Origin of the sequence: Pedobacter sp. Leaf194 (assembly GCF_001423945.1) — a bacterium.
In the GTDB taxonomy this organism is placed as follows: Bacteria; Bacteroidota; Bacteroidia; order Sphingobacteriales; family Sphingobacteriaceae; genus Pedobacter.
This window is the reverse complement of the sequence record NZ_LMPU01000013.1, coordinates 115344-206391: the sequence shown is the minus strand read 5'-3', so window position 1 is coordinate 206391 and position 91048 is coordinate 115344. Positions and strand designations below refer to the sequence as shown.

Annotated in this window: 64 protein-coding genes and 4 tRNA genes (1 of these 68 running past the window's edge); 21 read left to right on the top strand and 47 right to left on the bottom strand. The window is 38.8% G+C overall.

Annotated elements, in window-relative coordinates:
• Positions 1-142: 142 nt before the first annotated feature.
• From ASG14_RS18765 to ASG14_RS18645, 25 genes are all read right to left on the bottom strand, one after another.
• On the bottom strand, positions 143-1570 hold the full coding sequence (locus tag ASG14_RS18765; RefSeq protein WP_157275002.1) for a SusD/RagB family nutrient-binding outer membrane lipoprotein: 1428 nt from the start codon (positions 1568-1570) through the stop codon (positions 143-145).
• Between the two features lie 10 nt (positions 1571-1580).
• Complete coding sequence (locus ASG14_RS18760) at positions 1581-4766, bottom strand: SusC/RagA family TonB-linked outer membrane protein (protein ID WP_056872607.1); 3186 nt, start codon at positions 4764-4766, stop codon at positions 1581-1583.
• A gap of 186 nt (positions 4767-4952) precedes the next feature.
• Positions 4953-5195: a hypothetical protein gene (locus ASG14_RS18755; protein WP_056872606.1), complete on the bottom strand. Its 243-nt coding sequence runs from the start codon at positions 5193-5195 to the stop codon at positions 4953-4955.
• Between the two features lie 100 nt (positions 5196-5295).
• Entirely contained in the window at positions 5296-5733 is a 438-nt protein-coding gene (locus ASG14_RS18750) for a PaaI family thioesterase (protein WP_056872605.1), read from the bottom strand.
• Between the two features lie 58 nt (positions 5734-5791).
• Positions 5792-8293, bottom strand: coding sequence for a TonB-dependent receptor (locus ASG14_RS18745; RefSeq protein WP_056872604.1), 2502 nt, complete (start codon positions 8291-8293; stop codon positions 5792-5794).
• A gap of 283 nt (positions 8294-8576) precedes the next feature.
• Positions 8577-8650 (bottom strand) — tRNA-Arg (locus ASG14_RS18740).
• 177 nt (positions 8651-8827) lie between these two features.
• Entirely contained in the window at positions 8828-9304 is a 477-nt protein-coding gene (locus ASG14_RS18735) for a VOC family protein (RefSeq protein WP_200940373.1), read from the bottom strand.
• A 254-nt stretch (positions 9305-9558) separates the two neighbouring features.
• Positions 9559-9792, bottom strand: coding sequence for a hypothetical protein (locus ASG14_RS18730; RefSeq protein ID WP_056872603.1), 234 nt, complete (start codon positions 9790-9792; stop codon positions 9559-9561).
• 294 nt (positions 9793-10086) lie between these two features.
• Positions 10087-10929, bottom strand: a complete 843-nt coding sequence (gene uxuA, locus ASG14_RS18725; RefSeq protein ID WP_369817235.1) for a mannonate dehydratase — start codon at positions 10927-10929, stop codon at positions 10087-10089.
• 34 nt (positions 10930-10963) lie between these two features.
• The coding region (uxuA, locus tag ASG14_RS18720) for a mannonate dehydratase (RefSeq protein WP_157275008.1) at positions 10964-11381 on the bottom strand (418 nt) is incomplete at its 3' end.
• 3 nt (positions 11382-11384) lie between these two features.
• Positions 11385-12206 carry an SDR family oxidoreductase gene (locus tag ASG14_RS18715; RefSeq protein ID WP_056872602.1) on the bottom strand — a complete coding sequence of 274 codons (822 nt, stop codon included), beginning with the start codon at positions 12204-12206 and terminating at the stop codon, positions 11385-11387.
• 3 nt (positions 12207-12209) lie between these two features.
• Positions 12210-13676, bottom strand: coding sequence for a glycoside hydrolase family 30 beta sandwich domain-containing protein (locus tag ASG14_RS18710; protein ID WP_056872601.1), 1467 nt, complete (start codon positions 13674-13676; stop codon positions 12210-12212).
• A 62-nt stretch (positions 13677-13738) separates the two neighbouring features.
• On the bottom strand, positions 13739-14863 hold the full coding sequence (locus ASG14_RS18705) for a glycoside hydrolase family 18 protein (protein WP_056872600.1): 1125 nt from the start codon (positions 14861-14863) through the stop codon (positions 13739-13741).
• A gap of 6 nt (positions 14864-14869) precedes the next feature.
• Entirely contained in the window at positions 14870-16045 is a 1176-nt protein-coding gene (locus ASG14_RS18700) for a glycoside hydrolase family 88 protein (RefSeq protein WP_056872599.1), read from the bottom strand.
• Between the two features lies 1 nt (position 16046).
• Positions 16047-17234, bottom strand: a complete 1188-nt coding sequence (locus ASG14_RS18695; protein WP_056872598.1) for an alginate lyase family protein — start codon at positions 17232-17234, stop codon at positions 16047-16049.
• Between the two features lie 2 nt (positions 17235-17236).
• Positions 17237-19699: a glycoside hydrolase family 2 TIM barrel-domain containing protein gene (locus tag ASG14_RS18690; RefSeq protein WP_056872616.1), complete on the bottom strand. Its 2463-nt coding sequence runs from the start codon at positions 19697-19699 to the stop codon at positions 17237-17239.
• Between the two features lie 9 nt (positions 19700-19708).
• Positions 19709-20884: a DUF5009 domain-containing protein gene (locus ASG14_RS18685; protein ID WP_056872597.1), complete on the bottom strand. Its 1176-nt coding sequence runs from the start codon at positions 20882-20884 to the stop codon at positions 19709-19711.
• Positions 20885-20900: 16 nt separating this feature from the next.
• Entirely contained in the window at positions 20901-23555 is a 2655-nt protein-coding gene (locus ASG14_RS18680; RefSeq protein ID WP_235528623.1) for a glycoside hydrolase family 2 TIM barrel-domain containing protein, read from the bottom strand.
• A 30-nt stretch (positions 23556-23585) separates the two neighbouring features.
• Positions 23586-25808 carry a beta-glucosidase BglX gene (bglX, locus tag ASG14_RS18675; protein WP_056872596.1) on the bottom strand — a complete coding sequence of 741 codons (2223 nt, stop codon included), beginning with the start codon at positions 25806-25808 and terminating at the stop codon, positions 23586-23588.
• 7 nt (positions 25809-25815) lie between these two features.
• Positions 25816-26898 carry an endo-1,4-beta-xylanase gene (locus ASG14_RS18670; protein WP_056872595.1) on the bottom strand — a complete coding sequence of 361 codons (1083 nt, stop codon included), beginning with the start codon at positions 26896-26898 and terminating at the stop codon, positions 25816-25818.
• Between the two features lie 5 nt (positions 26899-26903).
• The gene (locus ASG14_RS18665) at positions 26904-28733 is read right to left on the bottom strand and encodes a glycoside hydrolase family 2 protein (protein ID WP_056872594.1); all 1830 of its coding nucleotides are present in this window, start codon (positions 28731-28733) and stop codon (positions 26904-26906) included.
• Positions 28734-28835: 102 nt separating this feature from the next.
• Complete coding sequence (locus tag ASG14_RS18660) at positions 28836-30557, bottom strand: RagB/SusD family nutrient uptake outer membrane protein (RefSeq protein WP_056872593.1); 1722 nt, start codon at positions 30555-30557, stop codon at positions 28836-28838.
• An 11-nt stretch (positions 30558-30568) separates the two neighbouring features.
• Positions 30569-33667 (bottom strand): TonB-dependent receptor, encoded by a 3099-nt coding sequence (locus ASG14_RS18655; RefSeq protein ID WP_056872592.1) that lies wholly within the window; start codon positions 33665-33667, stop codon positions 30569-30571.
• A gap of 37 nt (positions 33668-33704) precedes the next feature.
• The gene (locus ASG14_RS18650; RefSeq protein WP_056872614.1) at positions 33705-35417 is read right to left on the bottom strand and encodes a RagB/SusD family nutrient uptake outer membrane protein; all 1713 of its coding nucleotides are present in this window, start codon (positions 35415-35417) and stop codon (positions 33705-33707) included.
• Between the two features lie 4 nt (positions 35418-35421).
• Positions 35422-38595 (bottom strand): TonB-dependent receptor, encoded by a 3174-nt coding sequence (locus tag ASG14_RS18645; RefSeq protein ID WP_056872591.1) that lies wholly within the window; start codon positions 38593-38595, stop codon positions 35422-35424.
• Between the two features lie 475 nt (positions 38596-39070).
• On the opposite strand from ASG14_RS18645, the gene ASG14_RS18635 reads away from it, so the two are divergent.
• From ASG14_RS18635 to ASG14_RS18605, 7 genes are all read left to right on the top strand, one after another.
• A complete protein-coding gene (locus tag ASG14_RS18635) occupies positions 39071-40090 on the top strand; it encodes a LacI family DNA-binding transcriptional regulator (protein ID WP_056872589.1) in 1020 nt (339 codons plus the stop codon).
• Between the two features lie 57 nt (positions 40091-40147).
• On the top strand, positions 40148-40984 hold the full coding sequence (locus tag ASG14_RS18630) for an MBL fold metallo-hydrolase (protein WP_056872588.1): 837 nt from the start codon (positions 40148-40150) through the stop codon (positions 40982-40984).
• Positions 40985-41795: 811 nt separating this feature from the next.
• Positions 41796-48416: a type I polyketide synthase gene (locus ASG14_RS18625; protein WP_056872587.1), complete on the top strand. Its 6621-nt coding sequence runs from the start codon at positions 41796-41798 to the stop codon at positions 48414-48416.
• Positions 48417-48422: 6 nt separating this feature from the next.
• Positions 48423-52439: a non-ribosomal peptide synthetase gene (locus ASG14_RS18620; protein WP_056872586.1), complete on the top strand. Its 4017-nt coding sequence runs from the start codon at positions 48423-48425 to the stop codon at positions 52437-52439.
• Complete coding sequence (locus tag ASG14_RS18615) at positions 52411-53136, top strand: 4'-phosphopantetheinyl transferase superfamily protein (protein ID WP_056872585.1); 726 nt, start codon at positions 52411-52413, stop codon at positions 53134-53136. Before ASG14_RS18620 ends, ASG14_RS18615 begins: the two co-directional genes overlap by 29 nt.
• A gap of 116 nt (positions 53137-53252) precedes the next feature.
• Entirely contained in the window at positions 53253-54086 is an 834-nt protein-coding gene (locus tag ASG14_RS18610; protein ID WP_056872584.1) for a cupin-like domain-containing protein, read from the top strand.
• A gap of 77 nt (positions 54087-54163) precedes the next feature.
• Positions 54164-54949, top strand: a complete 786-nt coding sequence (locus ASG14_RS18605) for an FkbM family methyltransferase (RefSeq protein WP_056872583.1) — start codon at positions 54164-54166, stop codon at positions 54947-54949.
• Positions 54950-54956: 7 nt separating this feature from the next.
• On the opposite strand, the gene ASG14_RS18600 is transcribed toward ASG14_RS18605, so the two are convergent.
• Positions 54957-56126: a glycosyltransferase family 2 protein gene (locus tag ASG14_RS18600; RefSeq protein WP_056872582.1), complete on the bottom strand. Its 1170-nt coding sequence runs from the start codon at positions 56124-56126 to the stop codon at positions 54957-54959.
• A 9-nt stretch (positions 56127-56135) separates the two neighbouring features.
• The gene (locus ASG14_RS18595) at positions 56136-57047 is read right to left on the bottom strand and encodes a glycosyltransferase family 2 protein (protein ID WP_056872581.1); all 912 of its coding nucleotides are present in this window, start codon (positions 57045-57047) and stop codon (positions 56136-56138) included.
• A 282-nt stretch (positions 57048-57329) separates the two neighbouring features.
• On the opposite strand from ASG14_RS18595, the gene ASG14_RS18590 reads away from it, so the two are divergent.
• From ASG14_RS18590 to ASG14_RS18575, 4 genes are read left to right on the top strand one after another with little or no spacing between them, the layout of a single operon-like run.
• Complete coding sequence (locus ASG14_RS18590) at positions 57330-58199, top strand: beta-1,6-N-acetylglucosaminyltransferase (RefSeq protein WP_082491705.1); 870 nt, start codon at positions 57330-57332, stop codon at positions 58197-58199.
• Positions 58187-58561 carry an FdtA/QdtA family cupin domain-containing protein gene (locus ASG14_RS18585; RefSeq protein WP_056872579.1) on the top strand — a complete coding sequence of 125 codons (375 nt, stop codon included), beginning with the start codon at positions 58187-58189 and terminating at the stop codon, positions 58559-58561. Before ASG14_RS18590 ends, ASG14_RS18585 begins: the two co-directional genes overlap by 13 nt.
• Before the next feature lie 43 nt (positions 58562-58604).
• Positions 58605-59633 (top strand): DegT/DnrJ/EryC1/StrS aminotransferase family protein, encoded by a 1029-nt coding sequence (locus ASG14_RS18580; protein ID WP_235528622.1) that lies wholly within the window; start codon positions 58605-58607, stop codon positions 59631-59633.
• A gap of 6 nt (positions 59634-59639) precedes the next feature.
• On the top strand, positions 59640-60458 hold the full coding sequence (locus ASG14_RS18575; RefSeq protein WP_056872577.1) for a methyltransferase, TIGR04325 family: 819 nt from the start codon (positions 59640-59642) through the stop codon (positions 60456-60458).
• On the opposite strand, the gene ASG14_RS18570 is transcribed toward ASG14_RS18575, so the two are convergent.
• Positions 60455-61300: a beta-1,6-N-acetylglucosaminyltransferase gene (locus ASG14_RS18570; protein ID WP_082491703.1), complete on the bottom strand. Its 846-nt coding sequence runs from the start codon at positions 61298-61300 to the stop codon at positions 60455-60457. The two genes, ASG14_RS18575 and ASG14_RS18570, sit on opposite strands and share 4 nt — an antisense overlap.
• A 9-nt stretch (positions 61301-61309) precedes the next feature.
• Positions 61310-62857, bottom strand: coding sequence for a glycosyltransferase family 39 protein (locus ASG14_RS18565; protein WP_162238752.1), 1548 nt, complete (start codon positions 62855-62857; stop codon positions 61310-61312).
• Positions 62858-63025: 168 nt separating this feature from the next.
• Between ASG14_RS18565 and ASG14_RS18560 the strand changes: the two genes are divergently transcribed.
• Genes ASG14_RS18560 through ASG14_RS18545 form a run of 4 tightly spaced genes read left to right on the top strand, consistent with a single transcriptional unit; the run spans position 63026 to position 66652 of the window.
• Positions 63026-63721: an HAD family hydrolase gene (locus ASG14_RS18560; protein ID WP_162238751.1), complete on the top strand. Its 696-nt coding sequence runs from the start codon at positions 63026-63028 to the stop codon at positions 63719-63721.
• The gene (locus ASG14_RS18555) at positions 63718-64773 is read left to right on the top strand and encodes a UbiA prenyltransferase family protein (RefSeq protein WP_082491699.1); all 1056 of its coding nucleotides are present in this window, start codon (positions 63718-63720) and stop codon (positions 64771-64773) included. Before ASG14_RS18560 ends, ASG14_RS18555 begins: the two co-directional genes overlap by 4 nt.
• A 5-nt stretch (positions 64774-64778) precedes the next feature.
• Entirely contained in the window at positions 64779-66215 is a 1437-nt protein-coding gene (locus ASG14_RS18550) for a GMC oxidoreductase (protein WP_056872573.1), read from the top strand.
• Between the two features lie 2 nt (positions 66216-66217).
• On the top strand, positions 66218-66652 hold the full coding sequence (locus ASG14_RS18545; protein WP_056872572.1) for a hypothetical protein: 435 nt from the start codon (positions 66218-66220) through the stop codon (positions 66650-66652).
• 123 nt (positions 66653-66775) lie between these two features.
• Here the strand turns inward: ASG14_RS18545 and ASG14_RS18540 are convergent, their stop codons facing one another.
• From ASG14_RS18540 to ASG14_RS18530, 3 genes are read right to left on the bottom strand one after another with little or no spacing between them, the layout of a single operon-like run.
• On the bottom strand, positions 66776-67765 hold the full coding sequence (locus ASG14_RS18540) for a hypothetical protein (protein ID WP_056872571.1): 990 nt from the start codon (positions 67763-67765) through the stop codon (positions 66776-66778).
• Positions 67766-67785: 20 nt separating this feature from the next.
• Positions 67786-69480, bottom strand: coding sequence for a GMC oxidoreductase (locus tag ASG14_RS18535; RefSeq protein WP_056872570.1), 1695 nt, complete (start codon positions 69478-69480; stop codon positions 67786-67788).
• 3 nt (positions 69481-69483) lie between these two features.
• A complete protein-coding gene (locus ASG14_RS18530; protein ID WP_056872569.1) occupies positions 69484-70056 on the bottom strand; it encodes a gluconate 2-dehydrogenase subunit 3 family protein in 573 nt (190 codons plus the stop codon).
• 459 nt (positions 70057-70515) lie between these two features.
• Here ASG14_RS18530 and ASG14_RS18525 point away from each other — a divergent pair, with 459 nt between their 5' ends.
• Complete coding sequence (locus tag ASG14_RS18525) at positions 70516-71820, top strand: hypothetical protein (RefSeq protein ID WP_056872568.1); 1305 nt, start codon at positions 70516-70518, stop codon at positions 71818-71820.
• A 101-nt stretch (positions 71821-71921) separates the two neighbouring features.
• On the opposite strand, the gene ASG14_RS18520 is transcribed toward ASG14_RS18525, so the two are convergent.
• The 3 genes from ASG14_RS18520 to ASG14_RS18510 form a co-directional block, all read right to left on the bottom strand.
• A complete protein-coding gene (locus tag ASG14_RS18520; protein WP_157275000.1) occupies positions 71922-72383 on the bottom strand; it encodes a hypothetical protein in 462 nt (153 codons plus the stop codon).
• Between the two features lie 110 nt (positions 72384-72493).
• Entirely contained in the window at positions 72494-73375 is an 882-nt protein-coding gene (locus tag ASG14_RS18515) for a glycosyltransferase family 8 protein (protein ID WP_056872566.1), read from the bottom strand.
• Between the two features lie 54 nt (positions 73376-73429).
• Positions 73430-74752 carry a lipopolysaccharide biosynthesis protein gene (locus tag ASG14_RS18510; RefSeq protein WP_255352817.1) on the bottom strand — a complete coding sequence of 441 codons (1323 nt, stop codon included), beginning with the start codon at positions 74750-74752 and terminating at the stop codon, positions 73430-73432.
• Positions 74753-75404: 652 nt separating this feature from the next.
• Here ASG14_RS18510 and ASG14_RS18505 point away from each other — a divergent pair.
• Positions 75405-76229, top strand: coding sequence for a glycosyltransferase family 2 protein (locus ASG14_RS18505; RefSeq protein ID WP_056872564.1), 825 nt, complete (start codon positions 75405-75407; stop codon positions 76227-76229).
• Here the strand turns inward: ASG14_RS18505 and ASG14_RS18500 are convergent.
• The 12 genes from ASG14_RS18500 to ASG14_RS18445 form a co-directional block, all read right to left on the bottom strand.
• The gene (locus ASG14_RS18500) at positions 76226-77359 is read right to left on the bottom strand and encodes a glycosyltransferase family 4 protein (protein WP_056872563.1); all 1134 of its coding nucleotides are present in this window, start codon (positions 77357-77359) and stop codon (positions 76226-76228) included. The genes ASG14_RS18505 and ASG14_RS18500 overlap by 4 nt on opposite strands.
• A gap of 2 nt (positions 77360-77361) precedes the next feature.
• Positions 77362-78552 carry a glycosyltransferase gene (locus tag ASG14_RS18495; RefSeq protein WP_056872562.1) on the bottom strand — a complete coding sequence of 397 codons (1191 nt, stop codon included), beginning with the start codon at positions 78550-78552 and terminating at the stop codon, positions 77362-77364.
• Between the two features lie 3 nt (positions 78553-78555).
• A complete protein-coding gene (locus ASG14_RS18490; RefSeq protein WP_056872561.1) occupies positions 78556-79761 on the bottom strand; it encodes a glycosyltransferase in 1206 nt (401 codons plus the stop codon).
• Positions 79762-79771: 10 nt separating this feature from the next.
• Positions 79772-80551 (bottom strand): glycosyltransferase family 2 protein, encoded by a 780-nt coding sequence (locus tag ASG14_RS18485; RefSeq protein ID WP_056872560.1) that lies wholly within the window; start codon positions 80549-80551, stop codon positions 79772-79774.
• The gene (locus ASG14_RS18480) at positions 80551-81186 is read right to left on the bottom strand and encodes a DapH/DapD/GlmU-related protein (protein ID WP_056872559.1); all 636 of its coding nucleotides are present in this window, start codon (positions 81184-81186) and stop codon (positions 80551-80553) included. Before ASG14_RS18480 ends, ASG14_RS18485 begins: the two co-directional genes overlap by 1 nt.
• Before the next feature lie 112 nt (positions 81187-81298).
• Positions 81299-82579 carry an O-antigen ligase family protein gene (locus tag ASG14_RS18475; RefSeq protein WP_056872558.1) on the bottom strand — a complete coding sequence of 427 codons (1281 nt, stop codon included), beginning with the start codon at positions 82577-82579 and terminating at the stop codon, positions 81299-81301.
• Between the two features lie 50 nt (positions 82580-82629).
• Entirely contained in the window at positions 82630-84768 is a 2139-nt protein-coding gene (locus tag ASG14_RS18470; RefSeq protein ID WP_056872557.1) for a lipopolysaccharide biosynthesis protein, read from the bottom strand.
• Between the two features lie 12 nt (positions 84769-84780).
• Complete coding sequence (locus tag ASG14_RS18465; RefSeq protein ID WP_056872556.1) at positions 84781-85461, bottom strand: TolC family protein; 681 nt, start codon at positions 85459-85461, stop codon at positions 84781-84783.
• A gap of 478 nt (positions 85462-85939) precedes the next feature.
• Positions 85940-86013 (bottom strand) — tRNA-Pro (locus tag ASG14_RS18460).
• 50 nt (positions 86014-86063) lie between these two features.
• A tRNA-Pro gene (locus ASG14_RS18455) sits at positions 86064-86137 on the bottom strand.
• An 88-nt stretch (positions 86138-86225) separates the two neighbouring features.
• Positions 86226-86312: transfer RNA gene (locus ASG14_RS18450), tRNA-Ser, on the bottom strand.
• Between the two features lie 79 nt (positions 86313-86391).
• Positions 86392-88470, bottom strand: a complete 2079-nt coding sequence (locus ASG14_RS18445) for an HD family phosphohydrolase (protein WP_056872555.1) — start codon at positions 88468-88470, stop codon at positions 86392-86394.
• Between the two features lie 117 nt (positions 88471-88587).
• On the opposite strand from ASG14_RS18445, the gene ASG14_RS18440 reads away from it, so the two are divergent.
• The 4 genes from ASG14_RS18440 to ASG14_RS18430 form a co-directional block, all read left to right on the top strand.
• Complete coding sequence (locus ASG14_RS18440) at positions 88588-89445, top strand: SPFH domain-containing protein (protein WP_056872554.1); 858 nt, start codon at positions 88588-88590, stop codon at positions 89443-89445.
• A gap of 4 nt (positions 89446-89449) precedes the next feature.
• Entirely contained in the window at positions 89450-89971 is a 522-nt protein-coding gene (locus ASG14_RS18435) for a hypothetical protein (protein WP_056872553.1), read from the top strand.
• 3 nt (positions 89972-89974) lie between these two features.
• Positions 89975-90142: an Arc family DNA binding domain-containing protein gene (locus ASG14_RS20100; RefSeq protein ID WP_082491696.1), complete on the top strand. Its 168-nt coding sequence runs from the start codon at positions 89975-89977 to the stop codon at positions 90140-90142.
• Between the two features lie 134 nt (positions 90143-90276).
• Positions 90277-91048, top strand: the 5' portion of a protein-coding gene (locus tag ASG14_RS18430; protein WP_056872552.1) for an acetyl-CoA C-acyltransferase. 404 nt of this gene lie beyond the right edge of the window; only the first 772 of its 1176 coding nucleotides appear in the window; its start codon is at positions 90277-90279; its stop codon lies beyond the right edge, outside the window.

The window sequence follows — 91048 nt, the reverse complement described above, 5'->3', positions numbered from 1 at the left end:
ACTTGATTGACAATAGCTAATTTAAATTCTAAACTATGCTTAACTTTTCTGCTCATAAAAATGCCCCCATAAAGTGTCTAACTTTTTGGGGGCATTGCACAATTAGAACAGGGCTTTTTTTTATCTAAATGCGATACAATAATTATGGTTTATCCCACCAAACTCTTGCGTTTAAGTCATCAACACCACCGTATGGAAATGATGCGACCGCAGCAGCGTAATTTGATGCATTATTAGAACGTTCTTGTGTGGGGTAACCTTCCCTCCTCGGAATTAGAATTCCGTTATTGTTTGGAGCAGGCGCTAGGAAATTAGGGAAACCTGTCCGCCTCCATTCTGCCCATCCCTCATAGCCATGAAGAAACAAGTGAACCCAACGTTGATTACCGATTTTTTGGTAACCATTTGCTGCGTCGTAAGCTACTGCAGGGTTAGCAAGGTAAGCGCTCAGGCTACTTATATCGTTATTATTCCATTGCCGAATAGAAAACTCTATTGCTTTATCGTAATTTGCTTTCGCCGCTGTTTCGCCCCCAGTTATCCAACCCATCTTTGCGGCTTCTGCCATCGCAAATAGCGACTGAGCATAGGTTACCAAGGCGACAGGACTGTTTTGTAAACGCAGGTTACTGCCCAACAGGGAGTAATTGTTGATAACAACCGTAACAGAACCTGGCAAACCGTAATCGAGCCCAACATAGTTACCTGCCGCGTTCTTATTCGCATAAACCGCAAGTCTTGGGTCGTTTAAAGGAAGCATATAATCTACCAAGGGCTTGCTTACCGCAAACCAGTTTCTGCCTAGTCTTGTAAACGAATTATACCAGTAATTTTCGTTATTCTGCTCTGCCAAATGGGGATATGAAAGATTATCTGTATTGGCCGACATTAAGCCATTAGCCACAGCCTTGTTAAATTCGACATTGCCTTTATTTACATCCACTTTCGATAAACGCAAAGCCATTAACTGATGAATGGTGTTACCTAACTTTTTCCACTTTGTAACATCGCCTCCATAAACAATATCGTTTTTTATATTGCCCGCAACGAAGCCGGCATTTGCCTCATCCAAAAGCTTAAAAAGATTGTCATAAATAACCTGTTGTGAATCGTATTTTGGTGTAAAATTACTACTTCCTTTTAGCGCTTCAGTGTACGGAAGCGGCCCCCACCTATCTGTCATGTGCCAGAAGAAATAAGCCTTAAGTACCTTCGCCACGGCTACCTGATTTGCAATCGGCCCTTCGCTTGCATCTAGAGCTGTATTTGTGATTACCGTTTCCAGGTTATTTAATGGACCGGTGTAAAAGCCGTAAAAGTTAAAATTCGTAGTCACATACCTGGAGTTGTCGGTAAACGAAGTGTTCGATAAATACTGGGGGTAATGAACACCATAAGGCGACGAACTTAATCCGGGCAAAGACAATTCTGCATTGGCGATGAGTTGCGTACCAGATGCTTTAGTCGGGTTATTGGGGTCGGTATTTATTGCATCATCAAACTTACTGCATCCAGCAAGTGCAACCATTGCAATTAAACCGATGCAAAGAGATTTATATATATTTTTCATCTTATTTATATTAGAATTTAAGATTCAGGTTTACTCCGAATGAGCGTACCGTTTGTAATTCGCCTTTTTCTATCCAGCTGATGTCGGAACTGCCGGAAGATAATTCTGAAGGGTCAACACCCTTTGGTGCAGCCTGCCAAATCATTACAGGATTACGGGCAATTAACGCCACCTTTATGCCTTTAAATGGTGTTTTCTTCAAAAAATCAGCATCGAAATTGTAGCCCAGGCTAATTTCTCTCAATTTAATATACGAAGCAGAATATATCCACTCGTCATAGATGCGTGTTCCCAGATTGGTTCGGTAATAGGTTCTCGCATCAACATAAGCAGTAACCTCCTGACCAGTAGCTGCTGATATTCCATTTACCTTAACACCACCGCCACTTGCCAAAGGCTCGCGTACATTAAAACCCTTATCATTAATTGCGGCTGTTTCTTCAGCCTGACCAGATTTCGCCGATAACATTTTACTCCAGCTGAAGAATTGTCCGCCTTTTTGAAAGTCTATCATTGCAGATAAATCAAATTTCCAGATGCGGAAAGTATTCAACATACCGCCAGTAAACTGAGGCAGTACGCTCCCAAAATCTTTTGCAGTATCAAACAGCGGCATGTTGTCTGCGCCCAGCAGCACTTTTCCTGTCGCTGCATCTCTGCGATAGCCAGGGCCTATCAAATTACCGAATGACTGATTTACAGAAGAATTAAGATAGATTGTTTGACTCGAATAGGTGTTCAAATCTAACTGATAAACGTTAATACCAGGGTATAATTCTTTGATTGTGTTTTTGTTGTGTGCAAAGTTAAATTGTGCATCCCAGGTAAACATTTTCGATTGAACTGGTCTTCCTGATAAGGAAAGCTCGACACCTTTATTTTCTATCAAACCTGCATTGACAACCGTATTGTCGAACCCGCTGGCACCAGATACCGAAAGGTTGATAACCTGATTTTTATTGCGCTGTTGATACACTGTAAACTCAGCACCAATACGGTTATTCAGGAATTTTAAGTCAATCCCCGCTTCATAAGAGTTTGCAAATGAAGGTTTCAAGTTTGGATTCTTAAGGTTATCAGGCACTAATAAGGTATTTATTGAACCTGCTGTTGCCGGATAATTACTTCCGAAACCATAGGTAAAAGCAGTTTGATAAGCCGCAAAGTCAGAACCTGCCATTGCATAACTTGCACGTAACTTACCGTAAGATAATACCTTTGATTTTAGCAGGTTACTGAAAAGAAAACTTCCAGAGACCGATGGATACCAATAGGAATTATTATCTTTTGGCAAAGCCGAAGAAATATCGTTACGAATCGAAGCATCAATAAAATAGGTATCCTTATAGCCAAAGGAACCCATTGCATACAAGCTTCGAACCTGCTTTTCTCTCAGATATGACGTACTAGTTGGTCTATCCACCGAAGCCGCAATAGTGTAGGTGTTAGGACTTGATAAACCCCCGGCAGTTGCCTGGTAAGTTTGACTAAATCTTGTAGAATATAAGTTGGCACCGGCGTTTACGTTCACAGAAAAGTCATTGATAGTTTTTGTAAACTGGGCTAAAAATTCATAATTATTATCTTTGTTCTGATACTTCCCAACCGAATAGCTGTCTACCAGCCTGCCGCCAAGAGGCTCTTTGTGGGTAATGGTTTGGAAATACATATCCGACCGCAGAAAACCGCTCAGTTTTAGCTCCGGCAACACTTGGTAACTCAAATTAATATCGCCGAATAAACGATCTCTCGTGTCGTTATTTAAAACTTCATAAGCATCGAAAAAGGGGTTGTTCCAGTCACTTGGCTTGTTCGTCGTAATCAAACCCGTAGCGGTGCTTGGATTAACATTCCAATTCAGAATCGTTCCGTCTGAATACCGGTAATTCCTCAAAGTATTGATATCCAAATTTCTCTGAAACCACTGTACTGCCCCCGTGAATGAACCCTGATAACCTTGAGTAGGCCTTTGGCCAGCATTATTCGCGTAATTGGCATTCACGCCAACCGTTAATTTAGGTGTAATATCCAGAGATGAGCTCAAACTTAAATTGTTGCGTTTTAAAAATGTATTTGGAATCGTTCCGCTTGTGTATGCGTTTGTATAACTCAATCTGTAATTAGAATTTTCGCCTCCTCCGGTTACTGAAATGCCATTATTAATATTGTAGCCGGTTTCAAAAAAATCTTTAATGTTATTAGGCTGGGGTACAAAGGGGCTTAGCTGACCAAATTCCGGATCGAGTGGATAAAAGCTGTTTATTTTACGAACAAGTGTTCCATCCATCTTCGGGCCCCAGCTTTCATCATTACCATTAACGTACTTCTGCCCATTCGCAAGCGTTAAAAAGGTTTGGTTATTGCCCACTCCATAAATATTTTGCAAGGGCATGAAATTGCCAATCTTATCAATTGTAAAAGCCGAATTAAGACTGATATCAACTTTTTTTGGACCTTTAGCGCCCTTTTTTGTTGTAATTAAAATAACGCCATACTGCCCCCTAATGCCATAAAGTGCAGATGCAGCCGGTCCTTTTAATACGTTAACGCTCTCAATATCGTCTGGATTAATATCCTGCGAGGTATTACCGTAATCTACACCATTTTCGCCACCGCTAAAGTTACTCTGGGCAATTGGCGTTCCATCTACAACCATTAAAGGAGAACCTCCTCCTGTTAATGAATTGACACTTCTGATTTTGATTTTCTGTGTGCCGCCCAGACTAGCGCCGGATGATCCGGTTACCTGAACACCAGCAATTTTACCCGCCAGCGAACCTATAACGTTTTGCTCTTTTGTGAGCGTTAAATTATCACCTTTCACGGATTGAGTAGCGTAGCCAATAGATTTCTCTGAGCGTTTGATGCCAAGAGCTGTAACGACAACATCATCGAGGTTGTTTTCCTGGGAGGAAAGTTGGACGTTAATTTGAGTGCGCCCAGCAGTTGTAATTTCGCGGGTAGCAAAACCCAAAGAGGTAAAAACGAGTGTATTAGCACTGGATGGGGCTGCAATTGAGTAGCTGCCATCTGCAATGGTCGATGCGCCAGTCGTGCTTCCCTTAACCATTATACTCACGCCCGGAATGCCGACGTTTTGCGCATCTGTAACTTTTCCCCTGATTGTAATTTGAGCAAATGAAACGAAATGACACGTCAAAATCCCTAACAGTGTTAGTAAGGTTTTGTTGTTCATAATGAAAGATCTTAGGTTAGTAATTGTTTAAGTTGCCTTAAAATACAACTTTTCACCTAATGGTAATTCATTATTTACACAATATTCAGCTACACCAAAAAACAACAAACTGAAAAATACCGCACAATGCAGCAGAAACCCGCATGTTAGCGGTAGATAAGAATGGGCAACAATTTCATTACAAAATTATGAAACTGCTGGCGGTAAAGATATACGATTGATAATTTCATCGATTGCGTCTGCGTCAATCACAGCATTTTTCGAAGCACACCATTTGGAAGATTTATTATCCATCCAAATACAGAAAGAATGATAACCATCCAGTACAACCGCGTAGGTTTCGTGGAAGTCGTCGTGGATGCGCATACAAAATCCTTTAAAAATTTTGCCTCTAACAATAAATTGCAGGGTAGAATAATCTGTTAACATGGCTCATTATATTTTTGGTAAAGTTATAACACACAAGAAATGAGAATGTTTCGTTAATTTAAAGGAATTAACAATTTTTTACTAACGGCATGCAAAAGGCTTAACCTATGCTTAACATATTAGAATATCCTTTAGCTATTAAACGATTTTTTGCGGGCAAAAATACTTCACATTGTAAATTTATTATTGTTTTCCCTTTCTTCACTACAGCAGTTTCCGCGATAATTTCATCACCCTCTTTTGCCGGTGCAAAGTAGTCGATATAATTACTAACGGTTGTGAACACGCTTTCCAAACCCATTGTATAAACCGTGGCGCCAATTAAATCATCGATAATGCCTGCTGTTACCCCTCCGTGCAAGATTTGATATGGATTTGTCATTTCTTTCCGAACGGTATAACTGCAAACTAAAATTCCATTTTCGGCCTTAACCAGTACCGGAGCAAGCCAGTTCATATAATTTGATGGTGAAGAGTCAATGACCCGACCGATTGATTGCCTCAATAAATTCAGGCGTTGTTCGCTTACAGTATTCATATTTAAAGTTAAGAAATATAAACCACCGCAGACATTAATTGAGATGTAGACGACCAGTTTATTCGGTTTTAATTTTTGAAATACTCAAATGAGTTCCGATTGGAACGATGACTTTAAAGCTAAAGTTTCTCCCCATATTGTAAATGCCCGATCGGTCGTTGGGCGACTGGCTGTAATATTCAAAATATTTGAGCCTGTTGAGGTTAGACTGGTAGGCTTTATTGAAGACATTATCGCACTGAATAAAAATATCAAATATTTTTTTACCGGTGTTTGTCTTCACCGCTGAACCCATTCCGAAATTTAGCAAAGCATAACCGGCTGTATAAGTTTCTGTGTTATCCAAACCATAAAAACGATTTTGCGCTGCTATAACAATGGCATCTACTTTGAAATAAGGTTTATCAAACATACCACTTTCGTTATTTGCGGTAATTTTAAGTTCAGACCGCAGCTGCAAGGGCGGAATAAATGGCAAATATTTAGCAACATGTCCATGCTTTTCGAGCAAATCTTCATTTCTATTGAGGCCAACTACATACGAGAGGCTGTTATTAAAACTTAACCACTTCAAATTTCCCGGATGAAGATTAATACTCAATTCCGCCCCGTATAATCTGGCTTTCGATTGCTGATATTGATAAGTGATATTGCCTGGTACAATAACCACTGGATTTCCATTTTCGTCCGTTAAGCGGCTTTGATAAATATAATTCTGGATGCTATTATTAAAAAACTCCAAACTTAGATCGGCATCTTTCAGATGAGCAATTAAACCTATATCCTGCTGCAGATTAAATTCTGGCTTGAAATTTCTGTTTCCGAGATAAACGATGTGCGCACCTGGATCTAATCCGTTAGAACCAATCTCCGTAATGTTCGGTGCACGATAACCCCTTGCAATGTTAGCTTTTAGTAAAAACTTTTCAGAAATATTATACGTTAAGCCTAAACTGCCTGATAAACCATAGTAGCTTTTCTGGAAGGCAGGAAACTGAAGTCCGGCGTTTGGAGAACCTGCATTAACCTGCTTTCCAAAACCTGTATCAGCATCTGTACCGACATAAAAATTTTCCCATTTAATGTTTCTTCTATCCAAACGTACACCACCAGAAACATCTACTTTGCCAAGGGTTCTTTTCGCAAAATAAAATGCCCCAATATCAAAAAGGTTGTAGTCCGGAATTGGAAAATCTGTAGCCGCTTTGCTTCGGTTGCCCTGAAACATTCCATTAATGCCGATTGTACTTTCAATACCTGCAAAATCTGGCAGGTTATATTTGACATCATAATTTAAAGTGTTTAAAACAACATAGAGTCCGGCCTGTGATGGCAGTGTTGGATGGTTAAACTCCCGCCGCACACTCTGCTGCGCACCAAAAAGCAAATTTAAATCGCTTCCTCCCAGTTTGAACTGGCTTGCGTTGTAAAACCGGTAATGCTGTATATGCTGATGCAAGGGATTGATTGAGTAAGCCGTTAGGTCCTTTTCATAGACTACCGGCCTGTTTTTCACATCATCTCCGGCATCCAGAACCTGCCTGGTAAATTTCCTGGTCAAAGAATCACGGCTACCATCCGGAATTTCCATCAGGTTATCATAATAGGTTAATGCGGTTTTGGAATATCCCCAGTTTTTATCAACCCGTGCACTTGCCGACAAATTATACTCCCGGAAAGCCGTACCAAAAACATAGCCATCAACCGGATTGTAATAATTATGGGCTGTTTTACCGGTTGCTCGAAAGGTGTATTTCCAATCGTCTTTTCTATAGGCGAACCCCAGCGAACTTCCAAACATCCCGTTATTACTTTGATAATTCGATGTAAAATCGCCAATTAAAGTTTTGTTTTGAAAATCAGGATTTGAGGGAATCATATTAATCACTCCGGCCAATGCATCTGAGCCGTAGGTTAAGCTTGCCGGCCCTTTAACCACTTCCGCCCTACCAATTCCATATTCATCTACTTCAATGCCATGCTCATCGCCCCATTGCTGCCCCTCCTGCCGAAGGCCATCATATAAAGTTAATACCCTGTTGTATCCTAAGCCTCGGATAAATGGCTTTGAAACATTAGGCCCTGTAGTTACTGCAGATACGCCCGGCACCCCTTTAACAATGGCATCTATCAAATTTGTACTCGCATTTTGGTCCATCACCTTTTTCGAAAGCACGGCTATAGGTACCGGACTCTTTCGCAATTCGGTAGCACGGTTTACGCCGGTTACAACCACGTCATTTAAGTTTGATATAATCTGCTCGAGGCTTGCATTGAAAATTTCATTACTATTTTTCACGGAAACCTTTAGAGTTTTGGAAGCGTAGCCAACCTTGGAAAAAATGAGGCTATAGTTTCCAAACGTGAGCCTATCTAGTGTGTAATTACCGGCAGCATCGCTTCTGGTGGATTTATTTAATCCCAAAACTCTGATGGTTACGTTTTCTATTGGCTTGTCTTCATTACTAACCACCCCACTTAAAGTAGTTTGCTGAGCGAATGTGACCGTTGGAACCAGCGAAAGAAAAAAGATAGCGAGCGTAAGTAAGCGATGATTCATATATATCTAAACTTATTTTTAGACAAATCTAAATTTATTTTTAAATAAATCAAATTAAATAAATTAATGCTTTGAGCACAGCATGAATTAAGCGGTAAGCCGGCGACACTTAACACCAAGACGCATGTTGTAAAAAATCAGTTTATGGATGGTAATGATTAAAATTTTTCCGCATCAAAGCAAACAGCCAGTGAATTCTGTCTAAAATGTACTTTGTGAGGTATTTCCTTGAATTTTGCGCACAAAAAAACCCTCTTTAAAATTAATTAAAGAGGGTTTTTTGTACCCCGGAAGGGACTCGAACCCCTGACCCTCGGTTTAGAAAACCGACGCTCTATCCAGCTGAGCTACCGAGGCTCATTTTTTAATGTGTGCAAATATAGAAGTTCTTATCAAAAAAGAGCAAATTAATTTCAAATTTTCAACGGCAGATTGGCTTAAGATTCACAAGAAAATGTTAACTCTTTAAGCTATAAGTATTTAATTGATAGTTGTAGCCAGCAAACGGAAATACGCCCTTTAATGCTTGAAAGCTTAATCCTTTGGTTCCCAAAGTTCAACCTTATTGCCTTCAGCATCGAGGATATGTACAAACTTTCCATAATCAAAGCGCTGTACATCATCTACTATAGTAACACCTTCACTTTTTAGCTCCGCCACTAATGCTTCCAAATTTTTGACCCGGTAATTTATCATAAACTGGCTCGTTGATGGTTCAAAGTATTTTGTGGTTTCCGCAAAGGGTGTCCATTGTGTTTGAGCCTTCTTTGTACTATCATCCTTTTCAAACCACTCAAAACTTGCCCCATAAGGATTGGTGTCTAAACCTAAATGTTTCTTATACCACTCCGTAATTTTTTTTGGGTCTTTGCATTTAAAAAAAATGCCCCCGATGCCTGTTACCTTTTTCATATTTGCTTGTTTAGTTTGTTTTAAAATAATGGTTTTGAACGCAAATCCCGATATAAATGAGACCATAACCATCACTAAAACTAATATTATTTTTTTCATTTTCTATATATTTATGTTGAATGAATCATCAGGTTTAAAGTTGAAAAACTCATTTCCGATATTCGAAAATTGTTTCAACAAGCTAATTATCACATTTTTAACTATTAGGAAGGATTTTGTAATATCAATAACGGCACAACGTATTGAATAATAATTCTTAGGGAAAGAATTAATTAAAAGGGCGACAGCGGATAATCATTACCTCTTATCTAGCGAATAAACAATAAGAAAAAACTTTGACGAAAAAGCCTTAGTTAGGCATCTTCGCCATTCCAAATATCATCATCGGCATGCTTGATCTCATCGTTGCTTCCGCTAACACTTCGTAACTCTTCATGATGATAGTTTCTTTCCGGATTTTCGGGCAGTTGATTATCATCGTCTACAGGACCTTTTCGTAAATGCTCTGGCTTCTTTACTTCTGGCAAATCATCGTGAACTACTGACGGTTTAAGAATTTTTTTGCCTGGATTTGTGTTGTTTTCCATAATCAATTATCAAAACTAAAGAAATGCAAAAGTGATGTAAATTATCCGCACTGCAATGAATTATTTAATCTACTGGATTAACAAAATTACCCAATCGTGGTTTTAAAAAGAATTTCTTGCGAGATGATGTTGGCAGAAAAAACGAATGAAACAGAGAAATTTAGCCCGAGTAACTCTTGGGAGCGTTATTTAAAACAAAAACGGGGGTTTTTAAATTTGACCCGGCGAAAAGAAATTTTTTCGCCAGGTCAAATTACGTCCTTTGAAGGACAGGCAAATATGTAAATATTTAGTTTAATAATTTCCGGTAACACCGAGTTCGAGGCCGCGAAGTTCTGCTAAACCCCTCAATCGTCCTATCGCTGAGTAGCCCGGGTTGCTCTGTTTCGCCAAATCATCCAGCATCTGGTGACCATGGTCGGGGCGGAAAGGTATCGGTTTTTCCCTCAGGGCATTTTCTTCAGATAAAGCTTTCATGATTTCGTACATGTTTACATCGCCACCCAAATGGTCGGCTTCATAAAAACTACCATCTTCATCTTTGGTTACATTACGCAAATGTGCAAAATAAACCCGTGCTTTCACTGCGTTGAAAATTTCTAATGCATTATTCTCTACATCTGCGCCAAGCGAGCCTGTACAAAAGCAAACGCCGTTAAAAGGTTTATCCACGTTGCTGAGGATGTAATTGAAATCATCAAGCGTACTTGCAATTCTTGGTAAACCCAAAATTGGATAAGGTGGGTCGTCTGGGTGGATGGTCATTTTTATACCCTCCTGTTCGCAAACGGCTGCAATTGATGAAAGGAAATAAACCAGGTTTTCCCGAAGGCCATTAAAACCAATCCTGGCATATTCATTAATGCTGTTGCGCAGGGTTTCCAGCTCAATTTCTTTCTCGTTGGGTATGCCCATCAAAACATTGATGCGCAAATCATCAAGTTGCTGGTGGTTTAAAGTTGCAAACTTACTTTCAGCCCTTTCCAGAACTGAAACCGGGTAATCGTCTTTCGCACCGTCTCTTTTTAAAATAAAAAGGTCGAAAACCGCTAAATCAATCCAGTTAAAATAGAGGGCTTTCGAGCCGTCGGTCATTTCCAGATCGAGCTGTGTGCGGGTCCAGTCTAACACCGGCATAAAGTTATAGCAAACTGTTTAACAGTTTGCTATNAATCAATCCAGTTAAAATAGAGGGCTTTCGAGCCGTCGGTCATTTCCAGATCGAGCTGTGTGCGGGTCCAGTCTAACACCGGCATAAAGTTATAGCAAACTGTTTTTATGCCACAGGCAGCAAGATTTTGAAGGGAAATTTTGTAATTCTCGATGTATTTACCGGCATCAGCCCGGCGTGTTTTTATCGCCTCGTGCACTGGCACACTTTCTACAACAGACCAGCTCAGGCCTGCTGCCTCGATAATTGCTTTTCGTTCTGCGATATCAGCCAGCGGCCAGATTTCGCCGTGTGGAATGTGGTGCAAAGCGGTAACTATGCCGGTTGCACCGGCCTGTTTCACGTCAGACAAAGTTACAGGGTCGTTAGGTCCGTACCAACGCCAGGTTTGTTCTAATTTTTTATATTTCGTTTCCATACATTATACTCCTGAAAAAGCGCAAAAACCGCCATCTACGGTTAAATTTTCCCCATTTACAAATTTTGATGCATCACTCAGCAAATAAACGAGTGCGCCAATAAGTTCTTCGGGATTTCCGAATCTCTTGTATGGCGTTTTCGAGATGATTGCATTTCCCCTGGCAGTTAAACTGCCGTCGGCATTTGTTAACAAAGCCCGGTTCTGGTTGGTAATGAAAAATCCAGGTACAATGGCGTTCATCCTGATCTTATCGCCATACCGGTTAGCCAGCTCAACGGCCATCCACTTTGTGTAACTATCTACGGCAGACTTTGCTAAAGAGTAGCCCAACACCCTCGTAACGGCCTGCGTAGCCGAAACTGATGATATATTCACGATACTTCCACCCTGTTTCGCCAGCGTTTTACCAAATATCTGCGTGGGCAAAATGGTTCCAAATAGCTTTAAATCAAAAGCTTGTTTCAATGCCGGAACGTTTAGATCAAAAATATCCTTTTCAGGCTGAACTACCGCTTCGGCAACGTTGCCACCTGCTGCATTCACCAAGCCATCAATTCGTCCAAACTTAGCTAAAATAACGTTTTTGGCTTCTACAAGGGCATCTTCATTTAACACATCGGCAATGAGATAGATGGCATTGCCACCCTGCCGCGTTACTTCTTCAGCCCTTGCCTTGGCAACCTCTTCATTTCTACCCAATATTGCGATTGTAGTTCCGGCTGATGCTAAGCCGTTTACAAAGGCCTCTCCAAGTACCCCTGTTGCGCCTGTAACGACTACAACTTTATCTTTTAAAGAGAATAAATCTGATGTTTTAGTCATTAATTAATCTATTACTAAAGTGGTTATTGAATGTGGTAAACTTGTAGTTGTTGCCGCCTGACCTTTAATCCATAAGCTGTATTTCAGTTTCTCGTCAGATTGATTCATCACCACAACTGCAACTTTTCCATCGGTGTTAATAAAAGCTGTAGTTTGCAGTTTATCGCGACTGGAAGATGAGCCGATTCTTTTTGCACCCGGGCGGATAAATTTCGAAAAGTGACCCATGTAATAAAAAGCATTCGTGTAAATTAATTTATCGCTTTTCGTATCTGCATGTACAGGAGCGAAACAAAAATTGCCCACATGGTTTGGCCCGCCGTTTTCATCTAAAAGGATATTCCAATCAGTCCACGCCGCTGTTCCGCTATTAAAATCGTTAATCATAGAGTAACCATAACGTTCGCCCAATGTCCAGTCATCCAATTTTGTTACATCGTATTTCTCTTTACATCCTTCGGTGAAAATCAACGCTTTATCTGGATAGGCTTCATGTGTTTGTTTAACATTACCGAATTGCATTGCACTTCCTGTCCAGGTTTCATACCAATGAAAACCGATGCCCCATACATATTTTGCAGCATCCTTATCATTTAAAATTGTACTGGCTCTTTGAAAAATCTGATCGCGGTTATGATCCCATGCAATTAATTTTTTCGAGGATAAACCCGATTTTTGTAAGGTTGGACCCAGGAAGTTTTTGATAAAATCGCGTTCCTCCTCGGCAGTGTATACACAAGATTCCCAGCGCTGTTTCGCCATTGGTTCGTTTTGAACACTTAAGCCCCATATTGGCATCCCCATCGATTCGTAGGTTTTAATAAATTTAACATAGTGATTTGCCCAACTTTGGCGATATGCAGGCAGCAGATGACCCCCGCCAATTAAACTGTTGTTATCTTTCATCCAGGCAGGCGGCGACCACGGACTTACAAACAGCGTTAGCTTGCCCCCGGCAGCTTTTATTGCATCCTTGATGAGCGGAATTTTAAACTGCTTATCATGATCAACATTGAACGTTTTCAAATCCTTATCCTGGTCCTGTACATAAGTGTAGCTCCCACTCGAGAAATCGCAGCTCGCAATGTTTGTCCGGGCTAAAGTGTAACCAATTCCACTAGTTGGGTTGTAATATTTCTCCATCAGTTCAGCCTGATTTTTCTTCGAGAGCTTTGCAAAGGTTTCTGCAGATGCATCAGTTAATGCGCCACCAATACCAATCATTGTTTGATACCTGACTGTTGGGTCTATAAACACACATGGCTCTGTTTCGAAGGGCTGTCTGTTTTCGCTAAAACTTAACGTTTCAGTTTTGCGAATGCGATAGTCAGAATTTTCGGCGGTAACATATACCGATACCTTTTTGTTGCTAACCGAATAGCTTTGCATGGGTTTTGTTGCTTTTTTTAATTGTGCGCCTGCGGTGTAGGCAGTAGCTAAAATTAATAGCAGACTTAATTGTTGTTTCATGGGATTGGCTCGTTTATAGTATAGGTTATTGTTGCAATATTATAAAATTAATTGTGCAGATGCTACTTTAAAGTTTTGTTAATTTGGTTCAATAGATAGCCATTTACGTCTGAAGAGTATTCCCAAAACATAACACCGGCCATGTTATTTTTGAGTACATATTTACATTTCTCCTTTACCGATTCCTCATCATCGTAAGTCATAAATTCCTTTGTTCCTGAGTTGAAAATGTAAGGTGCTTTTGCCTCCTTATCTACAAAGGCATTAAATCCATTCTTATTAATTAAACTATCTTTTAAAAAAGTATAACCCTTTCCATAAGAACCCGCTAAAACAGAATCACCTAAACCATTTGTTGAGTTACTTTTTAATGTGAAGGCCCTGCTGTAAAAAGCAATCCCCATCACCAGTTTATTTTCGGGTACACCGGCAGCAACAAATTCTTTGAAGGTATTATCTGCACTATGCGCCGAAGGAAATTTCGCAGAAGGATAAAGATTAGTGTGATGACCCGCAATAGCGCCGTTGTAGAAATCGTAAGTCATAAGGTTTACATAATCCAGATATTGCTGTACTTTATCCATTTCGGTGTGGTCGATGAAATTTTTAAAACCACCGGCGGCGATGGTCAGCAATTTCTTTTCATTTCTTTCTTTCTGCAGCACATCCAGCGCAACACGGAGTTCCTTAAGCATTAGCGTAAAGTTTTCTTTATCCTCTGGGCGATAGACATTGCCTTCCTCACCAGGAATACCCGGATACTCCCAGTCGATATCTACACCATCTAACTTATATCTCTCGATGATTTTGACCGCACTTTGGGCGAAGGCTTTTCTCGAGGTGTCAGAAAGAGCGGCGTCAGAAAAATTTTCACTCCATGACCAGCCTCCTATTGAAATCAAAATTTTCAGCTCTGGATTAACTTGTTTCAACTTAACCAGATTTTGGAAATTTAACGTATCGGTTCCTTCACGTTGCAAAAAAGCCCTGTTTTCTTTAATATTTACAAAGGCATAATTGATATGCGTTAACTTTTTTGCATCAATACGGCTTAAATCTGCCAATCCTTTATAGCCACCAACATAACCAATAACCACCTTCCTCTTGGTATTTTTATCAGATTGCATCGCGGTAAGCGCAACCGAGCCTACCAGCGCCAAAAGCGTAACGACCGATGATAATTTCATATAGACTTATTTTTTGCTTCGTAATAAAGCTTCAAGGAAATAATAGTCAGCATAGTTAATCGGCACATCTACCTCCGACTTTGCCGGACGATGGCCGGTGCTGTGCTCCAATATAAAGCCATAATTTGCACCAGGTTTACTCGTGTACTTAGTACTTAAAGAATACAAAATCTTATCGGCTGCCGCCTTATACTTTTTTCCTTCTTTGCTGTAGCCGGCAAGTTCATAAAGTGCAGATGCTGTTATCGCGGCCGCTGATGCATCTCTTGAAACATTAGGAATTTGCGGGTCGTTGTAATCCCAGTATGGTATGCCATCGGCAGGCGTTATTTTCGAACTTAAAATAAAGTTTGCAATACCATCTGCCTGAGCAAGGTATAATTTATTTTTAGTTTCTCGAAAGCACATGGTATAACCGTACAAGGCCCATGCCTGGCCGCGGGCCCAAGCAGATTCATTGGCATAACCCTGCGCTGTAATTTTTTGTAGAATGTGTCCGTTTTGTGCGGTATCGTAATCAATTACGTGGTACGAGCTGAAATCAGGACGGAAGTGATTCTTAATCGTGTTGTCGGCATGAGCAGTTGCGATTTTGTAAAATGAAGAGTCGCCGGTAAATTTAGTAGCTTCAAAAAGCAGTTCCAGGTTCATCATATTATCAATAATTACTGGGTATTTCCATTTATCGCCATTATGATCCCAGGATTTTAAAACACCGGCAGTTTTATTGAAACGTGTAGACAGTGACTTAGCAGCCTGTATAATTACAGAACGATAGGCGGTATCTTTCGTCATTTTATAACCATTTCCGAACGGGCAGTAAATCATGAAGCCTAAATCGTGGGTACCGCGGTTAAACTGCTCTTTTTTAATATCTTCTGTGTATTTCTTTGCCAAATTTAGCCATTTCTTATCCTTGGTATATTGATAAAAATACCAAAGTTCGGCAGGGAAAAAACCACTGGTCCAGTCTTTCGAAATAACCATTTTAAACTGGCCATTCTCGACAGTTCTTGGCGACACGAGATTCGGCTTCACTTTTCTGGCAGAATCTACATTTTTAACAAGCAAATCTGTCTGTTTTGCCGCTGATGAAAAGGCCTTTGCAACATCAGTTTTTTGTGCTTTAACTGTACTGACAAACAGTACGGATACAAGCGCTATTTTAATTTTTAGTTTCATATTATAACCAGATTAAGGGGTTGCGAATTGGTAGATTTCTTATCACCTCTTCTACCTGAGGGTTGTGTTCTAATTTTTTCCAGGTGGTAAACCAAGTCTGCTCGCCATAAGCATTTGCACCAAAAATTAAAAAAGGTTGTGCAACCGGCCAGTCGTTCCAATACATAACATCTGGTTTAAGAGGCCATTTTCCTTTATCCGCTACAAACGGATAAAGATAAGTTATTCCTTTCTTTATAGATTTTCCATCTGCAGTTTCGAAACGCCAAAGATTATTGTCTGGCGTTGATAATATGTGGCAAAGCATGGTCATCGCATCAAGATTAAAAATAGAGTAGCCGTAAGGTTTTGTACGTGCAAGTTCCAGGGGAAAACTTCCGTCTACGGCCATTTGGTTTGGCAATAAGTTGCTTTTAAAATTTGTCCTTATCGAATCCAACATATTATTATCGCCACAAAGCTTTGCAAAAGATGCCACTTGCATGGCCCAGCAAGTTGCGTGGTTATTTTTCACCGTCTTTTCCTGAATGCCAGGCTTAGACGTGTTCAGCCACAAAATATACTCGGCGAACCATCCCTTTACGGCTTTAAGGGTTGCCTTATCAAAGGCTTTCGCATTTTCCATAACAAGTGTTCCCTGCGCAACCTCCATTAAATGAATGGTATCGATAATGCCATAGTTACGGCCAGTGAACTTGCCTTTGACAGCCTGGGCGAAGAGTAGATTTGGATTCATTAGCGTTTCACTATTTACAAACCACGCTTTGAGATGAAGAACTGCATGTTTTACATAAATCTCATCACCCGTAACTTTATAAGCCGACGCCAGTGCACCAATGATTTTACTAAAACGAACCATTGCTTTTCTGTGTTCGAGAAAATTATCGGGATTTGTTAAACCATCTCTGTTGATGTAAGCACCATCCGGGTTTTTTGGATCGGGCCAAAAGTAATCAGCCTCAGAGAAGAAATCATGCTTGCCACCAGCGCTTCTTGGCGAAGACGTAGCGGTGACTGTTACTGGCTTTTGCAGCAATGCCCAGGCAGCTTCAGATAGAATTTGTTTCTTCAAAACTAAGGTCGCTTCACGCTTTAAATCAAAGCTTTGCGGATTCTCAGTTAAAGACTTAAATGAAGTAGTGCCTAAGTACAGAACGCAAATTAGTGTAAAGGATATTATTTTCTTCATCGTTATAAATTTACAAAAACAGTTGGAAGACCATCGGATTTTACAGATACAACACTTTTACCGCTTTTTAAATCGGCAGAAATTATCGCCCGTCCGTTATAAGCCTGTACCTTTCTTGAGCCGGAGGAGGTGCCAAGGTTATCGATTAATTTACCATCGCCGGTTAAACCAAAGTTTATCCAGTTAACGGCATCTAAACATTGAACACCCTTATCATCGAAAAGCTTAACTTCAAGTGTCGCTATTCCCCCAACCTCACTAACTTTTTTCAACTCCATAGTTGAAGGCTTGCCCCATTTTTCAGTCTGATATATGAACTTAATTTCATCGGTTACAATTTCATTTCCATTTTTAGCCACTACCTTTACAACATTCCCGCCGTTTACAAATGGCAGGTTCCACCGCAAACCTGCAGCGGGATAATCCTGGCTATTCCGTTTTTTGGTACCAAAAGATTTTCCATTCAAGAATATTTCGGCTTCACTACAATTAGAGTAAACTTTTACCATCTTTTCTTCGCCGGCGTCGCCCCAACGAATTGGCCATGTGTGCCCATAAATATGAACCATTGGCTTGTTAGTCCAGTATGACTGGAAGACATAGTAGGCTTCTTTTTTTGTTAAGTCGCGTTCCACAACGCCTTTCTGGTTCATATAAGGCACAGGATTATCCGGCCTTACAGGTGTAGAAAAATCTTTGAAAGGCCAGTAAGCAGTTCCACTTAGCCAAGGCATTGTTTCCTGCTCTTTCAAATGCCAGTCGATAAGGTTTGTGATGTATGATTCGCTCCAATCGCCGTCTTTTGAAATCCGGGCCGCACCGCCATAAAGCGAGGCATCGCCTGCCCTTTCATCGGCACTGCCACCAGTCTTAATTTTACTTAAAGCCTTGTCCGGATTTTCCGAATGACGCAAGGCATGACTATCACCGCCCCACTCTACATGTAAAAAGCGTTTAACCTTTTTAAATTCGTCTATCGAAACCTGTTTGTAATCAGTATATGCACCGCGATACCATCCTGCCCATATTGAAGGCGAATAAACATCAACGATATCGCTGCAAAAATCACATCGCCTGATGGCGGTGTAACGAGAAGGATCCAGCTTGTGCGAAGTATCGTTTAACTCCTTCATAAAAGTCCTGATTTTCTCCTTATCGAATTCAGGGAAATCTCCTGGCCAATCATTTTCATTTCCCAGGCCCCAAATGATAATTGAAGGATGGTTGTAATGCTGTTCAATCATGTTTTTCAGCATGGTTCTGGCTTGATTTTTATAAACATCGCCGCCTAAACCGCCTCTACACCAGGGAATTTCCTCCCAAACTAAAATACCGAGGCTGTCGCAAAGATTTAACACAATTCTAGATTGTTGATAATGGCCTAAACGGATAAAGTTTACTCCCATGTCTTTCATCATCACCATTTCCTTCCTGATAAGATCTTCGGTCATCGCAGCGCCAAGGCCAGCGTGGTCTTCGTGGCGATGTGTTCCTCTGAGTAGCAAACGCTTTCCATTCAATTTAAATGGCCCTTTTTCAACAAAGTTGATGTTTCGGAAGCCCACTTTCTCCTCGCTTTTAAAGTTTCCACCAGAAGAAATTACCTCGTACGTTAAAGTATACTGAACCGGTTTTTCGGTCGTCCACAGCACTGGCTTCTTTATCGCAATTGACGATATCTCCAAATCACCTGAAAGACTAGTCAACCGCTTGCCTGCTTTGAAAACTACTTTTCCATTTGGGTCCAGGAGCTTAAAGTTCAGGTCTGCATTGCCGACTTTCGAAGGATTGTAAAACCTTGCTGTAACCGTAACGGTACCCGTTTTACCTAACGAATCGACAGCAGCTTTAACAAACATCTTATCTACAGACAAGGCAGGTACGTAAACCAGGTTTAGATAGCGGTAAATGCCACCATAAACATTAAAGTCTGACAAATCTGAAGGAATCATTTCCAGGTCTCTCGAGTTATCTGTTCGAATGGAAACAGGCACTTTGCCTTTGAACTGCTTTTTAAAGGCATCAGTTTTCTTAAAAGCCTCAACAGCTTCTGTGATATCTGCAGTCCACTCGTCATAACCGCCAACGTGGGTAGCAACTTTAGTAGTGTAAACATAAACTTCCGTTTTTTGTCCGGCACCTTCAAAATGCAAAAGCGTTCTGCCGTTTGGATGAGGATTTGCAATGCTGAGTTGCGTACGGTACCAGGCCGGACCCTGGTAATAATTTACATCAGGATCAACAGCATCTTCGGCATTTACGCAATGCGGAAGATTTACATTTTGCCAAAGGGGTACAGCTTCAGGATTTCCGACACCAACGGGGCGCACAGCTTCCCAGATTCCACCTAAATCCTGTTTTAAAAATTCCCAATTTTTATTTAACCTAATACTTTGCTGTGCAGATGCTAAGTAGCTGGTAAACAATAGAATTATTAAACATATATATATCGAACTTTTAAACATCATAAAATATTAAATACTTAAACGGAGCTTCTTTTTTTCTAAAAGGGAAACAATGGCGATAACCAGAAAAGCAATTAAAAAGGATCTTATAATTCCTCCGGTCCCGGTATTCAGAAAATGCGGGAAATGGAAATTTATGAGACCAAAAAAGGCATACAAAATGTAAGGTATCAGGTAACAAGTTAGCGTGCTTGTGCCGGCCGGCTTAATCAATTTGAAAAGGTTTCTCTGCTGCCTGGAATCCACAATATAAACCAGCAACTCGAAAGCAAGAATGGTAATGCCCATGCAAATAAACACCCAGGCCGGTGTGGCATAAATCTTGGAGATACCGCCTGCAAGCGGGCGTATAAATGAACCAAAGATAATCGAAAGTGCGCCGGCTAAATTCAATAGAATCCAAAAGTTTGTATCTTTTCCTTTCGCAATTAATAAGGTGTAAAGGGTGGAGATTAAAACGCCACCTAGCATAAGCGTTATTGAAGACGCGTCGCCGATGAGCCATATTTTCAGCGTCAAAATTCCCATATGTGTAAGTACGTTTATGGCGCTGAAAATGAAAAACGCTGGGATTAATAACCAGAGTTTCCCATTAGAGAGCAGGTAAGTAAACGCTGTTAACAGGTAAGCCCAACCAATTATCCCCAAAATACCCCACCAATGTGGCTTAAGCCCCTCCGGATGCGATGTAGTTCCTCCTTTGTAAATGATTGCCATTGCAACTAGGGCAGCAACACCGATACAAATTAGGGACGTTTTTTTTGCTCTTGAAATCGATTTCGGATAATCAAGCCAAATCAGGAAAAAGGATAAGGTAATGAGTATTGTATATACACCGTAAGGCAATAAGGCGTCGGTTTTGTTGTAATTTTCTAAATTAACGTGAAAAAAACCCATTACAATGAGTGCCAGAGATCTTAAAAAAATATAAGCCGTAATGTGTGCAAAAGATTTTCCCTGCTTTATCCGGCTGTTGATTGCAAAAGGCAACGACAAGCCAACAATGAAGAGAAAAGCGGGAAATATTAGGTCGGAAAAGCCCATCCCGTCAACGTTTGCCTCAGTATGTTCTATCCAGGCCGGAATATTTGAAACCCCTGCAACATCGTTAACAAAGATCATCAGGAACATGGTTATTGCTCTTAATGCATCAATTGACAAAATACGTGCAGGTAATTTATTCATCTGGTTTTAATTGCTGCTAATAGATTTTTCTTAGTTGTAAAGCATTTAGCACAGGTTTGCCTTCAATGGATGTAAAATCGATTGAAATACCCTTTTTATTGGCAACGGTTAATCGTACTTTCTTCTTTACAGCTTTTGTATATCCGAAATCGGCTGCAAGGTTTAGCTTGCTCATAAAAGATTCGCCATTAATTTCGACATCGAAAATACGCTGCTCCACAACTTCTTTTTTGTGGTTGTTATCCAGATTGTAAGCAAGGGCTTCTTTAGTATCCCCACCAACAAGCTCTGCAAAATGCAGCGTCAGCTCATATTCGCCATCTGGCACGTCCAATTTAAATTGCTTTATCCCAACCCGCTGTGTTTGGTAAATTGGGTCGTTATCAGTTTCCAATATATTCTTGTCGCTCCCATATAAAATTCTATTGTTTGTGCCCTTGTATGGCTCTCCGCCAATCCATCCCCAGGAATTTGTTCTATAAGGTTGATCGGGCATCCACAATTCTTGTTCTTTTTCGGCGATAAAATACCGTTTAGAACCCAGCAGAATGTTCATATCTTTAAATGGAATTGGGTCAGAAAATTTGTAAGGCTGTAGCTGAAAGTTAATGTCAGCATGGTCATTAAGCGCACCTGAAACAACTGAAAGCTGATTTTTACCATCTACAAAAGCAACTGTCCAGCTGCAAATATGGTCCACCGCATTCTTTATCCCTAAGCTTTTACCGTTGAGAAATAATTCTGCTGAAGCCTGGTTTGTGGCAACCTGAATATTCTGTGAGCTAATCAGACTTGCCGAATCTGCAACACCGCTTCTCTGTTTCCATTGGGCGGAGGTTATTTTTAAAAAGGGTTTTTCAGAAAGGTAAGCCTGATAAAGGGAATAGGTATCTTTTGGCTGTCTCCCAATGGTCAACAACCCTTTATTATTTATGTGAGGCATTGTTTCTTCACGGGTTTCTGAATTAAAATCAGCAAGATTCCAGGCCATACCACCACCTACAAACGGGCGCTCAAGCATTGCATTGAGGTAAGTTTGATGAAACTTAAGGCCATACTCAACGCTTTTATCAAACCTAACCGGCTCAAAGGAACGTATCCGAGGGTCGGCATCTGCACCATATTCCGTTACTAAAAACGGGACATTCGGCAACTCTTTATGATGACGATCTAAAAACTTCGCAAAATCGGCGGGAACGCCGGAATACCAGCCAGAATACAAGTTCCATCCAACTATCATCGGAATTTTTGTTAAACCAACTTTGTTATAAACATCCCAGGCGCCATGGTTAACCAACATTGTGTAGCGTAAAGGGTCTTCTTTTCTGGTTAAATCATCTAACTTTTGCGCCAGCTGGCGAATATTTTCGTAATAAACCTGCTGCCTCGGCTTGTCATTTGCAAACTTCGGGCGGAGTAATATCTCATTCATATACGCCCAAATCACGATGCTTGGGTGGTTGAAGTTTTGTCTGATCATTTCCGTTTGCATGTTCAGGCAATTGCTCGTAAAAGCCTCAGTTTCAGTAATGGTGTTTACAACAGGAATTTCTACAGATGCAAGAATACCAAGCCTGTCGCAGGCCTCCAGAACCATTGGATCTTGTGGATAGTGGGCAACCCGCAAAAAGTTTCCACCCATCTCCTTTAACAACTCAACATCTCTAACCTGCAAGGCATCGGGAACAGCATTACCTAAACCTTCGTAATCCTGGTGGCGACTGGCACCGATAATTTTTACAGGCTTATCATTGAGGAAAAAACCTTTTTCGGCATCAAATTTAAACCATCTAAAGCCCAGCGGATTAGAAACTTCATCCAAAACAGCTTTCGTTTTAGCATCGATAATTTTAGAAATAACCCGGTATAGATAGGGCTTTTCCGGCGACCAGAGTTTTGGCTGACTGATGGATTTAAAATCCTGAACAACTACTTTATTTTCCTTTGATGCAAATTTGACATCAGAGAGTTGCGAGGCAATCTCCTTCCCTTCTGTGTTGAAAATGCGTGTTTGTATTTGTATTTTTCTCGCCGATAAAGAAGCATTATCTATCAAACTTCTTACGTGCACGATCGCCTTTGCGGCAGAAACATCCGGCGTAGAAATGTAAACACCAGAGCTGGCATGGTCGCCAGTTGAAAAGTGTACGGCCTCGGTAACCAGCAAACTAACATTCCGGTAAATGCCGCCAAAAAAAGTAAAATCTGCTGTTAGCGGAGGAATGTCTTCGTTGAAACGGTTATTCGCCCGAACTTCAATCAAATCATTTTTATAGTTTAAAAATTTGGTGATGGGAACGATAAACCTGGTGTAACTTCCGATGTGCTTGCCGGCAGATTGTCCGTTAACCAAAACTTCAGCTTCCTGCGCTACGCCGTTGAATACCAGAGCAATTTCCTTCCCTTTAAAAGAATCATCGAGTTTTAACAACCTTGTGTAAATGCCTAAACCGCGGTAGTAACCTGGCTCATCATCAAGCACATCAAATGCGTTCCAGGTATGAGGAAGGGTAATTTTCTCACTGGTTCCATGCTCCTTTTTAAACGTCCAGCCATCATTAAGGCTAATATTTCTTTGAGCATTTACAGATGTACTGCAGGCAAGAATTAACACAAAAGCCAATAAAAGACTTTGGGTTTTAACAAATATAGCAGGGGTAATTTTTATCACTGAATTAGTATTATAGAATGTATTGCTTGTTTAATTCGTTAAAGTGAAATCTTTTTCGAGCTTAATATTGTCTGATGCGGTTCCGATCATCAATTTGAAATCTCCGGGTTCGGCACCCCATTTCAATTGCTGGTTATAAAATGATAACTTTTCCTTATCAATTACAAAACTTATATTTTTCGTTTCGCCAGCTTTAAGCATCACCTTGCGGAAATCTTTTAATTCTTTAACTGGCCGAACAACTGACGCAAATTTATCTTGCAGGTAAAGCTGCACAACCTCTTCCCCGTCGTATTTGCCTGTATTTTTTAAAGTTATATTCACCGTAATTTTTTCGCCTATTGCCATTTGCGTTTTACTGAGATTTAAGTTACTGTAATCGAAAGTTGTATAACTTAAGCCATAACCAAAAGCAAATTTCGGACTGTTGGGAGAATCGAGATAGGCTGATTTGTAGTTCCTGTCCTTATCACTTTTCGAAGGACGACCGGTGCTTAAATAGTTATAATACAAGGGAATCTGGCCTTCATCTCTTGGAAAAGTCATCGGTAGTTTTCCGGCAGGATTGTAATCTCCGAACAAAACATTAGCCATTGCATTTCCGGCTTCGCTACCTAACCACCACGTGTACATAATTGCTGGAACGTTATCGGCCGTCCAGTTGAAAATAAGGGGCCTTCCGGCCATAAGTAAAACCACAACAGGTTTCCCAGTTGCCTGTATTGCTTTGATTAAATCTTCCTGCACTCCAGGGATGTGGATATTCGTTTTACTTTTTGCCTCACCCGTCATATCCAAAGTTTCTCCGGCAGCAATAATTACAACATCAGCCTGTTTGGCAGTTTCAATTGCTTCAGCGAAACCTGTTTTAGAAGAGTCGGTAATGCTGCAACCTTTCGCATAAAGTAGCTCTGTGTTATTGCCGACTTTGTTTTTTAAACCTTCGTAGAGAGATACCAGCTTATCATTTTCCCAAGCAACCGACCAGAAGCCCTGCATATCCTTCTCTGATTTTGCAAGCGGACCGATTACCGCAATTTTTTTAAGATTTTTGGAGAGGGGCAAAATCTGCTTTTCATTTTTTAGCAATACGATGCTTTTCTCAGCCATTTTTAAAGATGCTGCCCTGTTCTGTGGCGAATTCAATTCCTGCTCCTGGCGGGTCGGGTTGCTAAAACGATAAGGATCGTCAAATAAACCGAGTTCAAATTTCTTCCGAAGGATTCTTCTCACCGCATCATCAATTAAAGCCAGCGAAACCTTTTTATCGGTCACCAGTTTTGCTAATGATGGTAAATAGCTTCTGCTTTCCATGTCCATATCGCTGCCTGCTTTGATAGCCAACTCTGCGGCCTGGGCTTTATCTTTGGCATAACCATGGGCAATCATTTCACCTATTGAGCCCCAGTCGCTCACCACAAAGCCTGTGTACTTCCACTGTCCTTTTAAAATATCACGTTGCAGGTAAGCATTTCCTGTTGCGGGGATTCCGTTTAAAGTATTAAAAGAATTCATAAAAGTGGCCGCACCGGCGTCTACCGCAGCTTTAAACGGCGGCAGATAAGTTTCCCATAAAGTATGTTCACTCATATCAACGGAGTTGTAGTCGCGACCGGCAATTGCCGCTCCATATGCCGCAAAATGTTTGGCACAAGCCATTATTGCATCAAGATTGCCCAATCCTTTTCCTTGAAAACCTTTTACCCGAGCCCTTGCAATTTGCGAACCTAAATAAGTGTCTTCTCCAGCACCTTCCATTACCCGGCCCCAGCGTGGGTCGCGGGCAATATCAACCATTGGCGCAAATGTCCAGTGGATGCCGGAGGCGGCGGTTTCCCTGCCAGCAACTCTAGCCGCATTCTCCATTTCATTCAAATCCCAGCTGGCAGCTTCTGCCAGTGGAATCGGGAAAGTTACGCGGTAGCCATGGATGACATCAAGACCGAAAATTAAAGGAATTTTCATTCGCGATTGCATGGCCACCTCCTGCACTGCTCTTGTTTCAGCAGCGCCACGTACGTTAAGCATAGAGCCCAGTTTGCCATCCCTAATGTCTTTCAGTTTATTAGGATTATTGGTGATAGGCCCGGTAGCATCGCGGTCTCCCGTGTATTGATTAAGCTGCCCGATTTTTTCATCAAGCGTCATCAGTTTTAATACCGAATCAATCTTCTTTTCAATTCTTTTATCCTGAGCTGAAGCTGAAGAAAAAGAAGCGGCAATAATTAAAGCTGATGCTAAGTAATTTTTCATGATTTGTTTATTTTACGCCGTCTAAGATACCTTGATAAGCTGCTTTGCGTTCATATTGAGCATCAAAAGGCAGTGGCCAATCCTTTCGGTTATAGTTTGTTGGAATCCAGCTGTCGGCATCGGTTACATTCCATTGTGTAATGCCGAATTGCTGTGCTTTTGGAATTGCATTATAGGCCTTAACAATGGCTTTGTACTTCGCCGCCTGCTGCCCGGCCAGCGTTGCAGTATAAGTTATCGATTGGCTATTATCGGGATTGAGCGATACATCAAGTTCCGAAATATGGACTTTAAGACCGGTGGCAGCAGCAGTCGAAATTGCCGTTACCAGGTTGTTATCCGCCTGCGTTACCCTGGTATGCATTTGCAGACCAATACCATCAATTGGAATGCCTTTAGTTTTTAAATCGTTAACCAAATTAAGTATAGCTGTACGTTTTGTCGGCCCGAACTCATGCCCATAATCATTATAAAAAAGTAATGCGTTTGGGTCTGCCTCATGCGCATATTTAAACGCTCTGGCAATATAATCTACGCCAAGTTTTTGAACCCAGATGCTATTCCTGAACGTTCCATCTTCATTTATGGCTTCATTGACAACATCCCAAGAAGTTACCTTGCCTTTAAAATGCCCTACCACAGTTTGAATGTGGCTTTTTAGTAAAAGTTCCCAATCGGCTGTTGTGCCTTGAAAATTAGCTACCCAATCTGGCAGCGACTTGTACCAGTTTAGCGTGTGGCCGTGAATGCGCTTTCCATTTGCTAAAGCAAAATCGACCAGATAATCTGCATCGTTAAAGTTATAAGTATCTTTTGCCGGATGAACAGAAGCAAATTTCATTGCATTCTCTGCGGTTATGCTGTTAAATTCTTTGATAACAAGATTTCGATAATTAGCATTATTTTTTATTAAAGAAACGTTGACCGCAGCACCCATTTTAAAGGGCATGTCTTTTTGGAGGGTCGAATCAAAATTCGAAATTGGTGGCGTATCAAGAGTGCGCTGAGCGCCTTCTTTTGCGCAAGATATACCCAACAACGCAATTGGAACGATTATCTTTTTTAAAATACTAATTTTCGTAATTGCCATAATCTCTACTTGTATTTAGCCTGCATCTGGTCGTAAAAGTTTTTAAGCACATAAAATGCCTTCTTCTTTTTACCTGTTTCGCTGATTAAACCTTTGCGGTTCCAGAAATTTTGGTAGATGGGATGCTGCCTTCTTGGCGAACGAAAATCAGTCAAAATCCACGGTGTCATGCCACGGAGTGCTCCAATTTTACTAAGCATAGTAATCTGGTTTTTATACAGCGCTTCCTGATACTCTTCGCTCCAGCGTGTATTTTCATCGGCGTGAAAACCGCCCAGTGCGTCGCCACCAAACTCGGTGATTACAACAGGCTTAGTATATTTAATATTGAAGCTGTATTTTGTAATTTCTGATGGATTTCCACCCCAGTACCAACCCGCATATTCATTAAAGCTTACTAAATCAATTTTTTCGCCAAGGGGGTCGTTTAAAATAATCGAATTACCTTCGCGGTGAACTTCCAAAGCCGCAGCAACCAATCTTGTATCATCTAAAGAACGGGCTGTTTCTGCCAGGTTGCTCATAAAACTCAATCTTGCATCGCTCAAAGGTGTTTCATTCCCTATAGACCAAACAATAACGCTTGCACGGTTTTTATCGCGAACAATTAAATCTGTAAGCTGCTGTTTTGCATTTGCGTAGGTAGCGGGGTTAGTCCAGCTGATGGTCCAGTAAACCGGAACCTCAGCCCAAACAAGTAAACCCATTTCATCCGCCAGGCGAATCATTTCTTCATTATGTGGATAATGTGCCAAACGAACATAGTTGCAGTTCATGTCTTTCGCCCACTGCAGCATCATCCGCATATCGCCTTCCGAGCGAAGCCGCCCTGCAATCAAGGGATTTTCATCGTGAATGGAAATGCCCCTCAGGAATACCGATTTTCCATTGAGTAGAATGCTGTCGCCATCAACCTGAATGGTCCTGAAACCTATTTGGTCATCAATATTTTCTCTTTCTGTTTTAATATTTACGCCGTAAAGCTTTGGTGTTTCTGGCGACCAGAATGTTAGGTTATTCCATGTAAAGTTATCATTGATTTTACCCTCAGAATCAGTTTTGTATTTCTTCTCCAGCTTCAACTCCGGAATCGTTAATGTCACCTCCTGGTTTGCAGTTCCATCAGCAAGTTTAACCGAAAAGTTCAGCAGGTTATTGTTTCCTTTAACCAGTTGCAGTTTATAATCGCTGATGAAATGTTCAGGAAATTCTGCCAGAAAAACATCGCGGGTAATACCGCCATAATTCCACCAGTCGGTGTTAACGGTTGGTATTTCATCCTGTTTTCTGATGTTGTCAACTTTAAGGATAAGCGAATTTTCGCCCGCTTTAAGTAAACTGGTAACATCAAACTGAAAAGGCGTGAAGCCGCCTTTATGTACGCCAAGTTTTTTGCCGTTGAGGTAAACATGAGCCTCGTAGTTAACGGCACCAAAATAAACGTAGTATTTCTTTCCTTTCTCAGGTTTTGCATCAAATTTTCTTCGCAGCCAGATGTTGCCTTCATAAAGTTCCAGTTTTTCTGACTGAGAGTTCCAGTCGCCGGGCACATTCATTTGTGGCGAATAATCAAAATTATATTCAATCAATTCTGATTTGTCTTTCTGAACCTTGTCATCAAAGTAACCACCAGTACCGGTCTTCGATTGGTCGAACGGGTCGTGCCTGTAATCGTAGTAACCATTTTCATACGGATCGATAATGTAGTTCCATTTGCCATTAAGGCTTTGAATTTTTCTACCCTGAATATTCTGGATGGAGGTAACCTGGGCGTAGCTGATTGAAGTAAGAAGCGATAAAAAGATGAAAAATACTTTTAAGGTTGATTTCAGCATGATGTAAATGTTTAAGGATAAATTATTGCTAATTCAAAACTAACAATTATTTAATGGACGGTGTTTAACCGTCCACTTTAAATTTATTCTATTTCAAAACCATTAGTAGCCAGGGTTTTGCCCTAAAGCTGGCGATCTGTTTAATTCGTTCTGCGAGATTGGATATAAATAGTTTCTGGGAGTGAAAACCCTGTTCTCTACCGTAAAAGGCGTGTAAGTAAATGTAGCGGGCGCAGTTTGTACAATTCGCATTCCGGTTACCGCTTTGTTAAAGGTTGTCTCGGCCTCTTTCCAACGGCGAACATCGTAAAAACGGTGTTCTTCAAAACACAACTCTACCCTACGCTCATTCCTAATCCGTTTTCTTAACTCAGCCTGCGTTGGTGCAACATAGCCATTAGCCGATGGGTTCGTAGTTTGCAAAAGCGGCATCTGCACACCTGTTCTGTTCCGAATCAGATTAATAACCCGTAATATTTCGGTTTGCGCCGCAGCACCTTGTACTTCATTAAGTGCTTCCGCATAGTTTAAGAGCACTTCTGCGTAGCGGAAAAATATCCATGGCCTGCGAACGTTGGTAGTCGTTGGTCCCCAGGCAGCAGTTTCGCTCAAATATTTACGAAGATAGTAACCTGTTTTTGTGGCGTTGATGTTTAGGTTCAAGCCATCCTTGCCACCAACATAGGTATCAACCGTCTTATTTTTAAACGTTGAACCATTGTACATGATTGAAAAATTTAAACGAGGGTCGCGATTTGCATAAGGATTTGTTGCAGCGTAACCAGAATTGGCATCAGTAATTAGCCGGCCGGTAGAGCGCACTTCAAATGCATCAACTAATTCTTGTGTCGGGTTTGTACGCCCGTTTGCGGCATCGTAGCTAATAGGGGCATTATTTACTTCAATAGAATTTGTATTTAATGTTGATGTTGCAAAAATTGTTTCGGCGTTAAAAGCACCGTTGTTCCACAACCAGATGTTTGGGTATGAGGTATAAATGCTGTGTTTTCCGGTATCCATTAATCTTTTTGCTGCATCTGCCGCGGCCTGCCATTTCGTTATATCATTGCCTGGATTGTATTGCGGACTTGCAGCGTACAGTAGCAATCTCGCCTTTAATGCCATTGCAGCTGTTTGTGTCGCCCTGCCCCTATCCGAAGTTCTCCATTCTGTTGGCGACAATGGCAATCTTGCAATTGCTTCCTCGCAATCTTTAGAAATCTGATCTACGCATTGCTGAAAAGTATTTCTTGGTAAATCAAGGTTATCGTTTACCGTTAATGTTTGCGTAACGATTGCATAGCTGCCATATCGTTTTAAAAGTTCGAACTGGAAAAAAGCCCGCAAAAAGTAAGCCTGCCCTTTTAAACGCTCTACCTGGGCCGCATAAGTTTGATTGGCAGCAACGTTGGCTGGTACAACCTCATCCAATGGAATTACGGCGCTACCATCGATATTCTCCATGAACATATTTGCCTTGCGTATGCCAACATACATATCTGCCCAAACCTCATCAAAAGGTTTTGCTGCGCTCCATGTACCGTTCGTTAAGGTCAAAATTGAAGAATTCTGATTGGAATTTACGGCTTCATCCGTTCCCGAAGCAAACAAGGCGCCTGCGTTATCTACATTGTATCGATCTGATAAAACAGCGTAAACATTATTTAAAAAATTCCTGGCATAATCCGGATTTGCCCAAAGCTGCGCCTGGGTAATGTCGTTTCCCCCACTAAAAGAACCATCTTGAAGAAAGCTGTCTTTTTTACATCCTGTTACCTGGAAGGTTAAAAAAGCGATGATTAGATAAAATATATTTTTTTTCATTGTCTTATCTTTTAAAATTTCAAGTTCAATCCAAATGAATAAATTTTCATGTAAGGATATGATGCACTGTTTATAGAACCTATGGTAGATGCAAAACCGGATTCCGGAAGCTCAGGGTCAATATTTAAATCGCCAAGCTTATCAAATGTTAAAAGATTTAAACCGCTTACATAAAAACGCAATTGGGAAATCTTCAATTTTTTGATAAATGAAGGCGACAAAGAGTAGCCCAGTTCGACATTTTTCAACCGAATGTAATCACCGGAACGTATCCAAAAATCAGAGTTTGCAGTATTGTTACCACGGTCGGTTAACAGCAAACGTGGATAGGCAGCATTAGGATTTTCTGGTGTCCACCTGTCTACACTGAATTGATTTAGATAGCCGTTGTTGGCTGTACCCCCATTTACCAATTGCTGAATGGTGATTGAACGACCGCTTGTTCCCTGAAATAAAAAGTTTAAATCGAAATTTTTAACAGCCACAGAAGCGCCAAAACCGAAGTAAGCTTTAGGCACAAAGTTGAAATCTGTTCTTACGCGGTCTAAATCGTTAATCACACCATCGGCATTCTGATCCACGTATTTAATATCGCCCGGCTTAACTTCCCTTGATAATTGCTGTACCGGCGAAGCGTTTATCTGTGCCTGATTCTGGAATATTCCATCAGATATAAGCATTGAGCTTATATAACCTGGATTAGTTGATGCTGTACCAGACGGCGCTATAACACTCGAAATAGGGTGACCAAGCGATTTCTGATAAGCAGGCAGGTTAGCAGCTTCGTTGATTGCTAAAATCTTACTAACATTATAAGTGAAGTTTCCGAAAAGGTTCAGATTTACGTCTCCAAGTCTTTTATTGTAATTTACACCTGTTTCAAAACCCCTGTATTCTGCTTCGCCTTCATTAACGAAGATTAAACTCTGGCCCAGGGTGCTGGGTAACAAAGAACCTGTTGTCAGGTTTTTCCTGTCTTCGTAAAAATAATCTGCGCTGATGGAAAGCGATTGTTTTAACATCCTGGCATCAAAACCAATACTCGTTTTATAAGCCTTCTCCCATGTTAAATATGGATTTGCCAAAGCGAGTTGTCCTGTTCCGCCAACGCCGGCAAATGCAGTTCCGAAAGTATAGCCAGTGGTGCTTCGGCTATAAAAATCGTTGAAAGCAAAACGCCTCGCTGAACCAATTGCATCATTGCCCACAATACCATAAGAGCCACGGATTTTTAATAAATCAAGCCATTTTGATGTCCCTTTCATGAAGTTTTCATCAGATAAAATCCATCCTGCTGAAGCTGCAGGAAAGAAACCGTAGCGGCGGCCGGGTGCAAAGTTTTCCGAACCTGAGTAACCCGCGGTTAGATCAACAAAATAGCGCTGGATAAAACCGTAAGATAATCTGTTAGACCAACCCTCGCGTCTTACATCCAGGTTTCCGAACGAAGCCAGATTAGCCCTCGAAACCCGCGAAGAAAACTTAATGTCATGTTTTCCAAAAGTGCGGTTGTAATCCAAACCCGCCCAAAATTCACTCTTCTTTACGTTACCAGAAAAAGCATTGCCCTGGTAATTTACTTTAGTTGCAGTACCGTAAGTAGTGTAAACGCCGTTTGCGCCAAGCTCTGAAGTAGAGTAAGTTTCAGAAAAACCTGAACGGTACAAACCTGCAATATCATAAGCATAAAATACTTCGGCCGAAAGGCCCTTTAAAATGCCATCCATTTTTTGGCGGGCACTGATTGTTGCCAACATGTTACGCATTAAATCTGTACTGGCGCCCCTTGCCTGCAACATTGCCAAAGGATTATTTTGTGAGAAAATCGAAGTTCCACCATAAGAGCCATTAGGATTTAAAATCGGAAAAGCATTTGCAGGCGTTGAATAAACGGCATTTAGGAACGTACCCGTACCTGCATTTGGGAATGTTAAATTCGTAATCCGACCGCCAATATCAAGCGCAACATCTAAATTTTTATTAACATGCAAATCGATATTCGTACGTAAATTATATCGGTTAAAATCTGTATTTGCATCGTAAGCTTCGTTATTGCCACCTTTATAAAAACCACCTTGCTGGTATGCACTCAATAAAGTGTAGTACTTTATAAAAGCATTTCCACCGGTAACCGATGCAACATAGCGCTGTGTTGGTGCAACTTTCTTTGTAAAATCTCTAACAAAATTGTTGTTCGGGTACTTTATCGGGTCCGACCCATCCTGGTAAGCCTGCAAGGCAGCCTGATTGTAAACCGCAGCACCGCCACTGTTTACCGAGGCTTCGTTATAAAGACTTGCATAGGTATAAGCATCCAGCGGCTGGGTAATTTGCAAAGGTGCCTGTAAACCAGCCTGCGCATCGAACGTAACTTTGGTGCTTGTTGCGCTACCGCGTTTGGTTTTTACATAAATTACACCATTTGCACCGTACATACCATACCACGCAAGTGTTGCAGCATCTTTCAACACGCTAACACTTTCAATTTCACCCAAATCCATAGCCGTAAAATCTCTTTCAATTCCATCAACCAATATCAGTGGCTCCTGGTTACTGTTGTACGATGAACGGCCGCGAACCAGAAAGCTGGAAACATCGTAGCCCGGTTGCTGAGAACCACTTGGATAAACGGCCAGGCCAGGGATTCTGCCTGTAAAAACATTAGTTAATGATGATGATGGAATTTGAGGCAGGTTTTCTGTAGTAATGGTGCTAATGGTAGCGGTTACTTCCCTCCTTTTTCTAACACCAAAAGGAATGTAAACATTATCATCGTCACCGGCATCAATTAAGCTCCTGGTTAAAATTACATCGTTATTGTTTATTTCTGCAGCCGGTTTAAGAACAGTTCCAAAACCAACAAACTTAAATACTAAAACATCACTGGTGGTGGCATCGATAGAAAAGTTACCCGACGCATCTGTAGAAACCGACTTATTTGTTTTGTCTTCCTGGATTGTGATGGCAACCCCCGGAACAGGCTTCTTGTCTTTATCAACTACGCGTCCTTTTACCGTTACCGCTTCGTCGGGCTTTTGTCCGTATGCGCTCAGCATTCCTGCCAAAACAAGCATCAGACAAATAATATATTTTGATTTAATAAATTTCATATTGAAAAAATCTTTTAGCGTTATACTGATTAACTAACTATTCCCACCCCGGATTTTGTAACAAAACACCCTTGCTCTTGTAAATTTCCGCTCTCGGGATTGGATAAAGATTCTGAGTTTCAGACCATGTCTTTTGAAAAGTTGAGGTTAAAACAAAGGGCGTATAAGTAAATGAACCGTTGGTATTTTTTACAACATCCATCCCTTTCATTGGAACAGCAATTGTTTGCGCACCTGCTTTCCAGCGCATAATATCATACCAGCGGTGGTCTTCAAACGCAAGTTCAATTGCCCGTTCATGCCTGATGGCCGCACGCATTTCATCCTGGGTCATCCCAGCTTTTAAGCCGTATAAATTGTTGGTTCCAGGCAAAATTCCTGCACGTGTTCTGATTTTTATAAGTTGTTGATAAACAGATTGGTCTGGACCAACAGCTTCATTTTGCGCTTCAGCATAATTCAGCATCATTTCCGCGTAGCGGAAATAAATGTAATTAAGCAAAGTTGTACTTCCGCCAACAGTTCTGTAAACTTCCGGCCAGTATTTTTTGCAATAATAACGGGTTGCTGTGTACGTAATGGTTGGGTTGTAATCCTTTCCGTAAAGTGTTCTGCCTTGTGCATCAACAGTAGACCACATTTCTATTTTACCACCCTGCCAAGGGCGATCGTTGTAGATTATATTATCGTAAAAGCGAGGCTCTCTGTTTTCATAAGGTTTTTGTGGATTGTAACCCGAGGTTGGATCGGTAATGGCTTTACCGTTAGCCATTTCATACATATCTACGTGATTTTGAGTTGGATTCATCTGCCCCTGAGCACCACCAGAACCTGGCGACATGGAAAAATCCTGCATCATTTCTCCCGATAGAGGCGTATTGCCTTTAATGCGAATCATAATGTACTCCGGAGATGAAGGCAGGTTCAACAAATCGCCGTAAGTATTTTGCAAATCGTACCTTCCATCCATCAAAACTTTCGCAGCATCTGCCGCAGCCTGCCATTTGGTTTTATCGTTTGATGGATTATTTAACGGGCTTGCAGCATAAAGCAAAACTCTTGCTTTTAGTGCCTGTGCAGCTCCAATTGTTGGTCTGCCATAGTTAGAAAGGCCATATGCAGCATCATCACCAAGTTTAGTAATTGCAATATTTAAATCGTTGATGATAAATTGTGTTACCTCTGCATAAGTTTTCCTTGGCAGGTTAATATCATCGTTAACGCCGTACACCTTGTCGATAATTGGCACTCCGCCAAACCTTTTTGTAAGCTCGAAGTACGATAAGGCACGTAAAAACCGCATCTCGCCTTCAACCCTTACCGGGTCGAAAATTGGAACCGATGCATTTGGTGATGGCGGCACTTCGCCAATTCTTGCAAGCATTTTGTTGTGAATGGCAATGCCTGCATACATTAACTTCCAAACGCCGTAGATATCATTCAGCGATGGGCCATTAGAATGATCATGGTATAAACCACGGTTTAATGAGGTAACCGAACCTTCAGAGTTACCTGAAACGGCTTCATCAGATGCCTGTGCTGTACAACCACGGTGATCGTTAAACCGAACATATTTTGTAATTAAATAGTTGTACGCGTTGTCGGCAAACCTTGCTGCCAGCGCCGGATCGGCGAAAATTTCATCCTCACTAATCGCCACGCCTGGTGTACGTTCCAGATAGTCTTTCTTGCAGGAAGCGGAGAACAACAGTAAAAAAGCTATTGCCGTAAATATTTTGTAGTTTTTCATCTTATTAGAATTGAACATTTAAACCAATATTATAAACCCTTGATGTTGGGTAAAGCGCCTGTAATGGAAAGGCCGTATTAATGGTATTCACATTTTCAGGGTCTACGTAGAACTTATATTTAGTCCAGGTGTAAAGGTTTTGACCCTGTAAAAACAGCCTTATGTTTGCCAGTTTTAGTGCAGAAGACCATTGTTTTGGAAAATTCCACGCAAACTCAACATTTCTTATTTTCAGATAAGCAGAGTTTTGAAGGGTGAAATCATTTAAAGCATAATTAAGCGATGCTGTTCCCCTTGCGTGTAAAGCAGGCCAGTCAGCATTTGCAGCGTTTGCCGGAGTCCATGCATTAAGCATAAAGTCGTACATCTGCTGACCATTGTTCTGCTCATTAAGAATTACATTCGAGCTTACGTGCGCAACTCCCTGAAATAATGCCGAAAGCGTAAAGCCTTTATAAATAATCCTCGGACTAAAGCTATATACATACTCCGGCGTGTTTGTGTAGCCGATTTTGTCTTGGTCTAAGCTGGTTATTACACCATCACCATCTAAATCTTTAAACTTTAAATCGCCTGGAATTGGATTATAGCCCTGCAATTTGGGCGAAGCAGCAATATCGGCAGCCGATTGAAAAAATCCGTCTGTTTTGTATCCGAAATACTGCCCAACACTCGTACCCTTCCTTGCAACAGAAAAAGGCAAACCATCCGGCTCATCGTTTTCAATAATCTTATTTTTTGCATAGCTAAGCTGTGCGTTCAGCCCCACCGTAACGCTTCCGATTTGCTTTTGATAATCCAGTTCTACCTCGTAGCCTTTATTATAAACAATTCCCCTATTCAGGTTTGGATAACTGTGGCCAAATAAAGCAAGGCCACTAAGTGGTGTCGTTAGAATGTCTCGTCTGGTTTCATCAAAAAAGTCGACCGTTACCTTAAAGTTATCTTTTAGCAAACGGGCTTCGAAGCCGATATTGCGTTTTGTGCCAGTTTCCCAGGTTACGGCTTGATTACCCAAAGCATTAATTGACGCACCAAAAAATTGCGGGTCGCTTATCCACAAAGTGGGATAACTTGTAATTGAGTTTGGATTACCAAAAGGAGCTGCCTGAGCGCTGTTTACCGGGTTTGTAGAGTAATTGGTTAAAAACAGGAAACGATCGTTTGAAATCCTGTCGTTACCAACAAGGCCGTAGCTACCCCTGATTTTAAGGTACGTTAAAATATTATTCTTTTTCCAGAATGGTTCATTAGTTAAAGTCCAGCCAGCAGATACAGCAGGGAAAAAACCATAACGCAAACCTTCAGCAAAATTTTCTGAACCATTATAAGAAGCGTTAAATTCAGCAAAATAACGCTCATCGTAGTTATAAGTCACGCGACTGGCAACACCTTGCGAAGCTCTTGGTGGCGCTGTAAAGGCAGTTGTACCGGTCGATTTTATTAATTGCCTGGTACCCAACAATAATGCGCTTACACCATGTTTTCCAAAACTGCGGTTATAATCAAAACCAGCCTGAAGGTTCATGTTTGTGCTGCCTTCGGTAACACCGCCATCTTGCACAGCGCCTAAAGGCTCATCACGGTTTCTTGTATCTGTTGATAAAGTCGCCTGGCCGGTTGCCGGATTATAAACGTAGGCAGCCCAGTTCGCGTTTCTTCTTTCAATATTTGAATAATAAGAATCGTAACCGAAAACAGTTTTGAAACCCAGGCCTTTGGTAATAAAATCAAGCTTGTAATTTAAGTTGAATGTACTTTCAATGGTATTATTCTCATCATTACGGGTTCCAAATCTGGTTAACACCGCATAAGGATTCCAGATGTTTGTTCCGATATTTGGGTTGGCCGTTATTCGTCCATCGGGCAAAGTTACCGGGTACGCATAAGAAGGAACCTGAAGGATCCGGGAAATCATACCTTCGATAGTATCGTAAGAAAACGCAGACGATGATCTTAAACCTGCAGGCTGATAACGGTCGGCAAATCTGCCGCCGAGTTTAATGCCTACGGTAAAATCTTTATTAAGCGTTAAATCCACATTCGAACGGAAATTGTACCGGTTATAATTTGGAACGGTATTGATGCCATATGGCGATTCGAACTTTTTGAAGATACCATCCTGAAATGCATAACCTGCAGAAACGAAGTATTTCGCAACTTTTGTTCCGCCGTTAATGTTGATGTTGTGCTGGGTTTGAGTGTAATATTTTTTAGTCAGGTAATCAAACCATTGCACATCTGGAAAACCAATCGGGTCTGATTTATCTCTGAATTTTTGGATGTCAGCATCAGAAAAATAAGGGGTTTTACCATCGTTAATATAGGATTGATTTAATAACGTGGCGTTTTCTAATGATGGCAAGCCCACAGCTAAACCTGTATAAGTTTGCAAGGCAAAGTTTCCGGTATAAGTTACTTTAGGCGCACCAATTTTACCTTGTTTAGTGGTAACCACGATGATACCATTTGCGCCGCGGATACCGTAAATGGCCGTAGATGCGGCATCTTTCAGCACCGTAATGGTTTCAATTTCATTGGCATCTACATCAGAAAAGCTGGGCCTTTCTACTCCATCCACCACAACAATGGCCGAGTTGTTAACGCCATAAGTTGCCACGCCCCTAACTTTAAGTTGTGCACCATCAGCGCCCGGTTGTCCGCTGGTTTGCACGGCCAGCAAACCAGGCAAACGCCCAATTAAGCTATTGGTTGGGTTAGGCGTAGGCGATTTCATAATCTCCTCGGTACTTATTTGTGCAATTGCACCTGTTAGGGTCGATTTTTTCTGAGCACCATAGCCTACAACGACAACCTCGTCAAGGCCCTGAGAGTCATCTTCCAAAACGACAGTTAAGGTTGTTTTGCCGTTTACTGAAACTTCTTTAGTTACAAAGCCAATGTAAACGAAGGTAAGCACCGCATTTTCATTCGCCCGGATGGCGAACTTGCCGTCGTTGTCTGTTACTACTCCGCCAGGCGTGCCTTTTACGCGAACGCTAACACCGGGCATGGTAACCCCTTTATTGTCTTTTACTACCCCAGAAATCAGCGACTGCCCAAAGGCGGAAACCGAAAATGTGGTTAGAAAAAGCAATACACACAGAATTTTTGACCGCTGCGTTCCTGAGAACGGTGCGACTAATAAAATCCTTTTCAGAAAGTAAAGTTTATCCATAATTATTGTTGTTATTTAATCTATCTGGTAAAAATTTTTAGGCATAGTTTGGGCATGGCCATAATCATGCTGAGGGTCTGAAACCGTCAGTCAAAATATTAGAAACCTAATTTTAAATTACTTTTGGCTTTGGTTTAAAATGAAAAGAAAGCTTTCGTTTTTACAAGCTCCAATCGCCGAATGGTTGGATTAATTTGCCTTAAAATCGTAACATTTTGGATGCAAAACCGGCCTTTCGGTTGCTCTAGAATTTGGTAATTGATAAGCGACAGCTTTTGGGACTGAGTTGATATGGATTAATTTCATCTTGTTTACTTGGTTAGTTATTGATAGCGATAACGAATTTATAAAAGCTTGAATCATAAAAGCGTTTCTAAATACCCAAAAACGCATATAATTCGGTTCTAATAGATTTCAAACGTTTGAAATAATTTGCTTTTTTTTTCTTATCTATGCATTGAGATTGGAAAAGAAGATGAATAATACCCCTGTTACGCTTAAGTTCTTAGCTGAAAAGTTAAAGATGTCAGTATCAACAGTATCAAAGGCCTTAAATAATTACCCAACCATTAACGAGTATACGAAGAAGCGTGTACAGGAAATGGCCCGCGATTTACATTTTACCCCTAATAAATCGGCTATAAACCTAAAGGAACGGAAATCAAGAATTATTGGGGTGATATTGCCAAATCTGCTCGATCACTTTTTTACGAGAAGTATTTACGGTGTGGAACAGTTTGCCACTCAAAACGGGTACAATATCATCATCAGCCAATCGCACGATGATTTGCAGAAAGAGATTCAATCGGCTAACATGCTTTTAAGAAGTCGCGTTGACGGCCTTATCGTTGCAATTTCGAAAAACACTCAGGATTTTTCACATTTGGATCAATTTGAAAACCTTGGCATCCCGGTGGTTTACTATACGCGTAACCCTAGCTTTAACCTAAATTGCCATAAGGTTTTAGGCAATACCTTTCAAGGTTGCTACCAGGCCACAAAGTTTTTAATAGATAGAGGGCATAAAAAGATTGCCTACATCGGTGGCCCAAAAATGATCAACTTTACGCACGATCGGTTTAATGGCTATATCAACGCCCTTAAAGATAATGGCCTTTCGTTTGATGCGGATTTAGTCGCGTACACAGATTTCGATAAGGAAAATACAATTTCAGCTATAAAAAATCTGTTTGCAAACCCTGCAAATAACCCCACGGCAATTGTAGCCTTTAAAGAACCTATTCTTTTTGATGCCATTAAATACCTTCGAAACATTAAACATCCAAACATTAACGAGATTGAATGTGTTGGTTTCGGAAACAACTCTTTTATCAGCTATCTCGATTCGCCACCTGTTGCCTCTATAGAAGAAAACCCAGAATCAGTTGGTGAAAACGCAATAAGCCTGTTACTTAAGTTAATCAATAAAGAAATCGACCTGGATAATTACCAAAAGATAATGGTGGATTGTAAACTTGTTGTTCATGAGGATTAAAATGTTAAAATCTATTTTTGCCATAACATTTAAATAGCATTAAATTTGCGATGAGAAATGGCATTATATTTTACATCAATTAATTCTGGCAGTAACGGCAACTGCTACTATGTTGGAAACAGCAATGAAGCGGTATTAATCGATGTCGGCATTTCCTGTAAAGAAGTCGAAAAAAGACTTTTAAGACTCGGCTTATCAATAAGCAAAATAAAGGCAATTTTTATTTCTCATGAGCATAGCGACCACATTAAAGGCCTCGCAGTGTTATCGAAAAAATATAGCCTTCCAGTTTACATCTCAGCTAATACGCTAAAGAGCAGCCGGTTGCTTTTAAACGAATCGAACACTTTTTCTTTCAAGCATTTAGATACCATTTCCATTGGTGGCTTAAAGGTTTCTGCATTTTCCAAATTTCACGATGCGGCAGATCCTTATAGTTTCACAGTTGATTTTAGTAATGTATGTGTTGGCGTTTTTACAGATATCGGCACAGTTTGCGAGCGCTTGGTTACACAGTTTAAACGGTGCCATGCCGCATTTCTAGAAGCAAATTACGATACAGAAATGCTTCAAAATGGTAGCTATCCTTATCATTTGAAACGCAGGATAACTAGCGGAAGAGGCCATTTATCAAATAAGGAGGCTTTGGCACTTTTTCAGGCACATAAACCTGAATTTATGAGTCATCTTTTACTGAGCCACTTATCTAAAGACAACAACGACCCAGTTTTGGTTGAGAATTTATTTAAAGCGGTTGCAGGTAAAACTTTTGTTAGTGTCGCCTCACGATACGAGGAAAGCCCGCTTCATTACGTCAGTGCTGAACAGCTTTCAGCCGAAACTTACAATTTCAACCCGCTTCTGCATCAACCTGCACAACTTAATTTATTTTAAAAGTTGCAAGCTGAAAATACCAAATACTTGGTATTGTTTTAACGCAATTATTTAGAGAGGTTTGTTTCGTTAGGAATAAATCAACGGGACGATTTAAATTAACACTAAAAGAGATTAATTAATTTTAATCTCTTTTTTTTAAAACAAATTAATTGCTTGATGGTTATATTAAAACTTCATAAATAGTTTGTTTGGTTTATTGGGGCTTATGGATTTAAGCCCCTTTGTCTTTTCCAAACCTGTTTCATTTTTTTTTCAATACTGGTAAAACTGGCCGTTTAGGAATTGCAGCATAAATACGCACTTATCACATCAACTTAGGTATTAAGCTTTAAAAAAGTTTAAGTTCTTTTGTGCTTGATTTCGGTTGTGCAAAAACGTTTAATATGCTAAAAGATACATCTGAAATGAATTAAATTTACAGTCGGCACGACTATAACATATTTTATACGATAATATAAATAGCTTTTTGCTATATTTGAATTGTACGAATTAATACGCAAAATTAACATCAAACCCTATTAAACAAATGCAGTGGTAGTAATTAACAAGACTGCCAGTGAAATAATTTAAGTCAACTACTCTCAATCATGATTGACAATCTCAAAATAGTACCGGATTTACAAAATTTACCCAATAAAATTTTATTCAGAAATTATTGCAGAGTAATTGTAGCGTCTTTAAAACCTCAAATCACTCATTATCAAGTCTGCCACTTGTAATTTAAATATTTGTGTATAAATTTCACATTTTTTAGATTTAGCAAGAGCACATTAAGTTTTAATATCAATTCATCTCAATTAACCAAAAGATGTTTTTAGCACAGCAAGAATTCTTAACTGGAAATATCAATATTAGTCTGAATAAATTAATCAATGATAGTGTAAAGCTAAATAGTAATGCAACCGCCCTGAGTTTTAATGGCGTCAGCCTTACATATTCAGAATTAAACGCAAAAGCTAATCGGCTGGCTGCACTCCTGATTGAAAAGGGCATTAAAGTAAATAGCAAAATCGCGTTAACAACGGAAAGGTCGGTTGACGTGATTATTGTTTTACTTGCAATCATCAAAACGGGAAGCGCTTATGTACCGATAGATATTAGCTACCCTTCGGAAAGAGTAACGTTTATATTAGACAATTCCGAAGCATATTTTTTTATGATTTGCAGAAAACATGAAGCAAAATACGCAAACCTTTCTTCTAAAACGCTTTTTATTGAGGATGCTATAAGAGACTCAGCCGGGTTTCCAGACGAGAATCTGGACATAGAAACCCAAAAAAATAGTTTAATTTACATTTTGCATACATCAGGTAGCACCGGAATTCCTAAAGGTGTATGCATGGGTCAGATGGCTTTGATAAATCTTTTACTTTGGCAAAAAGAGCACTCATTGGCTGGGTTTGGAACTAAAACCTTGCAATTCTCTCCGCTTAGTTTCGATGTTTCCTTTCAGGAAATTTTTGCGACCCTAACTACCGGAGGGCAGCTTGTATTAATCTCTGAAGATTACAGGCTTGATGCACATATGCTATTGAAGCTCATAGACGGACAAAAAGTTAACAGAATATTTCTTCCTTTTGTAGCATTGCAATCTTTAACCGAAACCGCAGTTGTCAACAACATTTATCCTCAGTCTTTGATCGAGGTAATGACAGCCGGTGAACAGCTGAAAGTTACGCCGCAGGTCGTCAGCTTTTTTACAAATATTCCAGGTTCGGTTTTATTTAATCAGTATGGGCCAACTGAGGCTCATGTGGTTACCGAATTGAAATTAACGGGTTCGCCTGCCGCATGGCCTGCCCTTCCAAACATCGGGAAAGCCATTTTCAATACCGAAATATTAATTCTTGACGAACAGCTAAATAAAGTGGCTAACGGCGAAATAGGCGAATTGTGTATCAGCGGCGTTTGCCTTGCAAATGGCTATTTAAATTTACCAGACTTAACTTCTGAAAAATTTGTTTTTTTACCAGAATCCAGAACCAGAATTTATAGAACCGGCGATCTAGCCCAAATTCTTTCAGATGGAAATATTGAATTTTTGGGAAGAAAGGATCTGCAAGTCAAAATTAGAGGACACCGGGTAGAGCTTGGAGAAATTGAAGTGGCTGTGGCTCACCATCCAGACATTAGTCAGGTAGCAGTTCTGTTGAGAGAAGACTTACCGGGTAGACAAATTTTGGTTGCTTACGTAATCGGTGAAGAGAAAAATCTGGAAACGAATGGATTGAAGGATTGGTTAGCCAAATCTCTGCCTGAATATATGTTACCTGATTCTTTCATCTGGTTAAATGCATTTCCGAAGACGACAAGTGGTAAAATTGATAGAAAACTTTTGCCTAAACCTGAGTTGAAGCGCCCACAAACAAATGTTATTTTTAAAAAGCCTTCTACCATAATAGAAATTGAGATCGAAAATGTATTTAAAAGCATCTTTGGATACGATAGCATAGGTTTAGAAGATAACTTTTTCGAAATCGGAGGAAATTCATTGCTTGCACAGAAAGCTGTGGCTGCTATTAAATCATCTTTAGGCTACAACATTCCCGTTACGAAACTATACCAATTCCCAACCATTTCGGGTATTGTAAATTCTTTAGAAAAAACGACTACCAGGAGAAATTACGGCAACGTGGATGATTTTTCAAGTAGCTCGAAAGACATCGCAGTTATCGGGATGTCTGCCAGGTTTCCCGGTGCGAACACCATCGAAGAATTTTGGAGTCTCCTAATTGAAGGAAGAGAGAGTGTGACTTTCTTTTCAACAGCAGAACTAGACGAAAGTGTAGACGAGGAATTAAAAAATGACCCGGCTTATGTAAAGGCTCGGGGAATTATAGCAAATGCTGACCTTTTTGATGCATCTTTTTTCGGTATTAACCCTAAACTTGCCGAATTAATGGATCCCCAACAAAGGATCTTCCTAGAAATTTCTTACGAGGTGCTTGAAAAAACAGGCAACTTATCTTCAGATAAGAAAATCGGTGTGTTTGCGGGGGCAGGAAATAACACCTATTATGAAAATAATGTTTTACAGCATCCCGATTTAATAAATAACCTGGGTAAAATACAAGTCTTATCCGTTAATGATAAAGATTACATTGCCTCACGTACGGCTTATCATTTAAATTTAAAAGGTCCGGCAGTAAGCGTAAACTCGGCATGTTCTACTTCGCTGTTAGCAATCGCTAGTGCGGTAAATAGCTTGCGAGCAAATCAGTGCGAACTTGCAATTGCAGGTGGTTCGAGTATTACAGCCCCGATAAAAAGCGGCCATATTTATCAGGAAGGAAGTATGCTGAGTTCTGACGGGCATAGCAAACCTTTTGATGATCAGTCGACTGGGACTGTTTTTAGCGACGGTACTGGTGCCGTTCTCTTAAAGAGACTTGATGATGCCATTAGAGACGGCGACAAAATAATTTCCGTAATAAAGGGGGTTGGTGTAAATAACGATGGTTTCGGAAAAGGAAGCTTTTCCGCACCAAGCAGTGAAGGCCAATCTGAGGCAATCTCTTCCGCTATTATAGATGCGGGAGTACATCCAGCAGAGATTAGTTATGTTGAAACACATGGAACGGGTACCCCCATCGGCGATCCGATTGAATTTGAAGGTTTGGTTGATGCATTTGGAAATCAGGAAAGCAATAATTTCTGTGCGATAGGTTCGGTAAAAAGTAATTTCGGTCACTTAACTCATGCTGCAGGCGTTGCCGGATTTATCAAAACCAGTCTTGCCCTTCACCACAAAAAAATCCCGGCATCACTGGGTTTTGAAACACCAAACAGAAACATAAACTTCAAGGATAGTCCATTTTTCGTAAATGATAGACTTTCAGACTGGGCAGCATCGGGTAAAAGAACTGCTGGCGTAAGCTCATTTGGCGTTGGAGGAACCAATGTACACGTGATACTTGAAGGATATGATAATCCAACAGATGAACCTACAGAAAAAATGCCTGCCGAACTTATCACATGGTCGGCCAATTCAGAGCATAGCAGAGAGCGCTACGGCATTGCACTGAATAGTTTCTTAAATTCAAATCCAACCACACAGCTTTCTGATGTAGCTTATACACTGCAAACAACGCGTAAGAATTTTAAATACCGCCAGTTTATTGTAGCCAACTCAACAAATCACTTAACAGAATTACTGGCCCAACCAGATGTAATTAATGATAAAGTAGTTAAAGAACTACCACAGGAAATTGTATTTACGTTCCCTGGGCAAGGTGCACAATATGTAAACATGGGCATTGAACTTTATCAGCAAGAGCCAGTTTATGCAGCTGCGATAGACGAATGTGCAGGTTTGCTAAAAAAATACCTCGATACAGATATTCGTTCTTTAATTTTTGTTGATGAGCCTTCTATCGAAGCTACTGAAAAGTTAAAAGATACCAAGTACACTCAACCGGCTCTTTTTGTAACAGAATATGCCTTGGCGAAACTCTGGATGAGTTGGGGTATCACTGCTACCCTGTTTTGTGGCCATAGTATTGGGGAATATGTAGCAGCGCATCTTGCAGGCATTTTTTCACTGGATGATAGCTTAAAGCTAATCTCAGCGAGGGGAAAGCTAATTAGTAATTTGCCTGTCGGTGCAATGTTATCAGTTAGGGAAAGTAGCGAAGTTGTGTCGAAAATGTTGTCAGCTGATTTATCCATCGCGGCGATAAACAGCCCAAAATCGTGTGTGGTTGCAGGTCCGACTGAACAAATCGCAGAACTTATTAAGTTTCTTGATAAAGCCGAAATTGCAAATAAAGAACTTTTTACGGGCCACGCGTTCCATTCTTCAATGATGGACCCCATTCTACCGGAATTCGAAAAAATTGTTGCTGAGGTTAAGCTTGCGGCGCCAAATAAAAAAATCGTTTCTACCGTTACAGGCAAACTGTTAAACGATCAGGAAGCTCAAAGCGTTGAGTATTGGACCATGCATTTAAGAAAAACCGTTTTCTTTTCAAAAGCTATTGAGACAATACTTGAAGGAGATTTACCTTTATTTCTTGAGGTTGGTCCTGGCAATGTAACCTCAACGTTGATTAAACAAGTTGCCGCCGGCCATTCAACCAAAGTTGCTGCTGTTTCAAGTTTGTCTTTTAAAGAAACCGAATACGCCAGTATGTTAAATGCACTGGGTACGATGTGGATAAATGGTATCAGCCCTAACTGGTCAGACTTTTATGCCGGTCAGTCTCGCAACATTATAGACTTACCAAGTTATCAATTCGACAAAAAGCGGTATTGGGTTGATGCTAAAAAACAAGAACCCACCCCAGCTAATTTTACCCAAGTTACGCAAGCGGACACGCCAAAAAATACAACTAACATGCGAAAAAGTAATCTGACAGAAAAAGTTAAGCAAATATTAGAAGATGCTTCAGGTATTGAAATAAACAATGCCAACTTCAAAGCAAATTTCCTGGAGTTGGGCTTAGATTCACTTTTGCTTACTCAAATTGCAATCTCTCTCAAAAAGGAATTCAACCTTCCAATCACCTTCAGAAAACTAAATGAAGAATATTCTTCAATAGATACATTAGTTGATTATCTGCTTATCAACACTGCTGATGATGAACCTGTGGCGTCATACCCTGTGGCCAATTACCATCAAAACGCACCAAATGGCAGTCAGTTTACTGAAGTGCAGCAAAACAAAATGCCGGCAATGGTAAATGATGGCGCCCTCAGTTTGATTGCCCAGCAACTGGAAATATTGTCTAAACAGGTGATTCTTCTTCAAGGCGGCAATATTAATACAACTTTTCAGCAGGTATTGCCGAGCGAAATTAACAAGCAGCCTGCGAAGTTAGAGGAAAAGAAACCGAATGATTTTTCGCTTTCTAAGGAAGAGACAGCCGAAATTCAAAAGCCATTTGGTGCCACCCCCAAGATTGAACGTCTCTCTACCGAGCTTAATGCAAAACAGGCAGATTTCATCAACAACCTAACCTTAAGATATAATAACAAAACTGCAAAAAGTAAATCCTTCACTGCAGATAGCAGAGCTTACATGGCAGACCCAAGGGTTGTTTCGGGATTCAGACCGGCAACCAAAGAACTCATCTATCCTATTGTAATCAACAAATCTGCAGGAAGTAAGCTATGGGATATCGATGGCAATGAATACATTGATGCTTTAAATGGTTTTGGCTCGAGCATGTTGGGCTATCAGCCTGAAGTTATAAAGGCAGCAATGCATGAGCAAATCGACAAAGGTTACGAAGTTGGCCCTCAGCATGAGCTGGCTGCCGAAGTAAGTAAGTTGATATGTGAATTTACAGGTTTCGACCGGGCTGCACTTTGTAGTACAGGTTCTGAAGCAGTATTAGGTTGCATCCGTATAGCGAGAACTGTAACAGCCCGTTCACTTATAGTAGCATTTACAGGTTCTTATCATGGCATCATTGATGAAGTTTTAGTTAGAGGAACTAAAAAACTAAAGTCTTTCCCCGCGGCAGCCGGAATTATGCCTGAAGCCGTACAAAATATATTAGTATTAGATTACGGAACGGATGAATCTCTGGAAATCATCAAACAAAGAGCTGCTGAAATTGCTGCAGTACTTGTTGAGCCTGTGCAAAGCAGAAGACCTGAATTCGTTCCGATAGAATTTTTAAAGAAGGTTAGGCAAATTACGCTTGATGAGGAAATTCCATTGATTTTTGACGAAGTAATTACTGGTTTCAGGATGCATCCGGGTGGTGCGCAAGCCTTATTTGGCATCAAGGCAGATCTTGCTTCTTATGGTAAAGTTATCGGCGCAGGTGTTCCAATCGGTGTTATTGCTGGTAACCGGGAGTTGATGGACGCCTTAGATGGTGGACATTGGGAGTATGGAGATCAGTCTTATCCGGAAATCGGCGTGACTTATTTCGCCGGAACCTTTGTCAGGCATCCTTTAGCTTTGGCATCAGCGAAGGCTTCTCTAAATTATATGAAAGAAAAAGGACCAGCATTGCAAGAGGAATTAAATAAAAAAGGTGCTTACCTTTCTAAAGGTATAAATGATGCATTTGAAAAAAGAAAACTGCCGATTTATGTCGCCAATTATGGCTCTCTTTGGAAAGTGAAATACCATGAAGAAATTCCTTACAGCGAGTTGATGTTTACACTGATGCGGGAAAAAGGAATTCATATTCTTGACGGATTTCCATGCTTCATAACAGAAACGCTAACATACGAAAACATAGACACAATTGTTAGTTGCTTCATAGAGAGTATGGATGAAATGATTAAAGCTGATTTTTTTTCCTCAACGAATCAATTAAATGGCAATTTTGTTGCAGATGAGGTTGTTGTGAGTGCAGATAATCCACCGGTTGCGGGTGCCAGACTCGGTAAAGATAAAGAGGGAAACCCTGCATGGTTTATTCAGGATCCTAATCAGAACGGAAAGTACCTTCATGTTAAACTTACATAATTTTTCATGACGGAGACTAACTTTATTGAGGTGGATTATAATCCTTTCGAAGAAGGAAAGGAGATTGAGAAGGTTATAACACTAAACGAATCTCAAAAAGAGATTTGGTTATCATGTATTATTGGTGGTGATACAGCGAGTTTGGCTTACAACGAATCTGTTTCACTAAAACTAACCGGACGATTTAATTTCTCAGCCTTTCAGGATGCTGTAAAAATGGTTACATCTCGCCATGAAGCTTTGAGGGCAACTGTTTCTAAAGATGGCGAGAACTTAATCGTTTACAATAAAGTTGATGTTGAAGTTGTTTTCAGTAATCTCTCGCACGTAGGGTCACAATTATTAGATCAGGAACTAAAAACTTTTGTACAAAAAGAAATCAGCATTCCTTTCAATCTTTACGAAGGTCCGCTGCTAAAACTATTTGTTCATAAACTTGATGATGATACGCACTACTTTACTATCATCATCCACCATATCATCGGCGATGGGTGGTCACTTGGCATCTTCCTGGAAGATTTGAGCAACTGCTATAATGCATGTTTAAGTGGAATCAAATTGCCTCTTCAACCTCCAGATCAAATAAGTAAATATGCGCTTGAGCAGGTTGCTTTTATTCGTAGCGAAGAGTACAAACAAACCCAGCAGTTTTGGCTAGATCAATATAAAGACGATGTTCCGGTTTTAGATATGCCATTAGATTTTAGCCGTCCGGTAAATAGAACATACCAGGGCAAAAGAAATGATTATATTGTCGACCCTGAACTTTACGAATCTGTAAAGCGCCTGTCAGTAAAATCAAAAAGCAGCGTGGTATCGACTTTAATTGCTGCGTTTGAAGTTTTTCTATACAACCAAACCGGCCAGGAAGATATTGTTTTAGGTTTACCAGCTGCTGGTCAACTGGCATCAGAAAACTTGAATTTAATTGGTCATTGTGTAAATTTATTGCCTCTAAGAAGTAGAATAGATCCAAACGCCTCATTTATAAACTACTTACTAAATAGGAAAAACGAAATACTGGACGCCTATGATCATCAAAGGCTAACCTTTAGCGAGCTGTTAAAGAAATTAAATGTTAAGAGAAATAAGGCCAATATTCCTTTGGTCCCTGTTGTTTTTAATGTTGATAGAGGAATGGATGATGCGGTTAGTTTCTCGGGCTTAAGCCATCAAATTATATCAAACCCAAGAGTATCGCAAACATTCGAAATCTCGTTAAATGTTAATGGTTCAAAGGATTCGATGATTTTTGAATGGGCATACAACACGCAATTATTCACTTCTGAAACAATAAACAGAATGATGGATGATTTCGTTTCCCTGCTCATGGTTGTTTCCGAAAATCCTGAGACATTAATAGCCGACACCACTGCCAATATAAACCCGTTTCCAGACATAACGCCGGCAACGCTAAGTTTTCCTCAAAACCTTACTATCCTCGATTTATTTGAACATGTTGTTGCAACCAGAGCAAATGATGTAGCAGTTGTATGCGAAGGTAAATCACTCACCTACAAGGATTTAGATACCAGAGCAAACCAACTTGCTAATTATTTCGCAAATAAAGGTTTAGAAAACAATGCACTGGTTCCAATTTGCATTCATCCATCATTAGAAACCGTTATAGGCATAATTGCGATATTAAAAGCGGGCGGTACTTATGTTCCGATAGATCCGGAATATCCAATTTGCAGGATAAAGATTATTATCGATGAAATAAAATCTAATCACATCATTTGCGATAAGGTCATTGCTAAAAAACTCAATGAATTAGTTGGTCAGGAAATAATCCAGATAGATGATGAAAAAACGCCTGTCTGGCAAGAAAATACGTCAAAACCACTTTTGGTTTCTAACCCCGATGCTTTAGCTTACATCATCTACACTTCTGGTTCAACAGGAAACCCTAAAGGAGTTATGATTCCGCATGTTGCCTTAGCTGACTATCTATTTGGCTTAAGAAGTAAAATCTCTGGTTTGAAAGACTGTAAAAGCTTTGCGCTTGGTTCTTCAGTTTCTACCGATTTGGGCAACACTACCCTATTCAGTGCTTTAACTTTAGGCGCTCAACTTCATATTTTCGCAAAAGATAGATTCAATAATACCGATTATATCCACCGGTATTTTACTGATAATCAGATCGACTTCTTAAAAATAGTGCCATCGCAATGGAAGTTTCTAATGACTCAACAACGATTGTTGTTGCCTAAGAAAATTTTAATGTTTGGTGGCGAAGCATTACCCGCAGAATATATTAAGCTGATTAACGCTTCAGACGCATCCTGTCAAATTGTAAACCATTATGGCCCAACAGAAACTACAATAGGTAAGTTAATTCATTTGGTTGATAAGGATTTTAATTACCCTGTAATTATACCCATTGGTAAGCCTTTCTCGAATACTACCATCTACGTACTAAATAAGAATTTAAAAAACTGCCCTGTAGGTGTTCCTGGCGAACTCTATATTGGTGGTTTGGGTTTAGCAAAAGGTTACTTAAACAATAGCAAACTGACTGATAGTGTCTTTGTGAAAAACCCAAATAGTGATGTTGAGGAAAGAATTTACAAAACCGGAGACTTGGTTAAATGGTTGGCTGGCGGAGATATTGAATACTTGGGAAGAATTGATGACCAGATTAAAATCAGAGGTAATAGGATAGAATTGGGTGAAATTCAGAATACGCTGCAAAAACATCCAAATATAAAACAATCGGCAGTTTTTGCGGTAGAAGTTGAGCAAAACGAAAAGGAGCTCGTTGCCTATTTAGTGCTTAACGGCAGTTTTGATAGGGACAATGTGGTGCAGTTTTTAAGGAAGCAGTTGCCAGAATACATGGTTCCTAAAATTTACATGGAATTGGATAACCTTCCCTTAACATCAAATGGTAAGGTAGACAGGAAAGCGCTACCCGAATTTAATACCGGAAATCAGTCAGATGTTAACGATATAATTGAGCCACAGAACGATATGCAGGCACTTGTTGCTGATATTTGGTCTAAAAATTTAAACCTTGAAAAAATAAGCATAAAAGACGATTTCTTCGAACTCGGTGGACATTCGATGATTGCTATAAAGGTAATGGTAGAAATTGAAAAGCAAACAAACTTGAGGTTGCCACTGTCAATCTTATTTGATAACTCTACTGTAGAAAAGTTTGCACTGCAGTTAAATAAATCAAAGCAGGATATTAACTGGGATTCTTTAATTCCGATAAAATTATCTGGTTCAAAAGCTCCACTATACATCGTCCATGGGCAAGGCATGAATATTATTGTTTTCAAGCCACTTGCTAAAGAAATAGATGCCGAACGACCGATTTACGGCTTGCAGCCAAAGGGTTTAAATCCTGAAATTGAACCGCTTGAAACAATTGAAGAAATTGCTGCAGATTACATTAAAGAAATTATTGCTAATAATCCTAGCGGACCTTACTTAATCATGGGCTACTCATCTGGTGGCACAATTGCATTAGAGATGTCCAATCAAATGGCAAAAATGGGCAAAAAGGTTTCATTTTTGGGTCTGTTGGATACGTATTTCGATGGGGAAAGCTATCTTCAGCTGGCTAGCAAAAATAATCATAAGGAGATTATAAACTGGACATTTAAGTTTGTTGGATTCGGCTTCGTTTATCTGTTCAGGCATCCCAAAGAATTTTTACGCCACAAAGTCAGCTTTACCTTTGGTACGATGTATAATTTATATAAAAAGATTAAGCCGATAGAAAAAGATTTATCAAACCCTAAATATGTTTTAAGCAAAATACAAAGTGTACACGCAAAAGCTTTCCATAAGTATAAAATTAAAAAATACGATGCAGATGTACACCTGTTTAAATCAAACGACATTTTATTGAGCTACATACCACACGCTAAAACAAATGGATGGGCGCCTTACATAAATGGAAAATTAACTTTGATCGATATCCCACTGGAACACCTTCAATTTTTTAAACCTGAATATGTGAAGATTTTATCAGACAAATTGAATGCAGTTCTACGGAGTATCGAGTCTTGATTTTCAGAAATTGAATAAGTTGATACACAACAATATATTTTGGAATGATTATGAAGAGCATACGCTTCTAAACAAAGACTGCGTAAATATTTTCAAAATTTCAATTGATAGCTATCAGGCAATAAAAGATATCAGCAAACTGATCTTAACTGATGATGAACTGAAAAAAGAAGAAAGATTTATTCAGGAGAATGATAGAAAAAGATATATTACCGGTAAGGTTTACAGTAAATTGCTTGTGGCAAAAATGTTAAATAAAGATCCTGCAGATGTACATTTCGAATATAACAGGTACAAAAAGCCATATATAAATGGTATACATTTTAATATAAGCCATAGTGGAGATTGTGTTATGTTAGCGATAAGTACTGGTGTGGTTGGCATCGATATTGAACACATCGATCCAAATTTAAATTATGATGAATTAAGCAAGCAATGCTTTAGTGAAGCGGAGATTAATATGATAACAGATTTAGATATATTCTATCTATTCTGGACGCGAAAAGAGGCATTACTAAAAGCAACCGGCGAGGGTTTGACAGACGATTTACCTGCGATCAATTGCACGGAAGCGCTCGTAGAACGATTTGGTGTTTTTTATGAGTTAAAAAGTTTCAAATTAAACGAAGCATACGTTTTAAGTACAGCATCAACAAAACCTAAAAGCATTTATCAATACTGGTATTTAAAACATTGAACTGTACCATAAATTTTCCTAATAAAAATTTATACTGCACCAAATATCATTAAAACAGGAAACACTTAACCTAAAAAATTTAATTATAATTGTATCCCAAACTTCAGTTTCATCCCATGGAAATTCAAAAAGTTGATAACATTACGCACCAGGAATTTATAAAAAATTTCTACGAACCAGGTATCCCGGTAGTTTTTAAAAATGCTTCAAGCGTATGGAAAGCTAAAGGCTTATTCTCTCCAGATTGGTTTAAGAATAACTATGGGGACAGGGTTTTGAAGAAAGAAGGTAAAACTTATACCATGAGTGAGGTTTTTGATTTGGTAGAAAGCAGCACTATTGAAAATCCGGCACCATACCCTTTAAAATACAATATCACGACCGATTTGCCTGAATTACTGCCGCTCATCCAACCATTAAATTTAAACTATGCGCTACCAAACTGGCTGGAGAGCCAATGGTTTAAGAAGGGTTATTGGGGTAGCGCAACAGAACTATTTATTGGCGGTCCGGGTGGTAAATTCCCTTACCTGCATTTAGATTATTATCATTTAAATGCCTGGATAACACAATTGTATGGAGAAAAGCAGTTCACAGTTTTCCCCCGCGGGCAGGAACACTTACTTTATCCGAAAGCTGACGACCCTTGGCGTTCAGAAGTCAACATTTTTGAGCCTGATTACGAAAAATTTCCTAAATATAAAGAAGCCACGCCAATAAACTTCGCAGTCGGCCCAGGTGAAACCTTATTTATACCATTTGGTACCTGGCACTCTGCCTATTCGCTTACTACCACCATTTCGGTAGCTTTCGATCAGTTAAATGAAAAAAATTACAAACCCTTTTTAAAAGATGTTTGGGATTTTAAAAGGCGTGAGGGAATTGTTAAGGCCTTAACAATGCATAGTTATGCATGGCTTGGGTGTAAAATTGGAAATAGCTTAAAATAAACCCAAGCTGCCACGGCCAATAATACTGCGTTAAATTTATAATTCGTTCAAATTTCATATCTAAACCAAGCAAAATAATGGCTGCTCTTAAAGAAACTATAAAGAAAATAATAAAATTTCATCCCTACTCGCATGTTAAATCGCTTAAAAATTTAATACATGTTGGGTCAGAGCATCATGGTTACACCATTCCAGCCAATTTCCTTGATAAAAATTCCGTTTGCTATTGTATTGGCGCCGGAGAAGATATCTCTTTTGATACGGAACTAAAAGTGTTGTTCGATTCGAAGGTTTTTATCTTCGACCCAATGCCCGAGGGCATTAACTACTTCAAAAAATTAGAGGCGACATTAGCTAAAGGTGAAACCTTTGGGGTTTTTGATGATGAAAATTTTCTTTATAGACTAAATAGCAATCAGATACAGGAAATAACATACGTAAATAAAGGTGTTTGGAATGAGAAAACAACTTTAAAGTTTTATGCACCCCAGTTAGACAATTATATCTCGCACTCTGTTTATCTCTTTCAGGATTCAGGCGAATATATAGAAGCCCCTGTAGACCGTCTGTTCAATTTCATGAGAGAGTTTAACCATAAAACGGTTGATCTTGTTAAAATTGAAATTGAAGGCGCAGAATATACGGTTATCGATAGCATTGTAAAAGACAAACTTGATGTAAAAATCATTTGCGTTGAGTTCGATGAAGTTTATCACAAAAAAGATTTAGCCCATAAGCTTAGGATTAGGAAATCGTCGAATCAGCTCATGAAAGCAGGGTATGTTTTGGTACATTCAACTTATATGATGAAAAGAACTTTCATAAGAAAAGATGTTTTCGCAATGTTGAAATCGAAGGAATAGCAGATTTCTAAGTTTTCCGCAGCGAACGCTCCCAGGCGGCGCTTTGATTTTTCTTATAATATCGAACCATACCTGCCAATACTGCGTAGTTCATAATACAAAAATAGTAAGGTATAAAAAACGCCTTTATTTTAATGTTTCTACGCTCGAAAAACCAACCCAGCGCACTTAACAAATAGAATGCGACCTGAGCGGTTAAAATAAACTCATATAAAAATATGTCGGTTTTGACGACAATTAACAAATTGATCAGTACGAGTAAAATTAGAAGAAATGGAGTAATTGTCCACCTTAAAACCCGGTGCGATATATATTGAAAAGTAAGCACAGGATAATGAAATGGGTTAGCTGCTTTTTTTAACCTTAAAATGGATTGAATGCCTCCGGCCGCCATTCTTATTTTTCTTTTCAATTCTTCTTTTACATTTGCAGATGATGTTTCAGATGCATAAGCATTTGGTTCATAGGCGATGAGAAATCCCTTCTCAGCAATGCGCATGGCAATCATGTGGTCGTCGATGATCGTGTCCGACTCAACCGGTTGGTAAAGCGATGTTCTGATGCTGAAAAGTTCTCCAGCCGCACCAACGTTTGAATACAGTTCGTAATCCCATTTCTTCAATTTCGATTCATACTTCCAGTAAAAGCCCTCTCCTGCCGAACTTGCATCAGCTAGTTCTTCAACCATTATTCTTTTCTCACCTGCCACAGCACCTACTTTTGGATTTTGGTAGTGCTTAACAAGTTCATTTATGGCTGCTTTATTTAAAAAAGTATTTGCGTCCGTAAAAATCAAAACTTCGTTCCGCACATAAGGCATGGCTCGCTTTATGGCAGCCATTTTACCAGTTCTGATGTTTTCATGCAGCAATTCCACTTCAGTGTATTTACTTATCCTTTCAGCAGTTTCGTCTGTAGAGCCATCGGTTATAAAAATAACCTGCATCTTATTTTTTGGATAATCTAGATCAAGTGTATTTAAAACTTTTTCATCAATAATATCTTGCTCGTTCCACGCGGCGATTAAAATGGTAACCGTAGGCAATTCGGCGTTAACGCTAAATGAAAACGGCTTTATAAAAAACCTTTTTATTTTGACCAGAATTAATAGTAAAAAACCGTAACCAACAAAAGTGTAAATAACGAGGAATAGCGAAATCCAGAAAGCTGTAATCATTTGGGATGTTTAAATTTTAAAACCTAACTTTTTGCTATTTTTAGTATTTGTAAAATTCCAGGCTAAGGCCCGAAATGTCCATTTCACCAAATCCAATCTATTTTTTAAAAGGTAGGTTATAATTTGCTTTGTACAAGCGATAAATATATAATATAAACTAAATAAAATTGTATTCGCAAAGCCGGTATTTTTTCTGATAAACAGCATCCGATTGCGGGTCATGAAATAGGTTTTAATTGCACTCTCCTTTCCTACGCTCATCGATTCTTTGTGGTAAATTTTTGTCTTCCCCGTAAACCAAATCTTTTTTCCTGCCTTTCGAAATCTTTCACACCAATCCAACTCTTCATAGTATAGAAAAAATTCATCGGCCATTAATCCAATTTTTTCCAAATCGACTCGCCTACACATCATTGCCGCACCGTGGCAATACGCTGTAGGTCTACTATCTTCATCAAACTGACCATTGTTACGTTGCATACTCCCGATACCATCATTTCTACAGGTGATGTAGTTCATGTCTGTGAAGCCTGCGTACTGAATAATTTCAGGTTGATCATAAAACAAAATTAAGGGAGATAATAACCCTATTTCGGCATTGCTTTCCATTTCACTAACCAAAATATCTATCGTATCAGCCGTAATCTCTGTATCATTATTTAAAAGCAAAAGGTAGTCACCGGTTGCTTTCTTTATGCCCACGTTATTTCCACCGGCAAAGCCGAGGTTTTTATTACAGCGTATGTAAATTAATTCCGGATAAATTGATTTATACTCCTGCTCAAACTCTTCCTTACTCCCATTATCCACAAAAACAACTTCTACATCATATCTAGAAGGATTTTGTTTCAAAGAATTTAGGAAATCTAGATTAACCTGGTGTTGATTGAAATTAACGGTGACGATTGATACAGACTTCATTATTGCGTAAAAATAATGAAATTACTGTAAGAAATGCACATAATTAAAACTAAATCTATAGTAGGCTGTTGTATTACAATTAATCAAACATCGAAATAGCGTAGCTAAATTTATACAAAATGAGACAGTTTTTAATCAAGAAATCAATGCTCTATTTTAATTTATATTCCTAAATTTGAACTTTGTCCCTTTGGTAGTTAAAAATTTAATGTTTTTAAAGCTGTTTTGCTTATTAGCACTGCCTAACAACAGTAATTAATTACATCATCCTTAATTGAAAAAATGCGCATAGCCCACCTTATTTTAACTTACACAGACCCCCACCAAACAGAGCGAATGATAAAAAATATGATGCATGAAAATTTCGATTTTTATATTCATGTTGATAAAAAGTTCGATATTAACCCTCATCTTTTTTTAAAAAGAATACCTAACGTTTATTTTATTAATAATCGAATTAATGTAAAATGGGCAGGGTTTAATACCGTAAGAGCAACATTTGAATGTATCAAAGAAATTGTTAATAAAGGTATTGAATACAAATACATCAATTTTTTAAGCGGACAAGATTATCCATTAAAACCTGCGGCGTTTTTGGCTGAATTCTTCGAAAAAAGCGATAAAGAGTTTTTAAGCTACAAAGACATTAAAAACGATTGGAAAGAAGGCTTGATAAGAATGGAAAAATACTTTTTAGCCAATTATAATTTTAAAGGCAAAACCAGTTTGGAGAATATAATTAACTATGTTATGCCTAAACGGAAATTGCCTTATAATCTGCATCCTTATGGCAAATCGATGTTTTGGATGTTGAGTCCGAAGGCAGCGATGCATGTAGTTGATACAGTAGAAAATGATAAAAAGCTAATCAATTTCTTCTCATTATGTTGGGGAAGCGATGAATTTGTATTCCAGACCATGCTTTTAAATTCGCCGTTCAAGGATAAGATCAAAAATGAAAATTATAGGTACATTGATTGGTCTTTGGGAGGGGCAAATCCAAAAGTTCTTGATGAACATGATTTTGATGCTTTAAAAAGTTCTGACATGCTTTTCGCCAGAAAAGTAAATGAAATAAAAAGCAAAAAACTATTGGACTTAATTGATAGTCAACTTCTTACCTTATTTGGCGTATTTACATGGCTCACGTAATTAACCTCACAACATTTAAAGACAGTCGCGGAATTTTAACCGTGCTAGACAGCGTAGTCGATTTCGAAATAAAACGACTTTTCTACATTTACGCAGTAGACGATTCAGATCGCGGTGGACACAGGCATCACAATACCTATCAGGCAGCAATTTGCATCCAGGGGTCTTGTAAAATAACAAATAGTGATGGAAGCAAAACTGAGATATTTGAATTAAACTCTCCCGAAAGATGTTTAATATTAGAACCTCAGGATTGGCATGTAATGCATGAATTTTCGAGCGACGCCATCTTATTAGTACTCGCATCAACAGCCTTCGACCCTAAAGACTATATATATGAGCCCTACAAGAATACCATATGAAAATTTAAAGGCGCTCAATAAACCATTCGAAGACGCATTTAGATTGAAATTTAACGATTTTTTACACAGTGGCTGGTACATTCTTGGTAACGAAGTTTCACAATTTGAAAAGGAGTTTGGAAATTACCATAACGAGCAATATGTTGTGGGTGTTGCCAATGGCTTAGATGCACTTATCCTTTCTTTAAAATGTTGTAATTTTAAGAAGGGTGATGAAGTAATTGTGCCTTCAAATACGTACATCGCCAGCATTTTAGCTATTTTACAATGTGATTTGGTTCCCGTTTTTGTTGAGCCTAGTATTGAAACGTATAATATAGACCCAAAAAAAATTGAAGATAGCATAAGTCCAAAAACGGTTGCCATAATGGCGGTTCACCTATATGGGCAATGTTGTGAAATGGGGCCTATAGCTGAGTTAGCGCAAAAACATAATTTAAAAATCGTTGAAGATTGTGCACAAGCTCATGGTGCAAGATATAGTGGAAAACTAGCGGGTAGTTTTGGCGAGTATGGCTGCTTTAGTTTCTACCCGACCAAAAATCTTGGCGCTTTAGGAGATGCTGGAGCAATTATTTGCAAAACCGAAGCAGATTATCTAAAGCTCAGGCAGTTGCGTAACTACGGTTCAGAGAAGAAATATCATAACGGCATAATTGGTTACAACTCTCGTTTGGATGAGATACAGGCGTCTTTTTTACGTGTGAAACTACCGTACCTGGATAAAATCAATAATCATAAAAAAGCTTTAGCATCCATTTATCAAAGCAGTTTAAATGATAGCTTTATCAAACCAATAATTGACCAAAATTTTGATAACGTTTTCCATATTTATAATATCCGACATCCGGAAAGAGATCGTTTAAAAGCTTATCTATCAGAAAACAATATAGATACAGAAATTCACTATCCTGTTGCGCCGCATAAACAGCAAGCACTTCATTCGTTAAATAATTTAAGTTACCCTATTTCAGAAGAAATACACGCCACCACATTAAGCTTGCCATGCTCATTTGCCCACACAGCTGATGACATCTATAAGGTTGTTGAAATTATAAATAAATTTAAGTAATTGTAGATGCATTATTTAATAAAAGAATTCGCTCCGCCCGTATTAAATACTTTACGTTGGTTTAGCTTCCAATACGGCTGGAAAGGAAATTTTAAATCGTTTGACGATGCAACAAAACACTGTAAGGGCTACGATGAAAATCATATTTTAAATAGAATTGTATACACAACGGGTAAAGTACGAGACGGAGAGGCTGTGTATGAACGAGATGGAATCATTTACGATGAAGTTCAAATTAATCACACCTTATTAAGCATATTACTTTTAGTTGCGGGTAGAAACGCAAACAAATTGACTCTGGTAGATTTTGGTGGGTCACTAGGTACATCTTACTATCAATGCATCAAATATTTATCCCATTTAACTGAACTAAACTGGTGCATTGTAGAGCAAGCCAATTACGTGGAGATCGGTAAAAAATCCTTCGAAAACGACCATGTAAAATTTTACTACACCATGGAAGAATGTCTTGCCCATGGTAAGCATCCTGATATTTTGCTGCTCTCCAGTACATTGCAATACATTAGAAATCCTTACAATTTATTAGGTCATTTACAAACGTTCAACATACCATATCTTATGCTCGATTTGGTTGGTTATAATGATAGTGAAGAGGATAGAATAACGATTCAAAAAGTTCCGCCTGTATTTTATGGAATTGAAGCCTCCTACCCTTGCACCTTTTTCGGAAAAAATAAGCTGGAGAACCAACTAAATAAAAATTACGAACTGGAGTTCGATTTTATTTCAGAAAGTCAAAAATACTACATAAATTTTAAACCATTTCGTTACCAAGGGTCATTTTGGAAACTGAAAAAAGATTAATATTTATCCAGTTCATCTAAAACAGCTGAATCGGAATCGACATCAAATTTTCTGGCAAAAATCATATTAGAATTTAAAATTTCACTTAAATCTTTTATGCTTAAAAATTTGGGATTAGCATTGCCTTCAGACCAATCTATATAACGAAGGTTGTCTGAATTGGTGTGCTTACTATGATCAGAATTCATTATAATTGTCGCGATTACAAATTCGTCAGAACCCCAGGTATATTTAAAAAAGTTATGCAGTTTTGAGTTCATATCGAGCTTATTAACAACATAAGCGGCCGCATCGTAAGTAATTGTCCACCAGGAAGATTTGCTGCCGCCATAGAAATGCATACCGTCCGGCAACTGTCTTTTTCGTACAATCGAATTAATTACAGTTTGTAATAGATATTTACCTTTAAAGCCTGAATCAGTAAAGTGGAACTTTTCGAATCTGCTCAGCGCTTCCTTGTACCAAACGGATTCTTTTTTCTCTATGTGCATAAAATTTTGTCCAACTTTATCCGCGAAGAACTTGTAAGTTTCATTAGCCGAGTAGATTGGATAATCCTGGCCACTAAGCAAATTTACAAAATCGTATTGATTTTTAGTGGCAATAACTTCTTTAAGCGATTGAACAATTGCTCGTGTGAAACTCCAGCCGGCCCAGGTGCAACTTATACGTTGTTTTATAAAATATATTTGCGGCAAACCTTGCAAAAATCTAAATTCCGAAGCATCAACCTTTTTATCCAGGTGTATATAGATGTCAAATCCGGTGTGTTTTAAACGATTGACCAAACGCAGCAACTGCGTCGGATTTTTATGAACCATTATAATATGAGCAACACGCATTATTAAGGATTAATTAAAGGGTTGGTTTGTAATTTGACAGAGATAAACGCTAACATCAGCTGTTGTTGATGCTTTTACAATCTTCCCCATCTTGGATAATTCTGTTCGTAAATTTGCTGCTGGAAGATTAACATTTTTATAGTACCATGCCGGCCTACTAATTGGATCACCCACGTTTGATAAGAACTTATTGTTAAAGATAACCCAAACTCTTTTACTATGTTTGATTTTTCCGAAATCCTGAACCAATTTAGTGTTGTAGTCATTTAGATTGGATGCGCTCCATCTAAAATCCCGTCCTTCAATTGCCTTAAATTTATAGTTTTTTAGGCTGGCGTAAACCTTAAATCCCGGCAATTCATTCCAATACACATATACCACATCACCAGCTTTATAAGCCTTATTTACCATGTCAAACGATTCTTTTTGATACGATTTTTTATGCTTATAAAATGTTGCGCTATCCGCGACAGATTGAAAAGACTGAATGATCGGTGATACTAATAATAGAACTACAATAACGATTTTGAAAGACTTAACTGATACTGACATCTTTTCATTTAAGCCGTCTAAGCCAATGCCAATCAAAATCAGAAATATCGGCGTTAAAAACAGCCAAAATCTTTCTGTTAATGGATACAATTCCAGGCCAGATGCCAGCAGTACCATTAAAAAGGGAAACATTAACACATTAAAGTTTTGGACTGACTGCTTTAGACAGAGATAAGTACCCGCTCCCAGCAGAATAAATGGTAAGAACGGCATCTTAACAAATGGAGCGTAAGAACTGGTCTGTGTTCCCGATACAAAAAAGTTCCATAACAAACCTAAGGGATAATCCAACATTCGGTAAAAGCTTGTAAAAAACCATTTCAAATCAGACATAGACCTTGGAGGTAAGGGCATAAAATCTCCATAAAATCTAAACCAATTCACTACCCATTCGGCATCTGGTGTCTTTTTAATAATTAAAAAGAATAGTAAAATAAAACTTATCAGCCATGAAATAAATGGAATAAAGCTTTTAGAAAAAATATTAAATTGTTTAGTTAACAGGTAATAAAGCATTAAACCTAAACCGATGCCGCCTAATATAAAGATTGCCGAAAAAGAAAACCAAAGTATAACTGCACCGCCTAAGCTCCAGAAAATTAATTCTTTCAAATTTTTTAGTTTCCTAAATTTGATGAACATGTAGAAGCACAAGATCGAGCATAATAATTCAGTTGAATATTGCTTAATCTCTACAGAGTGGTAAACAAAAGCTGGCGATATGCATAAAACGGCCAAAGCAACTAACATGCCTGTGGGTTTTAAAAAATATTTTGTTACGGGAATAAATATTAGAATTGATAGTAAACCCGATAGTAGCGGCACAATTCTTAATCCGTACTCTTTATCACTAAAAATATTGAGGAATAGTTTTACAATCAATAAAAATCCAATTGGGGCTTTTTGCTGATAATCGAGAGGTCTGGTTATCAGCTCCAGATAATCAAACCTAAGTAAACTCGACGCCAGATATCCTTCGTCTAACCACAAGGATCTGTTCAGCACATATTGGTATATTCTTAAAAATACTCCTGAAATTATAATCAATAAAAATAAATAATAACTGAATTTATCTTTCAGAGTACGTTTTAATGGAAATGGCATGCAAATAGTCAGTCGGGATTTTATGCAATATCGGAATTTTTAATAATTTTACACAAATAAATCTCTCCTGTGCATAATATCTCTCTAAATAATTTAGAGCTAGTAATTTTTGATGTTGATGGTACTTTATATAATCAAAGCCTTCTCCGAAAAAAAATGCTATTCTCCTTACTGAAATACTTTGTTTATCATCCATGGAAGATTAACGAATTATTTATTCTCTACCATTTCCGAAAACAGAGAGAAAAAAACAAAGGGTTTAAAGGGCAGGATCTAAATGAGCAGCAATACCTTTGGTGTAGCCAAAAAACGAATCAATCTATTGATTTAATTAAAGAAGTTGTTGATAAATGGATATTTAATTATCCCAATCAATTTTTAAAGGCATGTTGCTACCCCGGCATACACCTTCTTTTTAAAACACTTGCCGAAAAAAATATTCGCATAGCGATATATTCTGATTACGATTCGATAGAAAAAATGAAAGCAATGGAACTAAAGGCCGACTTATACGTTAGTTCTACAGATGCCAATATCAATGCGTTCAAACCCAATCCTGATGGCTTAAATTTTATTCTTAATGAAATGGGTGTTCGCGATAAGAATAATTCTTTGTTTATTGGCGACCGGTTGGAACTGGACGGCGAATGCGCTAAAGCTGCAGGCATGCCATTTTTGCTGGTGGATGAAGAAACTATAAATAATTCCCTATTTGAAAACCTCTCAAAACAAGTGCTTAATGTTTTTAAGCCATGCACGGTATGATTGATAAAATTACATTCCCACAAGATCCAGACGCGCCGGAAGAAACCACTGAAACTGAACTCCGACGTGCAGGTATCAAACAATATATTGCCATTGCACGGCCAGATAATTGGGTGAAAAATCTTTTTATGGTTCCAGGGATGCTCTTCGCGTTCTCCATCTTTCATACGCCATTTAATTCTGTGCTAATTACGAAAATTGTGTTAGGCGTTATTAGCATATGCCTAATCGCATCTGCTAACTATGTTATAAATGAATATTTAGATGCCGGTTTTGATAAGTTTCACCCCTTAAAGCGGAGGCGATCTTCTGTTGTAACGATGATAAACCCAAAAATTGTATATGCAGAATATGCATTTTTGGCGCTTATTGGCATCGCTCTTTCAAGCTTTGTATCTATAAAGTTCTTGTCGGTAGCTACATTTTTATTGATAATGGGGGTTATCTATAATGTAAAACCGTTTAGAAGTAAAGATCGGGTCTTTCTTGATGTTTTAAGCGAATCGGTAAACAATCCAATCCGGTTTGCAGCCGGATGGTTTATATTTAGTCCTGCTTTGGGTATTCCAAGCAGTAAATGGGATTTAAACTGGATCAACACCTTCCCTCCCGTCAGTATCATTATCGCTTATTGGATGGGAGGCGCATTTTTAATGGCTACAAAAAGATTTGCCGAATACAGGCTAATCGATAATGCAAAGTTGGCAGGCTTGTACCGCAAATCATTTCGGTTTTACAATGAAAACAGCTTGCTGGTTTCGATGTTTTTTTATGCAATCACCTGTGCCTTTTTTATGGGCATCTTTCTGATTAAAGATAGAATTGAACTTTTAGTGAGTTTCCCATTTTTTGCCTTGTTGTTCTCCTGGTACCTCAAAATAGGCCTGTTAGATGATTCACCCGTGCAGGGCTCGGAAAAACTATATACCAGAAAATGGTTTATGCTTTACCTCGCACTTTTTACAGCACTACTTTGTGTTTTAATGTTTGTTGATATACCCTGGTTACACTGGTTTTTAAATAACGCGAACAATTACAATTACGATTCTTAATACGGATGAAAAACGATAAATATGATTTGATTGTTGTGGGAACTGGTTTTGCTTCGTCATTCTTTCTCCAAAAATATCTGGCTAAAAGTAAAGGGAATAAAAAAATTTTGGTTTTGGAGCGGGGGTATTTCTATAGCCATGCAGAAAAACTTAAGGTTAGAAGAGGCGAAAGTGCACCAGATGTTAAGTACGAACCAAAATGGGATTCGCTTGTAGAAAATTTTAACCCTAGAAAAGATTGGCATTTTACCACCGGTTATGGTGGCAGTTCGAACTGCTGGTGGGGCTGCACCCCGAGGTTTATGCCCTCTGATTTTAAAATGCAGTCCCTTTTTGGCGTTGCTCAGGATTGGCCAATCTCTTATGATGACATTGAGCCATATTACGATGAAGCGGAAGAAATTATGCAAATCTCAGGCCCAGATGCCACACCATTTCCGAAGAAGGGCAAGTATCCGCTTCCGGCGCACAAATTTACTAAGGTTGATGAAATCCTGAACAAGAAATATGGAAATCAGTACATAAGTCAACCCACCGCGAGAGCAAGCAGAGCAACCGCAAATAGAAATGCCTGCATGGCATCAAGCACTTGCGGAACATGCCCGGTGGACGCAAAATTCAGCATTGAAAACTCAGGTATGACGGTTTACCAGAACCCGCAGGTGGAAATTGTTTACGGCGCACAGGTTTATAAACTGGAAACCCTTGATGGTGTAGCCAGAAAAGTTTGCTACGTGAAAGATGATAAAGATTTTAGCGTGGAAGGAGATGTCATTGCACTCGGAGCAAATCCATTTTTTAACACTAATATTTTATTAAACTCTGGTGATACAAATAAATTCACAGGTAAAGGATTTGGCGAACAATTGGGTATTCAGGTCCTTATTTATCTGGATAATTTAAGCAATGCCGGCGGAAGTACCTGGGTAAATGCAAATGGCTACATGCTCTACGATGGAAAACACAGAAAAGATTATGCAGCCTGTTTAATTGAAGTTAATAACGCACCATTTATCCGTTTTGAAAAAGACAAATGGCTCAATATCGCCAGTTTTCGTTTGGTGTTTGAAGATTTGCCTGAAGATAAAAATTACATCACAACATCTGCAAACAAACTGAAACCGGCAGTACATTATGAAGGCCGTTCGGATTATGCTGAAAAGGCTTTCGCTAACGCCAAAAAACAGTTGCCTGAAATTTTATCATGCCTGCCGGTTGAACGCTTAAAATATCTCGATCCGTTTCCAAACGAAGGGCATATTATCGGCGGAACGAGAATGTCGGCAAATGCAGAAACAGGCGTTGTAGATAAACATCTCGTTCATCATAAATATAGAAATGTGTTTGTGCTGGGCGCTGGTTCATTCACTACCTACAGTGCCGCCAACCCGAGCTTAACGCTGTCAGCTTTATCTTTATTCGCTGCCGATAAAATGTTTTAAATATGGAAAGACGAAGCTTTTTGTTGTTATCTGGCGTATTGGTTGGCATGGTTACCATCCCCCCTTCGCTTTATTTTGTATCGCCTGGTATTAAAAGGTACGCAGCCAGGCTCATCGAAAAAGAACTATCCTACTTGAAATTAGATAAAGCAGGAGTAAGTAATTACATTAAGGATTATTTTAAGAATGGATCAAATAATGTGATGGCTAATGTAAAATGGAAAGTTTTATATTATAGCAGGAGTGACTCGAACAACTCCAACAACATTAATGACCTCTTGCGCTATTACCTGCTATCAACTGATTTTTTCCTAAATCAGATGGATGTGTCAAAGCCGGTAAATTACATTGGAATCTTCGATCCTTACAAGAGCCCGATAGCCAATCCATATTCGTATATATTGCTTCCTAAAATTGGTGTAAATAATTGGCCATAGATAGGTTGATGCTTGAAATAAACAATACTATGTGTTACTACTTATTAACTAAAAGCGTCTAAAAACCGAGTAGGTAAATCAGGCCCATAAATTGGACAGCCCGTTTCAGCAACGTAAGTTATTTTACGATGAGAAACTGATTCTTAACGCTTCGAGGATTTGTATGTAAGCGTACCGACTAAAAGGGTTTTTTAAAATTAGGAGCGCTATTTTTTTCGCCACGTATGCCTTATCATTAGCTTTAAGTGCGATCTCGATTTGTTCCATTACAACATCTATACTCACCTTTTTTTTAAAAGTTGCGATGGTTGATTTTATTCGGCTTTCTTCCTGTATTGTTTCAATTCTGGTGTCCAGGAGAAAATTACGAATTAAATTATCCACAAGTATTTTTTGTCTGTTCCCCCAATAATGCAGAATAAATTCATCTGTCGCCCTGATTTCTGTTCGCTTCTGGAGTATTAACGAAAAAGCGAGCTGCTCACTAACAAACCATTTCGAATTGGAATAAAATCGGTCAGTCAGTATAAATACATCTGGCATCAGTTTACAAAATCCCTTATTCAAACCCAAAACGCCAGAATTCCAGCTATAATCAGTTTCGGTGAAGTTCTCAACAATGCCTCCGATTTTAAACGACCTACTGGTTATGAACTTTATAAACGCCTCTGTATAGTCGCCTTGCTTGAAGGAACTAAATAATTCGAGGCCAGTCTTAAAATCATATTCCCTTTTATGCATAAAACTTTTTCCAGGCGCAAATCCATTCAGGATTGCTTTCGGATTTGCAATAAAGAAGGTATCAGAATCAACAAATAAAAGATCACTCTCTGGAAAATTTTTGAAAGTTAAATCGATTACCGCAACTTTTCTTCTGTGGAGAAAGCCAGTGCCCGCAAGCATATCTTCAAGTAATTCGGGCGTTAACAGGTAATACGTTATTTCCAGCCCTTTTAAATAGGGCTCGAAGGAGGCAGGTTTATCGGTATAAATAATAATACGGACGCGTTTCGGATCATCAACCCATGCAATGAAGCTCAAAACACAAAATATTGCTCTATAATATTCCGTTTCACGACCGTAGGCAAGCAACACCAAATTCTTTTGATTCATTCAATCGTATTTTAGTGCAATTAAATCTTTCCTTTTTTGAGCTCATTTACAGCATAAGCACAAGCTCTCGCGGTAAATGCCATATAAGTTAACGACGGATTTTGGCAGGCTGAAGAAGTCATGAAGCTCCCATCAGATATAAAAACGTTTGATACATTGTGCATTTGGTTGTAGGCATTCAACACAGAAGTTTTAGCGTCTCTGCCCATCCTAGCAGTTCCCATTTCATGCACTGTAGCCCCCCCCGGTTTATTGTAATTAAAACCAATTACATTTCTGAAACCAGCCTGCTCGAGCATTTGCACAGAGGTTTCTTTGATATCATTCATCATATCGCTTTCATTGTTCTTAAACGAAAAATTAATTTTAATAAGTGGTTGTCCCCATTTGTCTTTAGTCGAATTATCAAGGGATACCATATTCTCATAGTACGGCAAACACTCGCCCCAGCCAGCCATCCAGACGGTCCAGGACCCAGGAGTGGTTAACTTGTCTTTGAAATCCTTCCCAATTCCGGTTAGATGCCCCGACTTATCACCCCATTCTTCGCGTTCTCCGTGTCCTTGTATGTTGTAACCTCGTTTGAAAGCGTGACTTTCGGAATCAGACAGGTTTCTGAATCTGGGAATCAAAAAACCACAAGGTCTTCTCCCTTTATAATACAAATCCGAATAGCCATCATGTGCGCCGCTTGCTCCGGCTGATGAATGGTGATCCATTAAATTATGGCCAACTTGTTCACTATCATTGCCAAGGCCGTTGGGAAATCTGTTTGAGGTTGAATTGAGAAGAATGGAAGCTGTGGCTATTGTAGATGCATTTATAAAAACAATCTTGGAATTGAATTCTAAAACCTCATTGGTTAAGGCGTCTATAATTCTTACCCCTTTAGCTTTTTTCTTCTGCTCGTCGTAAAGCACTTCGGTAACAATTGAATGTGGCCTCAAAGTTAAGTTCCCAGTAGCCATTGCTGCAGGGATTGTTGAACTATTGCTACTGAAATAACCACCGAAGGGACATCCCCGTTCACACAGATTACGATTTTGACAAGGCCCACGGCTATCCCACCCTCTTGTCAAATTGGCCACTCTTGCAATCGTGAGCAATCTGTTTTGATCATTTTTTTTTATGCTTTGTGCCAGGTGTTTCTCAATACAATTGAGTTCCATTGGACTTAAAAACTCACCATCGGGCAGGTGCTTTAGGTTTTCACGCTGTCCACTTACGCCGATATGAGATTCTACATAACTATACCAAGGCGCTAAATCCTTATATCGAACTGGCCAATCCACTGCAACGCTTTCCTTTATATTGGCTTCGAAATCGAGATCACTCAGACGATAACATTGCCTGCCCCAGGTTAAAGAACGGCCACCAACTTGATTTCCGCGAAACCAGTTAAAGGGTTTATCTTGAATATAGGGTTGATCTGCATCTCTAATATAGAAATGCTTTGAACCTGGATTATATGCGCCGCTTTGAACAGGATCTGATTTATTATCGGCGATGGTGTTGTTCATACCAAATTTAAAATCCCAGGGATTAAGCGTTGCTGTGGGATAATCAACGATATGCTTTACATCACGTCCTCTTTCCAGTAACAAGGTTTTCAATCCCTTCTTGCAAAGCTCCATAGCTGCCCATCCACCACTAATTCCAGAACCGATTACGATGGCATCGTAGGTCCCTCCATCTATATTTCTGTTAATGAACATAACTTATTTAGTAGCCCAGGATTTCTGGTTAGCTTGAATTGAAATACAGGCTTTGAAAGTTCCTGGTATGTAATCGTATGCAAGACCCTCTGTCGCACCCAATCTCGAGCCGCAATAGCCTTCTATAGTAAGGTTCCTAAACTTTGAAAAAAAACTTTCACCAAAAAACTTATTATTGATTTTATTTAGGATGGGATAACGATAATTTGCATTATCAGAAAAGTGCTGTACAATACTTCCCTTTTCTTTAGCAGTAAGTTCCAAAAATGGTTTACCGTAATTCGATGTGGAAAATTGTTCAAAATCATTCAGACCATCAACGAAGTGATTCTGAACATTTTTAGTCGTACAATTTGTTATAACATCGATAATATATTTATGCACACCGGCTGACTTTGCTCCCGGCGTTTCAGTTTGTGGAATTATCAGCTCCGCAATTTCTGCTATAAGCATCTCCTTTTCCTTTAAACTTTGCAAATTGATTGATTTGTTAAGTTTATACCACTTATAACCTGAAATAGAAGATGCAACAATTCCAATGAAAGCTAAACTTTTAAGATACGACCTCCTGTTCATCAACAAATACAATTTTGTCGCTAATATATGAAAATAAGCGTAGTATCTGAAGGTATAAATACGTTAAGAAATTGTTCGACTGGACTGATGTTTTGATAAGGTTTAAATAGACTTACTTAATGAATAGAATTCATCCTAAAATTGAGTGTATTGAATGACTAGTCATACAAAACTTGGTAAGAAATGTGATACACAAATCATTTACGGTTTAATTTATACGATTAGAAGGCTTCCAAGGCAGCTTTTCAAATCGTCATATAATAGTCATAAAATGACTTTTCACGAAACAATTTTAAAAAAGAGTTCACAGGAATACTGCTAACCGGCACTCATAAGCCCGCTTTTCCATATACTTAGCATAATTGCGATTTTCAATTTAGAAAGTTTATATGTATTTATACATAATATTGTCGTTAGAGAAGTTAAACAAATTTACCTAAAGCGCTACGAGTTTAATTAATGAAAAGAAACCTAAGAATGTATTCTAAAATCTTCTTGTGCACACTCATTGGGATGAGTTCCTGCAAGAAAAATGATAATTCTCCAGAGCAAATTGCCGTTGCTCCTATTATTCCAATTACGCCCCCAACTTCTACGACCCCCACGGCAGTAATACCGGCTTATGAAGTTGGCACAGGCAGTGGAAATCTTACTATTGATGGCGCCAGCCTTGATTTCACTCGTATTAAATTAGTTAGAATTAAAGCAGGCACTTATAAAACTATTTACATCAAAAACCTCTCTGGAACATTAGATGCTCCAATCAACATTAAAAACAATGGCCAGGTTGTGATTACCGATGGGTTAGAGACAGACAACATTATAAATGTTTCCATATCTGGAGACAATGATATAGGCATCAAGTATGGCTTTTCGTTCGAGAATATCCCTTTTAGGGCCATAAAAATGAACAAAAGAATTTTTGGTGTAACCTTAAAAAGCTTAAGCTTTAGGAATGTTGCCGATTATTGCATTGCAGGGGAAAGAAGTAATGGCGACTTGGCCTACGACGGCGGAGAAAATACAAGAAATGAGCGGTTCAAAGTTATTAACTGTTTATTCGATAATACAGGTGCAATTGTATTTAATGGCTCCCTAAATAAAGATAATTCTCAGGATATGGGCTTATTCAAAGATGTAGAGATAGCTTACAACCAGTTCCAAAACACCAATGCTGGTGCACTATGCGTATTCGGCAATATTCAGGATTATAATGTACACCACAATGTTGTTAACAATGTCAACATGTCAAACAATAATCACAATGGTGTTTTCTACATGCAAGGAAATGGAACGTTTCATCATAACAAATTAACGAACTATCAAGGTAATGCAATAAGGATGTGGGTTTATTCCCGTGGGTCTAGTCCAGTAACAGTCGAGATTTATGATAACATTTGTTACAACACCAGAAAATACGGGGGCTTCGAAATTCAGGGATTCGATAGGAATATCTATCCTGGTAAAACGACCTATGTTAATGCCAAAGTTTACAACAATACAGTCGGCCGGATGAATACATCAAAAGACTGGGAAGGGGAAATTTTAGATCTTTACAATTATGGAGGTACACTCCAATATTATAATAACCTTGGGTTCGAACTCTATCACAACGGGTTGCCTATTGCAAACATGATCAATAATATGAGCGACACCAAGATAACATTGGAACAAAACAACAAGTATGTTGCCTCACAGCAAGATGCGGTAACCGATCTGGAAAGCTTTCTTTCAAAGATAACAGGTATAGGTGCATTGCTGTAGGTAGTGAGTTCTTCCAAACAATTTACAATTGAAGTTAGCACCTCATGCCTGCGGGCCTTTTAGGCCATGCTAATTGCAGTTACACTTAAGCAATTAAAAGCTCAGTTGTTTAGTGAATAGTAGCCGGAGTTAACCTCCTGATAGAAGCTCACGCCAAACACCAACAGAATAGGTGCCAGTGCGTTTGGCGCCAGGGTGTTGTTCAACGTGAAGCCTGGAGTGGCACTGTTGTTGGGAAATGCATCGGACTCACTGGTCACAATTATCTCTATTCCTACTGCATGATCAAGAATAACTAATGCAGCACCTGCAGTAATTTTGTAATGGGTAGCGCCTTTTGGCTTATTCAATTGCACGTCCGGGCTGATTTCTGGGATCACCACCTTAACCAGCCAGGTTAGCCGATCTATGGATGCAACCGCTACCACAAACAAGGTGTTGTTCAGTGGCGCTGATTCATTGGAGTTGAAATCCCTTAGAACGTTAAAGTTTTCATACAATACTTTTCGCTCGCCCCTGATATTGACAATGTCAATCAAAACCGTTGCGCAGTTGACAAACAATCACACTAAAGCCCTATTGGGCTTAGTGTAATTATCCTCTTGTGATTCGAGGCTTATGACTTAAGTAGCAGTGTTGCGTTTGTTCCAAAAAATAAGTGGATCTTGTTTAATCAGATCTTAAGGAGCATCTTTTTCAATTTATTAAAAATCTTTCGTATGTATCGGTTGTTGCCACTTATCGGTTTAAAATTTTTCCATGGTGTTAAAGTCAAGTACCTGAAGAATTCATCTTTATATACTGGCTTCGAATTGTAGGTATTAAAGATCGGTTTAATATCTAAGAAATGAACTAATGATGGACTGTCATTCTCATTGAAAGCAAACCAGTTCCATTTTGGATCAAGTTGCAGCCATTTATTGGCGAGTACGACGTTTAAACCATATTGATCAGCTAACTGAACATACTTTTTGTGAATCCGCAAGGCATCAATCACTTTTTCCGAAATGCCCTCTACTTTCCACTTCTTTGGGTTTATTACCAAAACTCCGGAATTGAAATATTTAGTATCTGCCGTAAGGCCGAGCTCAGCATAATTGGCGATCCCGCCCCACTCGCAGTCTACTGTTTTACCAACATCTTGCGCAGCTGCAACGGTATATTCACCTAAGGATACATTCCATAATTTAGAGATATCGTCTTGAACAATTGTGTCAACATCAAGGTAAATTAATTTCTCTACATCTTCGTCGATTACATAGGGCGAAAATACCCGCATGTAAGCGGTTAATGGAAATGCCGAATTATCTACAGGGATGGTGATATGTGATGGCACAATTGCTTTGCTTAAAAACCACTTGATGGTTACGCGTGCAGGGTCTACGATCGATTCAAGCTTTTTTCTGAAACTTTTTGATATTCCGTCATCAATGATATGGAAATCTATATGCTCCGGTGTTTTATGATTTAGGTCGATAGATTTTAACAACGCGGCAATTAGTATTGCGTAATGGTTATCACTGGCTACAACAATTGAGATGTTTTCTTTACTCATGGGGATTTTATGTAAAACGCAAAAGTTTTTTAAATATCTATAATTTAACTACAATTACAACACATTTTTCGAGGTGCTGAAAAATTTATTTTTCTGTAACTTGTACAGGAGGACTAGTTCCTGAAAACCAACCTTATAAATGCTTAAAAAATTAAAATTATAATAATCATTTAAAGGTTTGTAGGTCATGTAAATGGCAACAATTATCGGTATTACTGATGCAAAAGCAATAGAATAAATGGAGTGATAAATCCAAACTCCAATAAATATTGCGACAATATTGCTCAAAGACATAATAATGATCTTATAAAAGTTAATTTTAGGCCTGTGTATTACATCGACCCCGATTGCAAAAAATCTGTCGGCGGGATATAATAATGCAATCACAATAAATATTCTAAAAAGGTTTGGTGCTTCATTGGCAACGTAATTTTTACCGCCCAACAAGTGAATTATTGGTTCAGCAAAAATAAGTGAGATAATGACTACTGGCACTAAAACGACGGTAAGCATCCCAACCAGTTTCTTTAATGTATAAATCATACCTTCCTTTTCGCCATTATTGTAATTACTTGATAGCAGTGGCATACCACTCGTAACAAAACTTAACAACGGGATCTCTACAATCTGCATCAATTTACCACCCAAATTATACATAGCCAGTGCAGCAGGGCCAATTAGAAAATTGATGATGAATGTGTTTGTTACGCCAAATAAATTTGAACTGATGTTTGTCCCCATACTGTATTTACCAAAATGGAATAACTCCCAAACGGTATCTCTTTTCGCTTTAAAGATAGTACCCATCATGGTCCACCTTAAAATAATCACCATTATACTGGCAAATAAGTTTGAGGCAATGTAAGTATATAGTAACGTGGTTAAATTAAGTTTATGTAAGGATGCTAGGGTAAAAACGAGTAGTGTATATGACCCCTGGTTAAATATCCTTAACCACAACATCCGGTCGAATCTTTTTTTGGCTTGTACAATGCAATCGGCCATGAAACATGGTAAAGTTACTATAGAGATGAGTGCAAAGTATTTCAGTATCAGCGCTAAGCCTTGATCGCTAACAGTTTTGGATATAAAATAGGTTGGAATATTTACGATAAAAAAAATAACTGCGATAATAGCCGAAAGCAGCCATGCCGAACCTGCAACCTCTCTTCCCCTTTCGGTAGATGTACCGGAAAAAAATTTGATTATGGTAACGGTTAAAAATCCGGCCCTTAAGTTATCTATTAACCCAATAATGCTAAGGAAAAAAATATAAACGCCAATATCAGTTACTTTGAGTGAACGATATACAATTGATAAAGTTATCATTCCAAATACAGACATTAATCCATTCGCGACTAGCGATTGAAAATGCATATTCTTAAAGGAACTAAGAATTTTTTTTACGAAGGACATTAAGCGTTATATTACAGGGATTTAATTAGGTTTGATAACAGTTAAAAATGAAAGTTGTTCTTCTTTTTAAAAACAGTTTAAATGGGATTTTCCAATAAGCGCAAAGTTATTAAATATAACTTTAATAAGTTCAAAACTTGTAAAGAAACAGTTCGTTCCCAAAATATTTATAACTTTAATGCAAATATCTTACTTAAAAATATTTTTTAGCGACCTTTGTTGGTCGAAAAGTATTAGCGTTCGATTAATTTATCCTTAATGAAGATTATTAAACTTGAAGCTATTAGAGGCTTTGTGGCCTTTATACGTAGTTATTCATCATTTTTATATTACCTATGCCAACTAACAGACTCGGAAATTCGATTGTTGCATTTTTCTTATTTCTAGGAACAGAAGCTCATTTGGTTTTTACATTTAAAAACAAACTAAGGTGGTTGCAAAATCTACCAACTAAAATTGTTACGCTTTTTATATCTAAAAATAATTTCATCAACTGTTAAATAATCTAGCAACAATTAACCCTTTATGTTTTTATTGCACCTAAGCGATTTGAAACCAAAAACGCACTTAATTCTATTAGCAGTTCAAAAAATTTCAATTACCTAATCACTTCATGAGACCTCTATTTATCCCGAAAAACGTATCTAAAATTAATAAGAAAAAGGAATTACTCATGAATGAGATTCCGAACATTGCGAATAATTTTAAGCGAAAAATATCTTCTTCACCGTTAATTTCGATAGTTATACCCGCTTACAATGAGGAGGAAAATATTTTAAAAACGCTTTATTCTTTGTCGGAAACCACAACACAGTACAGCATTGAAGTTATCGTCGTGAACAACAATTCCATGGATAGAACAGAAGAGCTGATTGGATTATGTGGTGTAACTTGCGTAAACGAAAGCAGGCAGGGTATAACCGTTGCAAGAAATGCAGGCTTGGCTGTGGCTAAAGGAATATATGTGATGAACGCCGATGCGGATACGATATACCCTAAATGCTGGATCGACGAGATGATAGCTCCATTAATTAGAAATAATGGAGTTGCGCTCACTTATGGAAAATTTTCATTTATTCCAGAAAATACACCAAGACTTTTATATTTTTTCTATGAACACCTATCAGACTTCAACAGGTTAGTGAACAAGCACTACAAGGAAGAAGCTTTAAACGTCTATGGATTTAATTCCGCCTGCAGACGGGCACAATGTGTGAGTGTTGATGGTTTTACACACCCCGAAGGCACAAATGAAGACGGATGGCTGGCAATGAAATTGCGCAAAGCAGGATATGGAAAGTTGCATTGGGTTACTGAAAACAGCGCTATCGTATGGACGGGCGACAGAAGGATTATCGCTGACGGCGGAATTTACAAATCAACTTTCGACCGCTTTATAAAGTATTTCAACTTCAATCACGTAAAAAAAACAAGCTAGCCCTTATTTTTAAAATTTCCCAATAAGTCTTCGTAAACTGACTCAATTTTTCTGGTCATCACTTCTACATTGAATTGTTCCTTGATTGTTTGCTCAGCTTTCAAACCAAATTTACTTGCTAGTGAAGCATTGCCTATTAGCAGATTTAGTGCTTCTGACAGGAGCTTGACATTTCCAGGCGGGACAAGAATTCCATTCTCATCTGGAGCAATCAAATCACTTATCCCATCGATATTGGAAGCGATAATGGCTTTTCGCATCGACATTGCTTCCAGCAAGGCAATTGGCAAACCCTCCCACAATGAGGGTAGACAAAATATATCTATTGCATTTAGTATGTCAGGAATATCTTCTCTAAAATCAATAAAAATGATGTTTTTCAAATTTAGCTCCTTGGCCAGGTCTAACATCTCCGGTTTTAAATCGCCATCTCCAACTATAAGAAACTTAACATTTTCCGGCGCTTTTGTTTCGAAAATTGCGTTTATAAAAGTAAGTGGTGATTTTTGATGGGTAATTCTGGCAATATAACCAACAACAATGTCATCTTTCTTAATATCAAATTCCTCTCTTATATTTTTGTAATTTTTATCGGGATCAAACTTCAACCGGTTAATTCCATTTAGTATAACGGAGGCATTCGGCATCGGAAATTTGCTTCTACCCTCTCTTAAATTGCTTTCTGAAACACAGATCGTTTTGTCAGCAACATTAACTAAAAACCTTTCGCTGAGTGTTCTTATTGTTTTAATAACCTGGCCCTGGTCAGGATGAAAAGACCAGCCGTGTACCGTATAAATTAAAGGTATCTTCAGTGATTTAGCACTTGAAAAAGTGTTCGAGTTCGCCCTGGTTCCATGAGCATGAATCAGATTAATCTTTTCATTATCAACTATCTTTCTAACTTTTTTCCAAACCCTGAAATCGAAAGGTGTTTCTGTGTTTACTACATAAGTTTTGTAACCTTCTGCCTTCAATTTTTCGACCATCGGCCCCTCGGTGAAAGATAAAATTAAAGACTCGTATTTTTGCTTATTAAGTTGCTCTACAAGATTTAGGACATGAGTTTCACCACCACCAATTTTGCCTTGCCTTATGGCATGTAAAATCTTTATTTTTTGAACGCTCATGTTTAATTGTTTTTATTTATATCGTCGATATTGCTATCGTAGTAATGCACTGTAGCAGTAGAGATTTTATTAGCTTTTCGAGCTTTAAAGAGTGAAATCATTTGAAGGAAAATAAAAACCGGAACCTTCATTAACGATGTATAAATGATTTTAGGCGCTTTGAAATAATTTAATGCTATAAAGAACACCAGGAAGAAGCTTAGTAGACTGATTAGCCAAAACAGCAACATCTCCGGCATAAACATTAGATCAGCGATGATGCTCAAAAATGTCAGTCCTCCAATTATAAAAAGTGGTGGTCTTGAAAAAATTAAGCCACACAAGAATTGATTCCAGTTTAGTTTTAACATACCAGTTAAGGTAAGTTTTAACCCTTTTCCAGCATATTTAAACCATGTATTTATCCATCTTGCCCGCTGCTTTACGAGCTGATCCGATTTGGACGTTTTTTCATCATAAACAATTGCTTTTTCAGCAAAAGCAATGCGTTCGCCACGATTTAGGATTTCCATTTGCAACACCTTATCAAAGCCAGCACCTTCTATATTTAGATGTTCTAAGCATTCACGGTAAAATGAAGTGGTAAAAGCCATACCAGAGCCGGCAAGCGAAGCAGACGAACCGGCATCAAATAATAGTTTCCGGTCGATAAACCTATAGTAAATATCACCTGCTTCGTCTAAACAGGCATAGGCAGTGTTTAAATTTTTTGCTCTTCTAACGCCTTGAACTCCAAGGTAGTGCTGAGCAAAGAAAATGTTTAGTTCGTTTAAATATTCTGCATCTACCAGGTTATCACTATCAATAATTGTTATATACTGATGATTCCGTTGGAAATTGCTCACTGCATGAAAGTGTGATTTTGTATTGCTTGCTAAAGTTTCTGTTGGTCTTAATAACACAACACGATCATCATCAAACTTCAAATTGCTTATATCACATTTATCCGCGACGACATACACAATGTAATTGCTATAATTTAGACTTAAAATTGAATTGACAACGGCAGGTAATAATACTGTTTGTTCGTATGCAGTTACAATTATAGCATAATCGTTCTCCTGCCCCACTAGCGAGACTGATGTTGGCCTGCCCTTGAAAAAGTGGAGTATGTACAAAAACAACGGAAAGAAGAGATTAAACCCAATTATTATTTGGATGACTATGAATAAAGATGAAATAAAATTAGCCATATACTATTCTTGTTCGACGGTTTTAATTGCACTATAAATGGCACCCACACTATTTTCCCAGGTATGTTCCAACGCGAAACTGCGTCTTTCGGATTGAAGATTGAAAGAATTCTCACGCAAAGCCTTTTCAATTAAAGTAACATAATCTTCTTTTTTATCTGCAAGGTAAACGAATTCTGAGAAGGTTTCCATTGCCTTAGTTGCAGTGGCAACTACTGGCTTACCAACTGCTAAATATTCATCTATTTTGCGGGGATAGTTACCAATTGTAACAAGGTTGATAAGCTGAGGATTTATACAGACGTCAAAAGCATTAATGTAATCTGGCAAGGTATTTACGGGTTTCATACCTGTGAATACGACGTTCGGGTATTTATGCAAATTACTGCTTTTAAAAATCTCATCTTCAGGCCCAACCAAAACAATAGTCCATTCCGGTTTAGAGCTGGCAATATGTTCTAGAATATCTTTGTCTAACCGAATGCTCTGCAGGGCGCCAACATAACCGATAATTGGTTTCTTTAAATTTAGTAAATCACCAGCTACCACATTTTGCTCGTTTGGAAAAAATATTTCTAGCTCGCAGCCCTGCCCTACATAAAACGAGTTTGGATTGAATTTAGCGCAGTAATCGGCAAGGAAGGTTGAATTTGCTACGCAAAGGCTATTTTTTGCAATGAGCCTAGGTTCCAATGTCTCACCATGTTTTTTCCAATAATCAACTGCAATCATGTAGTCTCTGGAATAATAAATACTCGTTTTGGGCTTTAAAAGATCATTAAGATAATAGCCCTTAAACATTTCATTATCATTGAAAAGAATAAAGTCTTTAAATTGAAGCCTTGATATGGCTTTCGCTATAGATTTTGCCAGTTTTTTATTATTCAACAGATTAAGCAAGTTGAATATTGATGTATTCGGGATCCAGTTGATGGACTCAACCATACAATCCGGATAAAAATTCCATAAATTTTCCTGAATTTCGATTAAGCCATCTGCTTCGCCCTTTATTATATCAATCCTTCTTTTGGTTTTTACTTCACCTTTGTTTCTGTACAGCGTGATCCTATCAAGCGGAGAGTTGACATACAGAACTCTATTGTTTTTACTGAATTCTAAGGCTATATTTTTACAGTTGCTGCCTATTTCTGTATCCCAGGGTTGCTGTCCCACTACAATAATATCTCGTCCGTGTAAGGTTTCGTACATGTTATTCTAGCTAAACTTTTCGCAGGTACAAACCCATATAACAGTTAAAATACCTGTAAACAGTCCTGATTTGCTTTATAAAAAAGTTATCACTGTTCCGCCATACATCCCGTGTCATTGTACTAGGCTCTGAGCTGGAATTTACCTGTTCTAAAACAGACTTATGTTCATCATAAAAGAACGCTTTGCCTCCTCTTTTGATAAAAGACATCATCATCGTAAATTCAGTTTTATCGCCAGAGGTACCTTCCAGATATCGACCGAACTTGTCAGCAAAATTACTACGTCTGAGATGAGGGTGATCACTATAGTAAGCGAACTTATCGAGGCCCGGGTACCACCATTTGAAAAGCATTTCTGAGAAACCATGCTTATAATATTTTAAGTAAGGGTATTTGTTGTAAGCGTAAAACCTAACCATGTCAAAGCTTTCGTTTCCTTTTAACAAAGCATGCCCATTTTCCAAATGCTTTGCGAAGCCCTGTAATGGGATAAAATCTTCCTGAATGTACAATGTGAATGGCGTTTTGACAGCATCCTGACCTTTGTTAAGGTTATTGCCGAGCCCCTTGTTAACCGGCCCAGTGACTAGTCTAAAATCATAGGCCTGATGCAAACTCTCGATATATTCCAGATGTTCAGGGGTACTGCTGTCGTCTGATACAACAATGTCATTAAATTTGCAGTTGGCTTTCTTTAACTCAGCCAGCAACCGCTCTAATGACCTGCTACGATTGTAATGGGTAATCATTAAAGTGATATCTGAAAAATATTGTGCTTGTGCTGTCATTAATCCTTAGTTACTTGAGGTAAAAACTTTTCCCATAATCCGGAAGTCTGATTGTATTTCTTAATAACTTTTGCTGGGTTCCCAACAGCAACAGCAAAATCAGGTACTGATTTAGTAACAACACTCCCTGCACCAATGATACAATGTTTACCGAGTGTGACACCGGCAGTGATTACACTATTTGAACCAATCCATACGTCGTCGGAAATATGGATCTCTTTGCAGCTTACATTCTGATGTGCCGGTGAAATGGTAACATTCTCATAATTGTGATTCAAACCGGAAATTACAATATTTTGTGCCAACATTACATTATTACCAATATTAACTGGCCCGATAATCACATTCCCTATACCAATCATTGTTCCGTCGCCAATAATCACATCCCCTACGCCGTTATTGATAGTTGCAAAATCTTCTATAACAGACTTTTTGCCTAACACAAACTGATTAAACGGAAAAACATCCAGTCTTGTACGACTGCGTATAATAGATCCGGATCCTCTTTTGTGCTTAAACGGATTTAAAAATAGCCTTACCCATAAACGCGGTCTATGCTCATTGGTTGGAATAAGCATTGAAAGCGCCAGGCTTTTCAATTTGGGATTTGACTTTATTTTCGTGATGATTGACATTTTTTATAAACTAGTTTTCATCTTCATTTTCTTTAGTACGAGAAATTTCCTTAAAGAAGCCAAAGGCAAAAAAAATTAAAGCAGGTATTGAAAAGATTTCCCAAGGCATAATTTACTCTATCAAAATTTTATTATCTGACAATTCTTTATCCAATTTCGGCATTATATACACAAATACAAGCGATGCACAAACTATAATTGCAGAAGGCATGGTATTGATTACCTCATTCCCATAACTACAAAATAAAATTCCACCAAATCCCGAAGTAAGTGCTATACCTTTTATTTTCAACCCCTCATCCTTAATTCGCCATACAATTCCGCAACATTTGCCAAGAATGTACATGTTCATGCTAATCCAGATTGTGAAACCAAATATGCCATACATCGCCCAAATTTTAACCCAATAGCTATCAGGCTGGATTTTAGATAAGAATTTATCTCGATTGTATTCCATGCCATTGGCACCAATTACACCCAATCCTCCTCCGAATGGCATTCCACTCATATAGTCCTTTAGTTTCTGTTGAGAAACCATTCTCACTTTCAGTGAAGGATCGTCAGGATTTAAGGCCGAGCGCAATCGGTATATCTGATAGTTACCATTGCCTAGATACGTAAATTTTAAAACACACAGGAATAACACGGCTACAGCTCCCCCGAAAATTAAAACTTTGAATTTTTTACTTAATATGATGGCTAAGAATGCGCCCGGCACCAATGCAAATAAAGCACCCCTGGTTCCTGATATCAGCATTCCATAAAACATTAAACCTGAACAGATAAATAATAATATTTTTATCTTTTTCTTTATTGGGCCAAGGGCCAAAACCAAAGCGACAAGGCACATATGCGCCTGAGATGCGCCAAATTGTGCAGCCTCCGAATAGAAAGAAAACACCCTGAGCCTGCCAAAGAGAATATGAGTTTGAGCTCCACCGCTATTCAAGAAGGCATTATCACCCCGTGATAAGCCAATATGAAGCTGTTTGACTCCATCTAGGGCAGCAATTGTAGAAAGCACGACAATAATTATAAGAAAATTATTTAAGTCTTTATTGGTAGTAAAAATTATAAAATAGAGCATAACGATAAGCATCGGATATTCTGCTGCCGATCGTATTTCCTTGAGCCAGCCCATTACATTTGCGCCAGCAGGGTTTGCTACTTCCAGTAAACTCAAAACGAACCAGAAAAGAAAAAGGTAGAATAAGTCGTTGTTCAAATTTTTCCAGTTCGCTTTTGGAAGTGTAAAAATTGCCACAATAAAGGCTAGTAAAAAAAGAACCTCAATTAATATACCCACCGGGAAGTTTATAGCCAATTCCCTGGCGAGTAGCCAGTAAATAAAACAATATACTAGGGCTATATATAAGATGACCTTCGCAACCATACTTATGCTGAATTATACTGAAGAATGAAATTTAGTGAAGGAAACACGAGTTAATTTTGAAGCTGTATCTTATTTAAAACCCATCCCAAGAAACCCGGAGTCTTTTTTATGTAGTCAACATATTCCCTATCTGTCTCACTTATGGTGGCACCATATTCGAAGATAGCTATGTTTTTCTCGGTGAAAAGAAGCCATTCTTTCGCTAAATTCATATCCCTTAAATTGTTAACATCAACTAAAATGATATCAAATTCGTTTTTGAGAATATCAAACCCGGCTTTCAAGCTCTTTATACTTTGAACTTCCAGTAAAGATTCTCTTGCAGTACTCTTGTTCATTACTGTAATCAAATCTTCAGTATGGATTTCTTTCTTAATCAAAAAAGTTTGAAAGTTTAAACTTTTAACCAGGCCTTTACTCTCAGATTTAACGACAGGCAATTCGTCAGCAATTAACAACACCTTTTTCCCCGTCATGGCAAAGGCATAAGCAAGGCTATAGGCCGTAAATGTTTTCCCAACCTCATTACCTAAACTGGTAATTCCTAAGATTTTACTGTCATCAACATCCAATGCACCGTTAATCTCAAACCTCAACGACCTTAACATATCTCGATAGAGTTCGTAATTTCCGTTTCCCGTAGTGTCACTCCAGATTTCGCGTATACGTCTTTCATCGCCCTCTATTTGATTCAGCATGCCTATTGTTTTAGATTTTGTAGCACTAGCAAGTTGCTGGGAAGTGACAATCTTATCATCAAGAAAAAATATGACAAGAACAAAACCCAGGCAAATCGCAAAACTTCCAAAACCAGAACCGGCCAGATAAATAATACGCTTAGATGGCTCAGGATTTCCAGGCAAACCAATTTGCTCAATATGCAAATTTAAACCATTTACCTGTCCGCCCCTACTCTGGTTATATTGATCCAAGGCTGTCATATATTCTTTGGTCGCAAGGTCAGCTTCCCGCTGGTAGTTTTGTATGTCGGCATCAAACGGAACCATTCCACTGTATTTCGCCCTTAATGAAGCAAGTTGATCCTCGATCGATTTCATACTGCTTCTAGCCTGCTGCAAGCTAATTTCAAGATTGGTTTTTTGTGTAAACAAAGCTTGCTTCGAAGCTTTAGGGTCATAAACATTTTCATCAATGTTCTGATTGCTTTTTGTTTGCAGAATTCTCGTTATCGAATCAATTTTTTTCTGGTCAGAAGCTCTAAAACCATTCTCGACAAATGCACTGTTTGCACGCTGGAGTTCGCCTTTTAACCTAACAATGTCGCGATTATCAGCCCTGCTGCTACCGTTGATGTTTGGATCAGATCCTCCGAGCTTACGGTTAATTTCAGCAATTGCACCCTGGCTGGATTGGATTTGTCTGATTGTTTCGCTGCGCTGTGCTTCATATGTTGTAATCTGCCCGTAGACCGCTGCCGATTGCTCATCAAGATTTAGCACCCCTTTATTTCGTTTGAATGAAGATAAAGCGGCATTTTTGTCGTTCATAACGATTTCCTTTTGCTTCAGCAAAGAATCCAACATTACGTTCGAACTATTACGATTGGTACTAACCTCTTTACTATAATTCTGTATAAAATTCGTGGCAAGCGTATTCACCAAGTAAGCAGAAAGATTTGGATTCTCTGATTCATAAGCAATATTTATATAATCACTATTATCAGCATGGCTAATATCTATCCCCTTTTTTAGCACGTCTTCTCCGTAACCCATTGACGAGACTAAACTGTAAAGCTTGTATTTCCCGTTGTTATCAGCCAGTGTTAAAATTGCATTAGACTCAAGCTTTTTCTTGAAAAGGTCGATAACAATACTCTTATCCGCTTGCTTCAACGAATCAAGCGATTCACTGTACTTTCGAAATGAAATTTTAGGATTTTCAAGGTCATGTAAAATTAAATTGTAAGATAAGTTATTTAAGACTTTTTTCATCTTAAATTTCTCCATCATACCATTGATTTGTTGACTAATTCCAAAAAAATCAACGGTTTCATTGCTCAAAGACTTTTTTGTTGGGTCAAGTAATCCAGTAGAAATCTGGACTTCCGACCGATATTGTCTCGGTAGGTTTTGAACCAAAAAGTATGTAATGGTAACAGCAACAATGGGTACTATGATTAGCACCCATTTATATCTGGCTAATAACTTAATAAGTGACTTTATATCCATATATGAATTCTCTTACTTTACGTCGCTTAACTTGGAACCTACAACTTCTTCAAGTAAATCTTTTGCTTTAAGGTAAACACTTTCAGCTTGGATTTTGGCCTGATAGGCTTGGAATTGCAATATTCTCGATTGATTATAAGTATCTAACGTAATTTCGCTTTTCTCAAATCTGTTCCTTAATGTCTCGGCAACACCTTTGTTATCACTGGCCATTTGAGTATTTATTTTTAAAAGGTTTATTGCCTGAATATAATCGTAATATCTGCTTTTAACTAAAAGCACTAATTGATTGTCATAGTCTTTAGCTTCCAGCTGGGCAATTTTATAATCATCCTTTGCCTTTTTAACTGTGAAAGGTTTACTGACAAAATTTCCAAGATTTAAACCGATTGAAAATTGAACACCGTTAACGTTGTACGGATTTATGGGATCAAGTACAGTTTTATTATCAGGGCGGATAAAATAGTTAGCACTAAATAAGTCCAGGTAAGATAAAGATGCAATTGTCACGTCGGCCTTTGTTTTACTTGTTTTTAATTCTAAGGCTTTTGCTTTAGGGTAATTCTGCCTAGCCATCTCAATATACTTTTCCAAGTCAGCATATTTAATTTCAGGAATCATGGTTTCTTGGGCAAAAGCGTTGACGCTCAGAAACATTAAAAATGCGAGCGTAATTTTTAGTAAAGTTTTCATTAAATAATAGGGTTGTTTATTATGATTATTTTATTTTAACAATAGGTGATGTAACAAGCCATGAATATACAATTGAACATAGTGTAGTCTAAATATGGTATGTTACAAAAAACGGATAAATATACAATTAAACTTGTTCCTTTTGAAAAAGTGCCGGAAAGTTTTAAGAATTATTTTCAACTTTAAGAAAATTCTGTCGCTATTTTTCTACAGCAATCCAATTATTTGAGCTCACGGAACACTATCCAATCATGCAAAGTCTTATTACTTACCACAACCTTTTACTTTATTGCCTTAGTAAGATAGGTTCCTGCAAACGCTCTGATAAATTCGTTGTCTTAGATGATCACTATACGCATTGGTGAGCAAAAAACATATCATCGAAAACTGATTACAGGTAAAAAATTGTAGTTCAGAGATGATAAAGACTATAAATAACAAAAAAAAAGCCCGTTTCTTTAGAAACAGGCTTATTTAGTCGGGGTGGCAGGATTCGAACCTACGACCTCCTGCTCCCAAAGCAGGCGCGATACCGGGCTACGCTACACCCCGAAAAAGGTATCGATCTTTTGTCAAAAATAAATTTGCATCTGCAAATTTTGTCGGGGTGGCAGGATTCGAACCTACGACCTCCTGCTCCCAAAGCAGGCGCGATACCGGGCTACGCTACACCCCGAACTTGGTATCTGTTTCCCTTTTTGCAAGGGGTGGCAAAGTAACGGATTTAAAATGATATTTCCAGTTAATTTTGCCAAATTATTTTGCGGAGAGGGCGGGATTCGAACCCGCGGTACCGTTACCAGTACGACAGTTTAGCAAACTGTTCCTTTCGGCCTCTCAGGCACCTCTCCGTTCTCTCAATCCTTAATCCTACCGACCTTGTTTTGAGGTCTGCAAATATAGTAAAACAACTTATTCCACAAAAAAAATTTATAAAACTTGTTGATAATCTATTCGAACATGATAGATACTCATTAACATAGTCTTGAAAATCAGCTTAATAGTTTCGATATCTTTTAGTGTCAAATCGCAGTTATCTAGCTGATTTTGCTCCAGTTTGTAGTTAATTATACGTTCAACCAGGTCGTTTATGTTTTGCGCATCCGGATTTTTCAGCGATCTTGAGGCCGCCTCGACCGAATCAGCCAGCATTAAAACGCCCGTTTCTTTACTAAATGGAATCGGTCCTGGATAACGGAAAATATTTTCATCGACAAATTTTTCGGGAGAGTTTTTTAAAAATGACTGATAAAAATAATCCACCCTTGTATTACCGTGATGTGTTCTGATGAAATCAATTATCGCTTCCGGCATTTGATTCTTGCGCAGAATTTCAATTCCTTTATGAACATGCTGAATGATAATCTGAGCACTTTGTTCGTAAGGAAGCTTATCGTGCGGACTAACTGCCGTATTCTGATTTTCGATAAAATACTGCGGGTTATCAACTTTTCCAATATCGTGGTAGAGCGCCCCTGCCCTCACCAAAACAGAGTTACCACCGATTTTGAAAATAGCGGCCTCGGCCAAGTTTGCTACCTGAAGCGAGTGCTGAAAGGTACCCGGCGCTTTAAAAGCCAGTTCTCTGAGCAGCTTATTGTTCGTATTGGTTAGTTCAATAAGGGCAACATCAGAAGTGATACCGAAAACGCGTTCGAAAATATAAATTAGCGGATAAGCCAGTAAGGAAAGCAGAACACTAAAAATAAATGGAACGAAATTTATCCACTCAATGTCTCGGAAAGTTCCTTCGCGAAGCAAGGCAATACCCACGAATGCAACAAAATAGGCTGATAGTATAAATAATGCAGACACAAGAAAACGCTCCCGCTTAACAAAATTTTTAATGCTGAAAATGGCTACCATACCAGCCGTTACCTGGTAAAAAACGAACTCGAAGCTGTTTGCAACGAAAAATCCTGCTATTAAAATAACCAGCATGTGCAGGTATAGCGCAAGGCGGGTATCAAAAAGTATTCTTATTATAATCGGGACAACGCAAAACGGTATGTAATATAGACTTGCAAGATTCATTTTTAACGCCCATGTTAAGGCAAGCAGCATGCCTGTGGTTACAATTAGAATCAGCGACAACTGCCTGTTATCAGAAAAAATATCCCTTCGGAAAAGAAAAAGGAAAGACATTAGAATCGTTAGTACAAAGCCAACGAGAACAACCTGCCCCAGATAAATTAAAGTCCTGCTGCCAATGGTTTTGGTCTGTGCATCGTACGTAGCCTTGTAAGATTCCAGTTTTTGATAGATTTCATCGTCAATAACATCATTCTTTGCAACAATGAGTTCCCCTTTCTGCACCATACCTTTGGTAGTAGATACGTTACTTACAGTGTTCTCGCGGATCACCTCTGTTAACCGTTCATTAAATGTGATGTTCGGCGTAATGTGGTCTTCGGCAAGATTGTTTATCAAATCCTGAACCACCTGGTTCGGTGCTTTAAAATTTGCTTTGAAATATTTTAGTGCAGTTTCTGCGGTAAAAATATCCTGCGTGTTTTTTTGCTTCGAGATGTTGTTCTCAAGTAGCGCAAAATCATAGTTTTTTCCTGAAGTTTGATGCTTAACGTTGAGGCCAATAATGCCTTTTGCATAAATCTCTTGCAGAATCTTATAAGATAGGTTTTTATAAATCACTTTTTCTTTTTCATCAAGAGCGCCCGTGCGCCACTTAATGTCAAATTCATTTAAAAAGCCATCCAATGCATCGGTGGTAACTTCTTTATCGAACTGATAAACCGGCAAAACATCGCGAAGGGCATCCTTTTTATCTGTACTTACCTGCGGATTGGTTTTTAAAATGGCAAACGGAAAAGGCGAAATCAAATCTTTATTCATCCAAACCTTATTCTTTTCAAATTCATATCTGAAACGAGGTTGCTTAGGCAGAAAAAGCGTAATAATGAAGACCGTAAAAATCATCATCACATATTTCAGGTTCGATGAATATTTACGGTATAGTATTTTATGTGAGTTTTTTTTGATTTTAGCCAAAACGATACATTTACTGTGCTGTCAAAAATAGCATTTTTATCTAATATACATTTTACTGAATTTGTTTGCAAAATCCGTTTTTTATATTTTACTTTATGATATCAAATCAATATCATTATGTATCAGGAAAAAATTATTAATCCGCCATCAGGCTATTTAACATTCGCATTGTTTTTGGTGCTTTTAGGCGCCGCTGTTTTTTGTTTCGTTACAGAAAGTTTTATTTGGGGCGGTTGCATTCTGGCCTTTAACTTTTTTCTGGTTCTGCCGGGATTAATCATCAACAATCCAAACGAATCTAAAGTGTTAACGCTTTTTGGTAAATACGTTGGCACGGTTAAAACCGATGGATTTTTTTGGGTTAATCCATTAACAAGCAAGCGTAAAGTTTCGTTAAGGGCAAATAACCTGAACGGACAACAGTTAAAGGTTAATGATAAACTGGGAAATCCGATTGAAATCGCCGCTGTGGTTGTTTGGAAAGTTAACGAAACCGCCAAGGCGATTTTTTCTGTAGAAAATTACATGCAATATGTTAATATACAAAGTGAAGCCGCGGTTAGGCATCTGGCGAATATCTTTCCATATGATCATTCTGAAGGCGAGGAAACCAGCATCACATTAAAAGATGGGGCAGAGAAAGTGAGCGAATTATTGGAAAACGAATTAAATGAAAGGTTATCAAGAGCCGGGATTGAGGTGCTTGAAGCCAGGATATCCCACCTTGCCTATGCACCAGAAATTGCGAGTGCCATGCTTCAGCGGCAACAGGCAACAGCGGTTATTGCTGCACGAAAACTAATCGTTGAAGGTGCTGTGGGGATGGTAGAAATGGCGCTTGAAAAGTTATCTCAGAAAGGAATTGTAGAATTAGATGAGGAACGTAAAGCCGCCATGGTTAGCAATTTGTTGGTGGTATTATGTGGCGACAGGCATGTACAGCCAGTTGTAAATACCGGTACTTTGTACAATTAAAGCAATGGAATTCGAAGAAAAGCAAAATCTAAACCTTTGGTGGCTTTATATTTTACTTGGCCTTGATGCTGTTATCGTTTTAAGCATTGTGCTTTTTGATAAGGGTGGTATGGATTTTCAAGTCATGAAACAAGCCTACTTTGCTCCTCTTCTGGCTGTTTTGTTACCTTTCCTTGTCATTTTTGTTATTCAGAAGAATAAACTTAGTTTAAAAATAACGCCGGAAGGAATTTTTTACCGCTACTTCCCTTTTCAGCTGAAAGCTAAATTATTAGAGTGGCAAAGTATGGAAAGGGTTTACTTAAACAAGTTCGACGCTTTGGGAGATTATGGTGGCTGGGGCGTTCGTTACAGGCTTTGGTTCAAATTCAATGATAAAGCCTATATTTTAAATGATAAAGAACGGGGGCTGCAGATAGAATTTAAAAATGGCAAAAGGCTCCTTTTCAGTTCCAATAAACTGGAAGACCTGGAATTGTTTCTGATCAATTTTAAAACGAGGTATAATATACAAGCAATACAATAAAGAATGGCTGAGAAAGATAAAAAAGCTTTTGTATTAAGAATTAGTCCTGCATTATTAAAGGAAATAGAAATCTGGGCTGCTGATGAATTTCGGAGCACGAACGGGCAGATTGAATTCTTACTGAATCAGGCTTTAAAAACCCGAAAGAAAAATAAACCAAAAGAGGAATGAAGTTAAGGCACGGGTATTTATCCGTGTTTTTATTTTATATGTTATCGCAATGCTAAAATTTGGTTTATAGCGTTTATGCATTATTAAAAATACATAACTTAGCAGCCTAACCAAAATTCATAAAATTAGTTTACATGAGAGAAGTTGTAATTGTTTCGGCTGTGAGAACGCCTATTGGAAGTTTCGGCGGCTCATTAGCCCAATTTTCTGCCACCCAACTGGGCGGGTTTGCCATAAAAGCTGCTTTGGAAAAAGCAGGCCTAAAACCTGAACAGGTTCAGGAAGTTTATATGGGGAACGTGTTATCCGCAAATTTAGGCCAGGCGCCAGCCACACAAGCTGCAAAATTTGCCGGCTTGCCAGATTTACCTGCTACTACAATTAATAAAGTTTGTGCCTCGGGCACCAAGGCCATAATGCTGGCAGCGCAAAGTATTGCTAACGGCGATAATGAAATTATTGTTGCTGGCGGTATGGAAAGCATGAGTAATGTACCTTATTACCTGGATAAGGCCAGAAATGGCTATCGACTGGGACATGGCCAGGTAACTGACGGCTTGATGAAAGATGGTTTGTGGGATGTTTATAACGACTACCACATGGGTTCTGCGGCAGAACTTTGCGCTACAGATTGTAATATTAGCCGAGAAGCACAGGATAATTTTGCTATAGAATCTTACAAAAGGGCACAGGCTGCTCAAACAGACGGGAAATTTACCGGTGAAATAATTGCGGTAGAGGTTAAAGACCGCAAAGGGGAAATCACTTTAATTGATACTGATGACGAACCCACCGCCGTTAAGTTTGATAAAATCCCTGGATTGAAGCCTGTATTTAAAAAAGATGGAACAGTGACCGCTGCAAATGCATCGACACTTAATGATGGTGCAGCCGCATTGGTATTGA

Coding starts and splice junctions, on each gene's coding strand:
- ASG14_RS18765 (WP_157275002.1), bottom strand. CDS start 1,570: ATGAAAAATATATATAAATCTCTTTGCATCGGTTTAATTGCAATGGTT.
- ASG14_RS18760 (WP_056872607.1), bottom strand. CDS start 4,766: ATGAACAACAAAACCTTACTAACACTGTTAGGGATTTTGACGTGTCAT.
- ASG14_RS18755 (WP_056872606.1), bottom strand. CDS start 5,195: ATGTTAACAGATTATTCTACCCTGCAATTTATTGTTAGAGGCAAAATT.
- ASG14_RS18750 (WP_056872605.1), bottom strand. CDS start 5,733: ATGAATACTGTAAGCGAACAACGCCTGAATTTATTGAGGCAATCAATC.
- ASG14_RS18745 (WP_056872604.1), bottom strand. CDS start 8,293: ATGAATCATCGCTTACTTACGCTCGCTATCTTTTTTCTTTCGCTGGTT.
- ASG14_RS18735 (WP_200940373.1), bottom strand. CDS start 9,304: ATGAAAAAAATAATATTAGTTTTAGTGATGGTTATGGTCTCATTTATA.
- ASG14_RS18730 (WP_056872603.1), bottom strand. CDS start 9,792: ATGGAAAACAACACAAATCCAGGCAAAAAAATTCTTAAACCGTCAGTA.
- uxuA (WP_369817235.1), bottom strand. CDS start 10,929: ATGCCGGTGTTAGACTGGACCCGCACACAGCTCGATCTGGAAATGACC.
- ASG14_RS18715 (WP_056872602.1), bottom strand. CDS start 12,206: ATGACTAAAACATCAGATTTATTCTCTTTAAAAGATAAAGTTGTAGTC.
- ASG14_RS18710 (WP_056872601.1), bottom strand. CDS start 13,676: ATGAAACAACAATTAAGTCTGCTATTAATTTTAGCTACTGCCTACACC.
- ASG14_RS18705 (WP_056872600.1), bottom strand. CDS start 14,863: ATGAAATTATCATCGGTCGTTACGCTTTTGGCGCTGGTAGGCTCGGTT.
- ASG14_RS18700 (WP_056872599.1), bottom strand. CDS start 16,045: ATGAAACTAAAAATTAAAATAGCGCTTGTATCCGTACTGTTTGTCAGT.
- ASG14_RS18695 (WP_056872598.1), bottom strand. CDS start 17,234: ATGAAGAAAATAATATCCTTTACACTAATTTGCGTTCTGTACTTAGGC.
- ASG14_RS18690 (WP_056872616.1), bottom strand. CDS start 19,699: ATGTTTAAAAGTTCGATATATATATGTTTAATAATTCTATTGTTTACC.
- ASG14_RS18685 (WP_056872597.1), bottom strand. CDS start 20,884: ATGAATAAATTACCTGCACGTATTTTGTCAATTGATGCATTAAGAGCA.
- bglX (WP_056872596.1), bottom strand. CDS start 25,808: ATGAAAAATTACTTAGCATCAGCTTTAATTATTGCCGCTTCTTTTTCT.
- ASG14_RS18670 (WP_056872595.1), bottom strand. CDS start 26,898: ATGGCAATTACGAAAATTAGTATTTTAAAAAAGATAATCGTTCCAATT.
- ASG14_RS18665 (WP_056872594.1), bottom strand. CDS start 28,733: ATGCTGAAATCAACCTTAAAAGTATTTTTCATCTTTTTATCGCTTCTT.
- ASG14_RS18660 (WP_056872593.1), bottom strand. CDS start 30,557: ATGAAAAAAAATATATTTTATCTAATCATCGCTTTTTTAACCTTCCAG.
- ASG14_RS18655 (WP_056872592.1), bottom strand. CDS start 33,667: ATGAAATTTATTAAATCAAAATATATTATTTGTCTGATGCTTGTTTTG.
- ASG14_RS18650 (WP_056872614.1), bottom strand. CDS start 35,417: ATGAAAAACTACAAAATATTTACGGCAATAGCTTTTTTACTGTTGTTC.
- ASG14_RS18645 (WP_056872591.1), bottom strand. CDS start 38,595: ATGGATAAACTTTACTTTCTGAAAAGGATTTTATTAGTCGCACCGTTC.
- ASG14_RS18635 (WP_056872589.1), top strand. CDS start 39,071: ATGAATAATACCCCTGTTACGCTTAAGTTCTTAGCTGAAAAGTTAAAG.
- ASG14_RS18630 (WP_056872588.1), top strand. CDS start 40,148: ATGGCATTATATTTTACATCAATTAATTCTGGCAGTAACGGCAACTGC.
- ASG14_RS18625 (WP_056872587.1), top strand. CDS start 41,796: ATGTTTTTAGCACAGCAAGAATTCTTAACTGGAAATATCAATATTAGT.
- ASG14_RS18620 (WP_056872586.1), top strand. CDS start 48,423: ATGACGGAGACTAACTTTATTGAGGTGGATTATAATCCTTTCGAAGAA.
- ASG14_RS18615 (WP_056872585.1), top strand. CDS start 52,411: ATGCAGTTCTACGGAGTATCGAGTCTTGATTTTCAGAAATTGAATAAG.
- ASG14_RS18610 (WP_056872584.1), top strand. CDS start 53,253: ATGGAAATTCAAAAAGTTGATAACATTACGCACCAGGAATTTATAAAA.
- ASG14_RS18605 (WP_056872583.1), top strand. CDS start 54,164: ATGGCTGCTCTTAAAGAAACTATAAAGAAAATAATAAAATTTCATCCC.
- ASG14_RS18600 (WP_056872582.1), bottom strand. CDS start 56,126: ATGATTACAGCTTTCTGGATTTCGCTATTCCTCGTTATTTACACTTTT.
- ASG14_RS18595 (WP_056872581.1), bottom strand. CDS start 57,047: ATGAAGTCTGTATCAATCGTCACCGTTAATTTCAATCAACACCAGGTT.
- ASG14_RS18590 (WP_082491705.1), top strand. CDS start 57,330: ATGCGCATAGCCCACCTTATTTTAACTTACACAGACCCCCACCAAACA.
- ASG14_RS18585 (WP_056872579.1), top strand. CDS start 58,187: ATGGCTCACGTAATTAACCTCACAACATTTAAAGACAGTCGCGGAATT.
- ASG14_RS18575 (WP_056872577.1), top strand. CDS start 59,640: ATGCATTATTTAATAAAAGAATTCGCTCCGCCCGTATTAAATACTTTA.
- ASG14_RS18570 (WP_082491703.1), bottom strand. CDS start 61,300: ATGCGTGTTGCTCATATTATAATGGTTCATAAAAATCCGACGCAGTTG.
- ASG14_RS18555 (WP_082491699.1), top strand. CDS start 63,718: ATGATTGATAAAATTACATTCCCACAAGATCCAGACGCGCCGGAAGAA.
- ASG14_RS18550 (WP_056872573.1), top strand. CDS start 64,779: ATGAAAAACGATAAATATGATTTGATTGTTGTGGGAACTGGTTTTGCT.
- ASG14_RS18545 (WP_056872572.1), top strand. CDS start 66,218: ATGGAAAGACGAAGCTTTTTGTTGTTATCTGGCGTATTGGTTGGCATG.
- ASG14_RS18540 (WP_056872571.1), bottom strand. CDS start 67,765: ATGAATCAAAAGAATTTGGTGTTGCTTGCCTACGGTCGTGAAACGGAA.
- ASG14_RS18535 (WP_056872570.1), bottom strand. CDS start 69,480: ATGTTCATTAACAGAAATATAGATGGAGGGACCTACGATGCCATCGTA.
- ASG14_RS18530 (WP_056872569.1), bottom strand. CDS start 70,056: ATGAACAGGAGGTCGTATCTTAAAAGTTTAGCTTTCATTGGAATTGTT.
- ASG14_RS18525 (WP_056872568.1), top strand. CDS start 70,516: ATGAAAAGAAACCTAAGAATGTATTCTAAAATCTTCTTGTGCACACTC.
- ASG14_RS18515 (WP_056872566.1), bottom strand. CDS start 73,375: ATGAGTAAAGAAAACATCTCAATTGTTGTAGCCAGTGATAACCATTAC.
- ASG14_RS18510 (WP_255352817.1), bottom strand. CDS start 74,752: ATGCATTTTCAATCGCTAGTCGCGAATGGATTAATGTCTGTATTTGGA.
- ASG14_RS18505 (WP_056872564.1), top strand. CDS start 75,405: ATGAGACCTCTATTTATCCCGAAAAACGTATCTAAAATTAATAAGAAA.
- ASG14_RS18500 (WP_056872563.1), bottom strand. CDS start 77,359: ATGAGCGTTCAAAAAATAAAGATTTTACATGCCATAAGGCAAGGCAAA.
- ASG14_RS18495 (WP_056872562.1), bottom strand. CDS start 78,552: ATGGCTAATTTTATTTCATCTTTATTCATAGTCATCCAAATAATAATT.
- ASG14_RS18490 (WP_056872561.1), bottom strand. CDS start 79,761: ATGTACGAAACCTTACACGGACGAGATATTATTGTAGTGGGACAGCAA.
- ASG14_RS18485 (WP_056872560.1), bottom strand. CDS start 80,551: ATGACAGCACAAGCACAATATTTTTCAGATATCACTTTAATGATTACC.
- ASG14_RS18480 (WP_056872559.1), bottom strand. CDS start 81,186: ATGTCAATCATCACGAAAATAAAGTCAAATCCCAAATTGAAAAGCCTG.
- ASG14_RS18475 (WP_056872558.1), bottom strand. CDS start 82,579: ATGGTTGCGAAGGTCATCTTATATATAGCCCTAGTATATTGTTTTATT.
- ASG14_RS18470 (WP_056872557.1), bottom strand. CDS start 84,768: ATGGATATAAAGTCACTTATTAAGTTATTAGCCAGATATAAATGGGTG.
- ASG14_RS18465 (WP_056872556.1), bottom strand. CDS start 85,461: ATGAAAACTTTACTAAAAATTACGCTCGCATTTTTAATGTTTCTGAGC.
- ASG14_RS18440 (WP_056872554.1), top strand. CDS start 88,588: ATGTATCAGGAAAAAATTATTAATCCGCCATCAGGCTATTTAACATTC.
- ASG14_RS18435 (WP_056872553.1), top strand. CDS start 89,450: ATGGAATTCGAAGAAAAGCAAAATCTAAACCTTTGGTGGCTTTATATT.
- ASG14_RS20100 (WP_082491696.1), top strand. CDS start 89,975: ATGGCTGAGAAAGATAAAAAAGCTTTTGTATTAAGAATTAGTCCTGCA.